Genomic DNA, 112,164 nt, shown 5'->3' on the forward strand with positions numbered 1-112,164 from the left:
TCTTTTCTCGATCCGATTTCCTCGGTGCTTTCCAGGTTCCCGCTCTCGCGGTTTCCTTTCCGGCGGTTCCGACTCTATCAGATCCTTTCGGCGTCTGACTCCCAGTCAGGGGGGTTTGTCTTCCCGGCTGTTGGGCCGTTCCGACGAGTGAGACTTTAGCGGATTCCCGGCTCCCGAGCTAATCGGGGCCGCGCCCTTTCGAACACGGATTCCTCATTTCGCAAATGCGCACGCCAACACAGCCGACACCGAAGCGTCGATTGTTGGGTGGTGCTTGCGGAATGGCTGCCCGGGGACCGACCGGAGTCGGCGCTCACGTCGGACAACTCGGAGAACAGTACGGATCGGCCCGGGGCGTGTCAACTCACGGCCGCCCTGCACCCCTGAGGCGTATGCTCGGGGACGTGACTACGCGTACGTGCACCCAGCTTTGGTGGGCCGCCTGACGGCGGCCGTACTCACGTATGCACTCAACGGCCGCCGCTTCGGCGGCCGTTCTCGTATCTCCTCCGGACTCCGGGGGCCGGCCGCAGGAGCGGCGGCCCGACCAGGAGGTGGAGTGGAGATGACGCGGGCCTTCAGCGGGATCCAGCCGACCGGGCACCTGACGCTGGGGAACTACCTGGGCGCCATGCGGCGCTGGGCAGCGGTGGACCAGCATCGGGCGGACTCGCTGTTCTGTGTGGTGGACCTGCACGCGCTGACCGTGGACCACGATCCGGCGCGGGTGAGCAGGCTCAGTCGCCAGACGGCGACGCTGTTGCTGGCGTCGGGGCTCGACCCCGAGGTGTGCACCGTGTTCCTGCAGAGTCATGTCGACGAGCACACCAGGCTGTCGTACCTGCTGGAGTGCGTGGCGTCCGACGGCGAGATGCGGCGGATGATCCAGTACAAGGAGAAGTCCGCGCGGGAGCGGAAGCGCGGCGGCAGCGTGCGGCTGTCGCTGCTGACGTATCCGGTGCTGATGGCGGCGGACATCCTGGCGTACGGCGCGGACGAGGTGCCGGTCGGGGACGACCAGGTGCAGCACGTGGAGCTGACACGGGACCTCGCGGTGCGGTTCAACCAGCGGTACGGGCACACGTTCGTGGTGCCGCGGGCGACGCTTCCGGGGGTGGCCGCGCGCGTGATGAATCTGCAGGACCCGACCTCGAAGATGGGGAAGTCGGACGACTCGGGTGCGGGGGTCGTCTATCTGCTGGACGAGCCGGACGTGGTGCGGAAGAAGGTCATGCGGGCGGTGACCGACAGCGGGCGGGGTGTCGAGTACGACCGTGAGAGGCGGCCGGGGGTGGCCAATCTGCTGGAGATCCTCGCCGCGTGCACGGGTGGGAACCCCGAGGACTTGGCCGGTGTATATGAGTCGTACGGCGCCTTGAAGAAGGACACCGCGGAGGCCGTGGTGGAGATCCTCAGGCCCGTGCAGACCAGGCACAGGGAGCTGTGTACGGACCCTGCCTTTGTGGAGGGGGTGCTGCGGGACGGTGCGGAGAAGGCCCGGGCGATGGCCCGGCCGACCGTCGATGCCGCGTATCGGGCGATCGGGCTGCTGCCGCCGGTGTTCGAGACGGCCCTGAGCGCGGCCGGCCGCTAGGGGTGTGAGGCGCCGGTGTGTGGGGCGGTCGGCCGGTCGGGTGCCGAGCGGCCGCCGCCCCTGCACCGGACCGGTCCCCTCTTCCCTTCCGGCCTGCCGCAGCGCTCGTGGGGCTTGCCTCAGTCCTTCTTTCCGGAGGCGAGTTCGCGGCTGCGGTCGCGGGCGGCTTCCAGGGCGGCGATGAGGGCTGCTCGTACGCCGTGGTTCTCCAGCTCGCGGATGGCGTTGATGGTCGTGCCGGCCGGGGAGGTGACGTTCTCCCGGAGCTTGACCGGGTGCTCGCCGCTGTCGCGGAGCATCACGGCGGCGCCGATGGCGGACTGGACGATGAGGTCGTGGGCCTTGTCGCGGGGGAGGCCGAGCAGGATGCCGGCGTCGGTCATGGCCTCGACCAGGTAGAAGAAGTAGGCCGGGCCGGAGCCGGAGAGCGCGGTGCAGGCGTCCTGCTGGCTCTCGGGCACGCGAAGGGTCTTGCCGACGGCTCCGAAGATCTCCTCGGCGTGGGCGAGGTGCTCGGCGGTGGCGTGGCTGCCCGCGGAGATGACCGACATGGCCTCGTCGACGAGGGCGGGGGTGTTGGTCATGACCCGGACGACCGGGGTGCCCGCGGCCAGGCGCTCCTCGAAGAAGGAGGTGGGGATGCCCGCGGCTCCGCTGATGACCAGGCGGTCGGCGGGAACCTGCGGGGCGAGTTCGTCCAGGAGAGTGCCCATGTCCTGCGGCTTGACCGTGAGGATCAGGGTGTCGGCGGTCTTGGCGGCCTCGGCGTTGCTGACCGGGGTGACTCCGTGGCGGGTGCGGAGTTCTTCGGCGCGCTCGGGGCGGCGGGCGGTGACCAGGAGGTCGGCGGGGGCCCAGCCGGCCCGGATCATTCCGCTGAGCAGGGCTTCGCCGATCTTGCCGGTGCCGAGGACTGCGACTTTCTGGCTCATGCGGTTCATCCTCGCACCGGCGAGGAGGGGTGCGAGTCGGTTGTCCGGTGGGCGGACGCGCGTCTCGATGGGCCGGGACGCGGCCGTTCGCGGGCTCACGCCGTCCGGCGTCGCAGGGTCGCCGCCCCCAGCCCCAGCACCAGCAGCGCGCAGCCCGCGACGATCAGGACGTCCCTGACGAACGTGGCTGTCATGTCGGTGTGGTGGAGGACCTCGTTCATGCCGTCCACGGCGTACGACATCGGCAGGACGTCGGAGATGGCCTCCAGGACGGGGTGCATGTCGGAGCGAGGAGTGAACAGGCCGCACAGGAGGAGCTGGGGAAAGATCACCGCGGGCATGAACTGGACCGCCTGGAATTCCGAGGCCGCGAAGGCCGAGACGAAGAGGCCGAGGGCCGTACCGAGCAGCGCGTCGAGGAGGGCGACGAGCAGGAGCAGCCAGGGGGAGCCGGTGACGTCGAGGCCGAGCAGCCAGACCGCGAGGCCGGTGGCGAGGGCCGACTGGACGACGGCGAGGGTGCCGAACGCGAGGGCGTAGCCGGCGATGACGTCGGCCTTGCCGAGGGGCATGGCCAGGAGTCGTTCCAGGGTGCCGGAGGTGCGTTCGCGCAGGGTGGCGATGGAGGTGACCAGGAACATCGTGATCAGCGGGAAGATCCCGAGCAGGGAGGCGCCGATGTTGTCGAAGGTGCGGGGGCTGGCGTCGAAGACGTAGCGCAGCAGGAGCAGCATCAGGCACGGGATGAGGATCAGCAGCGCGATGGTGCGCGGGTCGTGGCGGAGCTGGCGCAGGACCCGGGCGGCCGTGGCGGTGGTGCGGGCGGTGCTGAAGGTGCCGGTGGGTGCGGCGGTGTGCGCGGGGGCGGTCGTGTTCATCGGGTGCTCTCCTTGGTGCGGCCCGCCGTGACGGCCTGGTCGACGAGGTGCAGGAAGGCGGCCTCGACCGTGTCGGTGCCGGTACGGGTGCGCAGGGCGTCCGGGGTGTCGTCGGCGAGGATCTCGCCCTCGCGCATGAGGAGGAGGCGGTGGCAGCGCTCGGCCTCGTCCATGACGTGGGAGGAGACGAGGAGGGTGGTGCCGCGGGTGGCTGCGAGGTCCTGGAAGAGGTTCCACAGGTCGCGGCGCAGGACCGGGTCGAGGCCGACGGTCGGCTCGTCCAGGACGAGGAGTTCGGGGGTGCCGAGGAGGGCGACGGCCAGGGAGACGCGGTTGCGCTGACCGCCGGAGAGGTTGCCGGCGAGGGCGTCGGCGTGGCGGGTGAGGTCGACGTCGGCGATGGCCTGGGTGACGTGCTGGTTGCGGCGTTCGGCGGCGGTTCGGCCGGGGTCGAGGATCGCGGCGAAGTACTCGAGGTTCTGGCGGACGGTCAGGTCGTCGTAGACGGAGGGGGCCTGGGTGACGTAGCCGATGCGGCTGCGGAGGGTGGGGTGGCCGGCCGGGCTGCCCAGGACGTTCAGGGTGCCGGTGACCTTGGCCTGGGTGCCGACGAGGGAGCGCATGAGGGTCGATTTGCCGCAGCCGGAGGGGCCGAGCAGGCCGGTGATCTGGCCGCGGGGGACGGTGAAGCGGAGGTGGTGCAGGACGGTGCGGGGGCCGCGTTCGACGGTGAGGTCTTCGGCCTGGACGGCGGGGACGGGGCCGGGGTGTGGTGGCTCCGGCACGTAATTCATCATGCGATGAATAATCTGCCTGAGGGGCAGGGCCGTCAAGAGGGAGGAGCCGTGCATTCCTGCCGGCCGGGGTGTGGTGTCACCGACGGGCGGGCCCGTGCGCTCGCGGCGGCGGCCCGGAGTCGCACGAAGGCGGCGGCCCGGAGTCGCACGAAGGCGGCGGCCCGGAGTCGCACGGAGGCGGCGGCCCCGGGACATGCGGAAGCGGCGGCCGGGCCGAAGCCCGACCGCCGCTCACTGGGCGTGAGAAGCCCGGGTCAGGGTTTGGTGGCGACCAGCAGCAGCACGTCGTACGTCTCCTCGACGATGCCGTCCGGGAAGACGGTCAGCAGGTGGTCGCGCTCCTCGTTCAGGAAGGCCGTCCTGCGCTCCTCGGGCGCCACGAGGAGGAAGGAATGGCTGCCGACGTTGGCCAGGTGGGTGTCGACCGGCACCCGGCGGCTCCAGCGGACCTGGCGGCGGGTGAAGTCCAGACGGCCGCTGGGGTCGGCCCGGTCCGTGCGCTCACCGGCCTTGCGCTTCTCGGCGGCGAGGTCCACGCCGAAGAAGCGGACGGCGCGATCGGAGGCCTCGGCGATCCAGTCGACGTCGAGGGCGTCGGTGTTCCACCACAGCGCCAGTGCGCCGCCCGGCCGCAGCACCCGCAGCGCCTCCGGCACCGAGCGGGCCGGGTCGGTCCAGTGCCAGGCCTGCGCGTAGGTGAGGAAGTCGGCGTGGGCGTCGGCGACGGGGAGGGCGTTGCCGTTGCCCTGGACGATCGGGATGTGGGGCAGGCCGCGGCGGAACTCGGCGGCCATGCCGTCGCCGGGTTCGACCGCCAGGACGTCGGCGCCGCGTGCGCGCAGGAGGGCGGTGGCGATGCCGGTACCGGCGCCGACGTCCACGACCCTGGCGCCGGACAGGGCCCGGCCGGCCGTTTCCTCGACGGCGTCGAAGAGGGCGGCCGGATAGGAGGGGCGGTTCGCCGCGTACTGGGCGGCGGCCGAGTCGAAGGAGCGGGCGCGGAGGGCGTGGACGGCGTGCGGGTCGGTGGGCGGCTGCGTGGTGGTCATGCAGCCATGGTGCGCGGAGAGCGGCGGGCGGGGACAGCGGGTTGTTCCACCGGGACTCCGCCGCCGCCTCGGCCGGCATCGCATCGGGCCGGCGTCGTGTCGCCCGGCCTCGTGTCGAACGTGCCCGGGCTTCCCCGCTCCTACCGGCGGCGCTTCTTCTTCGAGGGGTTGCCGGTGCGGCGGGTGGTGCGGCGTTCGTGCTCCTCGCGGGCCTTCTCGTACTCCTGGCGGTGCAGCTTCTCGCCCGGCGCCTCGGTGAGGGAGCGGAAGAAGTAGGCGAGGAGGGAGCCGACGAAGCCGATGGCGAGCAAGCCGCGCAGGGAGGCCTGGCGCTGGGGGTCGTGGCGCGTGCCGAAGCCCTCCCAGGCGTTGCGGAAGGCGAGTGCGCTGCAGATCGCGAACATGGCGATGACCAGCACGGTCACGAAGGAGCCGGTGTCGGCGATCTGGATGCCGTCGTAGGCGAAGCGCAGTACCAGGCAGGAGACGGCGGCCGCGGCCAGGGAGCCGACGGCGACGCCGGCGCGGCGGGCCGCGTAGCCGCTGTCGTGGTTCACCCAGGAGGTGCCGAAGAAGCGCAGAGGCTCCGGGCGGGGACCGCTGCTCCGGGCGGCGCCGCCTGGGGAGCCCGCCGCGGTGTCCGGGGTGCCGGTTTCGTCGCTCACGGGACGATTATGGCGCCGGGCCGAGGCGTACTCCCCAGGGGGTGGGGCCTCACAGGGAGCAGCGTGACGCGATGTAGCCGTCGCTGCCCGTGTGGACGTAGGCGTCGGAGACGTACTCGCCGTTGTCGATGTTGTCCCAGATCTTCGTGGTGCCGTACGGGCCGGACACCGTCGTGCCCGGCGTCTGGCAGTAGATCGGGACCTTGGCGCCCTCGGGCAGGACGTACAGGATGTTGTAGCTGGTGCCAGGGCCGCTGCGGACGTTCAGGCGGGTGCCGGGCGCGACCGAGTAGTAGCGCAAGGCCGCGGTCTCGGCCACCGCCGTCACGCTCTGGACCTCGTCGGTGCTCCGGACGCCTTCGGCGCGGTCGACAGACATGTGAAGCCTCCCCCGTTGACCCCATGACTGCCATGGGGTCCCGTTGATTCCCTTGCGGCGCGCCCTGAAACCCCGTGCGCGACTCGCACGCAGACGCTAGCAAGCCGCCTCTGTCTCGTACGAGTCATCGACTAGGCTCCGTGCGTCGCGCGCGCGGACATCAGCACGGGGGTGGTCCATGACGCCACAGCGCAACATCGGAGCGGGCGCGGAAGCGGAACTTCCCGAGTACGCCGGTCACTACCGCCTGGAGTCGTGTCTGGGCTCCGGCGGCATGGGGGTGGTGCACCTGGCCCGGAGCACGTCGGGGATGCGGCTCGCGGTGAAGGTCGTACATGCCGAGTTCGCCAGGGACCCCGAGTTCAGGGGGCGCTTCCGGCAGGAGGTGGCCGCCGCCCGGCGGGTCAGCGGTGCCTTCACCGCGTCCGTGGTGGACGCCGACCCCGAGGCCGAACGGCCCTGGATGGCCACCCTGTTCATTCCCGGGCCGACGCTTTCCGACCATGTGAAGCGGAACGGGCCCATGGCTCCGGAGCAGTTGCGTCGGCTGATGGCCGGGCTCGCGGAGGCGCTGCGTGACATCCATCGGGTCGGGGTCGTGCACCGGGATCTCAAGCCGAGCAACGTCCTGCTGGCCGAGGACGGGCCGAAGGTCATCGACTTCGGCATCTCCCGGCCGAAGGACAGTGAACTGCGCACCGAGACGGGCAAGTTGATCGGCACACCGCCGTTCATGGCGCCCGAGCAGTTCCGGCGGCCGCGGGAGGTGGGGCCGGCGGCGGACATCTTCGCGCTCGGGTCCGTGTTGGTGCACGCGGCGACCGGGCGGGGACCGTTCGACTCCGACAGCCCGTACGTCGTCGCCTACCAGGTCGTGCACGACGACCCCGACCTGACCGGCGTGCCGGAGAATCTCGCGCCGCTCGTGACACGCTGTCTCGCCAAGGACCCGGAGGACCGCCCGACTCCCGACGAGTTGATGCGGGACCTGCGGTCGGTGTCGGCCTCCTACGACACCCAGGCGTTCATACCGGCGCAGCGGACGGGCGAGGACCCTGTTCCGGAGCGCCACGCCGAGCAGGCCGAGGGCGGGCAGGCCGAGGGCGGGCGTGCCCGGCGGCCGTGGGGCAAGCGCACGGGCAGGAGGGCGGGCAGGAGGGCGGCGCTCGTGGTCCTGGGGCTCGCTCTCCTCGTGTCCGGTGGGTTCGCCTCGGTTCAGCTCCTCGGCAAAGACGGCCGTACGACGCCGAAGGGGGCCGGCCCGCGCACCCAGGCGGCCGCCTTCGGCGCCTGGCGGGCCGATCCGGCGGGCAAGGGGGTGGGGATGCCCCAGTGCTCGTACGTGCCGGGGAAGTTGTTCTGTGCCCGCCCCGGGGTGGTCTTCGCCCTCTCCCCCACCGACGGAAAGCTGCTGTGGCGGCGCTCCGTGGCCGCCCAGTCCACGAGCGGGCCACCGGTCGTCTCGGGCGGTCTGGTGCAGCCGTACACCGGCGGCGGCTCGCGGCTGGCGGCGCTCGACCCCGCCTCCGGCAGGGAGGTCTGGCAGCGGCGGCTGCCGACGGGCACGATGATCCGGTACGCGGGCGGCACGGCTCTGCTCAGCAGTCCCGACGGGACGGTCACCGGGGTGGACAGTGCCACCGGCGGCACGAAGTGGCATCGCACGTTCCCGGGCCGGGGCGTGCCGTCCTTCGCCTCCTTCGCAGGTGACTCGCTGACGTACGCGACCGGCATGTCCGCCGACGGATCGAGCACGCGCGTGACCGCCGTCGACCCGGGCACGGGCGACGTCCGGTGGGACGTCCGCCTCGACGGCCGGCTGAAGCCCTTCGGTGCCGAGGGCGGCTCGGTCTTCTTCCTCTCCGTGGACAGCGTCTACGGAGAGACGCGGGCCGTGGTCCGCTACAGCCCCGGTTCCGGAACGACACGCCGGGTGACCCTGCCCGCGGCACTCCCCGGTGCCCATGCCACCGTGCGGGGGAAGGTGGTGCACCTCCTGGCCGCCGGCGGCCTCCTGCAGGCGGTGGACATGACCACCGGGAAGGGGCTGTGGCGGCTGGAGACGTCCGTGAGCCGGGGATCGGCACCTGTGACGGACGGCGAGCGCGTCTACTTCTCCGCCAGTGACGGCCGGCTGCTCGCGGTCGACGCGGCCGAAGGGACGCTCGTCGGGCAGACCCGCGCGCGCCTGGGGGCGAACTCGGCCGAGGTCACGGGAGCACCCGCGGAACCGGTGATCACCGGCGCTCACATCTACGCCACCGCCCCCGACGGCACCGTCTTCGCCCTGGACGGGCGGAAGCCCTCGGCCTGGTAGAACGGCGATGGGGCCGCTCCCGGCGGGAGCGGCCCCATCGCGCGGTGCCGGGTCAGCCCAGCTTGCTCACGTCGCGCACCGCGCCCTTGTCCGCGCTGGTCGCCATCGCGGCGTAGGCCCGGAGGGCGGCGGACACCTTGCGGTCGCGGTTCTTCGGGGCGTAGACGCCGTTCAGGGCCTGCTCGCGGCGCGCGAGTTCCGCCTCGTCGACCAGCAGCTCGATGGTGCGGCCCGGGATGTCGATGCGGATGCGGTCGCCGTCCTGGACCAGGGCGATGGTGCCGCCGGAGGCCGCTTCGGGGGAGGCGTGGCCGATCGACAGGCCCGAGGTGCCGCCGGAGAAGCGGCCGTCGGTGATCAGCGCGCAACTCTTGCCGAGGCCACGGCCCTTCAGGTACGAGGTCGGGTACAGCATCTCCTGCATGCCGGGGCCGCCCTTGGGGCCCTCGTAGCGGATGACGACGACGTCGCCGTCCTTGACCTCCTGGGTGAGGATCCGCTGGACGGCCTCCTCCTGGGACTCGCAGACCACCGCCGGGCCCTCGAAGGTCCAGATCGACTCGTCGACGCCGGCCGTCTTCACGACACAGCCGTCGACGGCCAGGTTGCCCCTGAGGACCGCGAGTCCACCGTCCTTGGAGTACGCGTGCTCGGCGGAGCGGATGCAGCCGCCCTCGGCGTCGTCGTCCAGGGCCTCCCAGCGCTCGGACTGGGAGAAGGCCTCGGCGGAGCGGACGCAGCCGGGGGCCGCGTGCCACAGCTCCACGGCCTCGGCGGACGGGGAGCCGCCGCGGACGTCCCAGGTCTTCAGCCAGTCCGCCAGGGAGGGGCTGTGGACGGCGTGCACGTCCTCGTTGAGGAGGCCGGCGCGGTGCAGTTCGCCGAGCAGGGCCGGGATGCCGCCCGCGCGGTGCACGTCCTCCATGTAGTACGTGCGGTTCTTGGCGACGTTGGGCGCGACCTTGGCGAGGCAGGGGACGCGGCGGGAGACGGCGTCGATCTGCTCCAGGCCGAAGGGCACGCCCGCCTCCTGGGCCGCGGCCAGCAGGTGCAGGATCGTGTTGGTGGAGCCGCCCATCGCGATGTCCAGGGCCATGGCGTTCTCGAAGGCCTGGAAGGTGGCGATGTTGAGCGGCAGGACCGTGTCGTCGTCCTGCTCGTAGTAGCGGCGGGTCAGGTCCATGACCGTGCGGGCGGCGTCGACGTAGAGCTGCTTGCGCGCGGTGTGGGTGGCGAGGACCGAGCCGTTGCCGGGCAGGGAGAGGCCGATGGCCTCGGTCAGGCAGTTCATCGAGTTGGCGGTGAACATGCCGGAACACGAGCCGCAGGTCGGACAGGCGTTCTCCTCGATACGGAGGATGTCCTCGTCCGAGATCTTGTCGTTCACGGCGTCGGAGATCGCGTCGACCAGGTCGAGCGTGCGGACCGTGCCGTCGACCAGGGTGGCCCGGCCGGACTCCATGGGGCCGCCGGAGACGAAGACCGTCGGGATGTTCAGGCGCAGGGCGGCCATCAGCATGCCCGGGGTGATCTTGTCGCAGTTGGAGATGCAGACCAGGGCGTCGGCGCAGTGCGCCTCCACCATGTACTCCACCGAGTCCGCGATCAGGTCGCGGGAGGGCAGGCTGTAGAGCATGCCGCCGTGGCCCATCGCGATGCCGTCGTCGACGGCGATGGTGTTGAACTCGCGCGGGATGCCGCCCGCCTCCTTGATCGCCTCGCTGACGATCCGGCCGACCGGCTGCAGGTGGGTGTGGCCCGGCACGAACTCGGTGAAGGAGTTCGCGACGGCGATGATCGGCTTCCGGCCGATGTCCGCACCGGGTACACCGGAGGCGCGCATAAGGGCGCGGGCGCCCGCCATGTTGCGGCCGTGGGTGACTGTGCGGGACCTCAGCTCGGGCATCGTCGCTCGCTCCTTCGAAGACCATCTGCCAGAAGACCATCTGCCAGAGTTCTGACTCCTTCCGAGCGTACGCCGCCACTCCAAACCGTGGACACGGCTGTCCGGAATGCGGGACGCGTGTTCCACGGACCGCTGTGCTCAGGGGTTCGTCAGATGCCCCTGCACGACGGGGGCCACGCGCGCGATGATCTGCTCCAGGTCCGCGGACGCCAGCGGCTCCAGCTTGATCACGTAGCGCATCATCGCCGTCCCCACCAGCTGCGCGGCCGCCAGCTCGGCGCGCAGCTCCGCGTCCGGCAGGTCCAGCTGGGCGGCGATGCGGCGCAGCAGCTGGGCGGCGACGAGGCGGCGGAAGACGGCGGCGGCGGTCTCGTTGTTCACGGCGGACCGGAGGATCGCGAGGAGGGGCGTACGGGTCGTGGGGTTGTCCCAGACGCCGAAGACGAAGCGGGTCAGTCGCTCCCCCACACCGTCCAGCGGGCCTTCGGCCAGCGCGTTCGGGGCGTCCAGCGCGGGCGCGAAGGCGACCTCGATGGCCGCTTCGAAGACCTGCTCCTTGGTGCCGAAGTAGTGGTGGACGAGCGCCGAGTCCACGCCGGCCGCCTTGGCGATCCCACGGACGGACGTCTTCTCGTACCCGCGTTCGGAGAACTCCTCGCGGGCCGCGATGAGGATGCGGTCGCGGGTGTCGGCGGACTCGGCACGCGGCGGCCGGCCGCGGCGACGCGCCCTGGGCGCGGGTTCCTTCGCCGCCGTGGGCTTCGCCGCCGGTGCCTTCGCCGCGGGGCGGGAGGACTCGCTCATGGCCGGGGCACCCGTACCGCCGAGGCCAGGTGCTTGCGGGTGAACTCCAGGGCCTCGGCGAGGTCGGCCTCGCGTTCGGCGCTGGACATCGCCCGCCGGGTGTTGACCTCGATGACGACATGTCCGTCGAACCCGGTGACGGCGAGGCGCTCCAGCAGCTCGGCACAGGGCTGGGTGCCGCGGCCGGGCACGAGGTGCTCGTCCTTGGCCGAGCCCCGGCCGTCGGCGAGGTGGACGTGGCCGAGCCGGTCACCCATGCGGTCGATCATGTCCAGGGCGTCGGTGCGGGCCGTCGCCGTGTGGCTGAGGTCGATCGTGAAGTGGCGGTAGTCGTGCCGGGTGACGTCCCAGTCGGGGGCGTAGGCGAGCATCTCGCGGTCGCGGTAGCGCCAGGGGTACATGTTCTCGACGGCGAACCGCACGTCCGTCTCGTTCGCCATCCGCCAGATCCCGTCGACGAAGTCCCGGGCGTACTGCCGCTGCCAGCGGAAGGGCGGGTGCACGACGACGGTGGAGGCGCCCAGCTTCTCCGCGGCCGCCCGGGCCCGCTGGAGTTTGACCCAGGGGTCGGTGGACCAGACGCGCTGGGTGATCAGCAGGCAGGGGGCGTGGACGGCCAGGACCGGGACGCCGTGGTAGTCCGAGAGGCGGCGCAGCGCCTCGATGTCCTGGCTGACCGGGTCGGTCCACACCATGACCTCGACGCCGTCGTAGCCGAGGCGCGCGGCGATCTCGAAAGCGGTCGCCGTTGACTCCGGGTACACGGAGGCCGTCGACAGGGCGACACGCACGTCCCTTGGTTCAGCCACGTCGGTCACCTTACGGGGTTCATGGGTGAGGGTGTCGGGTGCCTGTTCGCCGTTGTGACTTTCGCCATTTGCGCGGGTGCGGGTGCGACGCGGCCCGGAGCGCGGTCCCCCGCACCCCTCGGCGTCAGTCGCTCTCCATGTGATCGAGGCGTCGCAGGATCACGCCCTCGCGCAGGGCCCAGGGGCATATCTCCAGGCTCTCCACGCCGAAGAGGTCCATCGCGCCCTCGGCCACCAACGCGCCCGCCAGCAACTGACCGGCCCTGCCCTCCGAGACCCCCGGAAGCTCGCCGCGCTGTTCCGCGGTCATGCCGGCCAGCCGCGGGACCCAGGCCTCCAGGGACTCGCGCTTGAGTTCGCGCTGGACGTAGAGGCCGTCGGCGCTGCGGGCGGCACCGGCGATGCGGGCGAGCTGCTTGAAGGTCTTGGACGTGGCGACCACGTGGTCGGGGGCGCCGAAGCGGCTGAATTCGCCGACCGTGCGGGCGATCTCCGCGCGGACGTGGCGGCGCAGCGCGCGGACGTCCTCCTGGCCGGGCGGGTCACCGGGCAGCCAGCCGGCGGTGAGGCGGCCGGCGCCGAGCGGCAGGGAGACGGCGGTGTCCGGTTCCTCGTCCATGCCGTAGGCGATCTCCAGGGAGCCGCCGCCGATGTCCAGGACCAACAGCTTCCCGGCGGACCAGCCGAACCAGCGGCGGACCGCGAGAAAGGTGAGCCGGGCCTCCTCCTCGCCGGTGAGCACCTGGAGCCGTACCCCGGTCTCGGCCTCCACGCGCGCGAGGACGTCGTCGGCGTTGCTCGCCTCCCGTACGGCGGAGGTGGCGAAGGGCAGCACGTTCTCCACACCCTTGTCCTCGGCGGCCTGGAGCGCGTCCCGTACGACGGCGATCAGCTTGTCGATGCCCTCGTCACCGATGGCACCGCTGTCGTCGAGGAGTTGGGCGAGCCGAAGATCGGCCTTGTGCGAATGCGCGGGCAGCGGGCGCGCGCCGGGGTGGGCGTCCACCACCAGCAGATGCACCGTGTTCGAACCCACGTCCAGGACACCGAGTCTCATATACGGAACGCTACTGCCAGAACGTTCCCGCCCGGTCCCCGGAGCGGGTCCGGGCCACTTACCCTGGACGAGTGCCAAAGACGAAAAAGGCGAACTCCGGGAAAACGGAAAAGGCGGACAAGGTTCGCAAGGACGCCAAAGCATCCAAGGGGTCGAAGGTGAGCGACGAGAAGGGGCTCGACTTCGCGCGCGCCTGGGTGGAGTTCCCTGATCCGGCGGACGACGAGCAGGTCTTCCGCTGCGATCTGACATGGCTGACCTCTCGCTGGAACTGCATCTTCGGCAGCGGTTGCCAGGGCATCCAGGCGGGCCGCGCGGACGACGGGTGCTGCACGCTGGGCGCTCACTTCTCCGACGAGGACGACGAGAAGCGGGTCGCCGAGCATGTGGCCAGGCTCACCCCGGAGATCTGGCAGCACCACGCCGAAGGCACACGGGACGGCTGGATCTCCGAGGACGAGGAGGGCTCCCGGCAGACGCGGCCCTTCCAGGGATCCTGCATCTTCCAGAACCGGCCCGGGTTCGCGGGCGGCGCGGGCTGCTCGCTGCACATCCTCGCCCTGAAGGAGGGCCGGGAGCCGCTGGAGACCAAGCCGGACGTGTGCTGGCAGCTGCCGATCCGGCGGACGTACGACTGGATCGACCGGCCGGACGACACGCGCGTGTTGCAGGTGTCCATCGGCGAGTACGACCGCCGGGGCTGGGGGCCGGGCGGCCACGACCTGCACTGGTGGTGCACGTCGGCGACCTCGGCGCACGGCGCGGGCGAGCCGGTGTACGTCTCCTACCGGGCCGAGCTGACCGAACTGATGGGCAAGGCCGGCTACGACCGCCTGGTCGAGCTGTGCGAACAGCGCCTGGCGTCGCAGCTGCCGCTGGTGGCTCCGCACCCGGCCGACCCGGCGCCGTAACCCCACCGGCCCGCTCCCTTCCGTCTCGTCCCCTCCGCCGCCGGCCCCGGGTGTGCTGTACGGACAGCACCCCTAGCCGCCCGACGGGCTCGGCGCCTCGCTGTCGCTCGGTGTGGGCGTCGGCGTCGGGGTGCCGGACGGCGGTGGGTCGGTGGGAGTCGCGGGTGGAGTGGAGGGCGTCGGGGACTGGCTGGTGGGCGGGTCGGTCGGGGGTGTCCCGGACGGCGTCGGCTCGGGGTCGGCGGAGGAGGGGACGGGAGTGGGGCGGCTCGGTGCGGTGCCGTAGCCGTCGATGGTGACCACGGCCCCGGCCGGGGAGATCGCCACCTGTGCGCGCCAGTGGCCGGACGGCTCGCGGAGATGGTCGACGTACACCTTGATCGTCGACGTCTCGCCGGGCTCGAGCGTTCCCGCGGACCGGCTGAAGTAGAGCCACGCCGCCGAGGTGGACGCGGACCAGCGCACCGGCGCGGACCCCGAGGCGGTGAGCGTGATCAGGGTGGTGTCGCCGTCGTTGGCCGCACCGACGGCGAGCTGTCCGGCGCCCTTCTCCCCGCTGTCGGAGACGCTCACGACCTCCACGGAGACGTCCGGCTCGCCGCCCTTGCCGCCGCGGGCCCCGGGCCTGACGCTGGCGTTCCCCGCGTTCTCGTAGCCGCCCGCCGTGTCGCTGCCGAGCACGTCGGGACCCTGCGCCTCGCGCGCGGTGGCGGAGCGGCCGTCCTCGTCGCCCACCGGAGCCCCCCGGTAGGCGGCCCACAGGGCGAGCACGGGCGCGGCGACGACCGTGGCGACGACGGTCGTCGTGACGGCACGCGCGCGAAGGCGGTCGCGGCGGGCCGCGCGGTCCTTGGGGTCCATCGGGAAGCCGCGCCGGTCGAAGCGGGGTACGGCGGCGCCACGCGCGCGTGAGTGGTGTGCCAGGGCCATGTGGAGGGCCGGACGGGGCGCCTCCAGGACGGGCAGCTCGGCCGGGGTGACGGTGGCGCCGGGCCAGTGACCGGGGACGGCGCGCTCGGCGGTGCGTCGGCAGCGCGGACAGTCGTCGACGTGCCGCACCAGCTCGCGGCGCAGCGCGGTGCTGAGGACCAGCCGGCTGTCCCCGGTGAGGTGCGCCACGCTGGGGCAGCCGCCGGTCTCGACGACGGCGAGGGCCGCACGGGTGCGCTCGACCTCGCAGGCGGCCGTGGCGAGCAGCTCGCGCGCGACGGCGGGTTCCATGCCGAGGACGGCGGCGACCTCATGGGCGGCGAGTCGGTGGCGGACGGCGAGTTCCAGGGCCTCGCGCTGTTCGGGTGTGGTGCCGGCCGCCTCCGGCCAGGCGAGCAGGGCGAGTTCGCGGCGCCGCTGGTCCTGGACCTCGGGGGCGACGGCCGGGTCCGGGGCCGTCCGGCCGGCGGCGGTACGGCCCGCCGCGTGGGTGGCCTGACGTTTCTGCTTGGCCTCGGCCAGTTTGCGCAGGCATGCCCAGCGGGCCAGCGCGTACAGCCAGGCCCTGCGGTCGGCGGGGGCCTCCGGGACGCGGTGCCCGCGCCGCTCGGCCAGGGCGAGGACGTCGCCGAGGGCCGCGGTGGCCGCGTCGTGCTCGCACAGCACCGACAGGCAGTAGGTGAACAGGCCGTCCAGGTAGGGCTCGTAGCGCGCAGGCGGCCGCTGGGCGAGGGTGCGCGCGGCCGCGCGATCACGCGCCTCCCGGTGCGCCCGATGCGCGCCGACGGTGCGGGTCGTGGTCTCCGGACTGCTGCTCATCACCCGTGCGACCGTAGGCGGCTGTGGAGTGCCCCTTCTGGAACCTTGAGCACTTTTAATCCGTACGGGTGAAACGATCCCTCAATAGGGGACAGGAACCTTTTGTTCCGCGGCTGGTTTCCGATGGGTGGTGGCCGATACCGGACCACCCACACGTGGCCCCCGGTCCCGTTGTCAGTGCCGCGGGCTACGGTTTCCGCATGGCTGCCCGTACCAAGACCACCAAGGACCGCCCGTCCTACCGCTGCACCGAGTGCGGCTGGCAGACGGCCAAGTGGCTCGGCCGCTGCCCGGAGTGCCAGGCCTGGGGCACGGTCGAGGAGTACGGCGCGCCCGCGGTCCGCACGACGGCACCGGGCCGCGTGACCAGCTCCGCGCTGCCCATCGGCCAGGTCGACGGCCGGCAGGCCACCGCCCGCACGACCGGCGTGCCCGAGCTGGACCGGGTGCTCGGCGGCGGCCTCGTGCCCGGCGCGGTGGTGCTGCTCGCGGGCGAGCCCGGCGTCGGCAAGTCCACCCTGCTGCTGGACGTGGCCGCCAAGTCCGCCGGCTCCGAGCACCGCACCCTCTATGTCACCGGCGAGGAGTCGGCGAGCCAGGTGCGGCTGCGCGCCGACCGCATCGGTGCCCTCGACGACCATCTGTATCTGGCCGCCGAGACCGATCTGTCCGCCGTTCTCGGCCACTTGGACGAGGTCAAGCCGTCCCTGCTGATCCTGGACTCGGTGCAGACGGTGGCCTCCCCGGAGATCGAGGGCGCTCCCGGCGGCATGGCCCAGGTCCGGGAGGTCGCGGGCGCCCTCATCCGCGCCTCGAAGGAGCGCGGCATGTCCACGCTCCTGGTGGGCCACGTCACCAAGGACGGCGCGATCGCGGGTCCCCGCCTGCTGGAGCACCTGGTGGACGTCGTCCTGCACTTCGAGGGCGACCGGCATGCGCGCCTACGCCTGGTGCGGGGCGTGAAGAACCGCTATGGCGCGACCGACGAGGTCGGCTGCTTCGAGCTGCACGACGAGGGCATCACGGGCCTTGCGGACCCCAGCGGACTTTTCCTGACACGCCGTGACGAACCGGTACCGGGCACCTGTCTGACCGTCACCCTGGAGGGCCGCCGCCCACTGGTGGCCGAGGTGCAGGCGCTGACCGTCGACTCCCAGATCCCCTCCCCGCGCCGCACCACCTCGGGCCTGGAGACCTCGCGCGTGTCGATGATGCTGGCCGTCCTGGAGCAGCGGGGCCGGATCAGCGCGCTCGGCAAGCGGGACATCTACTCCGCGACGGTCGGCGGCGTGAAGCTGTCGGAACCGGCCGCCGACCTCGCCATCGCCCTGGCGCTCGCCTCCGCCGCCAGCGACACCCCGCTGCCGAAGAACCTGGTGGCGATCGGTGAGGTAGGGCTCGCGGGCGAGGTGAGACGGGTCACGGGCGTGCAGCGCAGGCTCACCGAGGCGCACCGGCTGGGCTTCACGCACGCGCTCGTGCCGACCGATCCGGGCAAGGTGCCGGCCGGTATGAAGGTCCTGGAAGTGGCCGACATGGGGGACGCGCTCCGGGTGCTGCCGCGCTCCCGTCGCCGAGAGGCCCCACGGGAGGCGGAGGAGCGCCGGTAGACTTTGCGCAGGTCTCGCCCGTCCGTACGAACCGAGTGCGGGCCGGGAGCGCGTCAGAACCTGCGACCGGAGGAGTGCAGTGGCAGCCAACGACCGGGCAGCAGCTCCCGGAAAGTCCGGTGGGAGTGCCGGTTCCGATCGCCTGATGCGCGCCTCACTGAGCGCCGTGGCGCCGGGCACCGCCCTGCGTGACGGCCTGGAGCGGGTCCTCCGCGGCAACACCGGCGGCCTCATCCTCCTCGGCTCCGACAAGACGGTCGAGGCGATGTGCACGGGCGGCTTCGTCCTGGACGTCGAGTTCACCGCCACCCGCCTGCGGGAGCTGTGCAAGCTGGACGGCGGCATCGTGCTGTCGTCGGACCTGTCGAAGATCCTGCGCGCGGGTGTCCAGCTGGTCCCGGACCCGACGATCCCCACGGAGGAGACGGGCACGCGGCACCGCACGGCGGACCGGGTGAGCAAGCAGGTCGGCTTCCCGGTGGTCTCCGTCTCCCAGTCGATGCGCCTGATCGCCCTGTACGTGGACGGTCAGCGTCGTGTCCTGGAGGACTCCGCGGCGATCCTCTCCCGCGCGAACCAGGCGCTGGCCACCCTGGAGCGGTACAAGCTCCGCCTGGACGAGGTCGCGGGCACACTGTCGGCGCTGGAGATCGAGGACCTGGTGACGGTCCGGGACGTGTCCGCGGTCGCACAGCGCCTGGAGATGGTCCGCCGCATCGCCACCGAAATCGCCGAATACGTGGTCGAACTGGGCACGGACGGCCGCCTCCTCGCCCTCCAGCTGGAGGAGTTGATCGCCGGGGTCGAGCCCGACCGCGAGCTGGTCGTGCGGGACTACGTCCCCGAGCCGACGGCGAAGCGCTCCCGCACGGTCGACGAGGCCCTGTTCGAGCTGAATGCGCTGACCCACGCGGAGCTTCTCGAACTCGGCACGGTGGCGCGGGCGCTGGGCTACACCGGCTCCCCCGAGACCCTCGACTCCGCGGTGTCCCCGCGGGGCTTCCGGCTCCTGGCGAAGGTCCCCCGCCTTCCGGGCGCGATCATCGACCGCCTGGTGGAGCACTTCGGCGGCCTGCAGAAGCTGCTCGCCGCGAGCGTGGACGATCTGCAGACGGTCGACGGTGTGGGCGAGGCCCGGGCGCGGAGCGTGCGGGAGGGCCTGTCGCGGCTGGCGGAGTCCTCCATCCTGGAGCGGTACGTCTGACCTGATCCACGAGCGGACGCCCGACGGCACCGGGGGGTGCGTCGTCCGGCGCCTGCGGATCGGCCGCGGCGGCGCTAGTCCGCCGACAGCACGAACGACGTCTGGAGCTTGCCGAAACCGGGCGCCTTCGCCTCCAGCAGGTACGTCCCCGCCTTCGCCGACCCCGCGGGGGGCGTCGCGCACTGCGGAGCACTCGGCTTTCGGTCCCACTTCACCGGGTACGTGATGCTCTTCCCCGCCGGCGCCCGGAACACCAGACTCCCCGCGCCCTTGGGGCAGTCGGACGACGACCAGTACGCGTCGTCCCCGTCCGCCGGCGTGATCGTCAGCACCGCGCTCTTCGGTCCGAGATCGACCTTGCAGTCGGCGGACGACGTGTTCTTCACGGTGAGTTCGAACGTCGGCGTCTGGTCCGGCGCATAGGAGTTGTGCAGGCTGCGCAGGCCCAACGCCACCGCGCCGGACGTGCAGCCGGGCAGTGTGGAGGACGCAGGGATCCTGTCACCCGTACCGACGTCGCCGCCTGCGGAGCCCGAGGCGCCGGCCGCCCCGGAGGAGCCGGAGGGGTCCGAAGAACCGGAGGAGCCGTCGTCCGGGCCACCGGTGCCGCCGGAGGCGGAACCGTCCCCGTCGGAGTCCCCGCCGCCCGACTCGTCGCGGCCGCCGGGGGGTTGGCTGTACGCCGGCCCGGACCGGGACGGCCCCGGCGTGATCGTGTGCGCGGGGTTCTCGCCGTTGGATCCGTCGGCGTTCTTCTTGCCGCCACCGCCGCCGGCGGTGGCGATCCAGGTGATCACGAGCGCCAACAGGGCCAGCACGGACAGCAGTACGGCCCTCCGACGCCAGTAGATGGTGGAGGGAAGCGGCCCGACCGGATTGCGCAGAGATCCCACGGCGCAAACTGTACGAGAGATCGCGACGCTTGCTCGCCCCACCCGCCGCGCCCACACCAACTTTTCCGGATCATCATCCCGGCAACTGCCGTCGACGGCATGCTTCTTCACTCACCGCCACGCTCGGTGACCACGCGGTCACCCACGAGGCCCGCCAACCCGTGGCAGGATCGGAAGGCCATGACTGAGAAGCTTCACGCCCCCGTGATCGCCTGGTTCGACGCCCACGCCCGCGACCTCCCCTGGCGCCGCCCGGAGGCGGGCCCGTGGGGTGTGATGGTCAGCGAGTTCATGCTCCAGCAGACCCCGGTCAGCCGGGTGCTGCCCGTCTACGAGCAGTGGCTGGCCCGCTGGCCGCGCCCCGCCGACCTCGCGAAGGAGGCTCCGGGCGAGGCGGTGCGCGCCTGGGGCCGGCTCGGCTACCCGCGCCGGGCCCTGCGGCTGCACGGCGCCGCGATCGCCATAACGGAACGGCACGGCGGGGACGTGCCGACGGATCACGCGCAGTTGCTGGCGCTGCCGGGGATCGGCGAGTACACGGCAGCGGCCGTCGCCTCCTTCGCGTACGGGCAGCGGCACCCGGTGCTGGACACCAATGTCCGCCGGGTCTTCGCGCGCGCGGTGAGCGGTGTGCAGTACCCGCCGAACGCGACCACGGCCGCCGAGCGGCGGCTGGCCCGGGAGCTGCTTCCGGAGGACGAGCGGACCGCCGCCCGGTGGGCCGCCGCCTCCATGGAGCTGGGTGCACTGGTGTGCACGGCGAAGAACGAGGGCTGCGGGCGGTGCCCGATCGCCACGCAGTGCGCCTGGCGGCTCGCGGGCAAGCCGGAGCACGCGGGGCCGCCGCGGCGCGGGCAGACGTACGCAGGTACGGACCGGCAGGTGCGCGGCAAGCTGCTCGCCGTGCTGCGGGAGGCGCACGTACCGGTGCCGCAGGCGGTGTTGGACCGGGTGTGGCACGAGCCGGTGCAGCGCGCCCGCGCGCTCGACGGACTGGTCACGGACGGCCTGGTGGAGCCGCTGCCGGGCGGCCTGTACCGGCTGCCGCTCGGCTGACGGGCAGCCAAGTGACCGTCGTCGGGGGCCCGTTACCGGGCCACCAGGCCGACAAACCCTTAGATAGCCAGACATAACGGCCTCTTGCTTTACCCCGTTCCTCCTTCCGTTACACAACCGACGGATAGCCGATTGCTAGCCGCAGGCTGGTCCGCACAGCCCCGTGACAACCACTCCGTAGCTTCTTTTCCGTGCCCGGCAGATCACGCGGCACGGGGACGCAGGGCTTCAGGCGTGAGCCGGAGCGAACGGGGAACGGAGGCGGTTGATCATGGCGCAGGGCGAGGTGCTCGAATTCGAGGAGTACGTCCGCACCCGGCAGGACGCGCTGCTGCGCAGCGCGCGCCGGCTGGTACCGGACCCCGTCGACGCCCAGGATCTGCTGCAGACCGCGCTCGTGCGGACGTACGGCCGCTGGGAGGGCATCGCCGACAAGCGGCTCGCCGACGCCTACCTGCGCCGTGTCATGATCAACACGCGCACCGAGTGGTGGCGGGCACGCAAGCTGGAGGAGGTCCCGACCGAGCAGCTGCCGGACGCCTCCGTGGAGGACTCCACCGAGCAGCACGCCGACCGGGCCCTGCTGATGGACATCATGAAGGTGCTCGCACCGAAGCAGCGCAGTGTCGTGGTGCTGCGACACTGGGAGCAGATGTCCACGGAGGAGACGGCCGCCGCCCTCGGCATGTCGGCCGGTACGGTCAAGAGCACGCTGCACCGGGCGCTCGCCCGGCTCCGCGAGGAGCTGGAGGCCCGCGATCTGGACGCACGCGCGCTGGAGCGTGAGGAGCGGGAGCGTTGCGCGGCCTGACCGGGGCCGGGCCTGACCAGGCCCGAGGCAGTTCATTGGCGGTGATCGCGGCGGTGGCCTCGATCACCGCCCTCGCCCTTTTCGTCGCCGCCTGCGGGGGTGGCGGCACGGGAGCCCGGGACGAGGGACCGGCACACGCCTCCGCGGTGGCGGGCGCCGTCGCCTCGCCGTCGCCGAGCCCGTCCGCCGGCTACCGGCAGGTGGACGCGGTGTCGCTGATCAAGAAGGACCCGGCGGTGTCCGCGACGGTGAAGCGGGAGCTGAAGCCGTGCGGCGGCGACGAGTACCCGGTCGACGTCTCCTACGGCGATCTGACCGGCGGATCCGTCAACGACGTCGTCGTCAACGTGCTGACCTGCAGCGACTACGTGGGCATCGGCTCGTACGTGTACCGGGACGAGAACGGCACCTTCAAGAACGTCTTCAAGAACGAGGAGTCGCCGGTCTACGCCGAGATCGACGGCGCCGACCTGACCGTGACCAAGCAGGTGTACGAGTCGGACGATCCGGTCTCCAACCCGTCCAGGGAGACCGTGCTCACCTACAGCTGGAGAGCGGGACGCTTCGCCCAGACAGAGAGCCACGAAACCGACTACAGCAAGGCCGTCGGCGGCGACGAAGCGACGCCCGTGCCGGACAACTGACCCCCGCCCCCTACACACAACGAGGACTGAGAGCACCGGGATGGCAGACCAGACCCACGTCCTGTTCGTCGAGGACGACGACGTCATCCGCGAGGCCACCCAGCTGGCCCTGGAGCGGGACGGCTTCGCGGTCACCGCGATGCCCGACGGCCTGTCGGGCCTGGAGGCGTTCCGGGCCGACCGCCCCGACATCGCGCTCCTGGACGTCATGGTCCCCGGTCTGGACGGCGTCAGCCTCTGCCGCCGCATCCGGGACGAGTCGACGGTTCCGGTGATCATGCTGTCGGCGCGCGCCGACTCCATCGACGTCGTCCTAGGCCTCGAGGCGGGCGCCGACGACTATGTGACCAAGCCGTTCGACGGCGCCGTGCTGGTGGCGCGGATCCGCGCGGTGCTGCGCCGGTTCGGGCACGCCGGCGGGGCCGCGCCCGCGGAGGCGTCCGCCTCCGCGGCCAACGGCGGCGCGCTGACCTTCGGCGATCTGGACATCGACACCGAGGGCATGGAGGTGCGCCGGGCCGGGCAGCCGGTGGCGCTCACCCCGACCGAGATGCGGCTGCTGCTGGAGTTCTCCTCCGCGCCGGGCACCGTGCTCTCCCGCGACAAGCTGCTGGAGCGCGTGTGGGACTACGGCTGGGGCGGGGACACCCGGGTCGTCGACGTGCATGTGCAGCGGCTGCGCCAGAAGATCGGCCAGGACCGGATCGAGACGGTCCGCGGCTTCGGCTACAAGTTGAAGGCCTGAGCGGGGCGGACATGCGGGGGATCCTTCGGCGGCCGGTACTGCGCGTGGAGCGCGCGGGCCTCAGGACCGGGCTCAGATGGAAGCTCAGCGCGGCGATCGCGCTGGTGGCGGGGCTGGTGGCGATCGCGCTCAGCCTGGTCGTGCACAACGCGGCCCGGGTCTCGATGCTGGACAACGCACGTGACCTGGCCAACGAGCGGGTGCAGATCGCCCAGCGCAACTACGAGCAGAAGCGCGGGCCGAACTTCCCCAGCATCAAGGTCGACGATCCCGAACTCCCGCTCGCGCTGCGGGAGAAGGTCGAGCAGGGCCGCCGGGCCAGCGACGTCTCCGACCACGGCGGGGTACCGGACATCTGGGCCGCCGTACCGGTCAAGGACGGGCATGTGCTGTCCCTGCACAGCCACCTGCCGGACCGCTCCATCGACGTGATGAAGGACCTCGACCAGGCCCTGGTCATCGGCTCCGTCGCGGTCGTGCTGGGCGGCAGCGCGCTCGGTGTGCTGATCGGCGGGCAGCTGTCCCGGCGGCTGCGCAAGGCGGCGGCCGCCGCGAACCAGGTCGCCAAGGGCGAGACCGAGGTCCGGGTACGGGAGGCCATCGGCGGGGTCGTCCGGGACGAGACCGACGATCTCGCGCGCGCGGTGGACGCCATGGCGGACGCGCTGCGGCAGCGTATCGAGGCCGAGCGGCGGGTCACCGCCGACATCGCGCACGAGCTGCGCACCCCGGTGACGGGTCTGCTGACCGCCGCCGAACTCCTGCCGCCCGGCCGGCCGACCGAACTGGTCCTGGACCGGGCCAAGGCCATGCGCACGCTCGTCGAGGACGTGCTGGAGGTCGCCCGCCTCGACGGGGCCTCCGAGCGGGCCGAGCTGCAGGACATCATGCTGGGCGAGTTCGTCGTGCGGCGCGTCGCCGCCAAGGATCCGGACATCGTCGTACGGGTGGTGCACGAGTCGGAGGTCACCACCGACCCACGGCGGCTGGAGCGGGTGCTGTTCAACCTGCTCGCCAACGCGGCCCGGCACGGCAGGCCGCCGATCGAGGTGACCGTCGAGGGCCGGGTCATCCGGGTCCGGGACCACGGCCCCGGCTTCCCCGAGGAGCTGCTCGCCGAGGGCCCGAGCCGGTTCCGCACCGGCAGCAAGGACCGGGCCGGGCAGGGGCACGGCCTGGGGCTGACCATCGCGGCCGGCCAGGCCCGGGTGCTGGGCGCCCGTCTGACGTTCCGTAACGTACGCCCCGCCGGAGCCCCCGCCCATGTGCCCGCGGAAGGCGCGGTGGCCGTCCTGTGGCTTCCGGAACACGCCCCGACGAACACCGGCAGCTACCCGATGATGCCTCCCTCCGGCGGCACCGCCTGAGCACGCGGGGGACCCCACCCTGGCGTGCCCCCCGCATGCCGCCCACGGCGAGATCGCCGCGCGCCTCGGCGCCACTGGCCGGGCGTCTCGCCGTGGACGTCCTTGAAGGCGCGCAGGAAGCGGTACCGCGAGTACCCGGCGTGTGCCGCCGGCGCGTCCGGGTCGGGGCCCTGGTCGGCCCGGTCCCGGTCCGTCGTGTCCCCGGCCGGGCAGCAGCCCGCACCGTGCGGCGGGCGGCGACGGCGAAGGCCCCTGGGCGGATGCCAGGGGCCTTCGGGAAGAGCGGGTCAGACGGTCTCGACCACCGGAGCCGGCACCCTGTCGTCGCCGCCCTCCGCGGGAGCTTCCTTCTGGGGACCGCTGCGCAGCGGCACCTCCTTGACGAACAGCCCCGCGACCAGCACCAGCGCCGCGATCGCCGCGCCCAGCAGGAACGCCGAGTGGACACCGGCGGACACCGCGTGCTGGTACGCCTCCCGGGCCACCGCCGGCAGCTTGTCCAGGCTCTCCTTGTCCAGCTGCGCCGAGTTCTGGGTGATGCTCGCGCCCGCCGCGCCGGCCTTCTCGGCCATGACGTCCTGGACCCGGTGGTTGAACAGCGCGCCCATGATGGCCACACCGAAGGAGGAACCGAGCGTACGGAACAGGGTCGCGGACGAGGACGCGACGCCCATGTCCTTCATCTCCACGCTGTTCTGCGCCACCAGCATGGTGATCTGCATCAGGCAGCCCATGCCCGCGCCGAGCACGGCCATGTAGATGCCGGAGGTCAGCCGGCTCGTCTCCGTGTCCAGCAGCGACAGCAGGTACAGGCCGACGACCATCAGGGCGCCGCCGACGAGCGGGAAGATCTTGTAGTGGCCGCTGTTGGTGGTGACCCGGCCGGCGATCATCGAGGTCGCCAGCATCGCGCCGAGCATCGGCAGGAGCAGCAGACCGGAGTTGGTCGCGGAGGCACCCTGCACCGCCTGCTGGTACAGCGGCAGGAACAGCGTGGCCCCGTACATCACGAAACCGGCGATGAAGGCGATGAGCGCCATCAGGGTGAAGTTGCGGCTCTTGAAGATGTGCAGCGGCAGGACCGGGTCGGCGGCCTTGGTCTGCCAGAACACGAACCCGACCAGCGAGGCCACACCGATGCCGATCAGCTCCATGATCCGGGCGGAGGTCCAGGCGTACTCGGTGCCGCCCCAGGTGGTGACCAGGACGATGGAGGTGATGCCGACGGTGAGCAGCACGACGCCGAGGTAGTCGATGCCCGTCTCGGCGCGCTTCTTCGGCAGGTGCAGCACGGCGGCGATCAGCGCGAGCGCGACCGCGCCGAGCGGCAGGTTGATGTAGAAGGTCCAGCGCCAGCCCCAGTTGTCGGTGATGGTGCCGCCGACCAGCGGGCCGCCGATCATCGCCAGCGCCATGACGCCGGCCATCATGCCCTGGTACTTACCGCGCTCCCGCGGCGGTACGAGGTCGCCGATGATCGCCATGACACCGACGATCAGACCACCGGCGCCGAGTCCCTGCACGGCCCGGAACCCGATCAGCTCGCCCATGCCCTGGGCCATGCCGCTCAGCACCGAACCGATCAGGAAGAGCACGATCGAGGTGAGGAAGGCGCCCTTGCGCCCGTACATGTCACCGACCTTGCCCCAGACCGGGGTCGAGGCCGCGGTGGCCAGGATGTACCCGGTGACCACCCAGGACAGGTGCTCCAGGCCGCCCAGCTCCCCGACGATCGTCGGCATGGCGGTACCCACGATCATGTTGTCGAGCATCGCGAGCATCATCGCGATCATGAGCGCGAGCACCACGACGCGGGTGCTCTTCTCCTGCTTGCTCTCCGTCACGCCTTCGACAGCGTCCGCCATCTTTCCCCAACTCCCCCTGCGACAGTTACTTACTTGCCGCCCGGCTAGTTCACTACACTGGGAAGGTAGAGCTGCTACTAGCCGGGCGTCAAGTAAGTTTCCGTGGAAGCGCGAGGAGTACGAGGATGGGCGGCACCATGGACGGCACCAAGCAGCAGCGCCGCGGCAACACCCGCCAGCGCATCCAGGACGTAGCCCTCGAACTCTTCGCGGAGCAGGGGTACGAGAAGACCTCCCTGCGCGAGATCGCCGAGCGTCTCGACGTCACCAAGGCGGCCCTGTACTACCACTTCAAGACGAAGGAAGAGATCATCGTCAGCCTCTTCGAGGACCTGACGAAGCCGCTCGAGGACTTGATCGAGTGGGGCCGGGAGCAGCCGGACACCCTGGAGATCAAGCAGGAGATCATCCGCCGCTACAGCGAGGCGCTGGCCGAGGCGGCACCGCTCTTCCGCTTCATGCAGGAGAACCAGGCGACGGTACGGGAACTGCGCATCGGCGAGGCCTTCAAGGACCGGCTGCGCGGCTTCAGGGACATCCTCATCGACCCCGAGGCGCCGCTGGTGGAGCAGGTCCGCTGCGTCAGCGCGATGTTCACGCTGCACGCCGGGATGTTCGTGATGCAGGACCTGGAAGACGACCTCGAGAAGCGGCGCGCGGCCGTTCTCGAGGTCGCCATGGACCTGGTCACGCAGGCGCACGAGCGCACCCACGGGAAGGACTAGGTCAGACCTTCACACCCTTGGCGTGCAGGAACGCGACCGGGTCGACGGCGGAGCCGTAGTTCGGGGTCGTACGGATCTCGAAGTGCAGGTGCGGGCCGGTCGAGTTGCCGGTGGAGCCGGACAGGGCGATGTGCTGGCCGGTCTTGACGATCTGGCCGATCTTGACGTCGACCCGGGACAGGTGCGCGTACTGCGAGTAGGTGCCGTTGCCGTGCTTGATGACGACGGCGTTGCCGTACGCGGGGCCGTCACCGGCGCCGTTGGGGCCGGCCTTGACGACGGTGCCGCCGTGCGCGGCGACGACCTCGGTGCCGGTCGGCACGGCGAAGTCCTGGCCGCTGTGCTTGGCGACCCAGTGGCCGCCGGCCTGGGCGAAGCTCGCGGAGAGCGTGTACTTCTTCACCGGGTCGACCCAGGAAGAGGCGGACGGCGCGGCGGCGCTCGCGACCCCGGTTCCCAGCACAGCCGTGGCACCGATACCGGCAGCCAGGACGGCCACGCGGTTGCGGAGCGGGGACGTACGGGAAGAACGGGACGTGACGCGCTGGAACATTCGAAACCTCGTGGGCTCGGGGACAGAACGGCCATCCGGCGCAGAGACATTCGCCGGTGGAGCCATTCATTGGTAACCCGACACCCCATCCCGCCACAAAGGCCCGTTCTACGGCATCACGTAGTAGACGGCAGCAATTCACCCACTTCTTGACATGCCGGACGCCTACGACCGCCCAGTTGAACTGGGCGTTTCATGCACCACATTCAAGGAATGTCCTTTTTGCCCCATTACGTACAACACGATCCCGCTTAGTACAGCCCTTTCCCCTTGTGTGCCATGTCACCGGACACCCAGGCACCGAAGCGGCGAATGTGACCTGGGCCTCTTGGTTCCCGCCGGGGAAATGTGACCCAGGCCTCTCGGTAGGGCGCGGACAAATGCGACTCAGTCCAATAAATCCCTTGGGAAGGTGACCCAGGTCTCCCTGTTTCTCCCGGAGAAAAGTGACGCAGACCTCTAGGCACCTACCCATCGGTAACCCTACGGTTCCTCACGCGCCACCCTCACCTCAGATCATGCCCCTGACATTCAGGCACGTGCACGGACGTGAGAGGACCCCACCGATGACCAGACGCCCCTGGGCGCTCCGGACAGCCGCCACCGCAGTCACCGTGGCCGCGCTCACCACACTGGCCGCCCCGGCCCAGGCCGCGGAAGCGACCGCGAGCAGCACCTCCGCCACGGCCGATGCCACCAAGGTCGACTACGCCACCTGGCAGCAGGACTGCCAGTCGGTGATGAGCCAGGCCCTGCCGTACCTGAAGGCGCGCATCGCCGCCGCGAAGCCCGGCGAGAAGCAGGCGATCGTCTTCGACATCGACAACACCACGCTGGAGACCGACTTCGGCTTCAGCTACCCGCAGCCGGCCAACAAGCCGGTGCTGGACGTCGCCCGGTACGCCCAGGACCACGGCGTTTCCCTGTTCTTCGTCACCGCTCGTCCGGGCATCATCTACTGGCCCACCGAGTACAACCTCGAGCACGACGGCTACGACGTCTCCGGCCTCTACGTCCGCGGTCTGTTCGACCTCTTCAAGGACGTCGCCGCCTACAAGACCGCCCAGCGCGTCGACATCGAGAACCAGGGCTACACGATCGTCGCGAACATCGGCAACAGCGCCACCGACCTGTCCGGCGGCCACGCCGAGAAGACGTTCAAACTGCCGGACTACGACGGGCAGTTGTCGTAGCCCCTCCGGGATTCGGCGCTCTCGGAAGACATGCGCGCGAGCGCACGCGAAAGGGGCCGGTGCTCGAAAGCACCGGCCCCTTTCGTCGACCGTGACGCTTACGCGTCCTTGCTCAGGTTCGGCCCGGCACCACCGGCCGCCTGCTCGATCGGCGGGACGTCGGGAAGCGCCGACTTCTCCTCACCCCGGAAGGTGAAGGTCTGGGCATCGCCCTCGCCCTCGGTGTCCACGACCACGATGTGACCGGGGCGCAGCTCGCCGAAGAGGATCTTCTCCGAGAGCGTGTCCTCGACCTCGCGCTGGATCGTGCGGCGCAGCGGACGCGCGCCCAGCACCGGGTCGTAACCCTTCTTGGACAGCAGCTCCTTGGCGGACTGGGACAGCTCGATGCCCATGTCCCGGTCCTTCAGGCGCTCGTCCACCTTGCCGATCATCAGGTCGACGATCCGCAGGATGTCCTCCTGCGTCAGCTGCGGGAAGACGACCACGTCGTCGACGCGGTTGAGGAACTCGGGACGGAAGTGCTGCTTCAGCTCGTCCGAGACCTTGTTCTTCATGCGCTCGTAGTTCGACTTCGTGTCACCCGCGGCCGCGAAGCCGAGGTTGAAGCCCTTGGAGATGTCCCGGGTGCCGAGGTTGGTCGTCATGATGATGACCGTGTTCTTGAAGTCCACGACCCGGCCCTGGGAGTCGGTCAGGCGACCGTCCTCCAGGATCTGCAGCAGCGAGTTGAAGATGTCGGGGTGGGCCTTCTCGACCTCGTCGAAGAGGACGACGGAGAACGGCTTGCGGCGTACCTTCTCGGTCAGCTGGCCGCCCTCCTCGTAGCCCACGTAGCCGGGGGGCGAACCGAAGAGACGCGACACCGTGTGCTTCTCGCTGAACTCCGACATGTCGAGGGAGATCAGCGCGTCCTCGTCACCGAAGAGGAACTCGGCGAGCGCCTTGGACAGCTCGGTCTTACCGACACCGGACGGGCCGGCGAAGATGAACGAACCACCCGGACGCTTCGGGTCCTTCAGACCCGCACGCGTACGGCGGATCGCCTTCGACAGCGCCTTGACGGCGTCGTTCTGGCCGATGACCCGCTTGTGCAGCTCCTCCTCCATACGGAGCAGGCGGCTGGACTCCTCCTCGGTCAGCTTGAAGACCGGGATGCCGGTGGCCGTGGCGAGGACCTCGGCGATCAGCTCGCCGTCGACCTCGGCGACGACGTCCATGTCGCCGGCCTTCCACTCCTTCTCCCGCTTCGCCTTGGCGGCCAGGAGCTGCTTCTCCTTGTCGCGCAGGGAGGCGGCCTTCTCGAAGTCCTGCGAGTCGATCGCGGACTCCTTGTCCCGGCGGACGGCGGCGATCTTCTCGTCGAACTCGCGCAGGTCCGGCGGAGCGGTCATCCGGCGGATGCGCATCCGGGAACCGGCCTCGTCGATCAGGTCGATCGCCTTGTCCGGCAGGAAGCGGTCCGAGATGTAGCGGTCGGCCAGGGTGGCGGCCTGGACCAGTGCCTCGTCCGTGATGGAGACGCGGTGGTGCGCCTCGTACCGGTCACGCAGGCCCTTGAGGATCTCGATCGTGTGCGGCAGGGACGGCTCGGCGACCTGGATGGGCTGGAAGCGGCGCTCGAGGGCGGCGTCCTTCTCCAGGTGCTTGCGGTACTCGTCCAGGGTGGTCGCACCGATGGTCTGCAGCTCACCGCGGGCCAGCATCGGCTTCAGGATGGAGGCCGCGTCGATGGCGCCCTCGGCGGCACCCGCACCGACCAGCGTGTGCAGCTCGTCGATGAACAGGATGATGTCGCCGCGGGTGCGGATCTCCTTGAGCACCTTCTTCAGGCGCTCCTCGAAGTCACCGCGGTAGCGGGAGCCGGCGACCAGGGCGCCGAGGTCAAGCGTGTAGAGGTGCTTGTCCTTGAGCGTCTCGGGCACCTCGCCCTTGACGATGGCCTGGGCGAGACCCTCGACGACGGCGGTCTTGCCGACGCCGGGCTCACCGATCAGCACCGGGTTGTTCTTGGTACGGCGGGACAGCACCTGCATGACCCGCTCGATCTCCTTCTCGCGCCCGATGACCGGGTCGAGCTTGGACTCACGAGCGGCCTGGGTGAGGTTCCGGCCGAACTGGTCCAGGACGAGAGAGGTCGAGGGCGTGCCCTCGGCCGGGCCGCCGGCGGCGGCGGTCTCCTTGCCCTGGTAACCGGAGAGCAGCTGGATGACCTGCTGCCGCACCCGGTTGAGGTCTGCGCCCAGCTTGACCAGGACCTGGGCGGCGACGCCCTCGCCCTCACGGATCAGGCCGAGCAGGATGTGCTCCGTGCCGATGTAGTTGTGGCCCAGCTGAAGAGCCTCGCGGAGCGACAGCTCCAGGACCTTCTTGGCACGGGGGGTGAAGGGGATGTGCCCGGACGGGGCCTGCTGGCCCTGACCGATGATCTCCTCCACCTGCTGGCGGACCGCCTCAAGCGAAATGCCGAGGCTCTCCAGGGCCTTAGCGGCGACACCTTCGCCCTCGTGGATGAGACCCAGGAGGATGTGCTCGGTGCCGATGTAGTTGTGGTTGAGCATCCGGGCTTCTTCCTGAGCCAGGACGACAACCCGCCGCGCGCGGTCGGTGAACCTCTCGAACATCGTTAATCGCTCCTCAGAGCGGTCAGGCAGTGGGGGGAACTTCCCCTCCCTGTCCTTCCGCAGCTTAGTCCCGCAAGCGGGGACCGCTCATTCCAACTGCCGACACCGTCGATGGCCTCCTGACCCCGAACGCCGACATCTGCTCCAACCCGATGGTGCGAGACGATGTTCCCGCAGGCCAGGCAGTTACCCCACTCGCCAGTACGCCGATGGCGAACGTGAGACGGCCCGTACTGCGTGTCGCCCCCTCCCACTAGGCATGTCTTACCCGCAGGGACTGACACTCCATGCCGCGCGCACCGGTTCCCTCCGCTATGGGCGAACAACCTTGCGCCTCCCCCGCGCCTCACGCGCCCTCTTTTCCGGCACCCTGCGCATTCGACAAAGCACCCAGCGTAACCCGGGGCTCGCTTCGGCGGTTGCGCTTGGCATGGCTCGCTCGGCCCCCACGACGCCCTCGGAAACCCATACGGTCCCCCTTCCCCGCCGGGCCCCCGGTCCGGAACCGGAATCACCCTGTGCTCTCCCGGCCGATCCGGACGCCTGGACCCGGCACTGGTACGAGAACGATCTGGGGTGGGCGACAGTGCCCGGACGGCCGCTGCGGCTGCGCACCGGAATGCGGTTCGACGTCCTGGACGTACCGGCCGAGGCGGGCGCGGGCGCGCTCCGGCATCTCGCACCGGGCTCTCCGGTGGCCCTGCTGGGCGACCGGATGGGGCTGCTGGTGGCCGCGGGCAGCGCTGAGGAGCTGCCGGGGCTGCTGGACTGGCTGGAGTGGAGCGCCGTCACCCTCGATCTGCGGGTGCTGGGCCTCGGGGACACCATGGCGGCGCCGACGGCGTCCTGCGACGGCGCGGTTCCCGTGCGTGCCGGTTCCGTACCGGGGGGCGCCGTGTGGCTGCGCCCCCCCGGCCAGGGGTGCGAGGTCGAGGCCTCGCTGCCGGCACTGCCGGCCGTAGGGCGCGAGGGGAGCGCCCCCGATCTCGTGCGACTGGTGGACACGGTGGCAGCAGGGTGTCACCGGGTCCGGTTGCGGCGCGCGTGCGCCGGACCGCCCGACCGACGGGACAGACCGTCGGCGTACTCATAGGCGGCGCGGAATCAGCCGTTGGCCTTCTCGTAGGCCTCGCGGATGGACGCGGGAACACGGCCGCGGTCGTTGACCTCGTAACCGTTCTCCTTCGCCCAGGCGCGGATCGCCGCGGTGTCCTGGTTGCCGCCGGAAGCGACACGCGCCTTTCCACGTCCGCCCGAAGCACGGCCGCCGGTACGACGACCACCCTTCACATACGCGTCGAGAAGGCCGCGCAGCTTGTCCGCATTGGCGGTCGTGAGGTCGATCTCGTAGGTCTTGCCGTCCAGCGCGAACGTCACGGTCTCGTCCGCCTCGCCGCCGTCGAGGTCGTCGACAAGAAGGACCTGAACCTTCTGTGCCACCGGATTTCCTTTCATCGATAACGTTCAGGGTCAGGGGGTGTGCGGCGTCCGCCGTTTCGCCGCCCCTGTTATATGCAGTACTGCAGTACGTCGGAAAGCAAACCGCTTTTGCCGGAAAAACACAAACCCCTGGGAGAGACCCAGGGGACCGCCCCCGTCCGGAAACATGCGCGTTTCGGACATAGGGAACCGGGGCAATGACGATCACAGATGCAGAAGCATCCGGCTGTTGCCCAAGGTGTTCGGTTTCACTCGTTCGAGACCGAGGAACTCCGCGACGCCCTCGTCATAGGAACGCAACAGCTCCGCGTACACATCGGTGTCGACCGGTGTCTCGCCGATCTCCACGAAGCCGTGCTTCCCGAAGAAGTCGACTTCGAAGGTCAGGCAGAAAACCCGGCGAACGCCGAGCCAGCGCGCGGTCTGCAGCAACTTCTCCAGCAACTGATGGCCGACGCCCGCGCCCTTGAGGCCGGGCTTCACCGCCAGAGTGCGGACTTCCGCCAGGTCCTCCCACATGACGTGCAGTGCACCGCAGCCGACCACCTCGGCGTTGTCGTCGCGTTCCGCGACCCAGAACTCCTGGATGTCCTCGTAAAGGGTGACCATGGCTTTGTCGAGCAGGATGCGGTCGCGGACGTAGGCGTCGAGGAGGTGGCGTACGGCCGGGACATCGCTGGTCCGGGCCCTCCGGACGGTGATGGCTTTTGCGGAGACTTCGGGACGCTCTGCTGACATGAGCGGACGCTATCGCCCGTCGCCGTCCTCCGCCGAGCCGGGGTTCTCCTCTTGCCCGGCTTCGGGGGGCTCCTGTTGCCGGGCCACCTGTTGCTGAGCTTCCGGCCGGGCTTCGGGGGCTTCCTGGGTTTGTTCCGGGCCCTGGACGATGCGTACGGCGTCCCTGAGGGCCTGCCGCTGTTCCTCGCTCATCATCCCGAAGAAGGCCACGAGAGCGGCGGCCGGGTTGTCGCTCTGCGACCAGGCGTCGTTCATCAGGGCGGCGGCGTACGCGGCTCGCGTGGAGACGGCCTCATATCGATAGGCGCGCCCTTCCGCCTCGCGGCGCACCCAGCCCTTCTGATGGAGATTGTCCAAAACGGTCATCACGGTGGTGTACGCGATGGAGCGTTCCTGCTGCAGGTCTTCCAGGACTTCTCGAACGGTCACCGGGCGGTTCCACTTCCACACCCGCGTCATGACCGCGTCTTCGAGTTCTCCCAATGGGCGAGGCACAGCTCAGAACAATAGTGGGAGATCCCGGCAATGGCGTGCCGGACGTGCGCTAAGCCGACAAATAGGAACAAAAAGGGCGTACGACTCGCAGGACGCGGTCCGCCCCACAGGCGTCGACGCGCACGGAGCCGTACACCGGCGGGCGCCCCGACGGGCGCCGCCCGCTCAGGCCTTGCCGCCGCCGGCGGAGGCCTGGCGCGCACCCTCCGCGCGCGCGAGTGCGGCGTCGACGGCCGCGTCCTCCTTGGCCTTGGCCGCCCCGCCCTGGGTCTTCACGATCACCCTGACCACACCGATGAAGAACGCGGCCATGACGATGGGGGGCACGAGCGCGGAGACATAGTCCATGCCACCAGAGTAGCCATGCGAAAACGGCCGAAAGGGCCCGGGGGCGCGAACACGCGCGCCCCGTGCGGCGGGGGCCCGGTGCTCAGCCGGCGGCCAGTCGGCGGCTCCCGGCCGCGTCCGCCGGGGGCGTCGGCTTGCGGCGCGGAAACACCTCGCCCGGCGTGGGGATGGGCCGCTTCGGCGCGGCCGGTTCCGGAGCGGGCCGGGCCGGGGAGGTCGGCGCGGGCGCCGGCGCGGGCTTGGGAGCGGGCTTCTGAGCGGGTTTCGGCGGCTCCTCGGCCTGCCGTGCGCCGACACCGCCCGCACCGCCGGGAAGGGCCAGCAGACGGGCACGGGAGGGCGGTACGGCGGGGGCCGGGACCTTGCGCGCGCCCTGAGCGAACCGGGCCCGTACGTCCTGCTCGGCCAGCGCCTGACAGCGGTCCAGGAGGGCGGCCGCAGCCGGGTTCCCGCGCAGTGCCCGGAGCGCGGCGAGGTCGTCGGACGTCGGCCGGTGCCCGGCGCCCAGCGCCTCCTCCAAAAGGCCCAGATAGCCGGCGGCGGTGCCCGGAAGGGCGGCGCGGTACCGCCCGAGGTCGGCCACCAGGAAGGCGCGAAGCCTGACGCCCTCGCACATCGCCTCGTCGAGCGACTCGGCGAGCCGGAAGCAGTCCTGGACGTCCTCGGCGGACGCTTGGCCGGGGTGAAGGGCGAGGGCGAGGGCGCGGCGGAGCACACGCAGCTCCTCCGCACCGAACGCCATGCCGCCGCGGGATCCGTATGGCGTGGGCATGCGGCGACGCTACCGCTAATCGGACAAAAGTGACGGATCAGGATGTTATGTCGCCGCGTGTCGCTTCCGGTTTCCCCCGACCGGGGTCACACACCGGTCGGCACCCCACCGGGGCGCCGGCCACCTCACAGACGCGAGACGTTCCGCTCGTACACCAGGCGCAGCCCGATCAGCGTCAGCCACGGCTGGTGCTCGTCGATCACGGAGGACTCCCCCAGCACCATCGGCGCGAGCCCGCCCGTGGCGATCACCGTGACGTCGTCCGGGTCGTCGGCCAGCTCCCGGGCCATACGGCTGACGACCCCGTCGACCTGCCCGGCGAACCCGTACACGATGCCCGCCTGCATGGCCTCGACGGTGTTCTTGCCGATCACGCTGCGCGGCCGGGCCACCTCGATCTTCCGCAGCTGCGCGCCCTTGACGCCGAGCGCCTCCACGGAGATCTCGATGCCGGGCGCGATGACGCCGCCGACGTACTCCCCGCGCGCGGAGACCGCGTCGAACGTGGTCGCCGTACCGAAGTCGACGACGATCGCCGGGCCGCCGTACAGCTCGACGGCCGCGACCGCGTTGATGATCCGGTCGGCGCCGACCTCCTTGGGGTTGTCGGTGAGGATCGGCACGCCCGTCTTCACGCCGGGCTCGACCAGGACGGCGGGCACGTCACCGTAGTAGCGCCGGGTGACCTCGCGCAGTTCGTGCAGGACCGAGGGGACGGTCGCGCAGATCGCGATGCCGTCGATGCCGTCGCCCAGTTCCTCGCCGAGCAGCGGGTGCATGCCCATCAGGCCCTGGAGCAGGACCGCCAGCTCGTCCGCCGTGCGGCGCGCGTCCGTGGAGATGCGCCAGTGCTCGACGATGTCCTCGCCGTCGAACAGACCGAGGACGGTGTGCGTGTTGCCGACGTCGATCGTGAGCAGCATGGCCGTTACTCCGCCTCGCGCAGGTCCAGGCCGATGTCCAGGATCGGCGAGGAGTGGGTGAGCGCGCCGACGGCCAGGAAGTCCACCCCGGTGTCGGCGTACGCGCGCGCGTTGTCGAGGGTGAGCCGGCCGGAGGCCTCCAGCAGCGCCCGGCCGCCGACGATGCCGACGGCCTCCGCGCACTCGCCGGGCGTGAAGTTGTCCAGCAGGATCAGGTCGGCGCCCGCGTCCACGACCTCGCGCAGCTGGTGCAGGGTGTCGACCTCGACCTCGATCGGCACCTCCGGGAAGGCCTCCCGTACGGCCTTGAAGGCCTGCGCGACGCCACCGGCGGCGACCACGTGGTTGTCCTTCACCAGAGCCGCGTCGGACAGCGACATGCGGTGGTTGACGCCCCCGCCGCAGCGCACGGCGAACTTCTCCAGCGAGCGCAGGCCCGGAGTCGTCTTCCGGGTGTCCCGCACACGCGCCTTGGTGCCCTCCAGGGCGTCCGCCCACGCGCGCGTGGCGGTCGCGATGCCGGACAGGCGGCACAGGATGTTCAGCGCGCTGCGCTCGGCGGTGAGCAGGTCACGCGTGCGTGCGGTGACCGACAGCAGCTTCTGCCCGGCCTGGACCCGGTCGCCGTCCTCGACATGCCGCTCGACCTCGAACTCGTCCGTGCAGACGACGGAGAGCACGGCCTCGGCGACCCGCAGGCCGGCCGCCACGCCCGCCTCGCGCGCGGTGAAGTCGGCGGTGGCCACCGCGTCCTCGGGGATGGTCGAGACGGTGGTCACGTCCACACCGCCGTCCAGGTCCTCCTGGATGGCGACGTTGGCGACGTCCTCGACCTCGATGGGGTCGAGCCCGGCGGCGGCCAGCAGCTCGGCGAGCGCGGGGTCGAGCCCGCACTCCAGGTACTCCTCGTCCCCCTCGGCGCCGCAGGCGCAGCCGTCGCCGCAGCCGCCGGTCGGGGCGAGGGGAAGGTCGTCGGTGCTCACGTCTGTCACTGCTCCTGGGGACGCTGGTGTTACCGGGTAGGGGGGAAGTCTGCGGTGTCGGTGGTGTGTACGGCCAGCGACCGGTCCGGGTTGAGCCGTACGACGATGTGGCGCCGCCAGTCGGTGTCGTCGCGCTCGGCGCGGTCCTCACGCCAGTGGCAGCCACGCGTCTCCTCGCGCAGCCGGGCGGCGGCGACCAGGACACGGGCCACGCACAGGAGGTTGGTGGCCTCCCAGGTGTCGACCCCGGGCTCGGCGGTCTTGCCGTTCTCCTCGAGCGCGTCACGGGCCTCGGAGTGCAGCCGCAGGAGCTGGTCCGCGGCCCGGGCGAGGGACTCCTCGGAGCGCAGCACACCGGCACCCTCGGTCATGATCCGCTGGATGGCGAACCGCGACTCGGGGGCGAGCAGCGGGTGCGCGGGCTTCGCGGGGTCCGGTACCGGTGCGGGAACGCGCGCGTGGAGGCCGTTCCCAGCGTGGGCGGCGGCGATGTCGGCGGCGATGCGCTCGGCGTAGACGAGGCCTTCGAGGAGGGAGTTGGAGGCGAGCCGGTTGGCACCGTGCACGCCGGTGCAGGCGACCTCCCCGCACGCGTACAGCCCGGGGACGGTCGTCCGTCCCCGCGCGTCGGTGCGGACGCCTCCGGAGGCGTAGTGGGCGGCCGGGGCGATCGGGATGGGCTCGGTGACCGGGTCGATGCCGTTGGCGCGGCAGGCGGCCAGGATGGTCGGGAAGCGCTGCTCCCACATCTCGGCGCCGAAGTGCCGGGCGTCGAGGAACATGTGCTCGGCGCCCCGCTCCAGCATCCGCCGCAGGATGCCCTTGGCGACGATGTCCCGGGGCGCCAGCTCGGCCAGCTCGTGCTGCCCGGTCATGAAGCGCACGCCGTCGGCGTCGACCAGATGGGCGCCCTCGCCGCGCACCGCCTCGGAGACGAGCGGCTGCTGCCCCTCGGCGTCGGCGCCGAGGAACAGCACGGTCGGGTGGAACTGCACGAACTCCAGGTCGGAGACCTCCGCGCCCGCCCGCAGCGCCAGCGCCACGCCGTCGCCGGTCGACACCGACGGGTTGGTGGTCGCGGAGAACACCTGGCCCATGCCGCCGGTCGCGAGGACCACCGCCGGGGCGTGCACGGCGCCCACGCCGTCGTGCTGGCCCTCGCCCATCACGTGCAGCGTGACACCGGCCGTACGGCCCTCGGCGTCGGTCAGCAGGTCCAGCACGAGCGCGTTCTCGATCGTGCGCACCCCACGCGCGTGCACGGCCTCCACGAGCGCCCGGGAGACCTCCGCGCCGGTGGCGTCGCCGCCCGCGTGCGCGATCCGGCGCCGGTGGTGGCCGCCCTCGCGGGTGAGGTGGATGTCGCCCTCGTCGTCGGTGTCGAAGTGCGCGCCGGTGGAGATCAGCCGCCGTACCGCGTCGGGCCCCTCGGTGACGAGGATCCGTACGGCCTCCTCGTCGCACAGGCCCGCGCCCGCGACCAGGGTGTCCTCGAGGTGCTGTTCGGGGGTGTCGCCCTCGCCGAGGGCGGCGGCGATGCCACCCTGCGCCCAGCGGGTGGAGCCGTCGTCGAGGCGGGCCTTGGTGACCACGACCGTCGTGAGGCCCGCGGCCTCGCAGCGCAGGGCGGCGGTCAGGCCGGCCACCCCGGAGCCGACGACGACCACGTCCGCCGAGATGTTCCACCCTGGGGCGGGTGCGTGCAGTCGTATGCCTGTGCTGGTCACGAGGCGGCTCCGAGAGATCCGAAGGTGAGGGGGAGGTTGTCGATCAGCCGGGTCGCGCCGACCCGGGCGGCGACGGCGAGGACGGCCTCGCCGGTGAAGCCGTCGCCGATCTCGGTGAAGTCTTCGGGGTCGACCAGGGCGAGGTAGTCCAGTTGCAGCGGCGGGTCCATGCGGGCGCCCTCGTCCAGGACCTGGCGGGCGGCGGCGCGGACGGCCGCCGGGCCGCCGGGCGCGGCCGTGGCCACCGCGTGCGCGTCGGCCGCCGCGCGGGACTCGCCTATGGCGCTGAGCGCCTCGGCACGCGCGTGCGTGGAGGGCACTTCGCGGGCCCGCGCGCGCAGCGCCTCCTGCGCGGCATGCCGGTCACGGCCCGCGAACAGCGCCCGGGACAGCGTGAGCGCGGTACGGCGCTCGTCGGGCGCCAGGTAGCGGTTGCGGCTGGACAGGGCGAGCCCGTCCTCCTCGCGCACGGTCGGCACGGAAACGATGTCGATGCCGAAGTTCAGGTCGCGCACCATGCGCCGGATCAGGGCCAGCTGCTGGGCGTCCTTCTGCCCGAACAGGGCCGCGTCGGGGCGGGTGAGGTGCAGCAGCTTGGCGACGACGGTGAGCACGCCGTCGAAGTGGCCGGGCCGCGAGGCGCCCTCGAGCCGCTCGCCCATGGGACCCGCGGTGATGCGCACCTGGGGTTCGCCGCCCGGGTACACCTCGTCCACGGAGGGTGCGAAGACGGCGTCCGCGCCCGCCTGCTCGGCGAGCTTCAGATCGGCGTCGAGGGTGCGCGGGTAGCGGTCCAGGTCCTCTCCCGCGCCGAACTGCAGCGGGTTGACGAAGACCGTGACGACGACCTCGCCGTCCGGCCCCGCGATCTCCCGCGCGGTGCGGATCAGGGTCGCGTGGCCCTCGTGCAGCGCGCCCATCGTCATCACGACGGCCCGGCGACCGCGGCGCACACGCGCGTGCAGCTCTTCGGCAGTGCTCAGCAGGGCGGTGCTCATCGGTCGTTCCCCTCGGTGCCGTTCGTGCCGTCGGTGCCGTCGGTGTCGTTCGCGTCGTTCGTGTCGTTCCTGCCACCGCTTCCGTCGGCGAGTACCCCGAGCAGGTCCTCGGCGAGTTCCGGCTTCAGCAGCCCGTGCGCGAGCGCGCGGTCGGCGGTCGCGCGGGCCATCGCCAGATAGCCGGCCACGGTCTGCGGGGCGTGCCTGCGCAGCTCGGTGACGTGCGCGGCGACGGTGCCGGCGTCCCCGCGCGCGACGGGCCCGGTGAGGGCGCCGTCACCGGAGCGCAGGGCGTTGTCCAGGGCGGCTCCGAGGAGCGGGCCGAGCATTCGGTCGGGCGCCTCCACGCCGGCCGCGCGCAGCAGCTCCATGGCCTGGGCGACCAGGGTGACCAGGTGGTTGGCGCCGAGCGCGAGGGCCGCGTGGTAGAGCGGGCGGTTCTCCTCGCTGATCCACTCCGGCTCGCCGCCCATCTCGATGACCAGGGCCTCGGCGGCCAGGCGCAGTTCCTCGGGCGCGGTGACGCCGAAGGAGCAGCCGGCGAGGCGCTGCACGTCCACGGGGGTGCCGGTGAAGGTCATCGCCGGGTGCAGGGCCAGCGGCAGGGCGCCCGCGCGCAGGGCGGGGTCGAGGACCTTCGTGCCGTACCGGCCGGAGGTGTGCACGAGCAGCTGGCCGGGGCGGACGGCACCGGTCTCGGCGAGCCCGGCGACCAGGCCGGGCAGGGCGTCGTCGGGGACGGTGAGCAGCACCAGGTCGGCGCGCTCGAGGACCTCGGCGGGCGGTACCAGCGGCACGTCCGGGAGCATCGTCTCGGCACGCCTGCGGGAGGCGTCGGAGACTCCGGAGACGGCCACCGGACGGTGCCCGGCGAGCTGGAGGGACGCGGCGAGCGCGGGGCCCACGCGTCCGGCGCCGACGACGCCGACGGTGAGCCGCGCGGGGCGGTCCTTGAGGTCTGGCTGGTGGACTGTACTCACGCTACGGCGGCCTTCCCGTTCCAGTCCGCTCTGGGTACCGGACGATGTACCGAACGATTTCTCGTCATGTTAACGCTATCTGGTCCGCCGCCGGGTGGTTGTCCACAGGCTGTGGGTTTCGCCACGCCGTCGGGCCGGGCCGCAGCGCGGAAATCCCGGTGCCCCCGCCGGTCCCGGCACGGCATCATCCACGGCATGACTGACACGGCCGGGCAGGGCAGCGAACAGGGCGGGGAACGATCGGCGCGGGAGCGGTTGCGGGACCGGCGCGCGGCCGCCCAGCGGGGGGCGCGCCGCACGCTGTCCCGCGCGGGCTGGGGAGGCTCCATCCGCGAACGTCTCGCGTACCTGACGGAGGCGGCGGCCGACGTCTACGACCTCGACGAGCCGGCCGACGTCTACGGCAACCGGATCGTGGCCGCCCTGGAGGAACGGGTCGCCGCGCTGCTCGGCACGGAGGCCGCCGCGTTCTTCCCGACGGGCACCATGGCCCAGCAGGTGGCCCTGCGCTGCTGGGCGGCCCGCACCGGGAACCCCACGGTCGCCCTGCACGCGCTCGCCCACCCCGAAGTGCACGAGCGGCATGCGTTCAGCCAGGTCAGCGGGTTGCGCCCGGTCAGGGTGACCAGCGAGCCCCGGTTGCCCACGGCCGCCGAGATACGCGACTTCGAAGAGCCCTTCGGGGCGCTGATGCTGGAACTGCCCCTTCGGGACGCCGGTTTCGTGCTGCCCACGTGGGAGGAGCTGACCGAGGTCGTCGAAGCGGCGCGGGAACGCGACGCGGTGGTGCACTTCGACGGCGCGCGCCTGTGGGAGTCCACCGTCCGCTTCGACCGCCCCCTGGAGGAGATCGCGGGCCTGGCGGACAGCGTCTACGTCTCGTTCTACAAGTCCCTCGACGGCTTCGGCGGCGCCGCGCTCGCCGGCCCGACGACCCTGATCGAGGAGGCGAGGACGTGGCGGCACCGGTACGGCGGCATGATCTTCCAGCAGTTCCCGACCGTCCTGTCCGCGCTCGTCGGCCTGGACCGTGAGCTGCCCCGGCTCCCCGAGTACGTGCGTCACGCGCGCGTGGTGGCCGCCGCGCTGCGCGAGGGCTTCGCGGCGGCCGGGGTGCCCTGGGCCCGCGTCCACCCGGAGCAGCCGCACACCCACGAGTTCCAGGTCTGGCTGCCGTACGAGCCGGACGTCGTGGCCGAGGCGGCCGTGCGCCAGGCCGAGGAGACCTCGGTGATGCTCTTCGCGAACGCCTGGGACGCCGGTGGGCCCGGCCTCGCGTGCACGGAGGTCGTCGTCCGGGCCCCGGGCCTGGAGTGGACGGCCGACGACGTCCGTGCAGCCGTACGCGACTTCGTGGACCGCCTGCCGGACAAGGTCTAGCCGAGGGCGCGCGAGCGCAGCCGGCGCTCCAGGACGCGCCGTAGCCGCCCGCGCGCCGGGCGCTCGGCGACGACCGCGCGGAAGCGCCGGTGGTCGGCCAGCTCGCGCATCGCGTCGAGGTCGTGCCGGCCGGGCGCGGGCGGTTCCGGATCGCCGTGCAGGCGGGCGCGGTAGCTGTCGAGGAGGTACTGCTGGGTGACGCTCATGGCGGATCGCCTTCTCGGGACGTGGACTGATCACTGACTGATCACCGACCGCTCGGTGACGGATCGGGCTCCGCGGCTGCCCCGGTGCCTCCAGGTTGCACCTGGCCAGGGCCGGTGTCCCGTGGATTGACGGCTGCCGTCAATCGGCGCGGGCGCTGTCAGTGGCCGCGTGCACGATGGAGGGCATGAGCGTGACCATCGACATCACCGGACTGCCGCTGGAGCGGGTCTCCGTCGTACCCTCCCCGCTCGCGGAGCTGGGGATGGCGCTGCACGCGCTCAGCGAGCCCGGCCACCACCCCGACCTTCAGGGCTGGGCGACCGCCGTCTCGACCCGGCTGGACCCGGGCCTGGCCGACCGGCTGTGCGAGGCGGACTTCCTGTGGCGCACGACGTTCTCGGACGTCTTCGCCCCCTTCGCCGGGATCCCCGGCGGCCGCGCGCTTCCCGGCGCCACCCTCGCCGAGGAACTGGACCAGCTGGACACGCTGACCGACGAACAGTTCGTCAACGCCGCGCTGGAGTTCACCTGCCAGCTGCGCTACGACCTCAAGGAGCCCGGCCCGCTGGACGACCCGGAGCTGCGCCGGCGCTCCCTGGAGCTGGCCGCCGCGCGCGGTGCCGTGCAGGAGCGGTTCACCCGCCGCCTGCTGGACGACCCGCCGACCGTCCGTGCCTGGTTCCGGCAGCTGATGCTCGACTGCGACGAGGCCTTCTTCGCCGACACCTGGGCCCGTATCCAGCCGCAGCTCGCCGCGGACGCCCGGCACAAGACCGAACTCCTGCGCCGCAAGGGGCTCGGCGAGGCCCTCTCGTCGCTGTCCGGGGCCGTCTCGCTGGACGAGGAGGCCGCGCTCGTCACGGTCGACAAGCTTCTCGTGGGCCGTACCGCGACCGGGGACGGCGGCCTGGTCCTGGTGCCGACCAGCCTCGGCTGGCCGCACCTGATGGTCCTGCACCGGTACGGCTGGCAGCCCTCGATCACCTACCCCGCCAGCGGCTCCCGCCCCCAGGCACCGTCCGTCGAACAGCTCACGCGCCGCCTGGAGGCCCTGGCCCACCCGGTGCGGATGCGGCTGTGCCGGCACCTCGCGCGAGCACCGCACACCACCAGCGAGCTGGCCGACGCGCACGGCATGTCGGCGCCGGAGATATCGCGGCACCTGGCGGTGCTGAAGAAGGCGGGCCTGATCACCGACTGCCGCCGCGGCCGGTACGTGCAGCACCAGTTGGACCTGTCCGCGGTCGCCCGGCTGGGCAGCGACTTCATCGAGGGCGTCCTGCGCTGAGGAGGAGCGCCCGGGGCCGCGGCCGTCAGCCGTGGCCGCCCGCGCGCACCAGGCCGGTCTCGTAGGCCAGCACCACCACCTGCACCCGGTCGCGCAGGGAGAGCTTGGTCAGGATGCGGCCCACGTGGGTCTTCACCGTCGCCTCGCTCAGCACCAGCCGGGCCGCGATCTCGCCGTTGGACAGGCCTTGTGCGACGAGCACCATCACCTCGCGCTCGCGGTCGGTGAGCCGCTGCAGCTCCTTGTGCCGGGGCTCCTGGCCGGTGGAGGGCAGCATCGGCGCGAAGCGGTCCAGCAGGCGCCGGGTGGTGGACGGCGCCACCACCGCGTCCCCGCTGTGCACGGCGCGGATGGCGCTCAGCAGCTCACCGGGCGGCACGTCCTTGAGCATGAAGCCGGAGGCGCCCGCCTTGAGCCCGGAGAAGGCGTACTCGTCGAGGTCGAAGGTGGTCAGGATCAGCACCTTCGGCGGGTTGGGCTCGGAGCAGATCCGCCGGGTGGTCTCCACACCGTCCAGCTTCGGCATGCGGACGTCCATCAGGACGACGTCGACGGCGGTGGACCGCAGCTCCTGGAGGGCCTCGACGCCGTCGCCCGCCTCCGCGACGACCTCCATGTCCGGCTGGGCGGCGAGCACCATCCGGAACCCGGTGCGCAGCAGCATCTGGTCGTCGACGAGCATCACGCGGATCGTCATCGGGTCTCTTTCGTTCGGGACGGTGTCGTCCGGGGCGGCAAGCGGGCGGGGCGCGTGAGGACGTCAGTGCGCCGGTTTGAGCGGGAGCAGGGCGCTGATGCGGAATCCTCCGCCCGGACGCGGACCGGCGTCCAGGGTGCCGCCGACCATGCCGACCCGCTCACGCATGCCGATCAGGCCGTGGCCCTGGCCGTCGGCGCCGCCCTCCTCGTACAGCTCGTGCGGGGCGCCCTTGCCGTCGTCCTCGACGAGCAGGCCGAGCCCGTCGTCGAAGTAGACCAGCCGTACGCTCGCGCCCGTGTTGGGCCCGCCGTGCTTGCGGGTGTTGGTGAGCGCCTCCTGCACGATCCGGTACGCGGTCAGCTCCACGCCGCTGGGCAGCGGGCGCGGGGTGCCCTCGACCTTGAAGTCGACGGGGAGACCGGAGCTGCGGCACTTCTCGATGAGGTCGTCGATCTGCTCGACGTCGGGCTGCGGGACGTACTCCCCGCTCTCCTGGTGCTCGCCGGTGCGCAGCACGCCCAGCAGGCGGCGCATCTCGGCGAGGGCCTGGCGGCCGGTGGAGGAGATCGTCTCCAGGGCCTTCTTGGCCTGGTCGGGCGCGGCGTCCAGGACGTAGGCGGCACCGTCGGCCTGTACGACCATCACGGAGACGTTGTGCGCGACGACGTCGTGCAGCTCGCGCGCGATGCGGGCGCGCTCGGCGGCGACCGCGACCTTCGACTGCGCCTCGCGCTCCTTCTCCAGACGGGCCGCGCGCTCCTCCAGCTGGGCGAAGTAGGCCCGCCGGGTGCGCATGGAGTCGCCGAGCACCCAGGCCAGGGCGAAGGGCACCGTCTGGAAGACCGCTATCGCGACCTGCCCGAGGAAGCTGGAGTGCTCGGCCGGCCAGCGGATCTGCGCGAGCACCGCCGCGCTGAGGCTGACGGCGAGGGCGAGCCGGGAGGCCCAGCGCGCGCCGATCGCCGCGACCGTGAAGGTGATCACCAGCATCGCGAAGTCGGCGACGGTCGTCTCCACGTCCAGCACCAGCTGGGCCAGCCCGGTCGCGAGGGCGAGCAGCAGCATGGGCTCCGGGAAGCGGCGGCGCAGCGCGACGACGACGCACAGGACCGCGGAGACGGCCATCCCCGCCGCGATCGACCCGTGGTGACCGGGCACCCCGTCGAGATTGACCACGCTCAGGCCGGACAGCCCGAACAGGACGACGGCCCAGAAGGTGTCGACCCAGGTCGGGTGGCGGCGGAGGAAGTCATAGAGGCGCTGCACGTAACCCAGAGTAGGGAAAGCAGATGTGTGCGGGGGTCAACCGGAGGGCCGATCCGTGCCCGGCGCACGTACTCCGCAAGGTGGAGGCCGTGATCATCTGTGCGCCTAGTCTGGCCCGGTGACGGATGAGACGGCGGAGGAGAGTCCCCGCGAGGAGCCCGGGCCGCGCGGCTGGCGCGCGGCTGCCGCTGCGGCGCTGTACGGGCCCGGCGGCTTCTACCTGCGCCCGGAGGGGCCCGCCGGTCACTTCCGCACCTCCGTGCACGCGTCCACGCTGTTCGCGCGGGCCGTGGCCCGGCTGCTGTGCCGGGTCGACGAGGCGCTGGGGCGGCCGGCCGCAGTGGACTTCGTCGACATGGGCGCCGGGCGGGGTGAGCTGGTCACGGGCGTGCTCGCCGCCCTGCCCGCGGACGTGGCCGCCCGCGCGCGGGCGTACGCCGTCGAACTCGCCGACCGCCCGGCCGGCCTGGACGCGCGGATCACCTGGCTGAGCGAACCCCCGGACGCGATCACGGGACTGCTGTTCGCCAACGAGTGGCTGGACAACGTGCCGGTGGACGTCGCCGAGGTGGATTCCGCAGGCGTGCCCCGGCTGGTGCTCGTCGCGCGGGACGGCTCCGAGCGGCTCGGGGAGGCCGTGACCGGCGCGGAGGCCGAGTGGCTCGCGCGCTGGTGGCCGCTGGCGGCCGAGGAGGGGCTGCGGGCGGAGATCGGGCTGCCCCGGGACCGGGCCTGGGCGGCTGCCGTCGACCGGGTGGTGCGCGGGCTCGCGGTGGCCGTGGACTACGCCCACACGGTGGACACGCGCCCCCTGTTCGGCACGCTCACCGGCTTCCGGGAGGGGCGCGAGACGGCGCCCGTGCCGGACGGCTCGTGCGACATCACGGCGCACGTCGCCCTGGACGCCTGCGCGGCGGCCTGCACGCCCGCTCGCACGGCGCTGGGGACCACCGAAACGGCGCGTACGCTGCCCGCCGCGCGCCTGTTCACCCAGCGCGCCGCTCTGCGCGCCCTGGACGTGACCGGCGCACGCCCCCCGCTCGCGCTCGCCTCCACAGACCCCGCCGCCTACGTGCGCGCCCTCGCGAGCGCCGGCGAGGCGGCCGAACTCACCGCTCCGGGCGGCCTCGGCGACTTCGGCTGGCTGGTCCAGCCGGTCGGAATCCCCGACCCGCTCGCCTGAGACCGGCCCGCTCGCCCGGGGCCGGCCTGGTCCGCTCGCTGGGGCCGGCCCTACTTGTCGATGTCTCCGACCACGAAGAACATCGACCCGAGGATCGCCACCATGTCCGCCACCAGCGTCCCCGGCAGCAGCTCGGTCAGGGCCTGGATGTTGTTGTAGGACGCCGAGCGCAGCTTCAGCCGGTACGGGGTCTTCTCGCCCTTGCTGACCAGGTAGTAGCCATTGATGCCGAGCGGGTTCTCGGTCCACGCGTACGTGTGGCCCTCGGGCGCCTTCAGCACCTTCGGCAGGCGCTGGTTGATCGGCCCCGGCGGCAGCTGCGCGAGCCGGTCGAGGCAGGCGTCGGCGAGGTCCAGCGCGTTGTGGGTCTGGTCCAGCAGGACCTCGAAGCGCGCGAGGCAGTCGCCCTCGCTCCGGATGACGACCTTCAGGGTGTCCTGCAGGTCGCCGTAGGCGAGGTACGGCTCGTCGCGGCGCAGGTCGAAGTCGACGCCGGAACCGCGCGCGATGGGTCCGCTCACGCCGTAGGCGTGCACGGCCCCGGGCGCGAGCGACCCCACCCCGCGCGTGCGCCCCCGGAAGATCTCGTTGCCGAGCACCAGGTCGTCGAAGACGTCCATGCGCGAGCGCACGGCGGCGACGGCGGCACGCGCGCGTGCGGTCCACCCGTCCGGCAGGTCCTCCTTGAGGCCGCCGACGCGGTTGAACATGTAGTGCATGCGTCCGCCGGAGACCTCCTCCATGACGTTCTGGAGCACCTCGCGCTCCCGGAACGCGTAGAAGACCGGCGTGATCCCGCCCAGCTCCAGCGGGTAGGAGCCGAGGAACATCAGGTGGTTCAGCACCCGGTTCAGCTCGGCGAGCAGCGTGCGCGTCCACACCGCGCGCTCGGGCACCTCCATGCCGAGCATCCGCTCCACGGCGAGGACCACACCCAGCTCGTTCGAGAACGCCGACAGCCAGTCGTGGCGGTTGGCGAGCATGATGATCTGCCGGTAGTCGCGCGCCTCGAAGAGCTTCTCGGCACCGCGGTGCATATAGCCGATCACCGGCTCCGCGTGCACGATGCGCTCCCCGTCCAGCACGAGCTTGAGCCGCAGCACGCCGTGCGTGGACGGGTGCTGGGGCCCGATGTTGAGCACCATGTCGGTGCTCTCCGCGGCACCGCCGATCCCGACCGTGGTCTCCGTCGTAGGAGTCATGGCCCCAGTCTCCCCTACGTACGCTGGCCCCATGGAGACGGGGAGCCGGGAAGGGGCCGAAAGGCCGGGGGACGAGCCGGTGTGGCGGGGACTGGAGCCCGGTCTGCTGCGCGTACGACGGCTGCTGGTGCTGGTGTGGGCGGTGGTGCTCGCGGCCGCTCTGGGGCTCCTGCTGGGCCTGCTGGCGGGGCCCGCCTGGGCGGCCTTCGCGGTGCTGCCGCCGGTCTTCGCCGTGTGGTGCCGGGCGCTGCTGGAGCGCAACTGGCGCTCTTGGCGGTATGCCGAGCGCGCCGACGACCTGCTGATCAGCCGGGGGGTCCTGTGGCGCGAGGAGACGGTGGTGCCGTACGGGCGGATGCAGCTGGTGGAGGTGACCTCCGGGCCGGTGGAGCGGCGCTTCGGGCTGGCCACCGTGCAGCTGCACACGGCGGCCGCCGCGACCGACGCCACCATCCCCGGCCTGGACCCGGCCGAGGCGGAACGGCTGCGCGACCGGCTCACCGAGCTGGGCGAGGCCCGATCGGCGGGCCTGTGACCTCCCCGGACCCCGGCGGCATACCGGAGCGCCCGCCCGTCGCCGAACGCCGGCTGCACCCGGTCACGCCGTTCCGCCGGGCGTGGGCGCCGGTGGCGGTGCTGGCCGGCTGGGCGGTGCACGACCCGAACGGCGCCCAGGAGCAGCTGACGCGGCTGACCGGCACCATGCTCCTGCTGGGCCTCGCGGTGCTCGTGCCGGTGGCCGGCCTCTACGGCTTCCTGTCCTGGTGGTTCACGCACTTCGCGGTCACCGGCACCGAACTGCGCATCCGTACGGGGCTGCTGTTCCGGCGTACCGCGCACATCCGGCTGGAGCGCATCCAGGCCGTGGACGTCTCCCGTCCGCTCCTCGCGCGCGTGGCGGGCGTCGCGAAGCTGCGGATAGACGTCGTCGGAACCGACGACAAGGACGAACTGGCCTTCCTGGGCGAGCAGGAGGCACGGGCCCTGCGCGCGGAGCTGCTCGCGCGCGCGGCGGGTTTCGAGCCCGAGACGGCACGCGAAGTCGGCGAGGCGCCCGCCCACGGGCTGCTGCGCGTGCCCCCGCGCGAGCTGGCGCGCTCCCTGGCGCTGACGGGCTCCACCTGGGGCTCGCTGTGCGCCGCGCTCGTCGTGCCGACCGTGCTGTGGCTCGCCACCCACAACCTGTGGACGGTCCTCGTGAGCGCCCTGCCGCTGCTCGGCGCGGCCGGCGCGAGCGGCGTGGGGCGGTTCGTCAACGAGTTCGACTGGACGGTGAGCGAGTCCCCGGACGGGCTGCGCATCGACCGCGGGCTGCTCGACCGTACGCACGAGACGGTGCCGCCCGGCCGGGTGCAGACCGTGCGGATCGTGGAACCGTTCCTGTGGCGGCGGCTCGACTGGGTCCGGGTGGAACTCGACGTGGCCGGGTCCGCGAACTCGCTGCTGATCCCGGTCGCCCCGCGCGCACTCGCCGAGTCGGTCATCGCGCGCGTGCTGCCCGGTGCGACGGTGCCCGAGGAGCTGTCGCGGTCGCCGCGGCGGGCCCGGTGGTGCGTGCCGGTGTGGTGGCGCGGACACCGCACCGCCGTCACCGGCACGGTGTTCGCCACCCGCGACGGGCTGCTGCGCCGCAGGCTCTCGCTGGTACCGCACGCCAAGGTGCAGAGCGTACGGCTCACCCAGGGGCCCTGGGAGCGCCTGTGGCGGCTCGCCGACGTCCACGTGGACACGGGGGCCGACAAGACCGTGACGGCCCGGGTGCGGGACGCGGAGGAGGCCGCACGGCTGCTGCGCGAGCAGGCGGAGCGGTCCCGCACCGGCCGCCGGGAGGCCCGCCCGGACCGCTGGATGACCGGCTGAGACACGAAGGCCCGGCCCCCCTCGCGGGAAGCCGGGCCCGATGCCTGGCGCGTACGGCCTGACGGCCGCTCAGGAGGCAGCGCTGCGCAGCCCCTGGACGTCGATCTGCTCGGTCTCGTCGTGCGCGGTCAGGTCGATGACCTGGCCGACACCGTGCGACCGTGCGTCGGGGGACTTGAACTCGGCCTCGGACTCGGCCTTGTGCACGGCGAGGGCCTCCTGGCCGACGACATCGGCGAGATCCTCGTTCTGCACGGAGTCCAGCGCGGCCTCCGGCGCGTCCTTCTGGGTGCCGAAGAAGTCGAAGCCACCCTCGACCGCCGGACGCCGCACGGGCGCGGCCGGTACGACGGCCACCGCGGTCGGCACGGTGAAGTGCCCGGCGGGCTGCTGGGCCACGGGCTTGGCGGGTTCGGCCGGCTCGGTGGTGGCGGCGGCCGCGCGCGCGTGCTCGCCGGCCGCCGCGGGCTGCCCCTGCTCCTCGCCCTCCTCGTCGGCGGGCGCACCGGACGCGTCGCGGGAAGCACCCGACTCGTCGCGGGAAGTGCCCGACACGTCGCGGGAAGTGCCGGAATCATCGCGGGAAGTACCGGATCCGTCCGTCACGCCGTCCGCGGCGCCGTCTCCTTTGGCGACGGGCTCCGCCTTGGCCACCCCGCTCTCCGGAGCCTCCCGCTCGGGGCCCTCCGCGTCGGAGGCATCGGCCCCGACCGGAGCGTCCGGATCGAGGGTGGCCAGTGCGGTCAGGGCCCGCCGGTACATCCAGGAGCCCTCGGGCGAGAACACCGCCTGCGTCTTCGGTCCGCCCTCAGCGGCCTCGGAACCGGCGGAGACCTCAGAGCTGTCGGAGTTCTCCGCGCTGTCGGAGTTCTCCGCACCGCCGGAGGCCTCCGCGTCGTCGCCGTCGCGCTTCCCGGCACTCTCGGGAGCCGCCTCGATCGCCTCCCGCCCGGCGCTCCGCGCGGGCGGCAGCGCGGGCGAGGACGAGGGCGCCGCCGCCTCGATCTCCAGCAGCCGGCGTCCCTCCAGGGCGCTCGCGCGCTCGGTCTCCGCCGTGGCGTACCGGCGCAGCAGGGCAGCGTGCTCGTTGCGCAGGCCCGCCAGCTCCGCCCGCTTGGCGCGCAGCCGCTGCTCGAGCTTCGTGCGCAGCTCGCGGGACTCCTCCAGATCGGTCTCCAGTTCGGCGACCCGCTCCTCGTACCGCCACTCGTCACCCGCACGCGCGCGCGTGAGGTCGGCGACCTGCTTGCCCGCCTGGGTGTCCCAGCGGCGCATCACGACCGCGCCGGCGACCGCCGTCGCCGCGGCGGCGGCGGCCAGTGCGCGCAGCACCATGGCCTCGGAGAACGCCCAGGGACCCAGCGCGCAGACGACGGAGACACCGGCGATCGCCGAGGGAGGCAACAGCCGGTGCAGAGGCGGGGAATGGCGGTGGCGTCCACGTGGCATGGCCAGAAACTTACCGCGCGTAGGCGATTCGCGGACCCCCGCCCCGCAAAAACACGCCCACATCCTGCGCTTCACGAGGTGTCAGCGGGTACGACGGCTCAGCGGTCGGTGAGCCGCCCGCTCATCCACTGCAGCGTCGGCGGGATCTCGCGCCGCCAGGTGTTGAAGTTGTGGCCGCCGCTGTCGAGGATGATCGACGAGATCCGGGTCAGGTTCGTGGCCTGCACCTCCTCTATGAACTTGAGAGTGGACCCGTAGTTGTGCTCGCCGACCTTGCTGCTGGTGACGAGCAGCGAGGTGTCGGGCGCCGGCTCGTGCTTGAGCAGCCACCGCAGGTCCGCACGGTTCTGCAGCTTCTTGTCACCGTGGAAGAGGTCACCGGTCGTGGGGTCGATCGGCGCCTTGTAGTACGGCGACAGGCCCGCGGCGGCCGCGTACACCTTGGGGTGGTGCATGGCGAGCTTGAGCGCGCAGTAGCCGCCCGTGGAGTCGCCGATGACGCCCCAGCTGCCCGGCCGCTTGCCCACCCGGTAGTGCGAGAGCACGGCCTCCGGGAGGTCCTTCGCAAAAAACGTTTCCGCCTGCGGCCCGCCCGGGACGTCCACGCACTCGGTGTCCCGTGGCGGCGCCACGGTCGGCCGCAGCATCACCAGGATCATCGGCTGCATCCGCCCGTCCTTGGCCAGCTGCTGTGCCGTACGCGGGTAGTTCAGCTTGCTCACCAGCGCCTGCGCCGTGCCCGGGTAGCCGGTCAGCACGACGGCCGCCGGGAACGTACGCGTGCGGTACTGCGGCTGGAAGTACTCCGGCGGCAGGTACACGAACGCCGGAGTGGCTATGCGGCTCGTACGGCCGATGATGTCGACCTTCTGGATCTGCCCGCTCGCCTCCGGCCGCGAGGCGCGCACGCCCGGCACGTCGGACGTGGAGACCACCTGGAGCGGGCCGCCCGTGCTGCCGTGGGCCGAGTGGTCGACGACGATCCCGGGGTCGGTCTCCTTGCCGAACAGGTCCGCCCAACTGGCGTAGAAACCGAAGGCCTGGTTGGCGGCGAGCCCGACGGATGCGAAGATCGCCACCTGAGTGGCCAGCATGAGACCGACACGTCCGCTGACGGTCCGCCAGTTCTGCCTCGCCAGGCGCGGCCACAGCCACACCGTGCCGACGAACAGCACGGCGGCGACCACTACCGCCAGCACCAGCATTTTGTTGCTCGTGAGACCCATGGGCTGTTACCTGCCTGCGCTTTCCGCCCGTACCGCGCCCACGCTTCGTCGCGCGGGCTTTCCCGGGGCTTTCCTCGGCCTTTGACCCGACTTTCCGGTGGGGAGTGAACCTCTCTCCCCGAGACACCGTCCTAGAGGGCGCAATGTCGCCGGATGCCCGATCGGGCCCGGGTTCAAGGTCTCTCGCAGAACTACGGGATGCGATGTCTGTCAGGATAGATGGGGAAATGTCGGGCGAGGTTCCGGGCCGATCAAGCCGGGCGCGGCGCATACTGCGCGGCCCGAGCCCCGAGGCCGTCCCCGCGCTGGTCGGCAGGGCGGCCGCGATCGTGGGCGTCCTGAACATTGCCGCGGGCGTGTTCCCGCGCTTCCGTCACAGCCGTATGCACGCCATCGCCGAAGTGCTGCCGGGCTCCTTCGGGCCGTTCGCCGCGGCGCTCTCGCTCAGCGCGGGCGTGCTGTTGCTGCTGCTGGCCCACGGGCTCAAACGGCGCAAGCGCCGGGCGTGGCGCGCCGCGGTCGTGCTTCTCCCGGCGGGCGCCGCGGCACAGGTCGCGTACCGGCACTCGCTCATCGGCGTGCTCATCGCGGTCGCGCTGCTCGTGCCCCTGCTGCGCCACCGGAACGAGTTCGCGGCCCTGCCCGACCCGCGCAGCCGCTGGCGCGCGCTCGCCAACTTCGTCCTCATGAGCGCCGGTTCCCTCATGCTCGGCCTCGTCATCGTCAGCGTCCACCCCAACCGGACGATCGGTGACCCGAGTCTGGCCGACCGGTTGACGCACGTCGTCTACGGCCTGTTCGGCTTCGAGGGCCCGGTCGACTACCAGGGCAACACCTCCTGGACCGTCGCCTTCTCCCTCGGCGCGCTCGGCTGGATCACCGCGGTCACCACCATCTACCTGGCCTTCCGTCCCGAACACCCGGCCGCCCGCCTCACCGCGGAGGACGAGGAGAAGCTGCGCGCCCTGCTGGCCAGGCACGGCGGCCGCGACTCCCTCGGCCACTTCGCGCTGCGCCGCGACAAGGCCGTCGTCTTCTCCCCCAGCGGCAAGGCCGCCGTCACCTACCGCGTCGTCTCCGGCGTGATGCTCGCCAGCGGTGACCCCATCGGCGACGTCGAGGCCTGGCCCGGCGCCATCGAGCGCTTCATGGACGAGGCCAAGGCCCACTCCTGGACCCCGGCCGTCATGGGCTGCTCGGAGACCGGCGGCGAGGTGTGGACCCGCGAGACCGGGCTCGACGCGCTGGAACTGGGCGACGAGGCGGTGGTCGACGTCGCGGATTTCTCGCTCGCCGGACGCGCGATGCGCAATGTGCGCCAGATGGTCAAGCGCATCGAACGGGCCGGCTACGAAACCCGGGTACGGCGTATCCGTGACCTCGGCGAGACCGAGCTGGAGCGCATCCGCCGGGCGGCGGAGGACTGGCGCGGCACCGACACCGAACGCGGCTTCTCCATGGCCCTCGGCCGCATCGGCGACGCCGCCGACGCCGACTGCCTGATCGCCACCGCCCACAAGACCGACGACGAGCCCGGCGAGTACGGCGACCTGAAGGCGATCCTGCACTTCGTGCCCTGGGGCACGGACGGCGTCTCGCTGGACCTCATGCGCCGCGACCGCAGCGCCGACCCCGGCATGAACGAACTGCTGATCGTCGCCGCCCTGCAGGCCGCCCCCAAGTTCGGCATCACCCGCGTCTCGCTGAACTTCGCGATGTTCCGCTCCGCCCTCGCGCGCGGCGAGAAGATCGGCGCCGGCCCGGTCCTGCGCGCCTGGCGCGGGCTGCTGGTGTTCCTCTCGCGCTGGTTCCAGATCGAGTCGCTGTACAAGTTCAACGCCAAGTTCCAGCCTCGCTGGGAGCCCCGCTTCGTGGTCTACCGGGCCTCCGCCGACCTGCCCCGCATCGGCTTCGCCGCCATGCAGGCCGAAGGCTTCGTCAACCTCGCCCTGCCGCTGCCGCGCTTCCTGCGCCGGCGCCGGACGGCCACCGAGCGCCCGTGCGCGCACGCCGTGGCCGAGCGTGACGTCCGAGCCGCCTGAGCCCACCCGCGGAATGTGCCGCACGCCCCCGGGACCGGCCCGGGCGGAAGGCCCACCCCTCCAGCCCGGGGCCGTCCGCCCGGGCCGCCGCGCGTTCCCGGCGCCTTCCGGGGCCTACGCTGAACGTATGAACAACCACAGCGGGCGCGGCCGAGTGACGGGCCTTCCGGCATGGGACCGGTGCGCGGTCATGGGAGTCGTGAACGTGACCCCCGATTCCTTCTCCGACGGCGGCCGCTGGTTCGACACGACCGCCGCCGTCAAGCACGGCCTCGACCTGGTCGCCGAGGGCGCGGACCTGGTCGACGTCGGCGGCGAGTCCACCCGGCCCGGCGCCTCGCGCGTGGACGAGGACGAGGAACTGCGGCGCGTCATCCCCGTCGTGCGCGGTCTCGCCTCCGAGGGCGTGGTCGTCTCCGTCGACACCATGCGCGCCACCGTCGCCCAGCAGTCCCTGGCGGCGGGCGCCGCCCTCGTCAACGACGTCAGCGGAGGCCTCGCCGACCCCGCGATGATCCCGGTGGTCGCCGACGCGGGCGCCCCCTTCGTCGTCATGCACTGGCGCGGCTTCCTCGAGGGCGGCAACGTCAAGGGCAGCTACGCGGACGTGGTCGCCGAGGTCGTGGACGAACTCCACGCGCGCGTGGAGGCCGTCCTCGCGGGCGGCATCACCCCCGACCGCGTCGTCGTCGACCCCGGACTCGGCTTCTCCAAGGAGGCCGGGCACGACCTCACCCTCCTCGCCCACCTGAACCGCCTGCACACGCTCGGCCACCCCCTGCTGGTCGCCGCCTCCCGCAAGCGGTTCCTCGGCCGTGTGCTCGCCGGACCCGAAGGGGCGCCTCCGCCCGCCCGGGAGCGCGACGCGGCCACGGCCGCCGTCTCCGCACTCGCGGCGCACGCCGGCGCCTGGGCGGTGCGCGTCCACGAGGTACGCGCCACCGCGGACGCGGTGCGAGTCGCCCGAGCCGTGGAAGGGGCGCGCACGGCGGGTCCGGCGCCCAGCGCGGGAAGCGAGCGCGCAACGCGCGACACGGGGAACACGCCGGGCACCGAAGGCGAGCACGGGACGCATGACGCCGAACACACGCCCGGCGCCCCCGGCGAGCGCGGGGCGGAAGGAGACCGGTGAGCGCCCCCCACACCGACGTCGAGCAGGTGGAGGCCGCCAACACCGCCTTCTACGAGGCGCTCGAACGCGGCGACTTCGACGAGGTCTCCTCGCTCTGGCTCGCCCCCTCCGACCTGGGCGTGGACGAGGAGTACCACGACCCCGCCGACACCGGCGTGATCTCCTGCGTGCACCCCGGCTGGCCGGTGCTCACCGGACGCGGCGAGGTCCTCAGGTCGTACGCCCTGATCATGGCCAACACCGACTACATCCAGTTCTTCCTCACCGACGTGCACGTCTCCGTCACCGGTGACACCGCACTCGTGACCTGCACCGAGAACATCCTCAGCGGCGGCCCCGCCCCGGAGGAGGGCGCGGAACTGGGGCCCCTGGTCGGCCAGCTCGTCGTCGCCACGAACGTGTTCCGGCGCTCCCCCTCCGGCTGGAAGCTCTGGTCGCACCACGCCTCCCCCGTCCTCGCCGAGAGCGACGACAACGACGACGACGACGGCCGCGTGAATGGCGTGAATCCGGACGAGGGCCCTCTAGCCTGAGTGGGTAGACGCCCGGTGGGCCCCCGGCGGAAAACCCTCGGGGGACCGAGAAGTGGTTGGAATCACCTACCCCCGGGTATGAGCGGCTATCACCCCATGACGCCGCCGGGTTCCCCGGGGGAAACACGGGGTGAACCCTCGAAGTCCCGGGCCGGGCCCACGCCCCCGCGGCCCGGCTTCGCCGGTGCCCGCAGGTAGATTCGTCTGAGGCCGGCGTGCCGCCCGCACGCGGTACGGACCGGCCGTTCCCGACGATTGCAGGAGTGATTCGCGTGGATCGTGTCGCGCTGCGCGGCCTCAAGGCCCGCGGGCACCACGGTGTCTTCCCCAAGGAACGCGAGGAGGGGCAGACCTTCATCGTCGACCTCGTCCTCGGCCTGGACACCCGGCCGGCCGCGGCCGACGACGACCTGGCGAAGACCGTGCACTACGGCATCGTGGCCGAGGAGGTCGTGGCCGTGGTCGAGGGCGAGCCGGTGAACCTCATCGAGACGCTCGCCGAGCGGATCGCCCAGACCTGCCTGAAGCACGAAGGGGTCCACGAGGTCGAGGTCTGCGTCCACAAGCCGGACGCGCCGATCACCGTGCCCTTCGACGACGTGACCGTCACCATCACCCGGAGCCGAGTATGACCCGACCTTTCATCCAGGGTCACAGCGACCCGACCGTCCAGCCGGTGCCCGCCTCGGTCGTCGAGAAGGTCGACGCCGCCGACACGACGCTGAGCAACCCGAAATGGGCCGTGATCTCCATCGGCTCCAACCTCGGCAACCGTCTGGAGACCCTCCAGGGCGCCGTCGACGCGCTGGAGGACACCCCCGGCGTCCGCGTGAAGGCCGTCTCCCCGGTCTACGAGACCGAGCCGTGGGGCGTCGAGCCGGGCAGCCAGCCGTCGTACTTCAACGCGGTCGTGGTCCTCAAGACCACGCTGCCCCCCAGCTCCCTGCTGGAGCGGGCGCACGCCGTCGAGGAGGCCTTCCACCGCGTCCGCGACGAGCGCTGGGGCCCGCGCACCCTGGACGTCGACATCGTCTCCTACGCCGACGTCACCTCCGACGACCCCCGTCTCACCCTGCCCCACCCGCGCGCCCACGAGCGCGCCTTCGTGCTCGCACCCTGGCACGACGTCGACCCGCAGGCCCAGCTGCCCGGTCGCGGCACCGTGGCGGATCTCCTCGCGGCTCTCACCCGCGAGGGCGTCGAGGCGCGCGGGGACCTGGAACTCCAACTGCCCGAGTAGTCGTTAAGGTCAAGACGACCACGATCCGGGTTCGGTCCGGGGGAACTGAAGGGACACCGTGAGAGAGCTGCGCATCAGGGTGCTGGCCGGCGTGTTCGTCGTGTCCGGCGTCCTGTCCTGGGCGGGCGCCCGCCTCTGGAACTCGATCGGGACACTCCCCAGCGTCCCCGTGGCCGCCCCCATCGTCCTCGCCCTGATCGCGGTGGTGCTGCTCGCCACGGCGCTCTCGCTGCGCGCCCGGCTCAAGGCCCAGCGCGAGCGCCGCCCCGGGGCGAAGGGCGTCGACCCGCTGATGGCCGCCCGAGCGGTCGTCTTCGGCCAGGCGAGCGCCCTGGTCGCCGCCCTCGTCGCCGGCATGTACGGCGGCACGGGCGTCTTCCTCCTGGAACTCCTCGACATCCCCGCCCGCCGCGACCAGGCCCTCTACGCCGCCTTCTCGGTCCTGGCGGGGCTCGGCGTGATAGCGGCGGCCATGTTCCTGGAGCGGGTCTGCAAACTCCCGGAGGACGACGACCAGAACCACCCGGGCGCAGAGCCGGTGGCGTGACGGCCGCCTCAAAGCGTCGGACCCAAAGCGTCGGACCCCGTCAAAGCGTCCGCCGCCGAAGAGCCCGGCGAGTTCAGCGCGCCATGATCAGGCTCATGGCCTCGTTCCGCGTCGCCGCATCCCGCAGCTGACCTCGCACGGCGGACGTTATGGTCTTCGCGCCCGGCTTACGGATGCCGCGCATCGACATGCACATGTGTTCGCACTCGACGACCACGATGACGCCCCGCGGCTCCAGGATCTCCATCAGGGAGTCCGCGATCTGAGTGGTGAGACGCTCCTGCACCTGCGGGCGCCGGGCGTAGACGTCCACCAGACGGGCGAGCTTGGACAGGCCGGTGATCTTCCCGGACTCCGACGGGATGTACCCCACGTGCGCGACACCCCTGAACGGCACCAGATGGTGCTCACAGGTCGAATACACCTCGATGTCCTTCACGAGGACCATCTCGTCGTGCCCCAGGTCGAACGTGGTCGTGAGCACGTCCTCGGGCTTCTGCCACAGTCCCGCGAAGATCTCCTTGTAGGCCCGCGCCACCCGTGCCGGCGTCTCCCTCAGGCCTTCCCGGTCCGGGTCTTCGCCGACCGCGATCAGGAGTTCGCGAACGGCGTTCTCGGCGCGCTTCTCGTCGAACTCGCCGATGGTGCCCTCGCCGTCCAGCGTCACGGGGTCGGTCATCTGGTCCTCGTTCCTGTGCCTGTCATGCGTGCCAGGCACGCGTTCTGTCTGCGGACATGCGAAATGCCGCGCCCCCCAGGCTAAAACCTGGGGGGCGCGGCATCCATTCCGGCCCTTTGGCCGGAACGGTCAGCTCTCGGGGCGGTCCTCCGGGGTCTGCTCCGTGATCGGGGCGGACTCCGTGGCGGTGGACTTGGCCGTGCTGATCGCCGCCGTCGCGCCGTTCGCACCGTTGGTCAGTGCCAGCTCCTTGGGGGAGAGCACCGGCGGGCGGGTGGACGGGGTGCGGCGGGAGGAGCCGGTCCAGGCGGGCCGCGGCGGGCGCTTGACGATCGGGGCGAAGACCTCGGCGATCTCCTCCTTGCCCAGGGTCTCCTTCTCCAGCAGGTGAAGGACGAGCTGGTCGAGCACGTCGCGGTTCTCGACCAGGATCTCCCAGGCCTCGTTGTGCGCGGTCTCGATGAGCTTCTTGACCTCTTCGTCGACCAGCGCGGCGACCTCTTCCGAGTAGTCGCGCTGGTGAGCCATCTCACGGCCGAGGAAGGGCTCGCTGTTGTCGCCGCCGAACTTGATCGCGCCGAGCCGCTCGGTCATGCCGTACTGCGTGACCATCGCGCGGGCCAGGCCCGTGGCCTTCTCGATGTCGTTGGCGGCGCCGGTGGTCGGGTCGTGGAAGACCAGTTCCTCCGCCGCTCGGCCGCCCAGCATGTAGGCGAGCTGGTCGAGCATCTCGTTGCGCGTGGTCGAGTACTTGTCCTCGTCGGGCAGGACCATCGTGTAACCGAGGGCACGGCCGCGGGACAGGATCGTGATCTTGTGGACCGGGTCGGAGTTCGGCGAGGCCGCCGCGACCAGGGCGTGTCCGCCCTCGTGGTACGCGGTGATCTTCTTCTCCTTGTCCGACATGATCCGGGTCCGCTTCTGCGGGCCCGCGACCACGCGGTCGATCGCCTCGTCCAGAGCCTTGTTGTCGATCAGCTTCTGGTCGCCGCGGGCGGTGAGCAGTGCGGCCTCGTTGAGCACGTTGGCGAGGTCGGCACCGGTCATGCCGGGGGTGCGGCGGGCGACGGCGGCCAGGTCGACGTCGGGGGCGACCGGCTTGCCCTTCTGGTGGACCTTGAGGATCTCCAGGCGGCCCTGCAGGTCCGGCGGGTCGACCGCGATCTGGCGGTCGAAGCGGCCGGGGCGCAGGAGGGCCGGGTCGAGGATGTCCGGGCGGTTGGTGGCGGCGATGAGGATCACGCCGCCCTTGACGTCGAATCCGTCCATCTCGACGAGCAGCTGGTTCAGGGTCTGCTCGCGCTCGTCGTGACCGCCGCCGAGGCCGGCGCCGCGGTGGCGGCCGACCGCGTCGATCTCGTCGACGAAGACGATCGCCGGGGCGTTCGCCTTGGCCTGCTCGAACAGGTCACGGACTCGGGAGGCACCGACACCGACGAACATCTCGACGAAGTCGGAACCGGAGATCGAGTAGAAGGGGACGCCCGCCTCGCCGGCGACGGCGCGCGCGAGGAGCGTCTTGCCCGTACCCGGGCGGCCGTAGAGGAGCACGCCCTTGGGGATCTTGGCTCCGACGGCCTGGAACTTGGCCGGCTCCTGCAGGAACTCCTTGATCTCGTGGAGTTCCTCGACGGCCTCGTCGCAGCCGGCGACGTCGGAGAAGGTCGTCTTCGGGGTGTCCTTGGTGATGAGCTTGGCCTTGGACTTGCCGAAGTTCATGACCCTGGAGCCGCCACCCTGCATCTGGTTCATCAGAAACAGGAAGACGACCACGATCAGGACGAAGGGCAGCAGGGAGAGCAGGACGCCGACGAACGGGTTCTGCTTGGACGGCGAGACGGTGTAGCCGTCGGGGATCTGCTTGTCCTGGTACTTGGTCTGCAGCTGGCCGGCGATGGTCACGCCCTGGTCGCCGATGTAGCTCGCCTGGATCTTCGAGCTGCCCTCGACCTTCTGGCCGTCCTTGAGGGTGACCTTGATGGTCTGCTCGTCACCAGTGGTCAGCTTGGCCGACTCGACCCTGTTGTCGTTGATCGCCGCCACGACCTGGCCGGTGTCCACCGTCTTGTAGCCGCCGGACGAGCCGACGACCTGCATCAACACGACCACGGCAAGGACGGCCAGCACGATCCACATGACCGGCCCACGGAAGTATCGCTTCACGTCCATCCATACGGAGCGGTGTCGCCCCGTCCCTCCTGCCATAGTGAGTTTGATAAGACAGTTCTTCTGACGGTACCCCAGCATTGTTGCCCGAAGCCGCACGAAGCTGTTTCGACGGCTGGGAAACCCGTCTCTGCATGCTTCAACGGCACGGAACCCGCCGGGGTTCCCGATCGTCCTACCGGGCTTGGGCCGACTGGCTCAGTCTCCCGCCCGGTCCGGCTCAGCCGCCGTAGACGTGGGGGGCGAGCGTACCGACGAACGGCAGGTTGCGGTACTTCTCGGCGTAGTCGAGCCCGTAGCCGACGACGAACTCGTTCGGGATGTCGAAGCCGACCCACTCCACGTCGATGGCGACCTTGGCGGCGTCCGGCTTGCGCAGCAGCGTGCACACCTTCAGGGAGGCGGGCTCGCGGGAGCCGAGGTTGTTGATCAGCCAGGACAGGGTCAGGCCCGAGTCGATGATGTCCTCGACGATCAGGACGTGCCGGCCCTTGATGTCGGTGTCGAGGTCCTTGAGGATGCGGACGACACCGGAGGACTGGGTGCCCGCGCCGTAGGAGGACACGGCCATCCAGTCCATGGTGACGGGGGTGGACAGCGCCCGGGCGAGGTCCGCCATGACCATCACGGCGCCCTTGAGGACGCCGACGATGAGCAGGTCTTTGCCCGCGTACTCCGCGTCGATCTTCGCGGCCAGCTCGGCCAGCTTCGCGTCGATCTCTTCCTTGGTGATGAGTACCTGCTGGAGGTCGGCACCCATGTCTTTCGCGTCCACCCGCATCACTTTCGGTCGTCCCGCACTTACGGCCTCCGGGCTGCCCGGACCGACCGCCGGAGGGTCGCTCCGGGAGGTCGGGATTCAGCCTTGCCGAATCACCAGTCTGCCACCCTGCCGCTGGGCGACGACTCTGCCCGGCAGGTTGATGGCTTTCTGTCCGCGCCAGCCGGTGATGAGGCGGTCGACTTCCTCGATGTGCCGGGCGAAGAGGGAACCGGCCGGGGCTCCGGCCTCGATGGCGGCCCGGCGCAGGATCCGGCGGCGCACGGCGGGGGGCAGCGCGTAGAGCTTGGCGCACTCCAGCAGGCCCGCGGCGTCCCGTACGGAGGCCTCGGCCTGGCCGGCCCAGGCGTCGAGGGCGTCGGCGTCGTCGCGGGAGAGCTGGGCGGTGCGGGCGAGCGCTTCGACGACGCCCTTGCCGAGTGCCTTCTCCAGGGCGGGCAGGCCTTCGTGCCGGAGCCGGGAGCGGGTGTAGGCGGGGTCGGCGTTGTGCGGGTCGTCCCAGACGGGCAGGGACTGGACCATGCAGGCCTTGCGGGCGGTCTGCCGGTCGAGGTGCAGGAAGGGGCGCCGGTAACGGCCGCCGGCCCCCGAGACCGCGGCCATTCCGGACAGGGAGCGGATGCCGGAGCCGCGGGCGAGGCCGAGCAGGACGGTTTCGGCCTGGTCGTCGCGGGTGTGGCCGAGCAGGATCGCGGCGGCGCCGTGGCGTTCGGCCGCCGCGTCGAGGGCGGCGTAGCGGGCGTCGCGGGCGGCGGCCTCGGGCCCTCCGTCGCGGCCCACGGTCACGGCGACGGACTCGACGGGGTCGAGGCCGAGGCCGCGCAGGCGCAGGGCGACCTCGTCGGCGCGGAGGTCGGAGCCGGGCTGGAGGCCGTGGTCGACGGTGACGCCTCCGGCGCGGATGCCCAGTCTGGGGGCCTCGAAGGCGAGGGCGGAGGCGAGCGCCATGGAGTCGGCGCCGCCGGAGCACGCGACGAGCACGAGCGGGGAGGGGGGTCGCTCGGCCGTCCGGTCCGGGTGGGCGCCGGGGGGCTGCCCCGTCGGGTGTGCGTCGAAGGTGCGGTGGTCGTCGAGGAGGTCGTGGAGTACGCGGCGGACCGCCAGGCGTATCGCCGCGACCGCAGGATGGGGACCCATGTCCGGTTCCCTTCATGAAGTTTTCGGGGGGTGAGCCCGAGGTCGGTCACTCAGAGTGTGTAGATGGTGACAGAACCGGGGCGTTCCCCGAGCATTGCACGCCTACGCATGGCTCACGGTCCCTCGGACGGGTGATTGGAGGGGCGTTCGCCTGCCGTCGGCTGGATTCGTCTCACGACCTCTTCGTGTCGTTCACGACTCGGCCTTGCGGTGCACCCGCGCGACCCAGTCCGCCGGTTTGGCGATCTCCGCCTTGGTGGGCAGGGTGTTCGGTGAGGTCCACACGCGGTTGAAGCCGTCGACGCCGACCTCGCCGACGACCGCTCGCACGAAGCGCTCGCCGTCCCGGTACTGCTTGAGTTTGGCGTCCAGACCGAGCAGCTTGCGCAGGGCCTGGTCGAGGCGGGAGGCGCCCTTGGCGCGACGCTGCTGGAACTTCTCGCGGATCTCGGAGACGGTCGGTACGACGCTGGGGCCGACGCCGTCCATGACGAAGTCGGCGTGGCCCTCCAGCAGGGACATCACGGCGGTGAGGCGGCCGAGGATCTCGCGCTGGGCGGGGGTCTGCACCAGTTCCACGAAGGAGCGGCCACCGTCCTCCTCCTCGCCCTCGGGGCGGCCGCCGGCGAGTGACTGGGCGGCTTCCCGGATGCGTTCCAGGAAGGTCATCGGGTCGACGTCGGTCTCCGCCAAGAACGACTGGATTTCGCCCTCGAGGTGGTCGCGCAGCCAGGGGACGGCGGTGAACTGGGTGCGGTGGGTCTCCTCGTGCAGACACACCCACAGCCGGAAGTCGTGGGGTTCGACGTCGAGTTCGCGCTCGACGTGGACGATGTTGGGGGCGACGAGGAGGAGGCGCCCGCCGCCGTTCTCGCCGGCGGGCAGATCGCGGGCGGCCGGGGCGAAGGTCTCGTACTGGCCGAGGACGCGGGAGGACAGGAACGACAGCAGCATGCCGAGTTCGACGCCGGTGACCTTGCCGCCGACGGCGCCGAGGACGGCGCTGCCGGGGTTGTTGGCGCGCCGTTCCTGCATCTTCTCCAGGAGCGGTTTGAGGATCTCGCGGAAACCGGCGACGTTGGCGCGGACCCAGCCGGGGCGGTCGACGACGAGGACCGGGGTGTCGTGGGTCTCCTCGGTGCCCATACGGGTGAAGCCCCGGACGTGTTCCTCCGAGGCCTTCGCATGTCGGCGCAGCTCCGCGACGACGGCCCTGGCCTCGTCGCGGCTGACGTCGGGGCCCGGTCGTACGAGCCGTGTCGCGGTCGCCACCGCGAGGTTCCAGTCGACCATCCCGGGAGATGTGGTGCCACCGAAGCCAGTCATGTTGTCAACCGTACGTGAGCGGTGCGGGTTGGGGCAGGGCATGTGAGGCCGGCAGGTGCCGGGGTGTTGCCGGTGGCCGGCGCGGCAGGCCGTGCCGTGTGGCCGTCCTTACCGGCAGCCGCAGGCCGCCAGTGCCGTGGCCGTCCGGTCCAGGGCCGACTGGGCCTCCTGGGGGTCGGTCGTCTCGGACGCGAGGAAGGCGAAGGCGAGCAGGTGGCCGTCCGCGTCGACCACGGTGCCGGCGAGGGTGTTCACCCCGGTGAGCGTGCCCGTCTTCGCTCGTACGAGTCCGGCCGCGCCGTCGGTGTAGCGGTCGGTCAAGGTGCCGGTGAAGCCTGCGACGGGCAGGCCGGTGAGGACGGGGCGCAGGCCCGGGCGGGCGGGGTCGCCGGCCTTGGCCAGGAGGGCGGTGAGGAGGTTCGCCGTGAGCCGGTCCGCGCGGTCGAGGCCGCTGCCGTCGTGGAAGGAGGCGCCGGACATCGGCAGGCCGAGCTTGCGCAGCTGCGTGGCGATCGCCCTGGCGCCGCCGTCGAAGCTCGCGGGTTCGCCGCTCGCGAGAGCGGTCTGGCGGGCCAGGGTCTCGGCGATGTCGTTGTCGCTGTTGGTCAGCATCCGCTCGACGACGGCCGACAGCGGGGGCGAGGAGACGGTGGCGAGGGTCTCGGCGCGGGTGGTGGCCTTGGAGGGGCCGGGGGACGTCGTCTTGATGCCCGCGTCCTCGAGACCGGCCGCGAACTTGGCGGCGGCGTCCGCCGCCGGGTCGGCCACGCGGGGCGCCGGACCGCTGGTGGAGCCGTTGGTGCGGCCCTCGTCGGCGGCCAGGGCGCTGACGGCGGCGAGGTTGTCGTTGACGCCGATGGGGTGCAGTGCGGGGCCGGTGAAGAGCGTGGTGTCGTACGAGAGCGTGACCTTGTCGATGCCGCGCTCGTGGAGTGCCTTCGCGGTGCCGGCGGCGAGGGTGCGCAGGCTCGCCCAGCCGCCGTTCTTCGCGCGGGCGGTCAGGGTGGGGTCGCCGCCGCCGACGAGGACGAGTTCGCCGGTGTCGGGTTCGAGGGCGGCGCGGGTGGTGAGGCGGTGGTCGGCGCCGAGGGCGGAGAGGGCGGCGGCGGCGGTGGCGATCTTGGTGGTGGAGGCAGGGGTGAGGGGCAGGTCGGCGTCGGCGCCGTAGAGGCGTCCGCCGGTCGTCGCGTCGATGACCGCGGCGGCGCGGCGGCCGCCCGGTGCGGAGGCGTCCAGGAGGGGCCCCAGGACGTCCGAGAGGGCCTTCCCGCCGGGGGCGGCCTTCTTGGTGCCGACAGCGCCCTTGACGCCGCCCAGGCCCATGAGGACCGGCGCGGCGCTCGGCGCGGGCCGCGGCGCCCCCGCCGTCGTGCCCGAGCGGCCGTGATCTGCGCCACCTGGCCGCTCCAGGGCGGCGGCGCGGTCCCGCTCGGCCGTACGCTGACCGTCGGCGTCCCAGGGGCCTGCCACGGTCACCGCTCCGGCGGCCAGTGCCAGGCCCGCGGTGACGGCGCACGCGGTGTACTGCCAGGTCCTGACGGCCTGCGGCCGGGGGAGGTGCGCGGGGCCGGGCCGCACGGCGTTCGCCAGCCGCGCGATCCGCGGTCGCGCGGCCGTCGTGGCCCGTGCCAGTCGCGGTCGTACGGCGTTCGCGATCCGCACCACCTGCGGTCTCGCGGCTCGCCAAGGCCTCAGCTCTGGCACGACCACCAGCCCCTTTCGCGATCACACACCTGCGTGAGGGACACTTAACCACCAGAACTATGTGTTGATCATGGAGGAGCCACCGGTGGAGTTCGACGTCACGATCGAGATCCCGAAGGGTTCGCGCAACAAGTACGAGGTGGACCACGAGACCGGTCGGATCCGCCTGGACCGTCGCCTCTTCACCTCGACCGCCTACCCGACCGACTACGGCTTCGTCGAGAACACCCTCGGCGAGGACGGCGACCCGCTGGACGCGCTGGTCATCCTGGATGAGCCGACCTTCCCGGGCTGCCTCATCAAGTGCCGTGCGATCGGCATGTTCCGCATGACGGACGAGGCGGGCGGCGACGACAAGCTGCTGTGCGTTCCGGCCACCGACCCGCGGGTGGAGCACCTGCGCGACATCCACCACGTGTCGGAGTTCGACCGCCTGGAGATCCAGCACTTCTTCGAGGTGTACAAGGACCTGGAGCCCGGCAAGTCGGTCGAGGGTGCCAACTGGGTGGGCCGCACGGACGCCGAGGTGGAGATCGAGCGGTCGTACAAGCGCTTCAAGGAGCAGGGCGGCCACTGACCGGCCGGTTTGTCGTCTGCGGGCCGCGGCACCCTATGGGGGTGGCGCGGCCCGTCTGCGTAGTCATGCGCATACTGAGGCCTACGGAAGGTGTCGTTCAGGGAGCGGTGCGAGGTGACGGAGGCGGAGGACCGCAAGCCCCGGTCGGACGAGGCGCGGTACGACCCGGAGATCACGTCCGAGTTCGCCGTTCCCCGGGGGCTGGACGTTCCCAAGGCGGGCGGTGAGTCGGAGACGACGTCCGAGTTCGCCGTGCCGGAGGGGCTCGAGGCGCCCCAGCCGCCGAGTCCGGAGCCGGAGGGGTCGGCGTTCAGCACGCCGCACACCTACAGCGCCAAGACCGCCCCGGCCGCGTTCACGCCGGCCACCGGGGTGCCCCTGGTCAGTCTGGTCAAGGACGCGCCGTGGCAGGACCGGATGCGCACGATGCTGCGGATGCCGGTGACCGAGCGGCCGGCTCCGGAACTCGTGCAGCGGGCCGAGGAGGAGGGCCCGGCCGTCCCACGCGTGCTCGACCTGACCCTGCGTATCGGGGAGCTGCTGCTGGCGGGCGGCGAGGGCGCCGAGGACGTGGAGGCCGCGATGTTCGCGGTGTGCCGGTCCTACGGCCTGGACCGCTGCGAGCCCAACGTCACGTTCACGCTGCTGTCGATCTCGCACCAGCCGTCGCTGGTGGAGGACCCGGTGACGGCGTCCCGGACGGTGCGGCGGCGGGGCACCGACTACACGCGTCTGGCGGCCGTGTTCCGGCTGGTGGACGACCTGACCGATCCGGAGACCCATGTCTCGCTGGAGGAGGCCTACCGGCGTCTGGCGGAGATACGCCGCAACCGGCACCCCTACCCCGGCTGGGCGCTGACCCTGGCGAGCGGGCTGCTGGCCGGTGCGGCCTCCGTGCTGGTCGGCGGTGACCTGATCGTGTTCGTGGCGGCCGCGGTGGGCGCGATGCTCGGCGACCGGCTGGCGTGGCTGTGCGCGGGGCGCGGGCTGCCGGAGTTCTACCAGTTCACGGTGGCGGCGATGCCGCCCGCGGCGATCGGTGTGGCGTTCGCGCTGGCGCACGTCGACGTGAAGGCGTCCGCCGTGGTCACCGGTGGGCTGTTCGCGCTGCTGCCGGGGCGGGCGCTGGTGGCGGGCGTGCAGGACGGCCTGACGGGTTTTTACATCACCGCCTCGGCGCGCCTTTTGGAGGTCATGTACTTCTTCGTCGGCATCGTCGCCGGGGTGCTGGTCGTCCTGTATTTCGGTGTGAAGGTCGGCGGCGAGCTGAACCCGGACGCGGCGCTGGCCCTCTCCGAGCGGCCGCTGCTGCAGATCGGGGCCTCCATGCTGCTGTCGCTGACCTTCGCGGTACTGCTCCAGCAGGAACGGTCCACCGTGCTGTGGGTGACCCTCAACGGCGGCGTCGCGTGGTCGGTGTACGGCGCGATGCACTACGCCGGTGACATCTCGCCGGTGGCCTCCACGGCCGTGGCGGCGGGGCTCGTGGGCCTGTTCGGGCAGCTGCTGTCGCGGTACCGGTTCGCGTCCGCGCTGCCGTACACGACGGCGGCGATCGGGCCTCTGCTGCCCGGTTCGGCGACCTACTTCGGGCTGCTGTCCATGGCGCAGAACGAGGTGGACAAGGGGCTGGTGTCCCTGGCCAAGGCGGCGTCGCTGGCCATGGCCATCGCCATCGGGGTCAACCTGGGGTCGGAGATCTCCCGGTTGTTCCTCCGGGTCGGCTCCGCCGGCAAGCGGAGGGCCGCGAAGCGGACCAGGGGCTTCTAGGACGCCTTCGACACGGCCCGCGCCCCTTCAGTGGTTGCGGTGGTCGTGGGGGTACGGGTTCTGGCCGTCGTACTGCTGCTGGGGGTACTGCTGCTGGTCGTAGTACTGGTTGTCGTGGCCCTGGTCGCCGTAACCCTGGTTCCAGTACTGCTGCTCCTGCTGCTGACCCTGCTGCCGGTACGGCTGCTGGTACGGCTGCTCCTGCTGCTGGTACGGCTGCTCGTACGGCTGTTCCTGCTGCTGGTACGGCTGCTCGTACGGCTGTTCCGGCTCGATGCGGCGCAGGCGGGTCGTGGCGTCGTCCATGGCCGGCGCGTGCTGGTACCCGGCGGCCTCGGGCTGCTGCGGGGCCGGCTGGGCCTGCTCGGCCTTCTTGTTCTTGCTCCGCGCGCGGAGGAACTCGATCGCGATCGGGACCACCGAGACGAGGACGATCAGGATGAGGATCGCCTCGATGTTGTTCTTGACGACGTCGTGCTTGCCGAGCCAGGAGCCGAGCAGGGTGACGCCCGCGCCCCACAGGACGCCACCGATGACGTTGAAGATCAGGAACGAGCGGTACTTCATGCCGCTGACGCCCGCGATGATCGGCGTGAACGTACGCACGATCGGCACGAAGCGGGCCAGGACCAGGGACTTCGGGCCGTACTTCTCGAAGAACTCGTGCGCCTTGACGACGTTCTCCTGCTTGAACAGGCGTGAGTCGGGGCGGTTGAACAGGGACGGGCCGACCTTCTTGCCGAACATGTAGCCCGCCTGGTCGCCGAGGATCGCGGCGAGGCAGATCAGGGCGATCGCGGCCCACAGCGGGAAGTCGAGCTGGTGGGAGGTGATCAGCAGACCGCACGTGAACAGCAGCGAGTCACCCGGCAGGAAGAACCCGATGAGCAGGCCGGACTCGGCGAAGACGATGAGCAGCAGGCCCCAGATGCTGTAGGTGTCGAGCAGGTAGTTGGGATCCAGCCAGCTCGGGCCGAGGGCGAGTGTCATCACGGGTCCGGGCTCCTGAGGGGGATGAGGCGGCTACGGCGTCCATGTGGGGCCGCACAACGCTATCAACGCGATGTGACCGCCCCAGGTTCCACCGCCGCCTCCAGGATGCACTGTGCGGCAACCGGCACAAAGCTGTGAGACATGGGACTCGATGACTACGGCGGCGGCCAGGGGCCCCAGCCGGACGTACTGGTCGTGACGACGAACGACGTGCCCGGATACCGGGTGCAACAGGTGCTCGGAGAGGTGTTCGGACTCACCGTACGCTCGCGGCACCTCGGCAGCCAGATCGGCGCCGGGCTGAAGTCGATGATCGGCGGCGAGCTGAAGGGGCTCACCAAGACGCTCGTACAGACCCGCAACCAGGCCATGGAGCGGCTGGTGGAGCAGGCACGCGCGCGGGGGGCCAACGGGGTGCTGATGTTCCGGTTCGACGTGACGGAGGCCGCCGACGTCGGTACCGAGGTGTGCGCGTACGGCACGGCGGTGGTCCTGACCCGGGAGTGAACCCCGCACAGCCGGGCCAGGACGGCTCGGGACAGGTCAGGCGGGCTGCTGGCCGGCGTGCCGGTCGGCGTTCGCGGTGATCGCGTCCCGCAGGTGCTCGGCGAGGCCCGGCCCCATGGAGTCGTAGAACGCCTTGAAGCGCTCGTCGGAGACGTACATGTCGCCCAGGCACCGGTGCATCTCGTACGGGCACGCGTAGAACCACCGGCTGATGTGCTGCCGGTGCTCCTCGGCCAGCTCCATGGCCGCCTCGGCGGACGGCTGCTCACCCGCGGCCACCAGGGCGGCGTACCGCGCGCTCCAGTCGTCGACCTCGGCCTGCAGCCGCTTCCAATCCTCCTTGGTGTACGTGGCGGCGCGGCGCTGTGACTCGGCGTACTCCGCCGTGCCGCCCCAGCGCCGCTCGGCCTCCTCGCGGTACTGCTCGGGGTCCTTGTCCCCGAAGACCTCGAACCGCTCCTCCGGCGTGAGGTTGATGCCCATCGTGCGTGCCTCCATGGCGTGCTCCACGGCCGCGGCCATCTTCTGCAGCTTCTCGATCCGGGCGGTCAGCAGTTCGTGCTGGCGGCGCAGGTGCGCGCGCGGGTCCGCGTCCGGGTCGTCGAGCAGGGCCGCGACCTCGTCGAGCGGGAAGCCCAGCTCCCGGTAGAACAGGATCTGCTGGAGCCGGTCGAGGTCGGCGTCGTTGTAGCGCCGGTGGCCGGCGTACGTGCGCTCGCTGGGCACGAGCAGACCGATCTCGTCGTAGTGGTGCAGGGTGCGCACCGTGATCCCGGCGAACCCCGCGACCTGTCCCACGGAGTAGCTCACTCTTCCGCTCCTTGTCGTCGGTACGCGCTCCACGCTGAGGCCTCACGTCACGTGAGGTGCAAGCCGGATTCCGCTCGGGATGTTGGGTGTGTTTTGTCCGCTTATGGTGAGCCCGTGGCCCAGGAGACCGACCAGCAGGCTCCGTCGACCCGCCCGGCGGCACCGGCGCGGGCGCTTCTGCCGTCCATCCTGCCCGCGGCCGTCGTGGGCGTGGTCGCGAGCCTGGTCTTCGTCGGCGTGAGCACGGCGGCGGAGCGGCTGCAGGACGTGCTGTGGGGTCCGCTGCCGGACGCGCTGGGCGTGGGCCGCTACTCGGTGCTGTGGATGTTCGTGATGCTGGTGGCGACCGGCGTCGCCGTCGGACTGGTGGTCTGGAAGGTGCCGGGTCATGCCGGCCCGGACCCGGCCACCACGGGCCTGGACGCCCCGGTCCTGCCGCCGGCCGTGCTGCCGGGGCTGCTGCTGGCGGCGGCGCTGATGCTGGCGGGCGGACCGAGCCTGGGCCCGGAGAACCCGATCATCGCCGTGAACGTGGGCCTCGCCGCCTGGCTCGGGACGCGTTTCCTGCCGAGGACACCGGGCGCCCTGTGGCCGGTGCTGGCCGAGGCCGCGACGATCGGGGCGTTGTTCGGCACGCCCGTGGCGGCGGCGCTGGTCATCTCCGAGGCGCTGGCCGGACGGCCGATGCGGGGCCTGCTGTGGGACAACCTGTTCGCACCGCTGACGGCCGGCGCGTTCGGGGCCATGACGACCACCCTGGTCGCCCATCCGACCTTCGACCTCGGGCTGCCGCCCATGGGCCACCCGCACTGGAAGGACGTCCTGGCGGCCCTGGTGATCGCTTCGGTGGCCGCGCTGCTCGGCATGTGCGCCGTCCGCGCCTTCCCCTACGTCCACGCGGCCTTCCAGCGGTTGCGGCACCCGATGCTCATGCTCCCGGCCGGCGGAGCCGTCCTGGGTTGCCTGGCGGCCGTGGGTGGCCATCTGACGCTCTTCAAGGGGCTGTCGGAGGTCCACGTGCTGGCATCCGATCCGGACGGCTGGTCGGCCGGGCAGTTCGCCACGATGACGGTGGTCAAACTGGCCGCGCTGCTGGTCGCCGCCTCCTGCGGCTTCCGGGGCGGCCGCATCTTCCCGGCCGTGTTCGTCGGCACGGCACTGGGGCTGTGCGCCCACGCCCTCGTCCCCGCGGTGCATCCCTCGCTGGGTGTCGCCACAGGCGTGCTGGGCATCCTCCTGGCGATCACCCGGCAGGGCTGGGTGAGCCTGTTCACCGCCGCCGCCCTGGTCGCCTCGCCCACCATCATCGCGGTCCTGTGCATCGCCTCGCTGCCGGCCTGGCTGCTGGTGACGGGCCGCCCGCAGATGCAGCTGCGCCCGGACGGCACCCCTGTCCGCTGACCCTCATCCCACCCGGAGGCATATCCATGGCTCTGCACCAAGGTCCCGAGAAGCACCAGGAGCGGGCGATGTCGGTCAACCCGTTCTTCGGGGAGGCCAACCCCGTCGGCGGCATGACCGAGGCGCCGCCCACGCACCGGCTGCCGGACGCCCCGCTGCCCCCGCCGACGGCGTACCAGCTGGTGCACGACGAGCTGATGCTCGACGGCAACGCCCGGCTGAACCTGGCCACGTTCGTCACCACCTGGATGGAGCCGCAGGCCGGGGTGCTGATGGCGGAGTGCCGCGACAAGAACATGATCGACAAGGACGAGTACCCGCGCACGGCCGAGCTGGAGCGGCGCTGCGTGGCGATGCTCGCCGATCTGTGGAACGCGCCGGACCCCTCGGCTGCGGTGGGCTGTTCGACGACCGGGTCGAGCGAGGCGTGCATGCTCGCCGGGATGGCGCTCAAGCGGCGCTGGGCGAAGCGCAACGCCGACCGGTACCCCGGCGCGCGGCCCAATCTGGTCATGGGGATCAACGTCCAGGTGTGCTGGGAGAAGTTCTGCACCTTCTGGGAGGTGGAGGCCCGGCTCGTCCCCATGGAGGGCGACCGCTTCCACCTGGATCCGCAGGCCGCCGCGGAGCTGTGCGACGAGAACACCATCGGGGTCGTCGGCATCCTCGGCTCGACCTTCGACGGCTCCTACGAGCCGATCGCGGAACTGTGCGCGGCCCTGGACGCCCTCCAGGAGCGCACCGGGCTGGACATCCCGGTCCATGTGGACGGGGCGTCCGGCGGGATGGTGGCGCCCTTCCTGGACGAGGACCTGGTGTGGGACTTCCGCCTCCCGCGCGTGGCCTCGATCAACACCTCGGGGCACAAGTACGGGCTGGTCTACCCGGGCGTCGGCTGGGCCCTGTGGCGGGACGGGGAGGCACTGCCCGAGGAGCTGGTCTTCCGGGTCAACTACCTGGGCGGGGACATGCCGACGTTCGCGCTCAACTTCTCCCGGCCCGGCGCCCAGGTGGTGGCGCAGTACTACACGTTCCTGCGGCTGGGCCGCGAGGGCTACCGCGCGGTACAGCAGTCGACACGGGACGTGGCGACCTCGCTCGCCGGGCGGATCGAGGCGCTCGGCGACTTCCGGCTCCTCACGCGCGGGGACCAGCTGCCGGTGTTCGCGCTCACCACGGCCGAGGGCGTCACGGCGTACGACGTCTTCGACGTCTCCCGGCGGCTGCGCGAGGGCGGCTGGCTGGTGCCCGCCTACACCTTCCCGGCGAACCGTGAGGACCTGTCCGTGCTGCGGGTCGTGTGCCGCAACGGCTTCTCGCACGACCTGGCCGACCTGTTCGTGGACGACCTGGCCCGCCTGCTGCCGGAACTGCGCCGGCAGTCGCAGCCGCTGACCCGGGACAAGGGGGCGGCCACCGGCTTCCATCACTAGGGCCTGTCGGCACATTCCCGTGCCGCACGGCCGGCGCCCCCGCTGCTAGGGCGGGCCTCGTTCGGATCAGCCCGGGTCCGCGACGCCCCGGCACGGCCTGATCCGACCTGATCCGAACGAACCCCCCTAGCGGCCCAGCCGCGCGAACTTGCGGACCGCCAGCGGGAAGAACACCGCCAGCAGTCCCAGCGGCCAGGCGACGGCCGCCCAGACGTGCCCCGGCTCGCCGCCCTGGCCGGCCAGCAGGTCCCGTACCGCCGTCGCCGTCCGGGACAGCGGGTTCCACTGCACGACCGGACCCAGCCAGTCCGGCATGGAGTCCGGCACGGCGAAGGCGTTGGAGAGGAAACCGACCGGCCAGACGAGGATCTGCACGGCCTGCACCATCTCGGGCCGCCCGGCGGTCAGGGCGAGGTGGATGCCGACCCACAGCATCGCGAAGCGGAACAGCAGGAGAAGGCCGACGGCGGCCAGGAAGGCCCCGGGGCCGCCGTGCGCCCGCCAGCCCAGCGCGCACGACACCCCGGTCAGCAGGGCCAGGGTGGCCGCCGACTGGAGCATGTCGGCCACCGAACGGCCCACCAGCACGGCCCCGTTCGTCATGGGCAGGGAGCGGAAGCGGTCGATCACCCCCTTGTCGAGGTCCTGGGTGACGTTGAGCATCGTGCCCTCCAGGCCGAAGGCCATGGTGAGCGCGAGCATGCCGGGCACCAGGTAGTCCGTGTAGTCGCCGGTCACGCCCCGGCCGCCACCGACCAGGTAGCCGAACATCAGCAGCAGCATCACCGGGAACACGAGCGCGACCAGCACCTGCCCGGGCCGCCGTGCCCAGTGGGCGAGTTCACGCCGGGTCATGGTCCAGGAGTCGGTCAGGGCGTACGCGGTCACGCGGGCTCCTTCGCTCGGTTCTCGTCGTCGGTGAGGTGCAGGAACACCTCGTCCAGCGTGGGGCGGCGCAGGGCGATGTCCGCGGCCTCGATGCCGGCGGCCTCCAGGGTCCGTACGACACCGGAGAGGGCGGACATGCGGTCGGTGACCGGGACGCTGAGCAGCCGGCGATCGGCGTCCACGGCGCCCCCGGGGACGGGCAGCAGGGCCACCGCGTCGGCGAGCCGGTCCGCGTCGCGCACGACGATGTCGATGCGGTCGCCGCCGGTGAGGGTCTTGAGTTCGTCGGGGGTGCCGTCGGCGACGACCCGGCCCCGGTCCACGAAGGCGATGCGGTGGGCGAGCTGGTCGGCCTCCTCCAGGTACTGGGTGGTGAGCAGGACCGTCGTACCGGCGCCGACCAGGGAGCGGACCGAGGACCAGACCTCGGCGCGGCCGCGCGGGTCGAGGCCGGTGGTGGGCTCGTCCAGGAACAGCACCTCCGGGTCGGTGATCAGGGAGGCGGCCAGGTCGAGGCGGCGGCGCATGCCGCCGCTGTAGCGGGCGACGGGGGTGCGGCCGGTGCCGGTGAGGTCGAAGCGCGCCAGGAGTTCGGCGGCGCGCACGCGCGCGTGGCGGGCGCCGAGGTGGTGCAGGCGGGCGAACATCTCCAGGTTCTGGCGGCCGTCGAGCTGCTCGTCCAGGGCCGCGTGCTGGCCCACCAGGCCGATGCACCGGCGGACCGCGCGGGCGTCGGTCAGCACGTCGTGGCCGGCTACCTCGACGCGTCCGGCGTCCGGCCTGAGCAGTGTGGCCAGGATCCGGACCAGGGTGGTCTTGCCCGCGCCGTTCGGGCCGAGCACCGCGTGCACGGTGCCCCGGGTGACGTGCAGGTCGAGGCCGTTCAGAGCGTGTCGGGTGCCGTAGATCTTGTGTGCGTCCTCGACGGTGATCACCGTGTCGGCCATGCCACTCCCCTCGCTAGTCAATTTTGACTACCCCGCGAAGGTAACGCGGCTCCACTCATTGGTCAAACTTGATTAGCGGTCGTCCTCCGGATGCCGCTCCCCCGTCGCATACGGGTTCGCCCCGTCCTCCGCGAGGATGCCGACGAACGGATCTCCCTCGTCCGCGAAGGTGTACGCGCCGCCCTCGACCCGCCCGACGAGACCGCGGGTCCACTCGGCCTCGGAGTCGGCCGTGTGGACCCACATGTTCATGATCTCGCCGATGTGGCCGTACTGTCCGGGGCCCTCCTCGGGCACGTAGTGCTCGATCACCGCGGACCGCCACTGCTCGATCCGGCGGGTGCGCTCCTTCAGCAGCGCCACCGCCTCCGCCCTCGACAGGTCGACCATGAAGCCGATGGCCGCCGTCTTCATGTCGCCCCGCTGGTCGTAGGTGACCAGCGCGTCGCGCAGCAGGGCGAAGTACTCCTCGACCCCCCGGTCGGTGAGTTCGTACTCGGTGCGCGGCGGCCCGCCGGCCGTGGACGGCGCGATCTCGTGCGCGTGCAGCAGTCCCTGTTTCGCCATCTGCTTCAGGGCGTGGTAGATCGAGCCCGGCTTGGCGTTGGACCACTCGTGCGCGCCCCAGTACTCCAGGTCGTTGCGGACCTGGTAGCCGTGGGCCCGCCCGTGCTGGCGGACCGCGCCCAGCACGAGAAGACGGATCGCTGACATGCGGTCCAGGTTATTGCCGAACGGCGGCCCGCCCCTTCCCGGGCCACCGGCTACCCGGCCTGCTCCAGGGCCACCAGCTCGAACGCGGTCTTCCCGTCCAGGGACTCGCGGATGATGTCGGCGTGGCCGGAGTGCCGGGCCGTCTCACGGATCAGGTGCAGACACAGCCAGCGCAGCGACACGCGGCCCTCGGGCGGGAACCAGGGGTCGGGCGGCAGCGGGAAGGTGTCGTCCAGGCTCGGCGCGGAGCGGACGAGCTTCTCCGTCTCGGCGGCGACCTCCTCCCAGTACGCCAGCTGCGAGGCCACCGTCTCGTCGCCGACCAGCCGGAAGGTCTCGTGCCAGTTCGACTCGTCGCGGCGCACCGCCGGCGGCTCCTGCCTGGCCCGCGCGACCCAGCTCTGCTCCACCTCGGCGACGTGCTTGAGCAGGCCGCCCAGGGACAGCTCGCTGACGCTCGGGCGGGTGCGGGCCTGCTCCTCGGTCAGCCCCATGAGCGCCCTGCGGATCCCGCCGCGCTGCTCCTCGATGAACGCGAGCAGTGCTCCTCGCTCGTCGCCCTTCGCCTCCGCCGGCACGTGCATGACCATGGCCTGCCGCCTTTCATCGGGTCGGTTCGTCGGGGTCCCTCTCCCTGACACCGATGACGCTACGGGCCCTTGCGGTCAGCTTCTGTCCGCAAGGGCCCGACGCTCCGCGAGAGGCGGAAAAAACGGAGGAACGAGGAGAACGAGGAGGGCGAGACGGTCAGAACGGGAAGCCGCTGCGGCCGTGCTGCACCGAGATCCACTTGATGGTGGTGAAGGCCTCCAGCGTCGTCTCGCCGTTGAGACGGCCGATGCCGGAGTGCTTCTCGCCGCCGAAGGGCACGAGCGGCTCGTCGTGGACGGTGCCGTCGTTCACGTGGAACATGCCGGTGTCGATCCGCTTGGCGAAGGCGACGCCCCGCTCGATGTCACCCGTGTGGACGGCGCCGCTGAGGCCGTACGGGGTGTCGTTGACGATCCGGACCGCCTCCTCCTCGCCGTCGAACGGGATGAGGAAGACCACCGGGCCGAAGACCTCCTGCCGCAGCAGTGCGGAGTCGGCGGGGACGCCGGTGAGCACGCTGGGCTCGACCAGGTTGTTGGTCGTGGTGCCGTGCACGAGGGCCGTGGCGCCCTCGGCGATCGCCTGCTCGACGGTGCCCGAGACGGCATTCGCCTGCGCGGAGTTGATCACCGGGCCGATGACGGTCTGCGGGTCGCGCGGGTCGCCTACCTTGAGGGTCCTGACCTTGGCGACGAACTTCTCGGTGAACTCGTCGGCGACGGCACCGTCCACGAGGACCCGGTTGGCGGCCATGCAGACCTGGCCCTGGTGGACGAACCGGCTGAAGACCGCCGCGTCCACCGCGTAGTCGATGTCGGCGTCGTCCAGCACCACCAGCGCGCTGTTGCCGCCCAGTTCGAGCACCGAGCGCTTGAAGTGCTTGGCGCAGACGGTGGCGACGTGCCGGCCGACCTTGTCGGAACCGGTGAAGGAGATGACCTTCGGGACCGGGTGCTCGAGGAACGCGTCGCCGATCTCGGCGATGTCGGTGACGACGACGTTGAGCAGGCCGCCGGGCAGCCCGGCCTCCTCGAAGATCTTGGCGAGCAGGGTGCCGCCCGCGATCGGGGTGTTCTGGTGCGGCTTGAGGACCACGCCGTTGCCGAGCGCGAGGGCCGGGGCGACCGACTTCAGCGACAGCAGGAAGGGGAAGTTGAACGGACTGATCACGCCCACGACCCCGACCGGGACCCGGTAGACGCGGTTCTCCTTGCCGTCGGTCGGGGACGGCAGGATCTTGCCCTCGGGGCGCAGCGCGAGGTGGATCGACTCGCGCAGGAACTCCTTGGCGAGGTGCAGTTCGAAGCCGGCCTTCACGCGCGTGCCGCCCAGTTCCGCGATGATCAGGTCGGCTATCTCCTGCTCGCGGTCCTCTATCAGCCTGAGCGCCCGCTCGAAGACCGCGCGCCGCGTGTAGGGGTTGGTCTCGGCCCACTGCTTCTGGGCGCGGGCGGCCGCCTGGTAGGCCTGGTCCACCTCGCCGACCGTGGCCACCGTGATCGAGGCCAGCTTCTCGTCGTCGTAGGGGTTGAAGTCGATCACGTCCCAGGAGCCGGTGCCCGGACGCCACTCGCCGTCGATGTACTGCTGGGCCAGGTCGGTGAAGTAGGACGACATGTGATCCCTCAATCGCTAGCGGACACCAGATCTACGCCACGTCTGATCACACGTCATCGTACTTGTGTTTAAAGAGAGTTGAGGGTGACCACTCAAGACAGCTGGAGCAGACCCCGGAGCAGATCCCGGCTCTCGTCGGGGCCCGGGCTGTCCTGCTGCAGCTCCTTCAGGGCCTGCTCGTACTGGGCGACGTCCTCGCGCTTGTCCAGATAGAGGGCGCTGGTCAGCTGCTCCAGGTACACCACGTCGGACAGGTCGGCGTCGGGGAAGCTGAGGATGGTGAAGGCGCCGCTCTCACCGGAGTGCCCGCCGAAGCCGAACGGCATGATCTGCAGCCGTACGTTGGGCCGCTGGGAGATGTCGATCAGGTGCTGGAGCTGGCCGCGCATCACCTCGCGGTCCCCGTAGGGGCGGCGCAGGGCCGCCTCGTCCAGGACGATGTGGAACTCGGGGGCGGTGTCGGAGAGCAGGTACCTCTGCCGCTCCAGGCGCAGCGCCACCCGCCGCTCGACGTCGGCGGCGCTCGCACCCTTCATGCCGCGCCGGACCACCGCGCGGGCGTACTCCTCGGTCTGCAGCAGGCCGTGCACGAACTGCACCTCGTAGGCGCGGATCAGGGCGGCGGCGCCCTCCAGGCCCACGTAAGTGGGGAACCAGCTGGGCAGGACGTCGGTGTAACTGTGCCACCAGCCCGCCACGTTGGCCTCCCGGGCGAGGGAGAGCAGCGACTCGCGCTCGGCCTCGTCGTTGATGCCGTACAGCGTCAGCAGGTCTTCGACGTCTCTGGTCTTGAAGCTCACCCGGCCCAGCTCCATCCGGCTGATCTTCGACTCGGAGGCGCGGATCGAGTACCCCGCCGCCTCGCGCGTGATGCCCCGTGCTTCACGCAGTCGCCTGAGTTGCGAGCCGAGCAGCATCCGCCGCACCACCGATCCGGGCTCTCCCGCGCTCACGTTCGCCAGCCTCCCCAACCGTCTTCAGGGCCCGTCAGTCTGCCACTAAAACACTTCGAGCAGTACTCGTACGGTTACGGAAACGGAAAGGGCTCGGCCGTTTCTGCCTGCTCCGCACCGGGGAAAGGTCGGGACCACTGGCGGAAGCCGCCGGGAAGATGGCAGAAAAAATGGCCAAGAAGCGGTACGGGAAGGGCTATTTCGGTCGCGTGCACGTGCATCTGCCCTTGCATCTGCTCTTGGCTTCCGAAACCATGGTGCCGCGCCACCGCTGCATCGCAACGACCGCGAATCCCGGGAGTGCCTCGCATGGGGACGAATGGATCGACCATGCTCAAGCCGTTACGGCAGGGCCTTCCGCCTCTGGACCCCACGGCCGTCTCCGATGCCGCCTCCTGTGCCCTGCCCGCCCGCTACGAGGCGGTACGCGAGGCCCGGCGCTTCACCAGAGACACCCTCGGCCAGTGGGACGTCGGCGACCGCTTCGACGACATATGCCTCGTCGTCTCCGAACTCGTCACCAACGCCCTGCGCCACGCGGTGCCGGCCGACCTGGGCCGCTGCGACGAACGCAGTCCGTCCGTGCGGCTGCATCTGATGCGCTGGACCGAGCGGCTGGTGTGCGCGGTGCGGGACCCGAGCCACGAGACCCCGGTCCCGCGGGATTCGGACGACTTCTCGGCCGAGTCGGGCCGCGGCCTGTTCCTGGTCGACTCCTTCGCCGACAGCTGGGGCTGGCACCCGCTCGCGGGCACCCTCGACGGCAAGGTCGTCTGGGCGATGTTCCGGCTCCGGCCGGCCGGCTGACACCTACGGCGACCGGGGTCCACCGAGCCCCTACGCGTGCCGTGGTTTCTACGCGCGTCACCCCGGACTCTTCGCGGAGCGGACATCGTTGCCACCGGAAGCCCGCAGGGGACCGGGCGGTCAGCTCGCCGTCAGATGGTCGAACTCGCCGTCCTTGACGCCGAGGAGCATCGCCTCGATCTCCGCGCGGGTATAGACGAGCGCGGGCCCGTCCGGGAAACGCGAGTTGCGTACGGCGACGTCACCGCCCGGCAGCCGCGCGAACTCCACGCAGGAACCCTGCGAATTGCTGTGTCTGCTCTTCTGCCAGGCCACCCCGTTCAGCTGCGTGGCAGCCATGCCGTTGTACACGTCATACCCCCCGTAAACGCCGTCAACGTCGCGGTCCACAGGTCGCTCCCCGGTGGTGCACTGGCTGGTGTGGCCATAGATGCGGTGGTCAACTGTCCCGGATCATAACCCCGTTCACGTGCGGATGCTTGAGCAGATGCACGTGCACGAGGGGTATTGCCGCGATTACAGCTTTGACGAGCGCTTTACCCGAGCTGTTCCAGCACCTGCCCCAGAGCAGGCAGCACATGCCCTTTCCAGCCCCCGTCCATGATCTTCCGTGCCATCAGCTGAGCCGGGTCGTCCGGATCGAACCCCTCGTGCACTAGGAAGAGACGCGTACCGCGCCCTTCCTGTTCCAGTGTCCAGGTGAGGGTCCAGTCCGCGGGATTGGCCGGATCGGCGTCCGCCCACCGGAGGGACAGCATCCGCTCGGTGTCGTAGGCGAGCACCCGCACCTCCACGACCCCGGAGAAGCGGGAGTTGGGACGCGGGACGGAGGTCATCCGGTACCGGTGGCCGACCTGGAGCCGGAAGTCCTCGGCGCCGGGCATCTGCCAGCGGGCGAGCAGCTCGGGGTCGGTCAGGGCGCGCCAGACCTTGGCGGGCGGATGAGGGAAGAACTGGTCGACGCGGATCGTGGTGAGGTCGCCGTCCGCGCCGCTCTCAGGTGCTGTGCTCATGACCGGTCATCGTCGGGTATGCGGTCGAGCAGTTCGCCGAGGCCCCTCAGCCGCTCGCGCCAGAACCGCTCGTACGGATGGAGCCAGTCCTGCACCTCGGCGAGCGGGGCCGCCTCGAGCCGGTAGATGCGCTGCCGTCCGGAGCGCTGTTCGGAGACGAGGCCGGCCTCCCGGAGCACCTTGAGGTGTTCCGAGAGGCTCGGCCGGCGCATGTCGAAGTGGTCGGCCAGGGCCTGCACGGGCTGCGGTCCGCGCTCGCGCAGCAGCCGCAGCACGTCGCGGCGGGTGGCGTTGGCGAGCGCGGCGAAGACGCGGTCCTCGACGGCGGCCTCTCGGGCCCCGGCTGCGGGCATGGCCGGCCTTTCTACTGGTGAGCCTCCGTGAGCAGCATCAGACCGTTGCCGTCCGGGTCGCGGAAGGAGGCCATCCGCCCCCACGGGTGCGCGTCCGGGCCGTGCACCTCGGTGCCCGCCTCGGCGAGCCGCGCGCAGTCGGCGTCGACGTCGGTCGTCACCAACATGATCCCCCGGGCCGAGCCGGGCTCGAAATCCCCCATCCCCGGTCCGGACAGCGTGAAGACGGTCTGCGCGCCCCTGGGCGCGACCTGGAGCCACCGGCCCGGCGGCATCTGCAGGTCGGCGGTGACCTCGAAGCCGAGGACGTCCCGGTAGAAGCGCAGGGCGCGGTCCTGGTCGGCCACGGGGAGGGTGACGAAGGAGGCGTGGGTGACGTTCATGCGTACGACAATAGGTAGGAGATTTCCTACGAGTCAACCGTAGGGAATCTCCTACCTTTTTCGGCGGGCGCGGGCTACCGGGACGGGTAGGGCAGCAGCGCCATCTCGCGCGCGTTCCTGACGGCGCGGGCCAGCAGCCGCTGCTGCCGGGCGGTGACCCGGGTGACCCGGCGGCTGCGGATCTTGCCGCGGTCGGAGACGAACCTGCGCAGCAGGTCGGTGTCCTTGTAGTCGATGCGGGTCACGCCGGCCCGCTCCAGGGGGTCGGGCCGGCCCTGGGCGGGCTTGCGGTCGCTCTTGCGGGACATCAGACCTCCAGCAGGGTGTCGAAGGCGGGCGGCAGCCTCTTCCAGGCGGCGCGACCGGCGGCGTACTCGGCGTCGGTGAGCAGGCACCACTCCAACAGGTGCGCGAGTCCGTCGCGGTCGAGGCCGGGCGAGGTGAACACGAGGTGGTTGCAGCAGTCACCGTGCTCGGGGTGCCAGTCCAGCGCCGCGGCGGCACGGCGCACCGGCGGGACCATCTCCCAGGCCGCGTCCGGCAGCGCGGCCAGCCAGGGCCCCGCGCTCTCCACGCACAGCGCGCCGCCGGCCGCGTCCCAGTGCAGCAGCGTGTCCGGCCTCTCGGCGAGCCAGAACCGGCCCCGGCTGCGCGCGGCGGCGCAGGTCAGGTCCTCCAGTGCCGCGTACAGCCGCTCCGGGTGGAAGGGCCGGCGGCGGTGCCAGACCAGGGTGGAGACGCCGTGCCCGTCGGCCTCCGCGGGCAGCAGCGCGCAGGCCGGGTGCTGGGCGGCGGCCGCGGCCTCGATGTCGAAGCCCGCGAGGGCCGCCTGGGCGAGCGGGCCGCGTGCACGTGCATCCGCAGGCCCCGGTGCAGGTGCTGTTCCCGCCGCGGGCGTGGGCACCGGTCCCGCCCCCGCGGCGGGTGCGGTGCCCACCGGGCCACCGTGGCCGATCGGTACCCGGCGGGCCGTCGGGTGGAGCTGCGCGAGCAGCTCGCGGTCCTCGTCGTCGGCCTCCGCGGAGTCGGCGACGGCGAGGACGGGGGCGTACTCCAGCTGCCGGGCGAAGGTGTCGGCGACCGTGCGCCGGTCGGTGGCCGCCGCGGCGAGCCCGGCCTCGGCGAGGTCGTCGCCGTTGCCGAGGTACGGCAGCACCAGCGCCGGGTCCACCGCGGTGATCACGGAGGTGACGGTCAGGCCGCCCGCCGTGATCACCTCGGCCATCGCCTTGGGTTCCACCGAGTCCCACAGCTCGACGATCGCGAGGCGGGTCGTGCCGTCGTCGGCGAGCCGGCGCAGCTCCGGCACCAGGTCCTCGCGCAGGGCGCAGCAGGCGCAGTCGTCGACCAGGGGTGTCTCGCCCGCGGACACGATGCCGTCGCGGTCACGGACCGTACGGACGACGGTGCCGGCCGTGGCCGTCGCGAGGTCGTGGTGGAGCACGACGCTGCCCGGCACGTCGGCGAGCAACCGGTCGACGGCCGCCGTGCGGGCATCGGCGTGCAGTCCGCCCACGACGGCCACCGGCAGGCTCACGCGCCGCCCCGCTTCCCGTACCGGCGCTCGAAGCGCTCCACGCGGCCGGCGGTGTCCAGCACGCGGGCGGTGCCGGTGTAGAAGGGGTGGCTGACGTTCGAGATCTCGACGTCCACGACCGGATAGGTGGTGCCGTCCTCCCACTCGACCGTCTTGTCGCTCGTCATGGTCGAACGGGTGAGGAAGGCGTGCCGCGCGGCGCGGTCGCGGAACACGACGGGCCCGTAGTCCGGGTGGATCTCCTTGCGCATGGCGGGCCTCAGCGCTCCTCTCGGAAGTCGACGTGCCGGCCGACGACCGGGTCGTACTTGCGCAGCGTCACGCGGTCCGGGTCGTTGCGGCGGTTCTTGCGGGTCACGTAGGTGTGGCCGGTCCCGGCGGTGGACCGGAGCCTGATGACCGGGCGGAGTTCGTTGCGTGCCATGCTGCTATCTTACTGAAAATGAATTCCATTAGCTACAAGAGCTGAGGAGAGTCACGTCACCATGTCCGCGCACTGCATGCTCACCGGGGCCCGGCCGGGCTTCGGCAACCGCATCTCCCACTCCCACCGGCGCACCTCCCGCCGTTTCGACCCCAACGTCCAGTCCAGGCGCTATTGGCTGCCCGGCGAGGGCCGGTACGTCCGGCTGCGGCTGAGCGCGAAGGCGATCAGGACCGTGGACGCGATCGGCGTCGAGGCGGCCGTGGCCCGCATCCGCGCCCGGGGGGTGAGGGTCTGATGGCGAAGAAGAGCAAGATCGCGAAGAACGACGAGCGGCGGGACGTCGTCGCCCGGTACGCCGAGCGCCGGGCGGAGCTGAAGGAGATCGTCCGCCGCCCCTCCTCGACCGAGGCCGAACGGTCCGCCGCCCAGCGGGAGTTGCGCAGGCAGCCGCGGGACGCCAGTGCCACGCGTGTCCGCAACCGCGACCAGGTGGACGGCCGCCCGCGCGGCTTTCTGCGCCACTTCGGACTGTCCCGGGTGAACCTGCGCGAGCAGGCTCACAAGGGGTTCCTGCCCGGCGTCCGGAAGTCCTCCTGGTAACTGCTGGTAGCTTGCTGCGGGCCGTCCGGCCGAGGGCGGCCGGCCCCTACAGCTTGGGAGCTTTCCGGTGACTTCTGCGACTGTGCGAGTGCGGAGCGCGGCCCTGGCCGCGGGACTGGCGGGCGCGCTGGCGCTGACGGCGTGCAGCGGCGGCGACACGGAGGACGGCTCCTCGTCCTCGCCCAGCGCCACCACGGCCCCGACGTCGAGCACGGGGGCCTCGGGCGTGACCGGCGCCTCGGCCAAGCTCCAGGGCAGCTGGATCACCACCTCCGGCGGCAAGATCGTGGCCCTGGTGGTCGACGGCAAGAAGGCGGGGATCTTCGCGACCGGCGGAACCGTGTGCAGCGGGACCGCCGGCACCGAGGCGGGCATGCGGATGATCCACCTGGCCTGCACCGACGGCAGCAAGGACCGGGTCACCGGGATGGTGGACTCGGTGGACGCCAAGGCCCTGAAGGTCACCTGGTCGGGCAAGCTCGGCCAGGAGACGTACACCAGGGCCGAGGGCGGCAAGCTGCCGTCCGGGCTGCCGACCCAGCTGAAGCAGTGACGCGCGCCGCTCGGGCCGGCTCGGCACGGTGATCCGCCGGGCGGCCCGACGCGGTGAACGTCCGGCACGGTGAACCGGAAGGACGTCGGGCGCGGTGCTCCGGAAGGACGTCCGGCGCGGGTGAACCGGAAGGACGTCCGGCGCGGTGAGGCGCTGGGTCACCCGATGCGGTGGTCCGGAAAGGCGCCCGAAGCGGTGATTCGGGAGGGGTGCGCGAACGGGGTCGGCGCGCAGGCGCCATGATGCAGGGGCACCGTCACGACCTCGATGGGGACCTGCTCATGCGCGCCTTTCCGCTCACCGTCACCGCCCTCGCCGCCGCCCTGCTGCTCACCGCCTGCGACGACGGCGGGGGCAAGAGCGGCGACAAGAACAGCTCGGCCTGCAAGATCGGCGGGGTGTCGGTACAGATCGGGTCGGCGAGCGTGGCGCCGGCCGCCGGGGACACCGGAGAGGTGCCGGTCAGCATCACCAACCAGAGCGCCTCCTGCACCCTGGACGGCTTCCCGAGCGCCGTGCTGAACGCCGGCGACACCGAGCACAAGGTGCCCGCCCTCGAAGGCGCCAAGCCGCAGAAGCTGAAGCTCGCCAAGGGCGATTCGGCGTCCTTCACCATCAGCTACGTCCGCGGCAAGGCGGACGACAAGAGCAGCCTGGCGGCCAAGACGGTGAAGGTCGCCCTGCCCGGCTCCACCACCACCCGGAGCTTCCCGTGGTCGTACGGCCCCGTCGCCGTCAAGGCCGGCGGGTCCCAGGCGGACGCCACCGTCAGCTCCTTCCAGCAGGTCGGGGACTGAGGCGGATCGAGGCTCAGGGCAGCCGGTGCCGGCCCTTGACCTGGGCCCGGTCGGCGGCCGCCATGCCCTCCGTCCAGCCCGCCGCGTCGCTCACGCCGCGCAGCCGGGTCGTCGTGGTCTGCGGGAACATGCGCTCCAGACGGCCGGTGACGGCCATCGCGCGCGTGGCCAGCACCGGCAGCAGGTCCCGGGTGACCTGGACCTCTGCGGCGGCCGCGAGCCGGTCACCGACACGATGGGCGTAAGCGGCCAGGAACGACTGCCGGAAAGTCTTGGTCCGTTTACGCCCGCCGGCCCTCTGGGCCGCCTCCGCCTTGGTCATCGCGTGCGTGGCCTGCACCAGCAGCGAGGTGTAGAGCAGCTCGACCGCCTCCAGGTCCGCCTCGAAGCCGACGACCGTGGAGAAGCCGAGCGGTTCGTTCCACACCGCACGGCAGTGGTTCGCCGTGGCCACGGCGTCCAGCAGCACCGCCTTGGCCTGTTCGTACGGCGGCTCGACTCCGATCCGGCAGGCGCCGGGTATGTCCGGGGCCGGCGCCTCGGCGGCGAGCAGCGCCTCGTCGACGCTGTGCCGGGCCATCAGCTCCTGCGCCTTGGCGCTGAGCGCCTCCGCCTCCTCCGGATAGCCGGTCGCCTCGGCCTTGGCGAGCAGCGCGCGGATACGGGTGAGCATGCGGGAGGCGGCCGGGCCGGGAGCGCGGCGGGACTCGTCCTCCAACGGCTCCAGGGCGGGCAGGCGCAGCAGCAGGCGATACACCCCCAGAACGGCCGAGGCGTGCGAGAAACGGTCGGCCCCGGGCGCGGGTCCCTCCGGCAGTGCTTCCAGCTGGGCGGCCCAGCGGCGCCCACGCGCGCGGTCCCGCCCGGCCTGCGCGCGGATCAGCACGGCGGCCAGGCGGACGTGCGCCTCGTCCAGCTCGCGCCGCACGAGCCGTACGACGTCGGCGGGCTGCCAGCCGCGCCGCCAGGCCGTCGCCACGAACTCCTCGCCCCGCCGCGCGAGTTCGCCGTCCGCGGCGGGGTCGGCGGCGAGCAGGGAGGCGCCCGCGTCCAGGCCGGTGTCGGTGTTGTCGTAGAGGGCGGCCTCGAAGGCTCGCTCGACGGTACTGGCAGTGCTGGTCACGCCATCGATCGTGCCACGCCCCGCCGACAGCGGGCCGAAGTCGTCCACAGCCTGTGGACAACCTTTCGGGGATGCCCGGGTGGAATCGCGACAGAGGTATCCGCACTGTCAACCATCGGTTGACAGTGCCGCATGCGCAACCTACGGTTGACACATGGCGACCAACGGGAACATCACGGCATCCGTGCGCCTCGACGACCTCATCGAGGCCATCAAGAAGGTGCACACCGAACCTCTCGAACAGCTCCAGGACGCGGTGATCGCGGCCGATCACCTCGGAGACGTGGCCGATCATCTGATCGGCCACTTCGTGGACCAGGCCCGCCGCTCGGGCGCGTCGTGGACCGACATCGGCAAGAGCATGGGCGTGACCCGGCAGGCGGCACAGAAGCGGTTCGTGCCGAAGGAGTCCGCCGACCTCGACCTCAGCCAGGGCTTCAGCCGCTACACCCCACGCGCGCGGAACGTGGTCATGGCCGCGCACAACGAGGCGGTGGCCGCCCGCACCCCCGAAGGCCGGCCCGAGCACCTGCTCCTCGGGCTGTTGGTGGAGCCGGAGGGCCTGGCCGCGAAGGCGATCACCGCACAGGGCACCGCCCTGGACGCCGTACGGCAGACCGCGTCCGCCGCGCTCCCGCCCGCCGCGGACGACATCCCCGACCTGATCCCCTACGGCCCCGAGGCCAAGAAGGTCCTGGAACTCACCTTCCGCGAGGCCCTGAGGCTCGGCCACAACTACATCGGCACCGAGCACATCCTGCTGGCCCTCCTGGAGCACGAGAACGGGGAGGGCGTCCTCAGCGGCCTCGGCATCACCAAGCCGGCGACCGAGGAGTACGTCGGCAAGGTGCTGGCGTTGCTGCTGGAGCAGAAGAAGGAGGCGGCAGCGGCGGCGGAGTCGGCGACCGGTCCCGCGGAGCCCTCCGAGGACTGAGGCCCGGACCGGCACCGCGGTGCCCTTGGAGGGCCGGAGCCGCAGGTCGAGGCCATTGTCAGACCCGCCTGCCACACTCGCAGTCATGACCGACCGGTGGGCGCTCGCACCGGCCGAGGACGGTGGCGTGGACGTCGCCCCCCTCGGCCCGGACGGGCTGCCCGCCGGACCGGTGCGGCGGGAGAGCGATCTCGCCGGGGCGGTGCGGAGCCGCCCGGAGGTGACGCGCTGGGTGTGGCGGTCGACCCCCGAGGTCTATCCGCGTCTGCTCGCCACGGGGGTGCGAGTGGAGCGGTGCTACGACATCGAGGACGCCGAGACACTTCTGCTGGGCCACGAGGGACGGTACGGCGAGCCACGCTCGGCCGCCGCCGCCCTGGCCCGCCTCCGCGGCGGCCCCGTACCGCCCGACCCGCCGCAGCGCGCGGCCGTACCGGGCGCCCAGTCCCCGCTGTTCGAGCCGACCAGTACCCACCTGCCCCTCGACGACCTCCTCGCGGTCTACGCCGATCAGCAGCGGCGGCATCAGCGGGCCGCGCACCCCGACCGGATGCGCCTGCTGACGGCCGCCGAGTCGGCCGGGATGCTGGTGGCCGCCGAGATGAACCACGCGGGCCTGCCCTGGAGCGCCGCGGTCCACCGCGAGCTGCTGCACGACCTGCTCGGCGAGCGGTACGCGGGCGGGGGCGAGCCGCGCCGCCTGGCCGAACTGGCCGAAGAGGTGTCCGCCGCCTTCGGCCGCCGGGTGCGGCCGGATCTGCCCGCCGACGTCGTCAAGGCCTTCGCGCAGGCCGGGATCAAGGTGAAGTCCACCCGCCGCTGGGAGATCCGGTCCGTCGACCACCCGGCCGTCGAGCCGCTGCTGGAGTACAAGAAGCTGTACCGCATCTGGGTGGCGCACGGCTGGTCCTGGCTCCAGGACTGGGTGCGTGAGGGCCGCTTCCGCCCCGAGTTCCTCGCCGGCGGCACGGTCACCGGACGCTGGGTGACCAACGGCGGAGGTGCCCTGCAGATCCCCAAGGTGATCCGGCGGGCCGTGGTCGCCGATCCCGGCTGGCGGCTGGTGGTGGCCGACGCCGACCAGATGGAGCCACGGGTACTGGCCGCCATCTCCCGCGACCCCGGCCTGATGGAGGTGGCCGGCCGCGAGAGCGACCTGTACCAGTCCGTCTCCGACCGGGCCTTCTCCGGCGACCGGGACCAGGCCAAGCTCGCCGTGCTCGGTGCGGTCTACGGCCAGACCTCCGGCGACGGCCTGAAGAACCTCGCCGCGCTCCGCCGCCGCTTCCCCAAGGCCGTCGCCTACGTCGACGAGGCGGCACGCGCGGGCGAGGAGGGCCGGCTGGTGCGGACCTGGCTCGGCCGGACCTGCCCGCCCGCCGCCGGTTCAGGCGAGGACTCCGCGGAGGAGGCCGGCATCCCCGTCGGCGAGGAGGACACCGAGGCGCGGGCCGACGACCAGGGCTGGGTGCCCGGCTACGCCTCGACCAACTCCCGGGCGCGGGGCCGCTTCGCGCGGAACTTCGTCGTGCAGGGCAGCGCCGCCGACTGGGCGCTGCTGCTGCTCGCCGCACTGCGCCGGGCCTGCGCGGACCTCAAGGCCGAACTGGTCTTCTTCCAGCACGACGAGGTGATCGTGCACTGCCCCGCGGAGGAGGCCGACACCGTCGTCCGGGCCATCCGCGAGTCCGCCGCCCTCGCCGGACGGCTGACCTTCGGCGAGACACCGGTGCGGTTCCCGTTCAGCACGGCGGTGGTGGAGTGCTATGCGGACGCCAAGTGAGCAGAGGCCTCGGGCCGGTTCAGGCCGCGAGCAGCTCCCGCAGCTCCGCCAGCACCGCCTGCTCGTCCGTCCCGCCCAGCGCCGCGAGGGCCGCGCGCCAGGCGTCGTACGCCTCCGCCCGCCGTCCCTGCTCGCGCAGCAGCAGCCCGTGCTGGTGCCGGGCCAGGCCGCCCATGTAGCGGTCGGCGCGCGCGTCCGCCCGGTGCAGCAGTTCGGCGCACTCGCCGCCCGCCCGCTCGCTCTCCCCCAGCTCCCGCAGCGCGCGGACCAGGCCCAGCCGGGTCTGGGACTCGCCGTGCCAGTCGCCGTGGTCGCCGAGGATGCGCAGGCTCTCCTCGAAGTGCCGGGCGGCGGCGGCCGGTTCGCCGAGGGTGAGGTGCGCGTAGCCGATGTTGCAGTGCGCCGAGTGCTGCACGATCACGGCGCCGATCGCGTCCCCGATCGCCAGCGAGCGCCGGTGCTGCTCGATGGCGGCGCGCGGGTCGATGTGCTCGTAGAGGTTGCCGAGATGGCTGTGGGTGACGGCCTCGCCGTAGGGGTCGTTCAGCCGCCGCGAATACGCGAGGCTCTGCCGCAGCGCCTCGCCTGACTCCTCGAACCGTCCCAGCCCTTCCAGCAGCAGCCCGCGGTTGTTCAGGCAGCGCCGGATCCTGGAGGCCGTGCCGAGCCGCCGCCAGATCTCCAGGGCCCGGTCGGTGAGGGCGAGGGCGTCGTTCTGCCGGCCGGCCAGGAAGTGCAGGCCCGCCAGGTCGCCCAGCGCGTACGCCTCGGCCGCCGCGTCACCGAGCCGCCGCGCCGCCTGGAGCGCGGCCCGTCCGAGCACCTCCATCTCGGCGACCCGTCCGCTGCGCTGCACGTACGGGAAGAACAGCCGTACGAGCGTCGAGAGATGGGCGGCCCGGCGTGCGTCGGCCGTACCCGCGTTCCGTGCCACCAGGGTGACGATGTTGTCCAACTCCACCTGAGCCCAGGCGAAGGCCACCTCCGCGGACTCGAAGAAGGACAGCGCCGCGACGTCGCCGGCATGCTCGGGCGGCTGCGCGGAGGTCGGCCGACGCCGGTCGTCCTGGTCCAGGCCCGGCTCCACGATCGCCGTCAGCAGCCGCTCGGCGACAGCGGCGTACCAGCGGAGGGCCGCCAGATCGGGGGCGACGGCCTCGGGCCCGGGGGTGGCGGCGTCGGCGGCCGGGGCGGAGGGGGCAAGGCGCGGGGCGGCGGCGTCGGCAGCCGGAACGGAGGCGTCGACCCCAGGGGCGGCGGCGTCGGCCGGGGCGGAGGGGGCGGGGTGAGAGGCGGGGATCCCGGTGGCCGGTGCCGGAGCGTCGGGCGCGGGGTTCGCCGGGAAGGGCGCGGCCTGAGCGGGGGCTTGGGCAGGGATCGTACCGGTGGGCGTGCCGGGGTGGCCCGGGACAGCGGCCGGGAGGGTGCCGAGGGGAACGGCGGCGCCGGCCGTCTCCGTGTCCGCCAGTTCACGGGCGAAGTCGCGGACCAGGTCGTGCGGGGCGTAGCGGCCGTACGCCGTCTCCTCCAGCAGGGCGACGTCGACCAGGCGGTCCAGGGCGGCCTCGGCGCGGCGCGCGTCGGTGCCGGTGAGCCGGGCGATCAGCGGGGCGCTGTAGGCCGGCAGGTCGAGCGCGCCGATGTGGCGCAGCGCGAGCGCCGCGTCCCGGTCGGCCTCGCGCTCGGCGGCGGCGAGCGCGTCATGGGCGACGGCCAGGGAACGCCGGACGCTCAGGTCGTCGTACTCCAGGTGGTTCAGCCGCCCGCCGGTGGCCGCCAGCTGGCCCGCCAGCACATCCGCGGTGAGCGCGCGGCGGGCGGCCAGCCGGGCGGCGACGACACGCAGCGCGAGCGGCAGCCGGCCGGTCAGCTCGACCAGCGCGTGACCGGCGTCCAGCCCCTCGCGTCCGCTCACCGCGCGCAGCAGGGCCGCGCTGTCCTCGCCGGTCAGCGGGCCGAGCGGAAAGCGCCGGGCGCCGTCGAGGGCGGTCAGCGGCGAACGGCTGGTGACGATCACCGCGCAGCCGGGCCCGGCCGGCAGCAACGGCCGTACCTGGGCCGCGGTGGCCGCGTCGTCCAGCACCAGCAGGATGCGGGCGGGCGCCAGCAGGGAGCGGAGCAACGCGGCTGCCGCGTCCGGGTGTTCGGGGATGTTGCGGGGCTCTGCACCGAGGTCGCGCAGCAGGGCCGCGAGAGCCTGCACGGCGGTGAGCGGGGTCATGCCCGGGGTGGCGCCGTGCAGGTTGACGTAGAGCTGACCGTCGGTGAAACGTTCCCTCATTTCATGTGCCACGCGCAGCGCCAGCGCGCTCTTGCCGACGCCCGCCATACCGCTGATCACGGCGACGGCGGGGGCCGGTGCGGGCGGCTCGGTCAGCGCCCGGCACAGCTCCCGGCGTACGTCGGCACGACCGGTGAAGTGGGCGGGAGGAGCCGGCAGCTGGGCCGGGCGCGGGATCTGGCGCGTGGCGGGGGCGCCTTCGCGCGGGGACGCGGGGGGCGTGGCGGCGCCCGCCCTGCCCACGTGGCCGGCCGGGTCCTGCTGCCGGGTGCCTTCGGTGGCTCCCCGCCGGTCACCGTGCTGCTCGTGCCGCCGCCCCTCGCCGCTCCCCCGCAGCACCTCGACGTGCGCTTCGCGGACCGCCGGGCCGGGCTCGATGCCGAGTTCCTCGACCAGGCGGGCGCGCAGGTCACGGTGGACGGCCAGGGCCTCCGCCTGGCGGCCGGTGCGGTGCAGGGCGAGCATCAGCTGCCGGTGGTAGGCCTCGCGCAGCGGATACTCGGCGACGAGAGCCGCCAGCTCGGGAATCAGCGCGGCCAAGCGGGCGCCGCCCAGCGCGAGTTCGGCGTCGTAGCGCCACTCGAGCAGAAGCAGCCGCGCCTCCTCGAGACGCTGCACGAGGGCGTAGCCGCCCAGGTCGGTGGGGAGCCCGCTGAGCGGGGCGCCGCGCCAGAGCGCGAGCGCGGCCGTGCCGGCCCGTACGACGCCCGGCCAGTCCCGCCGCGCGTGCGCGGCACGCGCCTCTCGCACCCGCACGTCGAACACGTGCACGTCCAACTCGCCGTGGTCGACGCGCAGCAGATACCCCGGCGGTACGGCCCTGAGCCGGTCGGGGTCGTCGAGAAGCCGGCGCAGCCGGGTGACGTGGTTGTGCAGGGAGGCCTGCGCGGAGACGGGTGGCGCCCCACCCCACAGGGCGTCCTTCAGCGACTCGACCGACACGACCCGGCCGGCCTCCAGCAGCAGGGCGGCGAGCAGGACGCGCACCTTGGGGCTGCCGATGGCACGGACGCCGTCGTCGGGAGCGTCGTCCGCGGCCACGGCACCGGTGAGGGTGTCGCCGGAGGCGCCTCCGACGGCTTCGGCCGCCTCGTCCACCTCGGCGGAAGCGCCCTCGGGGGTGTCGTACGAGATCTCGTACGGCGGCCGGTCGTAGAGGACGGGGGGTCCCAGCAGCCCGAACCGCAGCTCGTACCGCCGCATCACGCCGCCCCACTGACTTCCCGCACGGCCGGGACCGGCCGTGCTCCGCGGCGGGCGCGCGCCCGCCGTTCTCTGGCGGAATCCCGCCCTGTCCGCAACGGTTTCCCGCCACCTTCTGTTCGCCGCACCCGGCTCCGGATCCGCCCGTCCCAGGGCCTGTTCCACTGCCGCCGGGCGGCTTCCGGCCAACCGGTTCGCGTCCCACCGTCGAACCGTTGGCCACATGTTAGCGATCCGTTGGCGCATCCTGATGTGATCATTCCATCGGATCCGGCCCGACGGCGCGCGCGTAAGTCGCGTAACTCGGGGGAGTGTCGCCGCAGGCTGGATCCGGGGACGCAAAGGGGCCCCGGTCGGCGGAGGTGAACGACCGGGGCTCCGTCCCGTTCCTTCTGCGTGGCCGCTGGACTCCCTTTCGCGGCCCCCGTGTTCAGGCGCCGAAGCCCCCGCGCGTGACTCAGATCACCGGCGGCCGTCCGAGCCGGGTGAGCCGCCACACCGTCCGCCAGCGCATCGGCCGCCGCTCGCCCGCCGGCTCCCGCACCCCTTCCAGGAACCCGCCGAACCATGCCTTCAGCCCCGCCGGCGAGCGGGTGCGGGCGAGGGTGAGCAGCGTCCACGCCGCCAGGTGCACCGCGGCGAGCGGCAGGGGCAGCCGGCGCCGCACGAGCCAGACACGGTTGCGGGCGTTGACCCGGTAGTAGATGGCGTGCCGGGCCGGTGACGTCTTGGGGTGCCGGAGCAGCAGCTCGGGGGCGTACAGGATCTTCCAGCCGGCGTCGGCGGCCCGCCAGGCGAGGTCGGTCTCCTCGTGCGCGAAGAAGAACTCCGCCGGCCAGTCCCCGGTCTCGGCCAGCATCGCCATGCGCAGGGCGTGCCCGCCGCCGAGGAACCCGGTGACGTACCCCCCGCGCATCGGGTCCGACTTCCCCACCCGGGGCACGTGCCGCTGCTGGGTCTCGCCGTGCTCGTCGGCGATCCGGAAACCGACGATGCCGAGGCGGGGGTCGGCGGCGTACAGGTCCCGTACGCGCCGCAGCACGTCGGCGTCGACGAGCAGCCCGTCGTCGTCCAGCTCCACGACGACGTCGACGTCCCCGTACTTCCGCAGCCGCGCGAGGGCGACGTTCCGGCCGCCCGGGCAGCCGAGGTTCTCCTCCACGTCGATGGTGGTGACCTCGCCGGGCAGCGAGAGCCGGTGGGCGAACTCGGGCAGCCGGCAGCCGTTTCCGACGATGACGATGCGGGCCGGAGCGAGGTCCTGCTTGGCCACGGACTCCAGCAGGGCGTCGACCTCGGCGGGCCGGTTGCCCATGGTCACCACGGCGACGGCGATCCTCGGCTCCACCACGTCCCTCACCCCATCCGGCCGACGGCGGCGCCGCGCCTCGACCGCGCGGCGCCCGCCGTTCACCAAGATGTTGCCTCACGTCCGCGGGTTCATCTGACGCCACTTCACTTTGCGGCACCTTTGCTCCGGTTTTGTCCGCGGCGAAGGAGCGGCCTCGCGGGCCGGTCCCCTCAGCTCGTGTCGGTGGCGCGGACGGCCCAGCGCTCCTCGACCTTGGCGAGGCGCCAGTACCCGATGGCCACGGCCCACACGACCACGAACAGGCCGACGATGACGTAGCCCACGTTGTCCAGGTCCAGGGCTGCGATCCAGTCCGTGACGCCGTCGTGCAGACCGAGCTTGTCGTGCAGCACGCCGACCAGCTCGATCGTGCCGACGAAGAAGGCCACCGCGATGGACAGGCCGGTGATGGTGAGGTTGTAGAACACCTTCCGCACCGGGTTGGAGAAGGCCCACTGGTAGGCGAAGTTCATGAACGTGCCGTCGAGGGTGTCGAACAGGCTCATGCCGGCCGCGAACAGCAGCGGCAGGCACAGCACGGCGTACCACGGGAGACCGGCGGCGGCCCCGTTGCCGGCCAGGGCGAGGAGCAGGACCTCCGTCGTGGTGTCGAAGCCGATGCCGAAGAGGAAGCCGAGCGGGAACATCTGGCCGGGGCGGCGGATGGACTTGGTGAGCCGGCCGAGGACACGGTTCATGAAGCCGCGGGAGTCGAGGTGGGCCTCAAGCTCCGCCTCGTCGTAGTGCCCGGCGCGCATCGCCTTGAACACCCGCAGAATGCCGAAGAGCGCGACCAGGTTGAGGGCGGCGATGAGGTACAGGAAGCTGCCGGAGACCGTGGTGCCGACGGTGCCGAGGACCTGGTGGGTCCGCGAGCCGTCGTTCATCAGGGTGCCGGCGAGCTTCGCGCCGCCGGCGACCAGCGCGGCCATGACGACCACCACGCTGGAGTGCCCCAGCGCGAACCAGAAGCCCACCGACACCGGCCGCTTGCCGTCGGCCATCAGCTTGCGGGTGGTGTTGTCGATCGCCGCGATGTGGTCCGCGTCGAAGGCGTGCCGCATGCCCAGCGTGTACGCCGTGATGCCGAGGCCGAGACCGAACGCCTTGGTGCCGACCTCGTAGTGACGGGGGATCACGAGCAGGAACAGGATGCCGAACGCGACCACGTGCAGGGCGACGATCACGGCCAGGAGACCCGCGGTACGGACGGTGTCCTCGCGGCGCCAGCGGAAGGACGGGGCGGCGGCCGTTTCGGGCACGCCTTCGGACACGGTCATGCGTTCACGCTCCAGCACCTCGTGGATCAGCTTCGTGATGCCGTGGCCGGTCTCCTGGCTGACGGGTCGACGCGCCCGCCCCTGCCTTCCCGGCCGTGCGGCCAGTGGCGTGTAGGGGGCGGGAACTTCCCGATCACAGTGGCGAGGGCCGCTCCGGATTGAGCCCCTGAGGGCTGTCACCGGTCTTCCCGAACACCACGGCCCGCTCACACTAGGCGGCGGTGGGTAGCGGCTGCAAGGCTGCACAACTGAACAGATATGGAGGCCAGGGCCGCCGGCTGCGATGATGGGGCCATGCATCTCGTCCCCGTGGAACGTGCCGGGCAGCGCACCATCGACGGCCATCGGGTCTGCGACGCCATCGCCGCCGTAGGCGAGCCGGAGCGGGTACGCGCCTGGGCCGACCGCTTCTCGCTGCTCTCCGATCCCGGACGCCTGTCCCTGCTGCTCGCGCTCCACGAGGCCGGCCCGATCGCCGTCTCCGACCTCGCCGTCGCCACCGGGATGAGGGACACCGCCGTCTCCCAGGCGCTGCGCCTGCTGCGGGCCGCGGGCGTCGTCGAGGGCCGCAAGGACGGCCGCGTCGTGCGCTACCGACTGGTCGACGAATCGATCTCCGAACTGCTGAAGCACTGCGCCGCACGCGACTGACACGCCACCGGCCACCGCGGGCAGCCGGGCCCCACCCCCCTGGGGGCACAACCACCCTTCTATAGAGTGACCATGACTGATCGTCACCGCTGCCGGTGAAACGAAGCAGCGTCTCGGCGATCCGCAGTACACGGAAACAGGGGAACCACATGGGCCTGATACACAAGCGCGTCGGCACGATCCTCGGCATGGGCGCGATGCTCGTCGGCGCGGCGCTCACCACCGGGGCCGGCACCGCCAGCGCCATGGACCCGGACGGGTCGTACACCATCACCATCCACAACTCCAAGGGAACGGTGATCGGGTACGCCCGCTGGAACGCCGACCCGCAGCCCGCCCCGAACATCCCGGGCGACGCCCTCATCGCCAAGGACGTCTACGCCGACGGCCTGGGCATCCAGGCGGAACTCAGCAACGGCCGCGTCGCCTCCACCCTGGGCCACGACTCCCCCTACACGAAGATCGTCCCCGGCAACCTCCCCGAGGGCACGGCGTACAAGCTGCGGGGATGCATCGTGACCAGCACCTACCGGGAGTGCTCGCCCTGGCACGACGTCCGCGCCTGAGCCGCGAGCCGAGAAGACCCCGGGCCGGATGTGATCCGACCTGGGGTCTCCATGGAACCGCTTTCGGGGCCAGGTGCACGCGACCTGTCCGTGAAGCCGGATTCTAGTAGAAGAGAATCAGGCCCCCGATGGCGGTAAATATGACTTCTCCGGCCTGCTGGGGAGGGTTTGCGTTGGCGACGGCGACGGCCTGCTCGGGGTTGGCGTAAATTCCGTTCCAACGCCAGCGCTGTCCCTCGGCGAGAGCTGCTGAGCGCGTCTTGAAGGCGATGCCTTCCTCTACAGTCAGAATCCTGTCGAGGGGGACCTGCTCATTGCCTTTACCGGTCATGGCACTACACACTCCTTCGTCGCTGATCGCGAACCATAGGGGGGCGCCTCTCCCGGACCGAGCGAGGCGCCATTCATGCGAGTCACCCTTCGGGCTGCAGGGACAGCTTCCGGTTGCGCCACCAGCCCCACACGGTGATGCGGTTGAGTCCCTTACGGCGCCGGGCACAGCTTCCGCACTCAGGGATGCGTGCCCGGCGCGTGATGGCCGATATCACGTCACCCAGGCCGACCGCACCCTTCCACCCGTGGCCGGCGCCGAGCGAAGGCAGCTGCCTTTCGAGGTTTTCCCAGGCCACGGACATACCCGGAACGAGTTCGATGAGTTTTTTTTCCTCACCGCTCATGATTTCCACGTCCGGGTGTGCGAGGAGCTTTTCGGCAACCTCTCCGTCGGCGATCCCGACGTACGCGATCTGGCTGCCGCGAACGATGATCGCGTCAGGAACATCGTATTTCAGCGCCGGCAGTCCATCTCTTCCCGCTCGCTGTTCGACCGGCACGGTCAGCCAGTGAATGACGGTTCTCACGTCGCGATCTCCCGTGTCACGTGTGGCAGCATCCGGTGACCATGCTGCACAGCCAGCCGCAATCGCACGCCACGCAGGCGGCACATCGGGCCGCGCAGAGCCCACAGGTGGCTGCCAGGCAGGCGACCACCGCGGGCAGGGCGCCCAGCGGGAGGCAACTGGCCAGCGAACCCAGGCAGACGCCGCCGCACTTGCTCGCGAGACAGCCTCTGAAGGCATCCCAGAGGCCGTCTGCGGCGACGAGGTCCCCGCTCGTGTCGACGGTGAATTCCTCGGCGTTGAGCCAGCTCCCGTCCCTCTGGACGAGGGCCCTCACCACCGGCACTCCCGGCACGGGGGCGGCGTCCACTGCGGGGCGGGTGTCGATGCTGGCGGCTATGAAACCTATCCGCTGCTCCCCTGAACTCGGCCCCTCGCCGAACACCATCCTGGCCGAGTACTGGGCCACGACTGCGCCGCTTTCCCGATCACGCACCGACCGTTCGAACTGGGCGCTGAACTCCACACCGAAGGCACTTGGGATCTCGTCCACCTGGCCGAGCGCGTACTGCGCGGAAAGAGCGTGCTGCAGTTCGGACAGCCTCGCCTCCGGGTGAGCACGGATCGAATCGAACTGCGGCAGCGCTGACTCATTGGTCAGCATTGACCACTGCTCCTGCCTGACGGAAGGATTCGACATCTCCTTCTCCTCTCTCCCTGCGGATTGGGTGGTCACCCAGAGGGCAGACCGCCCGCCTCGTTCACATCATGTACCGCCGTGAGTTGACCCGCACGCTGAAACAATTCTGCTACCGGTTTGCTTTTTGACTGCTCGTAACTTGCAAGCTAAATACGCCATAATGAGCGTCGTGCGTACAAAGGGAACTGTGCCTGTGACGGCGCGCTTGCCGTACGGCACTCGGATGAGGCTGCATCAGTTGTTGAGCAATGAAAGGAATCGGTCCAAGGAGCTTACGGACAGCGGGCGATGGGACCTGGTCGGCCTCACTCGCCGTGAAGCCGCAGCTATACGCGCCGCGCGACGTCTTCAGCTGTCCAGAGCCCGTGAATGCGGAGAACTCCTGGACTCCGTAGATCGGTTGGCGGCTCTGGGCGTGCGGCGCGAACTGCAATCGCGGGGGTGGGACCGCTCCTGGCCGGATTACCCGGAGGAAGCCCGCGGTCCGGGGCGATGGCCCGGTTCTCAGGACGGAGGATTTCCCGAAAAGCTGTCACTGCGACTTCCGGCTGACCTGGAACGCCAGGTCCGGTCCGCGTGCTGGTACACATCGGCCGACGCCATCACGGCCCTTCTCGACTGGCGGGATCGGCACCCGCAGGTCGTACCACGTCGCCACACGGCGCCGGCCGGACAGGAGAGCGCCCTGCGGACATACCGCCAACTCGCGGCTCGGGTCACGACCACCGGTGAGATCTGGCGAGCGGGCATTCAGCGGGGGATCGAGGCTTGCCGGGCCTGAGACCTTCGTGGCGACATTGCCTGCCGACGGAATGCCGGCAGCCGCCGCCCGCCGCTGCACCGGCACCGGACCCGCCACCACCAGCTCCCTGTCCCCCGGGCTGCACGACCCATGCGAGCCGCGTCCGGGGAGCCGCGGGAAGAACATCCGGTCGTCTTCTCGCGCCCTGACCGCCGGACGATGATCGCCGTCTGTACGACGTGAGCCGTCACACCGCCGGCACGATCCTGAACGAGCCGAGACGCCTGCCCAAGGACGCGAGGGGCCGCACGGGGAACCACTTCACGCCCAGCCCGGGGCTCGCGTCCGAGGCCAGAACCGAGACCAGGGACACCCGCGCGGACCGTGCCCGGCACCGCCGCAGAGTCCGCTGAACGACGAAAGAGCACCTAGGAACGTTCCTAGGTGCTCTTTCCGGAGGAGCCGCTTTCGGGATTCGAACCCGAGACCTACGCATTACGAGTGCGTTGCTCTGGCCATCTGAGCTAAAGCGGCGCGCTGTCCGCACCATGGTGCGATCAGCAACGTCGGTAAGTCTACACAGTTTCCGGGGGTGCTTCGTACCCGCCCCGGAACGACGGACTCCGGGGCGGGGGGAAGGGGCTATGAGCAGCGCTTTCGGGCGGCCGGCGGGACGCCGCGGAGCAGGTAGGTGTTGATCGCCGTGTCGATGCAGGTGCTGCCGCGTCCGTAGGCGGTGTGGCCGTCGCCGACGTAGGTCAGCAGGCGGGCCGAGGAGAGCTGGCGGGCCAGCGACTGCGCCCAGCGGTAGGGGGTCGCCGGGTCCCGGGTGGTGCCGACCACCACGATCGGCGCCGCGCCCTTGGCCTCGATGCGGTGCGGTTCGCCCGTCGCCTTCACCGGCCAGTACGCGCAGTTCAGCGAGGACCAGGCGAGGCCGGCACCGAAGACCGGGGACGTCTTCTCGAACTCCGGCAGCGCCTTGTCCACCTGCTCGGGGCCGGTGAAGGCCGGCGGCAGGTCCAGACAGTTCACGGCGGCGTTGGCCATCATCAGGTTGCTGTAGCGACCGCTCGCGTCACGCTCGTAGTAGCTGTCGGCGAGCGCGAGCAGGCCCGCGCCGTCGTCGTCCTGCATCGCCGAGGTCAGCGCCGCGCGCAGCTGCGGCCACGTCCCCTCGTCGTACATCGCCGCGATCACGCCTGTGGTGGCGAGCGACTCGCCGAGCTTGCGGCCGTCCGCGTCGCCCGCCGGAATGGGGTGGGCGTCCAGCTTGCGGAAGAACGCGTTGAGGTGCTCGCCGACCTGGGCGGGTGTCGTGCCCTTGCCGCCGAGCGGGCAGTCGGGGTGCCGCACGCAGTCCTTCGCGAAGGCACGGAAGGCCGTCTCGAAGCCCGCCGTCTGGTCCAGGTTCAGCTTGCGGGCGTCGAGGGTGGGATCCATCGCGCCGTCCAGGATCATCCGTCCGACCCGCTCCGGGAACAGACCGGCGTACGTCGCCCCGAGGAACGTGCCGTACGACGCCCCGACGTAGTTCAGCTTCGGGTCTCCCAGCACCGCCCGCACGATGTCCATGTCCCGTGCCGCGTCGACGGTGGAGACGTGCCGGAGCAGCCGTGCCGAGTGCGCCCCGCAGCTCTCCGTGAACTTCTTGTCGGCCGCGGCCAGTGCATTCCGCTCCCGCTGGTCGTCGGGCGTCATGTCCGTCTGCGTGTACGCGTCCATCTGACGTCCGTCGAGGCATTCGACGGGCTCGCTGCGGGCGACGCCCCGCGGGTCCACCGCGGCCATGTCGTAGCGGGCACGGACGTCCGCCGGGTAGCCGACGCCCGCGTACTGCTGGAGGTAACCGATCGCGGAGCCGCCCGGACCACCCGGGTTGACCAGCAGCGAACCCAGTGGCTTGGCCTTGCCGGTGGCCTTCTTGCGGGCGATGGCCAGCCGGATGTCGCCCGAGCCGGGCCGCGCGTAGTCCAGCGGAGCCTTGATCGTCGCGCACTGGAAGCCGGGCGCGCCGCAGCTGCGCCAGTGCGGACGCTGCGTGTAGTACGGCGTCAGCGCCGACGGCGTCGACTGCGGCAGTGCGGCCAGTCCCGCGTCCACCGTCCCGCCCGGCGAGGTGCTCGGACCACCGGCGGAGCAGGCGGTCACGAGCAGCGCGGCGGCCGTGAGGAGCGGGGCCATGAGACGGGCCGCCGTCCGGGAGCGGGCGCGGCGGGTCCGGCGGGGTGATCGGCGGCTGGGGGATGGCCTGGTGTGCATCAGGCGAGCGTAACGCTGCGCGATCAACCGGGCGCGGTGCGCGAGGATTGTGGCTCGTACGGGGGACATCACCGGGGCGCGAGCGGAGCACGGAAAGTCTTCAGGCGTCCGGTCACCGCGCCCGCGCCCGCGCCGGCCTCCGGACATTCCGCTCACCCCGCCCGCAGAGTCACCCCGCCCGCAGGGCCATCGTCATCGCCTCCACCGCGAGCAGCGGGGCCACGTTGCGGTCGAGGGCTTCGCGGCAGGCGGCGATCGCCTCGATACGACGGAGCGTGGACTCCGGGGCGCTGGCGCGGGCCAGCCGTTCCAGGGCGTCCTCGGCGTCGGCGTTGGCGATCGCCACGCGGGAGCCCAGCTGAAGGGCGAGGACGTCGCGGTAGAAGGCGGTGAGGTCACCGAGGGCGACGTCGAGGCTGTCGCGCTGCGTACGGGTTCTGCGGCGCTTCTGCATGTCCTCGAGGTCCTTCATCACGCCCGCCGTGCCGCGCGGCAGCCGGCCCCCCTGCGCCGCGCCCAGCGCCGCCTTCAGCTCCTCGGCCTCCTTGCCGTCCATCTCCTCGGCGAGCTGCTTGGCGTCCTCGGCGGCCGCGTCGACCAGTTCCTGGGCCGCCTTGAGGCAGGCACCGACCTCGTCCAGTCGCAGCGGGAGCTTGAGCACGGCGGCGCGGCGCTCGCGGGCCGCAGGGTCGGTGGCCAGGCGCCGGGCCCGGTCGACGTGCCCCTGGGTGGCGCGGGCGGCCGCCGACGCGACCTCCGGTTCAATGCCGTCACGGCGTACGAGCATGTCGGCGACCGCGTCGACGGAGGGCGTGCGCAGGTTCAGGTGGCGGCAGCGGGAGCGGATGGTCGGCAGCACGTCCTCGATGGAGGGGGCGCACAGCAGCCAGACCGTGCGCGGGGCGGGCTCCTCGACGGCCTTGAGGACGGCGTTGGCCGACTTCTCGTTCAGCCGCTCGGCGTCCTCGACCAGGATGACCTGCCAGCGGCCGTTCGCCGGGGCGGTGAACGACTTGCGGACCGTGTCCCGCATGTCCTTCACCAGGATCTCGGAGCCGACCGCGGCGACCGTGGTGACGTCCGCGTGGGTGCCGAGCAGCCCGGTGTGGCAGCCGTCGCAGAAGCCGCAGCCGGGGGAGCCGCCGAGGGCGCGGTCGGGGCTCACGCACTGCAGGGCCGCGGCGAAGGCCCGGGCCGCCTGATTCCGGCCCGCTCCGGGCGGGCCCGTGAACAGCCAGGCGTGCGTCATCCTCGACGCCTCCGGCGGCGGCTCGTCGGCCGCGGCGGCGGTGACGAGGGCGTCGGCGTCCCGCGCGGCGGCGTCGAGCACCGCGCTCACCTTCTCCTGCCCGACGAGGTCGTCCCACACGGTCATGGGTCACGCCGCCCTTCCGTCACACTGCGCGTTCCGCAATCCATTGTGCGGGTGCGCACTGACAACGTGTGCGGGTGCCACTGCGACGCGGGGTGCGGCGGCCGTCACGCCGGTGCCGGGCGAGCGGCGCCCGTCATCGTCGCGACAGGCGCCGCCTCGTGTCCGCACCCGTGGTGCGAGCAACCGCTGTGCGGACAACCACTGTGCGCGCAACCGCTGTGCGGGCCTCGAGCAGGCGCGGCCCTCAGCCGCGCCGTCCCCGCCCATGGCCCTTGCGGCCCTGTTCCTCGTCGTGATCGCCGTAGCCCTGCTCGTCGTACGACCCCAGCAGTTCGTCCGCCAGCGTCGGCAGGTCGTCCAGCGGGGTCTCCTCGGCCCAGTCGGGGCGCGGCCGGCGGCGGGGCGTGCCGTCGGCATCGATCTGAGGCATCTCGCGCGTACGGTCCTGGGAGCCGTCGGGACCGGTGGCGGACCGCTCGTCCCGGAAGAAGCCGGGCGGCACCCGGTCCGCCGGGGCGTCACCCCGTACGGGCGGCAGTACGGCCGTCTCGTCGGCCGCGCCCACCGGGGCGTCACCCCGTACGGGCGGAAGCACCGCCGTCTCGTCCGCCGCGCCCGCCGGAGCCACCGCCGGAAGCACCGCCGTCTCGTCCGCGGCGCCCGAGGGAACCGACGGCTGCGGCAGCTCGGCGGTCACCTCGGATTCGGAGGGCGCACCCTGCACGTCCTCGGCGGGGCCGCCACGCTCCTCACGCACCGGACGCAGCACCGTCGTCTCGTCCGTGCCCGGCTCCGGCCGGCCCCCGGCGGGCGTGCCCGCCTTCGAGCCGCCTCCGGCGGGCGTGCCCGCCTCGGGTGTGCCCGGTGACACCACCGGCGTCGGGACCGTCTCGTCGGCACCACGGCCGCCCGGCGACACCACCGGCGTCGCCACCGTCGCCGCGTCCGGAGCCACGCCCGGCGCGGACGGCATGGGAGCGCTGGGCCTGCGGGCCGCCGCGTCGGCCGCCGCCGCGGCCTCGGCCGCCTGCCGGCGGGCCTCCTCGGCCCGCAGCAACGCCTCCTCGGCCTTGCGCTGCTTCTCCAGGCGCCGCGCCTCCTCCTCGGCGCGCAGCCGGGCCTGCCGGGCCTCTTCCTCAGCGCGCAGGCGCGCCTCCTCCTCGGCCTGCCGGCGCCGGCGCTCCTCCTCGACCCTGCGACGGGCCTCTTCCTCGGCGCGGGCCTTCTCCTCGGCGAGCAGCCGCTGCCGCTCCTCCTCCGCGCGCCGGGCCGCTTCCTCGGCCCGCTGCCGGGCCTCCTCCGCCTGCCGTTCGGCCTCGCGCCGCTGCGCCTCCTCCAGCTCGCGGCGCTTGCGCTCCTCCTCCTCGGCGCGCAGCTTGGCGAGCTGCTCCTGGCGCTCGCGCTCCAGGCGCTCCTCCTCGGCCTTGCGGGCGGCCTCCTCCTCGGCCTTGCGGCGGGCCTCCTCCTCGGCCTTCCTCCGTGCCTCCTCCTGGGCCTTGATCTCGGCCTCGGACAGCGGCAGCACGGTGTCCAGCCGGTGCCGGATCACGGTGGTGACGCCCTCGGGCTCCTGCCCCGCGTCCACGACCAGGTAGCGGCCGGGGTCGGAGGCGGCCAGCGTGAGGAAACCGGCCCGCACGCGCGCGTGGAACTCCGCCGGCTCGGACTCCAGCCGGTCCGGCGCCTCGGTGAACCGCTCACGGGCGGTCTCCGGGGAGACGTCCAGCAGGACGGTGAGGTGCGGGACCAGCCCGTTGGTCGCCCAGCGGTTGATGCGGGCGATCTCGGTCGGGGACAGATCGCGGCCGGCGCCCTGGTACGCCACCGAGGAGTCGATGTAACGGTCGGAGATGACGACCGCGCCGCGCTCCAGGGCGGGGCGCACGACGGTGTCGACGTGCTCGGCGCGGTCGGCGGCGTACAGCAGCGCCTCCGCGCGGTGGGACAGGCCCGCCGAGGACACGTCGAGCAGGATCGAGCGCAGCCGCTTGCCGACCGGGGTGGCCCCCGGCTCGCGGGTGAGCACGACCTCGTGGCCCTTGGCGCGGATCCACTCGGCGAGGGCCTCGGCCTGGGTGGACTTGCCGGCGCCGTCGCCGCCCTCCAGGGCGATGAAGAAACCGCTGGCCGCCGGGACGGTGACCGGGTCGTCGCCGCCGAGCAGCGCGTCCTTGAGGTCCTGGCGCAGCGGCACGCCGGAACGGTCGTCGACCTTGGCGAGCACCAGCGCGGCCACCGGCAGCAGCAGCGCGCCGACCAGCATCAGCGTGAAGGCCGCGCCGCCGTGCGCGAAGACGAACCTGCCGTTCTCCAGCCGGTGCGGGCCGATCAGCGCCGCCACCAGGGGCGCGATGAGGACGCCGAGCGCTATGAAGACCCGGACGACCGCGTGCAGGTGCTCGGTGGTGCGCGCCCGGCGGTACTCCTCGGTCTCCTGGTCGAGCAGGGCGTGCCCCGTGTTGGCGGCCACGCCTGCGGCGGCGCCGGCCAGCGTGACGATCAGCAGCACCGTGGTGACGTCCGGGACGAGTCCCGCGGCCAGCAGGGCGATGCCGGTGAGGGCGATGGCGAGGGCCAGCAGCCGGCGGCGCGAGAGCGAGGGCAGCAGTGCGGGAGCCGTACGGATGCCGACGGCAACACCGCCGGTCAGGCCCAGCACCAGCAGTCCGTAGAGCACCGGGCCGCCGCCCAGGTCCTTGGCGTGCAGCACGCACACCGCGACGGCGGCGGCGATGGCCCCGGCCACGGCGGCGCAGGCCGGGACGAGCAGCGGGACGGCGCCCGTACGTCCCTTGTCGACGCCGGCGCCGGTGCGCGGGCGGCGCAGGCCCTCCAGCGGTGAGCGGGGACGCGGGGTGCGCGTGTCGGGCAGCTCCAGGAAGGTCAGCACGGACAGGGAGGCGGCGAACAGGCCCGCCGCCACGTACGACCCGAGGGCCACCTGGTGCTGGTCGAACCAGGCCACGCCGGTGCCCAGCAGGTTGTTGAGCAGGGCGGCCACGACCAGGGCGGCGGCGGCCAGCGGGACCGCCAGGAAGCTGGTGCGCAGCGCGAGGCGGCGCAGGGCGTCCAGGTGGTCCGGCAGCGGCCGTACGGTGGCGCCCTCCGGGGGCGGGACGGGCAGCAGGGCGGGGGCCGCACTCTCCCGGCACACCGTCCACAGCCGCTCGGCGACACCGGTGACGAAGGTGGTGACCAGCAGGACGGCGAGCGCGTCGTCCGGGGTCCAGTCGATCCACAGGGGGGCGACGATCAGCAGCGCGGCACGCAGGCCGTCGGCGCCGACCATGGTCCACCGGCGGTCGAGCGGGCCCTCCTGGGAGGTGAGCGCGGTGAGCGGGCCGAGGAGGACCGCGCCGAAGAGAAGCACGGCGAGGATGCGCGCGGCGAAGACCGTCGCCACTGCGAACGCCACGCCCCGGTAGCCGCCGCCGAACGTGCCCTCGGCGATCGCCGCCTGGAGGGCGAGGACGACCAGGACGAGGAGGGCGAGGGTGTCGCCGACACCGCTCACCAGCTGTGCGCTCCACAGGCGCCGCAACTGCGGTCGGCGCAGCAGGGAACGGACGGCGCGCTCGCGGGAGTCCGCGACCAGGGCATCGTCCGGTGCTGGAGTGGGGGCCGTTGGCTGCTCGGCTCGCGTCATGCGTTCAGCCTATCCGCAGCCACCGACACCACACCTCGCTCCTCCTGTCATGCGCACGCCCCGACACCAAAGTGATGCCGGGGCGTTCGTTTCGCGAAGCCGGGGAGGAGGTCCGCCGAGCCGGCGGCGGGTCAGTCCTCCGTGCTGGAAGCCGTCGCCTTCGAAGCCGTCGCCTTCTTGGCGGTGGTCTTCTTGGCGGCCGTCTTCTTCGCCGCGGCCGTCGTCTTCTTCGCCGCCGTCTTCTTGGCCGCGGTCTTCTTCGCCGGGGCCGTCTTCTTGGCCGCCGCCTTCTTCACGGTCTTCTTGGCGGGCGCCTTCGCGCGCTTCTCGGCAAGCAGTTCGAAGCCGCGCTCCGGGGTGATCGCCTCCACACTGTCACCGGAACGGAGGGTCGCGTTGGTCTCGCCGTCGGTGACGTACGGGCCGAAACGACCGTCCTTGACCACGACCGGCTTGCCGGAGACCGGGTCCTCGCCCAGTTCCTTCAGCGGCGGCTTGGCGGCGGCGCGACCGCGCTGCTTCGGCTGGGCGTAGATCGCCTGCGCCTCCTCCAGCGTGATCGTGAAGAGCTGCTCCTCGGCCTGCAGCGAGCGCGAGTCCGTGCCCTTCTTCAGGTACGGGCCGTAGCGGCCGTTCTGCGCGGTGATCTCCACACCGTCGGCGTCGGTGCCGACGACACGCGGCAGCGACATCAGCTTCAGCGCGTCGTCCAGGGTCACCGTGTCCAGCGACATGGACTTGAAGAGGGAGGCCGTGCGCGGCTTGACCGCGTTCTTGCCGGTCTTCGGGGTGCCCTCGGGAAGGATCTCCGTGACGTACGGACCGTAGCGGCCGTCCTTGGCGACGATCTGGTGGCCGGTGGCCGGGTCGGCGCCCAGCTCGAAGTCACCACTGGGCTTGGCCAGCAGTTCCTCGGCCAGCTCGACGGTCAGCTCGTCCGGCGCGAGATCGGCCGGGATGTCGGCGCGCTGGTGCTGCTCGGTGTCCTTCTCGCCGCGTTCGATGTACGGGCCGTAGCGGCCGACGCGGAGCACGATGTCGTTGCCCACCGGGAACGACGACACCTCACGCGCGTCGATCGCGCCCAGGTCCGTCACCAGCTCCTTGAGGCCGCCGAGGTGGTCCCCGTCGCCGTTGCCGGCGTCGGCCGCGGCGCCGGTGACCGTGCCCTCGCCGAAGTAGAAGCGCTTCAGCCACGGCACGGCCTGTGCCTCGCCGGCCGCGATCCGGTCGAGGTCGTCCTCCATCTTGGCGGTGAAGTCGTAGTCGACGAGCCGCCCGAAGTGCTTCTCCAGGAGGTTGACCACGGCGAAGGACAGGAAGGACGGCACCAGGGCCGTGCCCTTCTTGAACACGTAGCCACGGTCGAGGATCGTGCCGATGATCGACGCGTACGTCGACGGGCGGCCGATCTCGCGCTCTTCCAGCTCCTTGACCAGGGAGGCCTCGGTGTAGCGGGCCGGGGCCTTGGTGGCGTGGCCGTCGACCGTGATCTCCTCGGCGGACAGCGGGTCGCCCTCGCCGACCTGCGGCAGCCGGCGCTCGCGGTCGTCCAGCTCGGCGTTCGGGTCGTCGGCGCCCTCCACGTAGGCCTTCAGGAAGCCGTGGAAGGTGATGGTCTTGCCGGAGGCGCTGAACTCGACGTCCCGGCCGTCGGCGGCGGTGCCACCGATCTTCACGGTGACGCTGTTGCCGGTCGCGTCCTTCATCTGAGAGGCGACAGTCCGCTTCCAGATCAGTTCGTAGAGCTTGAACTGGTCGCCGGTCAGACCGGTCTCGGCAGGAGTGCGGAAACGATCACCCGAAGGGCGGATCGCCTCGTGGGCCTCCTGCGCGTTCTTGACCTTCGCGGCGTAGGTACGCGGCTGCGGGGGCAGGTAGTCGGCGCCGTACAGCTGCGTGACCTGGGCGCGGGCGGCCGCGACGGCGGTGTCGCTCAGCGTCGTGGAGTCCGTACGCATGTACGTGATGTAGCCGTTCTCGTACAGCTTCTGCGCGACCTGCATGGTCGCCTTCGCGCCGAAGCCGAGTTTGCGGCTCGCCTCCTGCTGCAGCGTCGTCGTACGGAACGGGGCGTACGGCGAGCGGCGGTACGGCTTGGACTCGACGGACCGGACGGAGAAGCGGGTGTTCTCCAGGGCGGCGGCGAGGGCGCGGGCGTTCGCCTCGTCGAGGTGGAGGGTGTTCTCGCTCTTGAGTTGCCCGAGGGAGTCGAAGTCGCGGCCCTGCGCGACCCGCCGGCCGTCGACGGTCTGCAGACGGGCCACCAGCGACGACGGGTCCGACGGATCCCCCGCGCGGCCGGTCGAGAAGGTGCCCGTCAGGTCCCAGTACTCAGCGGAACGAAAGGCGATGCGCTCGCGTTCCCGCTCGACGACGAGCCGGGTCGCGACGGACTGGACACGGCCGGCCGACAGCCGCGGCATGACCTTCTTCCACAGGACCGGCGAGACCTCGTAGCCGTAGAGGCGGTCGAGGATGCGGCGGGTCTCCTGGGCGTCGACCATGCGCTGGTTCAGGTCGCGCGGGTTGGCGACGGCCTCGCGGATCGCGTCCTTGGTGATCTCGTGGAACACCATGCGCTTGACCGGGACCTTGGGCTTCAGGACCTCCAGGAGGTGCCACGCGATGGCCTCGCCCTCGCGGTCCTCATCGGTGGCGAGGAACAGCTCGTCGGAGTCCTTCAGCAGGTCCTTGAGCTTCTTGACCTGGGCCTTCTTGTCGGCGTTGACGACATAGATCGGCTCGAAGTCGTGTTCTACGTCCACACCGAGGCGGCGGACCTCGCCGGTGTACTTCTCGGGCACCTCCGCGGCGCCGTTGGGAAGGTCACGGATGTGCCCGACGCTCGCTTCGACTACGTAGCCGGGGCCGAGGTAGCCCTTGATCGTCTTCGCCTTGGCAGGCGACTCGACGATGACGAGTCGGCGGCCGCCCTGTGCGGTCTCGCTGGTCGGGGACAACTTGGCTCTTCTCTCCGGTCGACGCTGGGGCCTCCCCAGGCCTTCGTCCCGGGGTCGCGGCGTGCTTCTGGCTCGTGTGACGCTGCGGAGTGTGACGGTACATCCCGCCCCCGTGTCAAACGGGAAAAGCCCACAACGGCCACTCGAACGGTAACCCGACTACCGCCATTCCTGCCGCCCGGAGTACCCGGTGGCCCCGTGGCCCATGTCCGGAGCGTGACGCTCCCTTTACTCCCGCGGCATCGTCGGGGCCGCGGGCCCACCGACGTCAGAGGCGCGTCAGGCAGTACACGGCGAGGACCATCGCGACCGTCCCGGCCACGCTCGCGAGGGCGGCCGATGCGACCCGGCTCACACTTTCGGCCACCGGCTCGCGGCGCCGGAGACGAACCCCGGTCCACCCCAGCAGAGCGGCCCCGAACAGGGCGAACACCCCTCCCGCGAAGATCGCCGGCGCGCTCTCCATCCCCCGCCCACCCTTCCGTCCCGTCCGGCTCTGCCCAGCGCGGGGAGGGTGGCACGCGCGGGAGACCGGCGGGCGACATCGGGGTGAACGGAAGGTCGACGCGCTGCCGGGCAGGGGCTCGAGCAGGGCCGGCCAGGGCCCGGCACCCATATTTTTCCGGCCTTTTTCCCACCGGCGGTCCGCCGCGTGCGTCGTCCGGCCCGTGCCACCGGCATACGACGATGATCCGGACGCGGCCACCGGACGGTCCGATCGCGCCTACGACGGCACGGCTACCCGGGGGTACGGCACCTGCCCGGCACCGTGCCCCAACGGCGTACCCCGGTGTCGGACCCCGGCGTCCGACCCCGGCTCAGCGCACCGGCTCCAGGAAGCCCTGCTCCACCAGCAGGCGGATCTGGGCGGGCGTCTGATCGCGGAGCAGCACCGGGTCCTCGCCCATGAGCTGGGCGATCGCGTCCAGGATCCGGCCCGCGCTCAGCGTGCCGTCGCACACGCCCGCGAACCCGGCGCCGACCGTGTCCACCTTGGTGGCCCGGCGCATCCCGCGGTGCTGGCGCAGCACCACGTGCTCCGGGTCCTCGGCGCCGGGCAGCCCGACCTGCTCCTGGACCACTTCGGCGGCGAGTTCGAAGTGGCTTCCCAGCAGCGCCGCGTCGTCGTGCTCCCGGAGATAGTCGAGGCGCTCGAAGTGCGCCCGGATCGTCTCCCCGAGGGGCTGCTCGACCGGGTGCGGCCACTCCTCCACGGTGACGGTGGGTTCGGCGGACCCGGTCCTGCGCAGGGTGATCCAGCCGAAGCCGATCGCCTTGACCTTGCGTGCCTCGAACTCGTCCAGCCAGGCGTCGTAGCGCGCCTGGTACTCCGCCGGGTCCCCGCGGTGGTCACCGGCGTCCCTCAGCCACAGCTCGGCGTACTGCGTGACGTCCTGCACCTCGCGCTGCACGATCCAGGCATCGCACCCGCGCGGCACCCACGACCTGAGTCTGTCCTGCCAGTCCTCCCCTGCCACGTGCTGCCAGTTGGCGAGGAACTGCGCGAACCCGCCCTCGTTCAGCCGTTGCCCCGCCTGCTGAACGAGCGAGCGGCACAGATCGTCCCCGCCCATGCCACCGTCCCGGTAGGTCAGCCGGGCACCCGGGGAGATCACGAAGGGCGGGTTGGAGACGATGAGGTCGAAGGTCGCATCGTCCGCGACCGGCTCGAACAGCGAGCCCTCGCGCAGGTCCGCCGCGGGCGCGCCGGAGAGCGCGAGCGTGAGCGCGGTGATGTGCAGCGCGCGCGGGTTGAGGTCGGTCGCCGTCACACGCGTGGCGTGCTGGGCGGCGTGCAGCGCCTGGATGCCGGAGCCGGTGCCGAGGTCCAGGGCGGAGTCGACGGGCGTGCGGACGGTGATGCCGGCGAGAGTCGTGGAGGCGCCGCCGACGCCGAGGACGACCGCTGCGTCCGCCTGACGGCCCTGCTGCCCGATGCCGCCCGCGCCGCCGACCGCGCAGCCGAGGTCGGAGACGATGAACCAGTCCTCGCCGCCCGGACCGCCGTAGGGCCGTACGTCCACGGTCGAGGCCACCTCGTCGCCGCCCACGCGTGTGAGCCAGCCTGCCTCCAGGGCCTCCTCGACCGGCAGCACGGCGGCCACGCGCGCGTGGGGCACGGGTTGCTGGAGCAGGAACAGCCGTACGAGCGTCTCCAGCGGCGTGTCTCCACGGGTCGCGCGCAGGGCGGGCACGGTCTCGCTGCGGGCCAGCGCCGCGTACGCGGGGGCGCCGAGCAGGTCGAGCAGCCCGTCGGCGGTGAAGGAGGCGGCCAGCAGCGCGTCGCGCAGGCGCGCTGCGGTCTCGGGCCGGTCGGCAGCGGGCAGGGGGGCGGGTCCGGAGTCAGTCACGCCCCCCATTGTGGCCCCGGGCGGCTGCCCAGGGCCGACTCCGCGCGGACCGTCAGCCGGCTGTCGTCGACGCGGTCGCGGACGCCGAGCGGATCTTGCAGCTGGGCTGCTCGGCCATCGCCGCCTTGACGTCGCCCTGCTCCAGCCGCTTCAGCGCTTCCGTGCCGCTGGTGCTCTGCTCGCTGACGTTCTTCGCCTGGGTGGCTGCGATGTCCTTGAGGCCCTTGGCGAACTTGCCCTGGTCCTTGGTGTCGAGCCCGTCGACCTTCTTCTTCAGGTCGACGTACGACGCGGAGAGTTCGGCGAGGTTCTTGGTGGCGTCCTGCTGCCGCTTGGCGCCGCCGTCGACCCCGGGGGGCGCTCCGGCGTCACCGAGAGCGTCGGCGAGCGCCTTGTAGCCCTCGGCCAGGTCCTGGAAGGCCTGCGTGTAGGTCTTCTGGGCGCTCTTCGGCGGGAGATTGCTGTTCGTGGCGATGGCCGCGATCGAGGCGTTGGCCGACCTGATCTTCGCGTCCTGCGCCGGTACCGCGTCGCACACCTTCTTGGCCCAGGCGACCAGCTTGGGGTCGGGCCCCTTGTCGCCGCTGCTGGTGCATCCCGACAGCGCCACTACCAGTACCGCACCGCCGGACAGTGCGGCCGCGAGCTTCTTGTTCACCGGATTGGTCCCTTCCATGGCTCTCGGCCCCCGGAATCTACACGGCGGACGGTCCCCCTCCACCTCCCGGACGGCCCATAAGTCTTCTTTTGTGACTCTTCGCACCATGAGAGAGAAGGCTCACGACGGCGCACGACGCGGGTGGGCCCCACAGACAAGCGGGCGGGCAGCGCGTCAGCACGCGCCGTCCGCCCGC

105 protein-coding genes, 1 tRNA gene and 1 riboswitch are annotated in these 112,164 nt (G+C 71.8%); of the genes, 38 read left to right on the forward strand and 68 right to left on the reverse strand.

Features of this window, described 5'->3' with window-relative positions; translation table 11 throughout:
- Positions 1-565 precede the first annotated feature (565 nt).
- Positions 566-1,594 (forward strand): tryptophan--tRNA ligase, encoded by a 1,029-nt coding sequence (gene trpS / locus ACZ5CW_RS32810; RefSeq protein WP_468608099.1) that lies wholly within the window; start codon positions 566-568, stop codon positions 1,592-1,594.
- A gap of 119 nt (positions 1,595-1,713) precedes the next feature.
- On the opposite strand, the gene proC is transcribed toward trpS, so the two are convergent.
- From proC to ACZ5CW_RS32840, 6 genes are all read right to left on the reverse strand, one after another.
- Positions 1,714-2,526 carry a pyrroline-5-carboxylate reductase gene (gene proC, locus ACZ5CW_RS32815; protein WP_468607848.1) on the reverse strand — a complete coding sequence of 271 codons (813 nt, stop codon included), beginning with the start codon at positions 2,524-2,526 and terminating at the stop codon, positions 1,714-1,716.
- Between the two features lie 95 nt (positions 2,527-2,621).
- Positions 2,622-3,404, reverse strand: coding sequence for an ABC transporter permease (locus ACZ5CW_RS32820; protein WP_468607850.1), 783 nt, complete (start codon positions 3,402-3,404; stop codon positions 2,622-2,624).
- Positions 3,401-4,201: an ABC transporter ATP-binding protein gene (locus ACZ5CW_RS32825; RefSeq protein ID WP_468607852.1), complete on the reverse strand. Its 801-nt coding sequence runs from the start codon at positions 4,199-4,201 to the stop codon at positions 3,401-3,403. The genes ACZ5CW_RS32820 and ACZ5CW_RS32825 overlap by 4 nt, the downstream gene beginning before the upstream one ends.
- A gap of 254 nt (positions 4,202-4,455) precedes the next feature.
- A complete protein-coding gene (locus ACZ5CW_RS32830; RefSeq protein ID WP_468607854.1) occupies positions 4,456-5,250 on the reverse strand; it encodes a class I SAM-dependent methyltransferase in 795 nt (264 codons plus the stop codon).
- 140 nt (positions 5,251-5,390) lie between these two features.
- Complete coding sequence (locus tag ACZ5CW_RS32835; protein WP_468607856.1) at positions 5,391-5,915, reverse strand: EamA/RhaT family transporter; 525 nt, start codon at positions 5,913-5,915, stop codon at positions 5,391-5,393.
- Between the two features lie 49 nt (positions 5,916-5,964).
- On the reverse strand, positions 5,965-6,294 hold the full coding sequence (locus ACZ5CW_RS32840; RefSeq protein WP_468607858.1) for an SH3 domain-containing protein: 330 nt from the start codon (positions 6,292-6,294) through the stop codon (positions 5,965-5,967).
- Positions 6,295-6,472: 178 nt separating this feature from the next.
- On the opposite strand from ACZ5CW_RS32840, the gene ACZ5CW_RS32845 reads away from it, so the two are divergent.
- The gene (locus ACZ5CW_RS32845) at positions 6,473-8,611 is read left to right on the forward strand and encodes a serine/threonine-protein kinase (protein WP_468607860.1); all 2,139 of its coding nucleotides are present in this window, start codon (positions 6,473-6,475) and stop codon (positions 8,609-8,611) included.
- 52 nt (positions 8,612-8,663) lie between these two features.
- Here the strand turns inward: ACZ5CW_RS32845 and ilvD are convergent, their stop codons facing one another.
- From ilvD to ACZ5CW_RS32865, 4 genes are all read right to left on the reverse strand, one after another.
- Complete coding sequence (gene ilvD / locus ACZ5CW_RS32850; protein WP_468607862.1) at positions 8,664-10,517, reverse strand: dihydroxy-acid dehydratase; 1,854 nt, start codon at positions 10,515-10,517, stop codon at positions 8,664-8,666.
- 138 nt (positions 10,518-10,655) lie between these two features.
- Positions 10,656-11,321 carry a TetR/AcrR family transcriptional regulator gene (locus ACZ5CW_RS32855; RefSeq protein ID WP_468607864.1) on the reverse strand — a complete coding sequence of 222 codons (666 nt, stop codon included), beginning with the start codon at positions 11,319-11,321 and terminating at the stop codon, positions 10,656-10,658.
- Positions 11,318-12,130 (reverse strand): sugar phosphate isomerase/epimerase family protein, encoded by an 813-nt coding sequence (locus ACZ5CW_RS32860; RefSeq protein WP_468607866.1) that lies wholly within the window; start codon positions 12,128-12,130, stop codon positions 11,318-11,320. Before ACZ5CW_RS32860 ends, ACZ5CW_RS32855 begins: the two co-directional genes overlap by 4 nt.
- A 124-nt stretch (positions 12,131-12,254) precedes the next feature.
- Positions 12,255-13,187 (reverse strand): Ppx/GppA family phosphatase, encoded by a 933-nt coding sequence (locus tag ACZ5CW_RS32865; RefSeq protein WP_468607868.1) that lies wholly within the window; start codon positions 13,185-13,187, stop codon positions 12,255-12,257.
- A 71-nt stretch (positions 13,188-13,258) separates the two neighbouring features.
- On the opposite strand from ACZ5CW_RS32865, the gene ACZ5CW_RS32870 reads away from it, so the two are divergent.
- Positions 13,259-14,098 (forward strand): DUF3109 family protein, encoded by an 840-nt coding sequence (locus ACZ5CW_RS32870; protein ID WP_468607870.1) that lies wholly within the window; start codon positions 13,259-13,261, stop codon positions 14,096-14,098.
- Positions 14,099-14,170: 72 nt separating this feature from the next.
- Here ACZ5CW_RS32870 and ACZ5CW_RS32875 read toward each other — a convergent pair whose 3' ends face one another.
- Positions 14,171-15,850, reverse strand: coding sequence for a BACON domain-containing protein (locus ACZ5CW_RS32875; RefSeq protein ID WP_468607872.1), 1,680 nt, complete (start codon positions 15,848-15,850; stop codon positions 14,171-14,173).
- 197 nt (positions 15,851-16,047) lie between these two features.
- Here ACZ5CW_RS32875 and radA point away from each other — a divergent pair, with 197 nt between their 5' ends.
- Both radA and disA read left to right on the forward strand, forming a co-directional pair.
- Positions 16,048-17,457 carry a DNA repair protein RadA gene (radA, locus tag ACZ5CW_RS32880; protein ID WP_468607874.1) on the forward strand — a complete coding sequence of 470 codons (1,410 nt, stop codon included), beginning with the start codon at positions 16,048-16,050 and terminating at the stop codon, positions 17,455-17,457.
- 79 nt (positions 17,458-17,536) lie between these two features.
- Positions 17,537-18,661, forward strand: coding sequence for a DNA integrity scanning diadenylate cyclase DisA (gene disA / locus ACZ5CW_RS32885; protein ID WP_468607876.1), 1,125 nt, complete (start codon positions 17,537-17,539; stop codon positions 18,659-18,661).
- A 74-nt stretch (positions 18,662-18,735) separates the two neighbouring features.
- Here disA and ACZ5CW_RS32890 read toward each other — a convergent pair whose 3' ends face one another.
- Positions 18,736-19,554 (reverse strand): hypothetical protein, encoded by an 819-nt coding sequence (locus ACZ5CW_RS32890; protein ID WP_468607878.1) that lies wholly within the window; start codon positions 19,552-19,554, stop codon positions 18,736-18,738.
- A gap of 180 nt (positions 19,555-19,734) precedes the next feature.
- On the opposite strand from ACZ5CW_RS32890, the gene ACZ5CW_RS32895 reads away from it, so the two are divergent.
- From ACZ5CW_RS32895 to cseC, 5 genes are all read left to right on the forward strand, one after another.
- Positions 19,735-20,610 carry an HhH-GPD family protein gene (locus tag ACZ5CW_RS32895; RefSeq protein ID WP_468607880.1) on the forward strand — a complete coding sequence of 292 codons (876 nt, stop codon included), beginning with the start codon at positions 19,735-19,737 and terminating at the stop codon, positions 20,608-20,610.
- A 271-nt stretch (positions 20,611-20,881) separates the two neighbouring features.
- On the forward strand, positions 20,882-21,421 hold the full coding sequence (locus tag ACZ5CW_RS32900; RefSeq protein ID WP_030177423.1) for a SigE family RNA polymerase sigma factor: 540 nt from the start codon (positions 20,882-20,884) through the stop codon (positions 21,419-21,421).
- Positions 21,409-22,065 (forward strand): hypothetical protein, encoded by a 657-nt coding sequence (locus ACZ5CW_RS32905; protein WP_468607883.1) that lies wholly within the window; start codon positions 21,409-21,411, stop codon positions 22,063-22,065. Before ACZ5CW_RS32900 ends, ACZ5CW_RS32905 begins: the two co-directional genes overlap by 13 nt.
- 40 nt (positions 22,066-22,105) lie before the next feature.
- Positions 22,106-22,810: a two-component system response regulator CseB gene (gene cseB, locus ACZ5CW_RS32910; protein WP_468607885.1), complete on the forward strand. Its 705-nt coding sequence runs from the start codon at positions 22,106-22,108 to the stop codon at positions 22,808-22,810.
- A gap of 11 nt (positions 22,811-22,821) precedes the next feature.
- Complete coding sequence (cseC, locus tag ACZ5CW_RS32915) at positions 22,822-24,177, forward strand: two-component system sensor histidine kinase CseC (RefSeq protein ID WP_468607887.1); 1,356 nt, start codon at positions 22,822-22,824, stop codon at positions 24,175-24,177.
- A gap of 287 nt (positions 24,178-24,464) precedes the next feature.
- Here cseC and ACZ5CW_RS32920 read toward each other — a convergent pair whose 3' ends face one another.
- On the reverse strand, positions 24,465-26,042 hold the full coding sequence (locus ACZ5CW_RS32920; RefSeq protein ID WP_468607889.1) for an MDR family MFS transporter: 1,578 nt from the start codon (positions 26,040-26,042) through the stop codon (positions 24,465-24,467).
- Positions 26,043-26,167: 125 nt separating this feature from the next.
- On the opposite strand from ACZ5CW_RS32920, the gene ACZ5CW_RS32925 reads away from it, so the two are divergent.
- A complete protein-coding gene (locus ACZ5CW_RS32925) occupies positions 26,168-26,767 on the forward strand; it encodes a TetR/AcrR family transcriptional regulator (RefSeq protein WP_468607891.1) in 600 nt (199 codons plus the stop codon).
- 1 nt (position 26,768) lies between these two features.
- On the opposite strand, the gene ACZ5CW_RS32930 is transcribed toward ACZ5CW_RS32925, so the two are convergent.
- Entirely contained in the window at positions 26,769-27,320 is a 552-nt protein-coding gene (locus ACZ5CW_RS32930) for a M23 family metallopeptidase (RefSeq protein WP_468607893.1), read from the reverse strand.
- A 566-nt stretch (positions 27,321-27,886) separates the two neighbouring features.
- On the opposite strand from ACZ5CW_RS32930, the gene ACZ5CW_RS32935 reads away from it, so the two are divergent.
- Positions 27,887-28,513 carry an HAD family acid phosphatase gene (locus tag ACZ5CW_RS32935; RefSeq protein ID WP_468607895.1) on the forward strand — a complete coding sequence of 209 codons (627 nt, stop codon included), beginning with the start codon at positions 27,887-27,889 and terminating at the stop codon, positions 28,511-28,513.
- A 98-nt stretch (positions 28,514-28,611) separates the two neighbouring features.
- Here the strand turns inward: ACZ5CW_RS32935 and ACZ5CW_RS32940 are convergent, their stop codons facing one another.
- Positions 28,612-31,137, reverse strand: a complete 2,526-nt coding sequence (locus tag ACZ5CW_RS32940) for an ATP-dependent Clp protease ATP-binding subunit (RefSeq protein WP_468607897.1) — start codon at positions 31,135-31,137, stop codon at positions 28,612-28,614.
- A gap of 430 nt (positions 31,138-31,567) precedes the next feature.
- On the opposite strand from ACZ5CW_RS32940, the gene ACZ5CW_RS32945 reads away from it, so the two are divergent.
- On the forward strand, positions 31,568-32,230 hold the full coding sequence (locus tag ACZ5CW_RS32945) for an SCO3374 family protein (protein WP_468607899.1): 663 nt from the start codon (positions 31,568-31,570) through the stop codon (positions 32,228-32,230).
- 11 nt (positions 32,231-32,241) lie between these two features.
- Here the strand turns inward: ACZ5CW_RS32945 and ACZ5CW_RS32950 are convergent, their stop codons facing one another.
- The 10 genes from ACZ5CW_RS32950 to ACZ5CW_RS32995 all read right to left on the reverse strand — a co-directional run bounded on the left by ACZ5CW_RS32950 (position 32,242) and on the right by ACZ5CW_RS32995 (position 40,541).
- Entirely contained in the window at positions 32,242-32,577 is a 336-nt protein-coding gene (locus ACZ5CW_RS32950; RefSeq protein WP_468607901.1) for a histone-like nucleoid-structuring protein Lsr2, read from the reverse strand.
- Positions 32,578-32,781: 204 nt separating this feature from the next.
- Positions 32,782-33,315, reverse strand: coding sequence for an amino-acid N-acetyltransferase (locus ACZ5CW_RS32955; protein ID WP_360741056.1), 534 nt, complete (start codon positions 33,313-33,315; stop codon positions 32,782-32,784).
- Positions 33,316-33,324: 9 nt separating this feature from the next.
- A complete protein-coding gene (locus tag ACZ5CW_RS32960; protein WP_468607904.1) occupies positions 33,325-33,774 on the reverse strand; it encodes a BlaI/MecI/CopY family transcriptional regulator in 450 nt (149 codons plus the stop codon).
- A gap of 201 nt (positions 33,775-33,975) precedes the next feature.
- On the reverse strand, positions 33,976-34,158 hold the full coding sequence (locus tag ACZ5CW_RS32965; RefSeq protein WP_468607906.1) for a hypothetical protein: 183 nt from the start codon (positions 34,156-34,158) through the stop codon (positions 33,976-33,978).
- An 82-nt stretch (positions 34,159-34,240) separates the two neighbouring features.
- On the reverse strand, positions 34,241-34,900 hold the full coding sequence (locus ACZ5CW_RS32970) for a hypothetical protein (RefSeq protein ID WP_468608101.1): 660 nt from the start codon (positions 34,898-34,900) through the stop codon (positions 34,241-34,243).
- Positions 34,901-35,055: 155 nt separating this feature from the next.
- Positions 35,056-35,853 carry a type III pantothenate kinase gene (locus ACZ5CW_RS32975; protein WP_030651508.1) on the reverse strand — a complete coding sequence of 266 codons (798 nt, stop codon included), beginning with the start codon at positions 35,851-35,853 and terminating at the stop codon, positions 35,056-35,058.
- Positions 35,854-35,858: 5 nt separating this feature from the next.
- Positions 35,859-36,836, reverse strand: coding sequence for a carboxylating nicotinate-nucleotide diphosphorylase (gene nadC / locus ACZ5CW_RS32980; protein WP_468607908.1), 978 nt, complete (start codon positions 36,834-36,836; stop codon positions 35,859-35,861).
- Between the two features lie 29 nt (positions 36,837-36,865).
- Positions 36,866-38,563: an L-aspartate oxidase gene (locus ACZ5CW_RS32985; protein WP_468607910.1), complete on the reverse strand. Its 1,698-nt coding sequence runs from the start codon at positions 38,561-38,563 to the stop codon at positions 36,866-36,868.
- Positions 38,560-39,561, reverse strand: coding sequence for a pantoate--beta-alanine ligase (gene panC, locus ACZ5CW_RS32990; protein ID WP_468607912.1), 1,002 nt, complete (start codon positions 39,559-39,561; stop codon positions 38,560-38,562). The genes ACZ5CW_RS32985 and panC overlap by 4 nt, the downstream gene beginning before the upstream one ends.
- Positions 39,558-40,541, reverse strand: coding sequence for a Rossmann-like and DUF2520 domain-containing protein (locus ACZ5CW_RS32995; protein ID WP_468607914.1), 984 nt, complete (start codon positions 40,539-40,541; stop codon positions 39,558-39,560). The genes panC and ACZ5CW_RS32995 overlap by 4 nt, the downstream gene beginning before the upstream one ends.
- A gap of 195 nt (positions 40,542-40,736) precedes the next feature.
- Here ACZ5CW_RS32995 and ACZ5CW_RS33000 point away from each other — a divergent pair, with 195 nt between their 5' ends.
- On the forward strand, positions 40,737-41,921 hold the full coding sequence (locus ACZ5CW_RS33000; protein WP_468607916.1) for a threonine aldolase family protein: 1,185 nt from the start codon (positions 40,737-40,739) through the stop codon (positions 41,919-41,921).
- Here the strand turns inward: ACZ5CW_RS33000 and ACZ5CW_RS33005 are convergent.
- Entirely contained in the window at positions 41,918-42,127 is a 210-nt protein-coding gene (locus tag ACZ5CW_RS33005) for a hypothetical protein (RefSeq protein ID WP_468607918.1), read from the reverse strand. The two genes, ACZ5CW_RS33000 and ACZ5CW_RS33005, sit on opposite strands and share 4 nt — an antisense overlap.
- Positions 42,128-42,312: 185 nt before the next feature.
- Here ACZ5CW_RS33005 and ACZ5CW_RS33010 point away from each other — a divergent pair, with 185 nt between their 5' ends.
- Entirely contained in the window at positions 42,313-43,416 is a 1,104-nt protein-coding gene (locus ACZ5CW_RS33010) for a DUF5937 family protein (RefSeq protein WP_468607920.1), read from the forward strand.
- A gap of 25 nt (positions 43,417-43,441) precedes the next feature.
- Here ACZ5CW_RS33010 and ACZ5CW_RS33015 read toward each other — a convergent pair whose 3' ends face one another.
- Positions 43,442-44,113, reverse strand: coding sequence for a response regulator transcription factor (locus ACZ5CW_RS33015; protein WP_468607922.1), 672 nt, complete (start codon positions 44,111-44,113; stop codon positions 43,442-43,444).
- A 63-nt stretch (positions 44,114-44,176) separates the two neighbouring features.
- The gene (locus ACZ5CW_RS33020; RefSeq protein ID WP_468607924.1) at positions 44,177-45,382 is read right to left on the reverse strand and encodes a sensor histidine kinase; all 1,206 of its coding nucleotides are present in this window, start codon (positions 45,380-45,382) and stop codon (positions 44,177-44,179) included.
- A gap of 118 nt (positions 45,383-45,500) precedes the next feature.
- Here ACZ5CW_RS33020 and ACZ5CW_RS33025 point away from each other — a divergent pair, with 118 nt between their 5' ends.
- The gene (locus ACZ5CW_RS33025) at positions 45,501-46,565 is read left to right on the forward strand and encodes an SAM-dependent methyltransferase (RefSeq protein ID WP_468607926.1); all 1,065 of its coding nucleotides are present in this window, start codon (positions 45,501-45,503) and stop codon (positions 46,563-46,565) included.
- A gap of 50 nt (positions 46,566-46,615) precedes the next feature.
- On the opposite strand, the gene ACZ5CW_RS33030 is transcribed toward ACZ5CW_RS33025, so the two are convergent.
- A complete protein-coding gene (locus ACZ5CW_RS33030) occupies positions 46,616-47,767 on the reverse strand; it encodes an NADH-quinone oxidoreductase subunit D (protein ID WP_468607929.1) in 1,152 nt (383 codons plus the stop codon).
- A 31-nt stretch (positions 47,768-47,798) separates the two neighbouring features.
- Here ACZ5CW_RS33030 and ACZ5CW_RS33035 point away from each other — a divergent pair, with 31 nt between their 5' ends.
- On the forward strand, positions 47,799-48,302 hold the full coding sequence (locus ACZ5CW_RS33035; RefSeq protein WP_468607931.1) for a PH domain-containing protein: 504 nt from the start codon (positions 47,799-47,801) through the stop codon (positions 48,300-48,302).
- Positions 48,287-49,627 (forward strand): PH domain-containing protein, encoded by a 1,341-nt coding sequence (locus ACZ5CW_RS33040; RefSeq protein WP_468608103.1) that lies wholly within the window; start codon positions 48,287-48,289, stop codon positions 49,625-49,627. The genes ACZ5CW_RS33035 and ACZ5CW_RS33040 overlap by 16 nt, the downstream gene beginning before the upstream one ends.
- Before the next feature lie 69 nt (positions 49,628-49,696).
- Here the strand turns inward: ACZ5CW_RS33040 and ACZ5CW_RS33045 are convergent, their stop codons facing one another.
- Both ACZ5CW_RS33045 and ACZ5CW_RS33050 read right to left on the reverse strand, forming a co-directional pair.
- Positions 49,697-51,076: a hypothetical protein gene (locus ACZ5CW_RS33045; RefSeq protein WP_468607933.1), complete on the reverse strand. Its 1,380-nt coding sequence runs from the start codon at positions 51,074-51,076 to the stop codon at positions 49,697-49,699.
- A gap of 98 nt (positions 51,077-51,174) precedes the next feature.
- Positions 51,175-52,302, reverse strand: coding sequence for an alpha/beta hydrolase (locus tag ACZ5CW_RS33050; RefSeq protein WP_468607935.1), 1,128 nt, complete (start codon positions 52,300-52,302; stop codon positions 51,175-51,177).
- A gap of 227 nt (positions 52,303-52,529) precedes the next feature.
- Between ACZ5CW_RS33050 and ACZ5CW_RS33055 the strand changes: the two genes are divergently transcribed.
- The 6 genes from ACZ5CW_RS33055 to ACZ5CW_RS33080 all read left to right on the forward strand — a co-directional run bounded on the left by ACZ5CW_RS33055 (position 52,530) and on the right by ACZ5CW_RS33080 (position 57,796).
- Positions 52,530-54,344: a phosphatidylglycerol lysyltransferase domain-containing protein gene (locus tag ACZ5CW_RS33055; RefSeq protein WP_468607937.1), complete on the forward strand. Its 1,815-nt coding sequence runs from the start codon at positions 52,530-52,532 to the stop codon at positions 54,342-54,344.
- Between the two features lie 127 nt (positions 54,345-54,471).
- Positions 54,472-55,476, forward strand: coding sequence for a dihydropteroate synthase (folP, locus tag ACZ5CW_RS33060; RefSeq protein WP_468607939.1), 1,005 nt, complete (start codon positions 54,472-54,474; stop codon positions 55,474-55,476).
- The gene (locus ACZ5CW_RS33065; RefSeq protein WP_468607942.1) at positions 55,473-56,009 is read left to right on the forward strand and encodes a nuclear transport factor 2 family protein; all 537 of its coding nucleotides are present in this window, start codon (positions 55,473-55,475) and stop codon (positions 56,007-56,009) included. Before folP ends, ACZ5CW_RS33065 begins: the two co-directional genes overlap by 4 nt.
- 272 nt (positions 56,010-56,281) lie before the next feature.
- Complete coding sequence (gene folB, locus ACZ5CW_RS33070; protein ID WP_356942354.1) at positions 56,282-56,641, forward strand: dihydroneopterin aldolase; 360 nt, start codon at positions 56,282-56,284, stop codon at positions 56,639-56,641.
- Positions 56,638-57,249: a 2-amino-4-hydroxy-6-hydroxymethyldihydropteridine diphosphokinase gene (gene folK, locus ACZ5CW_RS33075; protein WP_468607944.1), complete on the forward strand. Its 612-nt coding sequence runs from the start codon at positions 56,638-56,640 to the stop codon at positions 57,247-57,249. Before folB ends, folK begins: the two co-directional genes overlap by 4 nt.
- A 58-nt stretch (positions 57,250-57,307) precedes the next feature.
- Entirely contained in the window at positions 57,308-57,796 is a 489-nt protein-coding gene (locus tag ACZ5CW_RS33080; protein ID WP_468607946.1) for a DUF3180 domain-containing protein, read from the forward strand.
- A 73-nt stretch (positions 57,797-57,869) separates the two neighbouring features.
- Here the strand turns inward: ACZ5CW_RS33080 and folE are convergent, their stop codons facing one another.
- From folE to dacB, 6 genes are all read right to left on the reverse strand, one after another.
- Positions 57,870-58,475, reverse strand: coding sequence for a GTP cyclohydrolase I FolE (gene folE, locus ACZ5CW_RS33085; protein ID WP_468607948.1), 606 nt, complete (start codon positions 58,473-58,475; stop codon positions 57,870-57,872).
- 129 nt (positions 58,476-58,604) lie between these two features.
- Positions 58,605-60,644 (reverse strand): ATP-dependent zinc metalloprotease FtsH, encoded by a 2,040-nt coding sequence (ftsH, locus tag ACZ5CW_RS33090; protein ID WP_468607950.1) that lies wholly within the window; start codon positions 60,642-60,644, stop codon positions 58,605-58,607.
- Between the two features lie 217 nt (positions 60,645-60,861).
- The gene (gene hpt / locus ACZ5CW_RS33095) at positions 60,862-61,422 is read right to left on the reverse strand and encodes a hypoxanthine phosphoribosyltransferase (protein WP_030342680.1); all 561 of its coding nucleotides are present in this window, start codon (positions 61,420-61,422) and stop codon (positions 60,862-60,864) included.
- 78 nt (positions 61,423-61,500) lie between these two features.
- On the reverse strand, positions 61,501-62,559 hold the full coding sequence (tilS, locus tag ACZ5CW_RS33100; protein WP_468607953.1) for a tRNA lysidine(34) synthetase TilS: 1,059 nt from the start codon (positions 62,557-62,559) through the stop codon (positions 61,501-61,503).
- Positions 62,560-62,751: 192 nt separating this feature from the next.
- The gene (locus tag ACZ5CW_RS33105) at positions 62,752-63,885 is read right to left on the reverse strand and encodes a zinc-dependent metalloprotease (protein ID WP_468607955.1); all 1,134 of its coding nucleotides are present in this window, start codon (positions 63,883-63,885) and stop codon (positions 62,752-62,754) included.
- Positions 63,886-63,993: 108 nt separating this feature from the next.
- A complete protein-coding gene (dacB, locus tag ACZ5CW_RS33110; RefSeq protein ID WP_468608105.1) occupies positions 63,994-65,550 on the reverse strand; it encodes a D-alanyl-D-alanine carboxypeptidase/D-alanyl-D-alanine endopeptidase in 1,557 nt (518 codons plus the stop codon).
- A gap of 124 nt (positions 65,551-65,674) precedes the next feature.
- Here dacB and ACZ5CW_RS33115 point away from each other — a divergent pair, with 124 nt between their 5' ends.
- Complete coding sequence (locus ACZ5CW_RS33115) at positions 65,675-66,166, forward strand: inorganic diphosphatase (RefSeq protein ID WP_046730908.1); 492 nt, start codon at positions 65,675-65,677, stop codon at positions 66,164-66,166.
- 114 nt (positions 66,167-66,280) lie between these two features.
- Positions 66,281-67,936, forward strand: coding sequence for a threonine/serine exporter family protein (locus tag ACZ5CW_RS33120; RefSeq protein ID WP_468607958.1), 1,656 nt, complete (start codon positions 66,281-66,283; stop codon positions 67,934-67,936).
- 27 nt (positions 67,937-67,963) lie between these two features.
- On the opposite strand, the gene ACZ5CW_RS33125 is transcribed toward ACZ5CW_RS33120, so the two are convergent.
- On the reverse strand, positions 67,964-68,929 hold the full coding sequence (locus ACZ5CW_RS33125) for a DedA family protein (RefSeq protein WP_468607960.1): 966 nt from the start codon (positions 68,927-68,929) through the stop codon (positions 67,964-67,966).
- 141 nt (positions 68,930-69,070) lie between these two features.
- On the opposite strand from ACZ5CW_RS33125, the gene ACZ5CW_RS33130 reads away from it, so the two are divergent.
- A complete protein-coding gene (locus ACZ5CW_RS33130) occupies positions 69,071-69,436 on the forward strand; it encodes a YbjQ family protein (protein ID WP_468607962.1) in 366 nt (121 codons plus the stop codon).
- A gap of 36 nt (positions 69,437-69,472) precedes the next feature.
- Here the strand turns inward: ACZ5CW_RS33130 and ACZ5CW_RS33135 are convergent, their stop codons facing one another.
- Complete coding sequence (locus ACZ5CW_RS33135; protein WP_468607964.1) at positions 69,473-70,246, reverse strand: MerR family transcriptional regulator; 774 nt, start codon at positions 70,244-70,246, stop codon at positions 69,473-69,475.
- Positions 70,247-70,360: 114 nt separating this feature from the next.
- Here ACZ5CW_RS33135 and ACZ5CW_RS33140 point away from each other — a divergent pair, with 114 nt between their 5' ends.
- The gene (locus tag ACZ5CW_RS33140) at positions 70,361-71,647 is read left to right on the forward strand and encodes an ion channel protein (protein ID WP_468607966.1); all 1,287 of its coding nucleotides are present in this window, start codon (positions 70,361-70,363) and stop codon (positions 71,645-71,647) included.
- A gap of 26 nt (positions 71,648-71,673) precedes the next feature.
- Positions 71,674-73,080 (forward strand): glutamate decarboxylase, encoded by a 1,407-nt coding sequence (locus tag ACZ5CW_RS33145; RefSeq protein ID WP_468607968.1) that lies wholly within the window; start codon positions 71,674-71,676, stop codon positions 73,078-73,080.
- A 126-nt stretch (positions 73,081-73,206) separates the two neighbouring features.
- Here ACZ5CW_RS33145 and ACZ5CW_RS33150 read toward each other — a convergent pair whose 3' ends face one another.
- The 6 genes from ACZ5CW_RS33150 to ACZ5CW_RS33175 form a co-directional block, all read right to left on the reverse strand.
- Entirely contained in the window at positions 73,207-73,968 is a 762-nt protein-coding gene (locus ACZ5CW_RS33150; RefSeq protein WP_468607970.1) for an ABC transporter permease, read from the reverse strand.
- A complete protein-coding gene (locus tag ACZ5CW_RS33155) occupies positions 73,965-74,915 on the reverse strand; it encodes an ATP-binding cassette domain-containing protein (protein WP_468607972.1) in 951 nt (316 codons plus the stop codon). Before ACZ5CW_RS33155 ends, ACZ5CW_RS33150 begins: the two co-directional genes overlap by 4 nt.
- A 72-nt stretch (positions 74,916-74,987) precedes the next feature.
- A complete protein-coding gene (locus ACZ5CW_RS33160; RefSeq protein WP_468607974.1) occupies positions 74,988-75,629 on the reverse strand; it encodes a PadR family transcriptional regulator in 642 nt (213 codons plus the stop codon).
- A gap of 50 nt (positions 75,630-75,679) precedes the next feature.
- Positions 75,680-76,219, reverse strand: coding sequence for a DinB family protein (locus ACZ5CW_RS33165; protein WP_468607976.1), 540 nt, complete (start codon positions 76,217-76,219; stop codon positions 75,680-75,682).
- Positions 76,220-76,376: 157 nt separating this feature from the next.
- Positions 76,377-77,837 (reverse strand): aldehyde dehydrogenase family protein, encoded by a 1,461-nt coding sequence (locus ACZ5CW_RS33170; RefSeq protein ID WP_468607978.1) that lies wholly within the window; start codon positions 77,835-77,837, stop codon positions 76,377-76,379.
- Positions 77,838-77,929: 92 nt separating this feature from the next.
- The gene (locus ACZ5CW_RS33175) at positions 77,930-78,754 is read right to left on the reverse strand and encodes a helix-turn-helix domain-containing protein (RefSeq protein WP_468608107.1); all 825 of its coding nucleotides are present in this window, start codon (positions 78,752-78,754) and stop codon (positions 77,930-77,932) included.
- Between the two features lie 366 nt (positions 78,755-79,120).
- On the opposite strand from ACZ5CW_RS33175, the gene ACZ5CW_RS33180 reads away from it, so the two are divergent.
- Positions 79,121-79,597 (forward strand): ATP-binding protein, encoded by a 477-nt coding sequence (locus ACZ5CW_RS33180; protein ID WP_468607980.1) that lies wholly within the window; start codon positions 79,121-79,123, stop codon positions 79,595-79,597.
- 120 nt (positions 79,598-79,717) lie between these two features.
- On the opposite strand, the gene ACZ5CW_RS33185 is transcribed toward ACZ5CW_RS33180, so the two are convergent.
- The 8 genes from ACZ5CW_RS33185 to rpmG all read right to left on the reverse strand — a co-directional run bounded on the left by ACZ5CW_RS33185 (position 79,718) and on the right by rpmG (position 83,307).
- Positions 79,718-79,987 carry a DUF397 domain-containing protein gene (locus ACZ5CW_RS33185; RefSeq protein WP_468607982.1) on the reverse strand — a complete coding sequence of 90 codons (270 nt, stop codon included), beginning with the start codon at positions 79,985-79,987 and terminating at the stop codon, positions 79,718-79,720.
- Positions 79,988-80,133: 146 nt separating this feature from the next.
- Positions 80,134-80,610, reverse strand: coding sequence for an SRPBCC family protein (locus tag ACZ5CW_RS33190; RefSeq protein WP_468607984.1), 477 nt, complete (start codon positions 80,608-80,610; stop codon positions 80,134-80,136).
- Positions 80,607-80,963 (reverse strand): ArsR/SmtB family transcription factor, encoded by a 357-nt coding sequence (locus tag ACZ5CW_RS33195; protein ID WP_468607986.1) that lies wholly within the window; start codon positions 80,961-80,963, stop codon positions 80,607-80,609. The genes ACZ5CW_RS33190 and ACZ5CW_RS33195 overlap by 4 nt, the downstream gene beginning before the upstream one ends.
- An 11-nt stretch (positions 80,964-80,974) precedes the next feature.
- The gene (locus tag ACZ5CW_RS33200) at positions 80,975-81,346 is read right to left on the reverse strand and encodes a VOC family protein (protein ID WP_468607988.1); all 372 of its coding nucleotides are present in this window, start codon (positions 81,344-81,346) and stop codon (positions 80,975-80,977) included.
- A gap of 74 nt (positions 81,347-81,420) precedes the next feature.
- The gene (rpsR, locus tag ACZ5CW_RS33205; RefSeq protein ID WP_468607990.1) at positions 81,421-81,654 is read right to left on the reverse strand and encodes a 30S ribosomal protein S18; all 234 of its coding nucleotides are present in this window, start codon (positions 81,652-81,654) and stop codon (positions 81,421-81,423) included.
- Complete coding sequence (locus tag ACZ5CW_RS33210; protein WP_468607992.1) at positions 81,654-82,883, reverse strand: CobW family GTP-binding protein; 1,230 nt, start codon at positions 82,881-82,883, stop codon at positions 81,654-81,656. The genes rpsR and ACZ5CW_RS33210 overlap by 1 nt, the downstream gene beginning before the upstream one ends.
- A complete protein-coding gene (locus ACZ5CW_RS33215) occupies positions 82,880-83,134 on the reverse strand; it encodes a type B 50S ribosomal protein L31 (protein WP_468607994.1) in 255 nt (84 codons plus the stop codon). Before ACZ5CW_RS33215 ends, ACZ5CW_RS33210 begins: the two co-directional genes overlap by 4 nt.
- Before the next feature lie 8 nt (positions 83,135-83,142).
- Complete coding sequence (rpmG, locus tag ACZ5CW_RS33220) at positions 83,143-83,307, reverse strand: 50S ribosomal protein L33 (protein ID WP_468607996.1); 165 nt, start codon at positions 83,305-83,307, stop codon at positions 83,143-83,145.
- Between the two features lie 61 nt (positions 83,308-83,368).
- Here rpmG and rpmB point away from each other — a divergent pair, with 61 nt between their 5' ends.
- The 4 genes from rpmB (at position 83,369) to ACZ5CW_RS33240 (ending at position 85,260) form a co-directional block, all read left to right on the forward strand.
- Positions 83,369-83,605 (forward strand): 50S ribosomal protein L28, encoded by a 237-nt coding sequence (gene rpmB, locus ACZ5CW_RS33225; RefSeq protein ID WP_468607998.1) that lies wholly within the window; start codon positions 83,369-83,371, stop codon positions 83,603-83,605.
- A complete protein-coding gene (rpsN, locus tag ACZ5CW_RS33230) occupies positions 83,605-83,910 on the forward strand; it encodes a 30S ribosomal protein S14 (protein WP_468608000.1) in 306 nt (101 codons plus the stop codon). The genes rpmB and rpsN overlap by 1 nt, the downstream gene beginning before the upstream one ends.
- 67 nt (positions 83,911-83,977) lie before the next feature.
- Positions 83,978-84,463 carry a hypothetical protein gene (locus ACZ5CW_RS33235; RefSeq protein WP_468608002.1) on the forward strand — a complete coding sequence of 162 codons (486 nt, stop codon included), beginning with the start codon at positions 83,978-83,980 and terminating at the stop codon, positions 84,461-84,463.
- A gap of 281 nt (positions 84,464-84,744) precedes the next feature.
- Entirely contained in the window at positions 84,745-85,260 is a 516-nt protein-coding gene (locus ACZ5CW_RS33240) for a DUF4232 domain-containing protein (protein WP_468608004.1), read from the forward strand.
- A gap of 13 nt (positions 85,261-85,273) precedes the next feature.
- Here the strand turns inward: ACZ5CW_RS33240 and ACZ5CW_RS33245 are convergent, their stop codons facing one another.
- Positions 85,274-86,383, reverse strand: coding sequence for a DUF2786 domain-containing protein (locus ACZ5CW_RS33245; protein WP_468608006.1), 1,110 nt, complete (start codon positions 86,381-86,383; stop codon positions 85,274-85,276).
- A gap of 154 nt (positions 86,384-86,537) precedes the next feature.
- Between ACZ5CW_RS33245 and ACZ5CW_RS33250 the strand changes: the two genes are divergently transcribed.
- Together ACZ5CW_RS33250 and ACZ5CW_RS33255 are read left to right on the forward strand one after the other, a co-directional pair.
- Entirely contained in the window at positions 86,538-87,317 is a 780-nt protein-coding gene (locus ACZ5CW_RS33250) for a Clp protease N-terminal domain-containing protein (RefSeq protein ID WP_468608008.1), read from the forward strand.
- 85 nt (positions 87,318-87,402) lie between these two features.
- Entirely contained in the window at positions 87,403-89,100 is a 1,698-nt protein-coding gene (locus ACZ5CW_RS33255) for a bifunctional 3'-5' exonuclease/DNA polymerase (RefSeq protein ID WP_468608010.1), read from the forward strand.
- Between the two features lie 19 nt (positions 89,101-89,119).
- Here the strand turns inward: ACZ5CW_RS33255 and ACZ5CW_RS33260 are convergent, their stop codons facing one another.
- From ACZ5CW_RS33260 to nicT, 3 genes are all read right to left on the reverse strand, one after another.
- Positions 89,120-92,584 carry an AfsR/SARP family transcriptional regulator gene (locus ACZ5CW_RS33260; RefSeq protein WP_468608012.1) on the reverse strand — a complete coding sequence of 1,155 codons (3,465 nt, stop codon included), beginning with the start codon at positions 92,582-92,584 and terminating at the stop codon, positions 89,120-89,122.
- 457 nt (positions 92,585-93,041) lie between these two features.
- Positions 93,042-93,935 (reverse strand): glycosyltransferase family 2 protein, encoded by an 894-nt coding sequence (locus ACZ5CW_RS33265; RefSeq protein WP_468608014.1) that lies wholly within the window; start codon positions 93,933-93,935, stop codon positions 93,042-93,044.
- A 170-nt stretch (positions 93,936-94,105) separates the two neighbouring features.
- Positions 94,106-95,215 carry a Nickel transporter NicT gene (gene nicT / locus ACZ5CW_RS33270; RefSeq protein WP_468608016.1) on the reverse strand — a complete coding sequence of 370 codons (1,110 nt, stop codon included), beginning with the start codon at positions 95,213-95,215 and terminating at the stop codon, positions 94,106-94,108.
- 27 nt (positions 95,216-95,242) lie between these two features.
- A riboswitch (cobalamin riboswitch) is annotated at positions 95,243-95,430 on the reverse strand.
- A 79-nt stretch (positions 95,431-95,509) separates the two neighbouring features.
- Here nicT and ACZ5CW_RS33275 point away from each other — a divergent pair.
- Both ACZ5CW_RS33275 and ACZ5CW_RS33280 read left to right on the forward strand, forming a co-directional pair.
- On the forward strand, positions 95,510-95,866 hold the full coding sequence (locus tag ACZ5CW_RS33275; RefSeq protein WP_468608018.1) for an ArsR/SmtB family transcription factor: 357 nt from the start codon (positions 95,510-95,512) through the stop codon (positions 95,864-95,866).
- A gap of 149 nt (positions 95,867-96,015) precedes the next feature.
- A complete protein-coding gene (locus ACZ5CW_RS33280; protein ID WP_468608020.1) occupies positions 96,016-96,432 on the forward strand; it encodes a hypothetical protein in 417 nt (138 codons plus the stop codon).
- 103 nt (positions 96,433-96,535) lie between these two features.
- Here the strand turns inward: ACZ5CW_RS33280 and ACZ5CW_RS33285 are convergent, their stop codons facing one another.
- From ACZ5CW_RS33285 to ACZ5CW_RS33335, 11 genes are all read right to left on the reverse strand, one after another.
- Entirely contained in the window at positions 96,536-96,763 is a 228-nt protein-coding gene (locus ACZ5CW_RS33285) for a hypothetical protein (protein ID WP_468608022.1), read from the reverse strand.
- A gap of 82 nt (positions 96,764-96,845) precedes the next feature.
- Positions 96,846-97,292: a hypothetical protein gene (locus tag ACZ5CW_RS33290; protein WP_468608024.1), complete on the reverse strand. Its 447-nt coding sequence runs from the start codon at positions 97,290-97,292 to the stop codon at positions 96,846-96,848.
- Between the two features lie 16 nt (positions 97,293-97,308).
- Positions 97,309-97,935: a hypothetical protein gene (locus ACZ5CW_RS33295; protein ID WP_468608026.1), complete on the reverse strand. Its 627-nt coding sequence runs from the start codon at positions 97,933-97,935 to the stop codon at positions 97,309-97,311.
- A 1,238-nt stretch (positions 97,936-99,173) separates the two neighbouring features.
- Positions 99,174-99,247: transfer RNA gene (locus ACZ5CW_RS33300), tRNA-Thr, on the reverse strand.
- A gap of 108 nt (positions 99,248-99,355) precedes the next feature.
- Entirely contained in the window at positions 99,356-100,975 is a 1,620-nt protein-coding gene (locus ACZ5CW_RS33305) for an alpha/beta hydrolase (RefSeq protein WP_468608028.1), read from the reverse strand.
- 169 nt (positions 100,976-101,144) lie between these two features.
- The gene (locus ACZ5CW_RS33310; RefSeq protein ID WP_468608030.1) at positions 101,145-102,350 is read right to left on the reverse strand and encodes a DNA polymerase III subunit delta'; all 1,206 of its coding nucleotides are present in this window, start codon (positions 102,348-102,350) and stop codon (positions 101,145-101,147) included.
- 244 nt (positions 102,351-102,594) lie between these two features.
- Positions 102,595-105,996, reverse strand: a complete 3,402-nt coding sequence (gene tmk, locus ACZ5CW_RS33315) for a dTMP kinase (RefSeq protein WP_468608032.1) — start codon at positions 105,994-105,996, stop codon at positions 102,595-102,597.
- 131 nt (positions 105,997-106,127) lie between these two features.
- Positions 106,128-108,959, reverse strand: a complete 2,832-nt coding sequence (gene topA / locus ACZ5CW_RS33320; protein WP_468608034.1) for a type I DNA topoisomerase — start codon at positions 108,957-108,959, stop codon at positions 106,128-106,130.
- A 268-nt stretch (positions 108,960-109,227) separates the two neighbouring features.
- Positions 109,228-109,425, reverse strand: a complete 198-nt coding sequence (locus ACZ5CW_RS33325; RefSeq protein WP_468608036.1) for a hypothetical protein — start codon at positions 109,423-109,425, stop codon at positions 109,228-109,230.
- 352 nt (positions 109,426-109,777) lie between these two features.
- Positions 109,778-111,310, reverse strand: coding sequence for a DUF7059 domain-containing protein (locus ACZ5CW_RS33330; protein WP_468608038.1), 1,533 nt, complete (start codon positions 111,308-111,310; stop codon positions 109,778-109,780).
- Between the two features lie 52 nt (positions 111,311-111,362).
- Positions 111,363-111,986, reverse strand: coding sequence for a small secreted protein (locus ACZ5CW_RS33335; protein WP_468608040.1), 624 nt, complete (start codon positions 111,984-111,986; stop codon positions 111,363-111,365).
- Positions 111,987-112,164: the final 178 nt, after the last annotated feature.

The organism is Streptomyces sp. NPDC031379 (genome assembly GCF_055569615.1).

Excerpts from the sequence above, each read along its gene's own strand:
- trpS (WP_468608099.1), top strand. The coding sequence starts at position 566 with ATGACGCGGGCCTTCAGCGGGATCCAGCCGACCGGGCACCTGACGCTG.
- proC (WP_468607848.1), bottom strand. The coding sequence starts at position 2,526 with ATGAGCCAGAAAGTCGCAGTCCTCGGCACCGGCAAGATCGGCGAAGCC.
- ACZ5CW_RS32820 (WP_468607850.1), bottom strand. The coding sequence starts at position 3,404 with ATGAACACGACCGCCCCCGCGCACACCGCCGCACCCACCGGCACCTTC.
- ACZ5CW_RS32825 (WP_468607852.1), bottom strand. The coding sequence starts at position 4,201 with ATGATGAATTACGTGCCGGAGCCACCACACCCCGGCCCCGTCCCCGCC.
- ACZ5CW_RS32830 (WP_468607854.1), bottom strand. The coding sequence starts at position 5,250 with ATGACCACCACGCAGCCGCCCACCGACCCGCACGCCGTCCACGCCCTC.
- ACZ5CW_RS32840 (WP_468607858.1), bottom strand. The coding sequence starts at position 6,294 with ATGTCTGTCGACCGCGCCGAAGGCGTCCGGAGCACCGACGAGGTCCAG.
- ACZ5CW_RS32845 (WP_468607860.1), top strand. The coding sequence starts at position 6,473 with ATGACGCCACAGCGCAACATCGGAGCGGGCGCGGAAGCGGAACTTCCC.
- ilvD (WP_468607862.1), bottom strand. The coding sequence starts at position 10,517 with ATGCCCGAGCTGAGGTCCCGCACAGTCACCCACGGCCGCAACATGGCG.
- ACZ5CW_RS32855 (WP_468607864.1), bottom strand. The coding sequence starts at position 11,321 with ATGAGCGAGTCCTCCCGCCCCGCGGCGAAGGCACCGGCGGCGAAGCCC.
- ACZ5CW_RS32865 (WP_468607868.1), bottom strand. The coding sequence starts at position 13,187 with ATGAGACTCGGTGTCCTGGACGTGGGTTCGAACACGGTGCATCTGCTG.
- radA (WP_468607874.1), top strand. The coding sequence starts at position 16,048 with ATGGCTGCCCGTACCAAGACCACCAAGGACCGCCCGTCCTACCGCTGC.
- ACZ5CW_RS32895 (WP_468607880.1), top strand. The coding sequence starts at position 19,735 with ATGACTGAGAAGCTTCACGCCCCCGTGATCGCCTGGTTCGACGCCCAC.
- ACZ5CW_RS32900 (WP_030177423.1), top strand. The coding sequence starts at position 20,882 with ATGGCGCAGGGCGAGGTGCTCGAATTCGAGGAGTACGTCCGCACCCGG.
- cseB (WP_468607885.1), top strand. The coding sequence starts at position 22,106 with ATGGCAGACCAGACCCACGTCCTGTTCGTCGAGGACGACGACGTCATC.
- cseC (WP_468607887.1), top strand. The coding sequence starts at position 22,822 with ATGCGGGGGATCCTTCGGCGGCCGGTACTGCGCGTGGAGCGCGCGGGC.
- ACZ5CW_RS32920 (WP_468607889.1), bottom strand. The coding sequence starts at position 26,042 with ATGGCGGACGCTGTCGAAGGCGTGACGGAGAGCAAGCAGGAGAAGAGC.
- ACZ5CW_RS32925 (WP_468607891.1), top strand. The coding sequence starts at position 26,168 with ATGGGCGGCACCATGGACGGCACCAAGCAGCAGCGCCGCGGCAACACC.
- ACZ5CW_RS32930 (WP_468607893.1), bottom strand. The coding sequence starts at position 27,320 with ATGTTCCAGCGCGTCACGTCCCGTTCTTCCCGTACGTCCCCGCTCCGC.
- ACZ5CW_RS32935 (WP_468607895.1), top strand. The coding sequence starts at position 27,887 with ATGACCAGACGCCCCTGGGCGCTCCGGACAGCCGCCACCGCAGTCACC.
- ACZ5CW_RS32940 (WP_468607897.1), bottom strand. The coding sequence starts at position 31,137 with ATGTTCGAGAGGTTCACCGACCGCGCGCGGCGGGTTGTCGTCCTGGCT.
- ACZ5CW_RS32945 (WP_468607899.1), top strand. The coding sequence starts at position 31,568 with ATGGCTCGCTCGGCCCCCACGACGCCCTCGGAAACCCATACGGTCCCC.
- ACZ5CW_RS32955 (WP_360741056.1), bottom strand. The coding sequence starts at position 33,315 with ATGTCAGCAGAGCGTCCCGAAGTCTCCGCAAAAGCCATCACCGTCCGG.
- ACZ5CW_RS32960 (WP_468607904.1), bottom strand. The coding sequence starts at position 33,774 with ATGACGCGGGTGTGGAAGTGGAACCGCCCGGTGACCGTTCGAGAAGTC.
- ACZ5CW_RS32965 (WP_468607906.1), bottom strand. The coding sequence starts at position 34,158 with ATGGACTATGTCTCCGCGCTCGTGCCCCCCATCGTCATGGCCGCGTTC.
- ACZ5CW_RS32970 (WP_468608101.1), bottom strand. The coding sequence starts at position 34,900 with ATGGCGTTCGGTGCGGAGGAGCTGCGTGTGCTCCGCCGCGCCCTCGCC.
- ACZ5CW_RS32975 (WP_030651508.1), bottom strand. The coding sequence starts at position 35,853 with ATGCTGCTCACGATCGACGTCGGCAACACGCACACCGTCCTCGGTCTG.
- panC (WP_468607912.1), bottom strand. The coding sequence starts at position 39,561 with ATGAGCACCGCCCTGCTGAGCACTGCCGAAGAGCTGCACGCGCGTGTG.
- ACZ5CW_RS33000 (WP_468607916.1), top strand. The coding sequence starts at position 40,737 with ATGACTGACACGGCCGGGCAGGGCAGCGAACAGGGCGGGGAACGATCG.
- ACZ5CW_RS33005 (WP_468607918.1), bottom strand. The coding sequence starts at position 42,127 with ATGAGCGTCACCCAGCAGTACCTCCTCGACAGCTACCGCGCCCGCCTG.
- ACZ5CW_RS33010 (WP_468607920.1), top strand. The coding sequence starts at position 42,313 with ATGAGCGTGACCATCGACATCACCGGACTGCCGCTGGAGCGGGTCTCC.
- ACZ5CW_RS33015 (WP_468607922.1), bottom strand. The coding sequence starts at position 44,113 with ATGACGATCCGCGTGATGCTCGTCGACGACCAGATGCTGCTGCGCACC.
- ACZ5CW_RS33030 (WP_468607929.1), bottom strand. The coding sequence starts at position 47,767 with ATGACTCCTACGACGGAGACCACGGTCGGGATCGGCGGTGCCGCGGAG.
- ACZ5CW_RS33035 (WP_468607931.1), top strand. The coding sequence starts at position 47,799 with ATGGAGACGGGGAGCCGGGAAGGGGCCGAAAGGCCGGGGGACGAGCCG.
- ACZ5CW_RS33045 (WP_468607933.1), bottom strand. The coding sequence starts at position 51,076 with ATGCCACGTGGACGCCACCGCCATTCCCCGCCTCTGCACCGGCTGTTG.
- ACZ5CW_RS33050 (WP_468607935.1), bottom strand. The coding sequence starts at position 52,302 with ATGGGTCTCACGAGCAACAAAATGCTGGTGCTGGCGGTAGTGGTCGCC.
- ACZ5CW_RS33055 (WP_468607937.1), top strand. The coding sequence starts at position 52,530 with ATGTCGGGCGAGGTTCCGGGCCGATCAAGCCGGGCGCGGCGCATACTG.
- folP (WP_468607939.1), top strand. The coding sequence starts at position 54,472 with ATGAACAACCACAGCGGGCGCGGCCGAGTGACGGGCCTTCCGGCATGG.
- folK (WP_468607944.1), top strand. The coding sequence starts at position 56,638 with ATGACCCGACCTTTCATCCAGGGTCACAGCGACCCGACCGTCCAGCCG.
- folE (WP_468607948.1), bottom strand. The coding sequence starts at position 58,475 with ATGACCGACCCCGTGACGCTGGACGGCGAGGGCACCATCGGCGAGTTC.
- ftsH (WP_468607950.1), bottom strand. The coding sequence starts at position 60,644 with ATGGACGTGAAGCGATACTTCCGTGGGCCGGTCATGTGGATCGTGCTG.
- hpt (WP_030342680.1), bottom strand. The coding sequence starts at position 61,422 with ATGCGGGTGGACGCGAAAGACATGGGTGCCGACCTCCAGCAGGTACTC.
- tilS (WP_468607953.1), bottom strand. The coding sequence starts at position 62,559 with ATGGGTCCCCATCCTGCGGTCGCGGCGATACGCCTGGCGGTCCGCCGC.
- ACZ5CW_RS33105 (WP_468607955.1), bottom strand. The coding sequence starts at position 63,885 with ATGACTGGCTTCGGTGGCACCACATCTCCCGGGATGGTCGACTGGAAC.
- ACZ5CW_RS33130 (WP_468607962.1), top strand. The coding sequence starts at position 69,071 with ATGGGACTCGATGACTACGGCGGCGGCCAGGGGCCCCAGCCGGACGTA.
- ACZ5CW_RS33145 (WP_468607968.1), top strand. The coding sequence starts at position 71,674 with ATGGCTCTGCACCAAGGTCCCGAGAAGCACCAGGAGCGGGCGATGTCG.
- ACZ5CW_RS33155 (WP_468607972.1), bottom strand. The coding sequence starts at position 74,915 with ATGGCCGACACGGTGATCACCGTCGAGGACGCACACAAGATCTACGGC.
- ACZ5CW_RS33160 (WP_468607974.1), bottom strand. The coding sequence starts at position 75,629 with ATGTCAGCGATCCGTCTTCTCGTGCTGGGCGCGGTCCGCCAGCACGGG.
- ACZ5CW_RS33165 (WP_468607976.1), bottom strand. The coding sequence starts at position 76,219 with ATGGTCATGCACGTGCCGGCGGAGGCGAAGGGCGACGAGCGAGGAGCA.
- ACZ5CW_RS33170 (WP_468607978.1), bottom strand. The coding sequence starts at position 77,837 with ATGTCGTCCTACTTCACCGACCTGGCCCAGCAGTACATCGACGGCGAG.
- ACZ5CW_RS33175 (WP_468608107.1), bottom strand. The coding sequence starts at position 78,754 with ATGCTGCTCGGCTCGCAACTCAGGCGACTGCGTGAAGCACGGGGCATC.
- ACZ5CW_RS33180 (WP_468607980.1), top strand. The coding sequence starts at position 79,121 with ATGCTCAAGCCGTTACGGCAGGGCCTTCCGCCTCTGGACCCCACGGCC.
- ACZ5CW_RS33190 (WP_468607984.1), bottom strand. The coding sequence starts at position 80,610 with ATGAGCACAGCACCTGAGAGCGGCGCGGACGGCGACCTCACCACGATC.
- ACZ5CW_RS33195 (WP_468607986.1), bottom strand. The coding sequence starts at position 80,963 with ATGCCCGCAGCCGGGGCCCGAGAGGCCGCCGTCGAGGACCGCGTCTTC.
- ACZ5CW_RS33200 (WP_468607988.1), bottom strand. The coding sequence starts at position 81,346 with ATGAACGTCACCCACGCCTCCTTCGTCACCCTCCCCGTGGCCGACCAG.
- rpsR (WP_468607990.1), bottom strand. The coding sequence starts at position 81,654 with ATGTCCCGCAAGAGCGACCGCAAGCCCGCCCAGGGCCGGCCCGACCCC.
- ACZ5CW_RS33215 (WP_468607994.1), bottom strand. The coding sequence starts at position 83,134 with ATGCGCAAGGAGATCCACCCGGACTACGGGCCCGTCGTGTTCCGCGAC.
- rpmG (WP_468607996.1), bottom strand. The coding sequence starts at position 83,307 with ATGGCACGCAACGAACTCCGCCCGGTCATCAGGCTCCGGTCCACCGCC.
- rpmB (WP_468607998.1), top strand. The coding sequence starts at position 83,369 with ATGTCCGCGCACTGCATGCTCACCGGGGCCCGGCCGGGCTTCGGCAAC.
- rpsN (WP_468608000.1), top strand. The coding sequence starts at position 83,605 with ATGGCGAAGAAGAGCAAGATCGCGAAGAACGACGAGCGGCGGGACGTC.
- ACZ5CW_RS33240 (WP_468608004.1), top strand. The coding sequence starts at position 84,745 with ATGCGCGCCTTTCCGCTCACCGTCACCGCCCTCGCCGCCGCCCTGCTG.
- ACZ5CW_RS33250 (WP_468608008.1), top strand. The coding sequence starts at position 86,538 with ATGGCGACCAACGGGAACATCACGGCATCCGTGCGCCTCGACGACCTC.
- ACZ5CW_RS33255 (WP_468608010.1), top strand. The coding sequence starts at position 87,403 with ATGACCGACCGGTGGGCGCTCGCACCGGCCGAGGACGGTGGCGTGGAC.
- ACZ5CW_RS33260 (WP_468608012.1), bottom strand. The coding sequence starts at position 92,584 with ATGCGGCGGTACGAGCTGCGGTTCGGGCTGCTGGGACCCCCCGTCCTC.
- nicT (WP_468608016.1), bottom strand. The coding sequence starts at position 95,215 with ATGACCGTGTCCGAAGGCGTGCCCGAAACGGCCGCCGCCCCGTCCTTC.
- ACZ5CW_RS33275 (WP_468608018.1), top strand. The coding sequence starts at position 95,510 with ATGCATCTCGTCCCCGTGGAACGTGCCGGGCAGCGCACCATCGACGGC.
- ACZ5CW_RS33280 (WP_468608020.1), top strand. The coding sequence starts at position 96,016 with ATGGGCCTGATACACAAGCGCGTCGGCACGATCCTCGGCATGGGCGCG.
- ACZ5CW_RS33285 (WP_468608022.1), bottom strand. The coding sequence starts at position 96,763 with ATGACCGGTAAAGGCAATGAGCAGGTCCCCCTCGACAGGATTCTGACT.
- ACZ5CW_RS33295 (WP_468608026.1), bottom strand. The coding sequence starts at position 97,935 with ATGCTGACCAATGAGTCAGCGCTGCCGCAGTTCGATTCGATCCGTGCT.
- ACZ5CW_RS33305 (WP_468608028.1), bottom strand. The coding sequence starts at position 100,975 with ATGCACACCAGGCCATCCCCCAGCCGCCGATCACCCCGCCGGACCCGC.
- ACZ5CW_RS33310 (WP_468608030.1), bottom strand. The coding sequence starts at position 102,350 with ATGACCGTGTGGGACGACCTCGTCGGGCAGGAGAAGGTGAGCGCGGTG.
- tmk (WP_468608032.1), bottom strand. The coding sequence starts at position 105,996 with ATGACGCGAGCCGAGCAGCCAACGGCCCCCACTCCAGCACCGGACGAT.
- ACZ5CW_RS33325 (WP_468608036.1), bottom strand. The coding sequence starts at position 109,425 with ATGGAGAGCGCGCCGGCGATCTTCGCGGGAGGGGTGTTCGCCCTGTTC.
- ACZ5CW_RS33335 (WP_468608040.1), bottom strand. The coding sequence starts at position 111,986 with ATGGAAGGGACCAATCCGGTGAACAAGAAGCTCGCGGCCGCACTGTCC.